Raw genomic sequence first — 115,343 nt, forward strand, 5'->3', positions numbered from 1 at the left:
GACACTTGGGGCATGGACGTGCAGGTGGGCCCCTTTGGCGGCGAGGGCTACCGCATCGGCTCCACCCCCGCCGGCGCCAGCGTCGCCACCGCCCTGGGCGTGCCCAACCTCTCCGTTTCCTCCGCCGACTTCGGCATCCTCATCCGCTCCCTTGAGGAGCAGGGCAAGCTCGAGGTCCTGAGTAACCCTCAGGTCATGGTCAGCAACAACCAGACCGCCAAGATCCAGGTGGGCGAGAACATCGCCGTCGTCAACGGTGTTGACCGCTCCAGCACCGGCAGCTCCTTCGCCAACGTCGAGCGGCAGGACGTGGGCATCATCCTCAACGTCGTGCCCACCATCAACTCCGACGGCTTTGTCCGCATGGCCATCCAGCCCGAGATCTCGCAGGTCTCCGGAAAGGTCACGCAGATCAGTAGCGACGTCTCGACCCCCATCATCCGCAAGTCCGCGGTGGACACCATCGTCAACGTCAAGGACGGTCAGTCGGTCGTGATCGGCGGCCTCATCCAGACCGCCGAGGACCAGCGCCGCACCAACGTGCCCGGCCTGGGCGACATCCCCATCATCGGCATCCCCTTCCGCACCAGGAAGGACAGCAACGTCAAGACCGAGCTGATGGTGATCCTCACCCCCCGCGTTATTCCCGGCGAGGCCGGCATGGCCGAGGCCCTCGTGCACGACGTCACCGAGCAGTCGATCGACCGCCTGGAGGACCCCAGCAAGATCCAGGACTACCTCGAGCGCATCCGCCTGGAAGTCAAGCAGAAGCGGGCCAAGGAAGCCGAGATGCTCGAGGAGGAGATGTACAACACTGGCGAGCCGACCTCCGCCTCCGCGCCCGCCACCTCCCCCGGCGCCCTTGGCGAGGACACCAACCCGCCGCGCCGCGACCCCTCCGTCCTCATCCCCACCGGCAAGTCCCACCCGCGCACCAACGACCGCGCCAACAGCCCCAACTCCCACGAGAACCGCCCCCAGCCGTAAGCTCCTGCATGCAACTCCGCTATCCGCCCTCCGCTTTCCGCTTTCCGTTTCTCGCAGGCGCCCTCGCGCTGCTGACCGCCCTCCCCGCCTGCGACAGCGGCAGCAAGAACCGCATGCCCTCCCAGCCCGCCAACATCCAGCCCTCGCGCGTGGGCGTCTGGGCCACGCCCCCATTGGACACCGACGCCAACGGCTACGTCGACACCGTCGAGATCACCGTCTACGTCTCCGCCGACCAGCACCCCGTCCCGCTCTCCGTCCCCGGCACCTTCACCTTCCGCCTCATCGGGCGCGACAAGAAGGACCTCGCCACCTGGCACATCGACGAGCCCGCCGCCCAGGCCGCCATGCGCCGCTCCCGCGTCGGCCCCGGCTACTTCTTCACCCTCAACGTCAAGGACGTCGCCACCGACGAGATCGACGCCCAGTCCGCCGAGCTCGCCGCCGAGTTCACCCCCCGCACCGGCAAGCCCGTCCAGGCCCCCCTCACCGGCCTCCGCTTCGGCCGCACCCGCCCCAAGTAACCCGTGCCACGACCGTGCTCTGACGGTCGTGCTCCCGCGTGCATGGCGACGTCTTCGTCGCTATGAAGCGACTTCTGATCGCGGCGGATGCCGAACACACGAATGACGTTCGCTACGAGCCCCGAACGGAAGTGAGCCAGCCGCTCTGTGCCACCAGCGACGTTCGCATCGCCAAAGACCCGTCACTGTCGTTCCGGGCTCGTCCCGAACGTCGCTGGATGCCCCGGGCGCCGAGCCGTTTCCAAGGCCTGCCCCGGCCATTCCCGGCTCGCCCCGCGCCCTTCTTAGCGCTTTCTTGACACTCCCCGCCCCCCTTTCCGCCCCCGTCACGCGAAACTCCCCCGACCCCACAACCTCCACCCAACCACACCCAGCCCAACGGCCGCGCTCCCAACCCCCGCTTGCCCACCCGCAAACGCTCAACCTCCGCCGCCGTCTACTTCTGGGACCGCGTGTCCTACGCCGGCATCACCGTCGGAGGCATCGCCGTTCTCGCGGCCGTGCTGGGCATCTGCGTCTTCCTCTTCTGGGAGGTCATGCCCCTGTTCCAGGGCGGGCACGCCACGCCGCGCCCGGTTGTCCAGCTCGCCCCCGCGAACCTCGACACCCTCCAGGCACCTCGACGGCAACGCCCCGTCGCCACCATCCTCGGCGAGTACAACCAGGCCGTCGCCACCCTTGACGCGCAGGGCGCAATCACCGCTACCGCTCTCGACCCCGCCGGCAACGCTCAACCTTTCCACCACATCGCCCTCACCGGCGGTCAGCCCATCACCGCCGCCATCCTCACTCCCCACGGCCCCGCCGCCCTCGCCGCCGCCGACGGCGCCCTGCACCTTGGCTCCATCAAACTCGAGACCGAGCTCATCGGCGGCGACGAGCTCACCGAGCCCATGAAGGCCCTGGCAGTGGGGGCCTCGCTCGTCGCGGACAACAAACTTGTGGAGCGCACCCGCGAGAGCCAGTGGCGCGCCACCACCCTCTCCTCCACCATCAAGCGGGCCGAGCTTGCCGACGGCGACGCCGCAGGCAGGCCGCCCATCGTTGCCCTCGACCTCCGCGACAGCGGCACCGGCGACCGCTACATGGTGGCCGTGCGGCAGGACGGCACCGCCAGTTTCGGCACGGTGACCACCGTCACGCCCCTGGGCGGCGATGAGCCCACCGAGACGGTCTCCTCTACCGACTTCGCCCTCGCAACCCCCGCCCGCGGCCCGCCGGCGTTCCTCTTCGTCACCGCCGACGGCAACCACATCCTCGCCCTGTGGAAGGACGGCACGCTGGAGCGCTATGCGCCGCAGGGCGACACCGTGGTGCTAGCCGAGGCCACAACGGTCCTGCCGAACGCCGGCAGCGCCGCGCAAGCGACCCAGATCACCGCCGCCACCATGCTCCTCGGCGGCCAGACCCTCATCGTCGGCGACGACCGCGGCCACATCCGCGCGTACCACCCCGCCCGCGACCCCACCAGCGCCGCCTTCGACGCCGTGCGCCTGGTGCAGTCCGACGAGGCCTCCACGTCTTCCGACTCGCCCATCGCCAGCATCGCCGCCAGCAACCATGACCGCGTTGTCGCCTTCGTGAACGAGAAGGGACAGGGCGCGATCCGCCACATGACGAGCCACAAGACCGTGGCCACGTTCAACTCGGCGGAACGAACCGCGCTCACCTTCAGCCCCAAGGGCGACGCCCTGCTCACCGCCTCCGCCGCGGCCCGCCAGCTCTGGCTCGTCACCCCCGGCCACGCGGACGCCAGCCTCAAGTCCCTCTTCGGCCCCGTGCTTTACGAGGGGGAGCTCGAGCCGCAGTACATCTATCAATCCTCATCCGGCGGCGAGGGCGCCCAGGTCAAGATGAGCCTCACGCCCCTCATCTTCGGCACCCTCAAGGCGACCGTGGTCGCGATGCTCATCGCAATCCCCCTCGCCGTCCTCGCGGCCATCTACACCAGCGAGTTCATGCACAAGGAGCTCCGCAAGGCCGTGAAGCCCACGGTCGAGCTCATGGCCTCGCTTCCCTCGGTCGTGCTCGGCTTCATCGCCGCGATGGTGGTCGCGCCCTTCATGGCCCGCTGGCTGCCGCACGTGCTGCTGGGAATCGTCCTTACGCCCGTGTTCCTGGGCCTCTTCGCCCACCTCTGGCAGCTCGTCCCCCGCGAGCGGGCCCACCGCATCAACCGGCGTGCCCGCATGGCACTGATCGCCGTTGCCCTGCTCGCCTCCGTCGGCCTCAGCCTCTCCCTCGCCCGCCCGCTCGAGTCCCTGCTCTTCGCCCCCACGCGCACCGACGTGCTTCTCGCCCAGGGCTCGTTCGAACCGCACCGGCGCGACCAGTGGCCGAAGTGGGTCGGCACCCGCGCCACCATGAGCCCAAGCGACGACCGCAAGCTCCGCCAGGATGGACTTGCATTCCGCAACGGCGAGGTCGTGAAGGTGAAGGACGAGCCCATCGTCGCAGGTGCAAACCCCGCGGGCGAGCCGAGCGTCCGCCGCTGGCTCGATGGCTCCATCGGCGGCCCCTTCCCCGGCTGGCTGCTCGCCCTGCTGCTGCCGGTGATGGTGACCGTCTTCCTCGCCCAGGGCCGCCTCGTGCCGCGCGAGCGCTTCGAGAAGATCCTCGGCGCCACCGGCCCCGCCCTCGCCATGGCCGAGCTGATCCGCTACGCGCTCACGCTCGTCATCGGCGTCGCGGTCTCCATCGTCATCGCCGCGTTCCTCACCACGCTCAAGCTCGACCCCCGCGACTCCATCTTCGGCCCCTACAGCCAGCGCAACTCGCTCGTCGTCGGCGTCATCATGGGCTTCGCCGTCATCCCCATCATCTACACCATCTCCGAGGACGCCCTCCGCGCCGTGCCCAACCACCTGCGCTCGGCCTCGCTCGGCGTCGGCGCCACGCCCTGGCAGACGGCCGTGCGCGTCGTCCTGCCCACCGCCGCCAGCGGCATCTTCTCCGCCATCATGATCGGCCTGGGGCGCGCCGTGGGCGAGACCATGATCGTCCTCATGGCTACCGGCAATACCCCCGAGATCTCCGCCAACCTCTTCTCCGGCCTCCGCACTCTCGCCGCCAACATCGCCGTGGAGCTTCCCGAGGCCGCCCGCGGCGACACCCACTACCGCGTCCTCTTCCTCTGTGGCCTTGTCCTCTTCGTCCTCACGTTCGCCATCAACACCACCGCCGAGATCGTCCGCCAGCGATTCCGCAAGCGCAACGCTGCGCTCTGACACGCAATGTCCGTCGCCACCGCCCCATCCCCGCCCCCGAATGCCAGCGAGCGCCCCCGCGCGCACCACCAGCGCCGCCCCGCCCTTCCCGCCGCCCACGGCGAGCCCGCCATCTGGGTCATGGGATCCGCCCTCGTTATCGCCGTGGTCATGATCCTGGGCATCCTCGCCCTCATCATCGTCCAGGGCTCGCAGACCTTCTGGCCCCGCCCCGTGCACCGGCTCGCGCTCAGCAGCGGCGAGGTTGTCCTCGGCATCCCCACCGACCATGACGAGGCCGCGAAACGCACGCTCTACCGCGTGGGTAACCGCGACATCGGCCAGCAGCCCTTCCGCTGGATCAACGCGGCCGACATCACCACCACCGACACCCCGACCGACGTACTGCTCTTGGAGCGCACCGACTGGGGGATCTGGCTCGGCGAGCCGCAGGCCATCATCGAGCTTGACGGAACGAGCCGCACCACCCTCGCCGAAGGCCCGCATGCGACCATCGCAAAGTTGCGAGAGCTCCAGCCCGCCATCATTGCCGCTGAACACAACGCCGAACACCGCACCGAGCACGAGCTCGGCGCCATCAGCCGCGACATCAACAACCTCCGCCTCGAGGTGAAGGAGGCCGAGCTCCAGGCCCGCGAGCACACCACCCAGCGCCCGCCCCTGCTCTCCTGGCTCACCACCGGCCTCCTCGCCGCCGGCGCCGTCGCCGCCGCATTCGCCTCCCGCCGCATCCGCTCTACGCCCAACCAGTCCCTGACCCAGCGGTCCCTCCGCGCTGGAGCCCGCGCTGCCCTCTTCACCCTCGCCATCGCTGCGGCCCTGTTCGCCCTGCTCGAGAATCCCACTCGCGCCAACACCATGACCCCCGAGCGTCTCGCCGCCATCAAGCACGACGCGGCCACACGCATCACCAGCCTCCAGAAGCAGTACCAGGCCACTCAGTCCGACATCAGCACCCGGCGCACGCAGAACAACCGCACCCGCCTCCTCATCACCGAGCCTACTACCGGCCACATCGCGCCGACGCGCCAGTCCGCCCCCGACGACCCGCTCCAGGTCTCGCAGATCGTCCGCGCCGTCCAGCCTAACGCCCTCTCCACTTCCGACAAGCTCGGCGTCTACTTCTCACGCTGGTGGGAGTTCCTCTCCGCGAAGCCCCGCGCCCAGAACACCGAGGGCGGCGTCTTCCCCGTCATCGTCGGCACCGTCACGCTCACCATCCTGCTCGCGGTCGCCGTGGTCCCCCTGGGCGTGGTGGCCGCGCTCTACCTCCGCGAGTACGCCCGCCAGGGCCCGCTCGTCTCGCTCATCCGCATCGCGGTGAACAACCTCGCCGGTGTTCCCTCCGTGGTCTACGGCATCTTCGGCCTTGGCTTCTTCGCGTACTCGCTCGGCGCGTATATCGACACCGGCCCCTCCTCACCCACGCCCGCAACGCCGTGGTGGTGGGGGATCATCGCCTGCGCCGTCCTCGTCTCTCTCGCCCTCGCCCTCGCCGTGTACGCCAAGGGCATCCCCAATCCCAGGACCCGCACCCGCGTGCAGGCCCTCATCGGCCTGGGCTGGCTCGCGGCCCTCATCCTTGCCATCTGGGCCATCTGGACCACGCCCTACTTCGGCGGCTTCTTCCGCGAAAAACTCCCCACCTCCACCTTCAACGCCCGCGGCATCCTCTGGGCCTCGCTCACCCTCGCCCTGCTCACTCTTCCCGTCGTCATCGTCGCCACGGAAGAGGCCATCGCCGCGGTGCCGCGCTCGGTCCGCGAGGGCTCGTACGGCGCCGGCGCCTCCAAGTGGCAGACGGTCCGCCGCATCGTTCTCCCCCAGGCCCTCCCGGGCATTATGACCGGCGCCATCCTCGCCATGGCCCGGGGCGCCGGCGAGGTCGCCCCGCTCATGCTGGTCGGCGCCGTCAAGTCCGCCCCCGAGCTCCCTATCGACTCGGAGTTCCCCTTCATCCACGCCGAGCGCAGCTTCATGCACCTGGGCTTCCACATCTTCGACCTGGGTTTCCAAAGCCCCGACTCCAAGGCCTCCACCCCGCTGCTCTGGACCACCACGCTCCTGCTGATTCTGATCGTGCTCGCGCTGAATCTCACGGCAATCATCATCCGTTCCCGCCTGCGGGCGAAGGTCATCAACGCCAGCGTGTGATCCCACCTATGCCCACCATCGAGACCAAGCCCGTCCAAGTCAGCCGCCCCGGCGGCGACCACCGCCCTCAGCGCGAATACCGCGTGATCAACGCCATCCGCGCCGGCCAGCCCAGCACCCCGTTCATCTCCCCGGCCCTTGAGGCCGAGTCCACCGTCCTGGAGATGAACAAGTTCAACCTCTGGTACGGCCCCAAGCAAGCCCTCTTCGACGTCGACATGCGCATCCCCTCCGGCAAGGTCACGGCCCTCATCGGCCCCTCCGGCTGCGGCAAGTCGACCCTCCTCCGCTCAGTCAACCGCCTGAACGACCTCGTCGACGGCGTCCGCTACCAGGGCTCCATCCTCCTCAACCAGGACGACCTTTACGCCCACCACGTCGACGTCATCGACCTCCGCAAGCGCCTGGGCATGGTCTTCCAGAAGCCCAACCCGTTCCCGATGTCCATCTTCGAGAACGTGGTCTACCCCCTCCGCATCGACGGCGAGCGCCGCAAGTCCGTGCTCGAAGAATCCTGCGAGCGCTCCCTCCGCGCCGCGGCCCTCTGGGACGAGGTCAAAGACCGCCTCAAGGACTCCGCCCTGGGCATGTCCGGCGGCCAGCAGCAGCGCCTCTGCATCGCCCGCGCCATCGTCGCCGACCCCGAGGTGCTGCTCCTGGACGAGCCCTGCTCCGCACTCGACCCTGTCGCCACCCTCAAGATCGAGGAGCTCATCCTTGAGATCTCATCGCGCTACACCGTGCTGATCGTCACCCACAACATGCAGCAGGCCGCCCGCGTCTCCACCTACACCGCCTTCATGTACCTCGGCCGCCTCGTCGAATACGGCCCCACCCGCGAGGTCTTCCAGACCCCGCACCTCCCCGAGACCGAGGACTACGTCACCGGCCGCTTCGGGTGAAAGACGTTCACCACAGAGGCACAGAGGCGCAGAGGGTGCACAGAGAAGACCTTTGGACCGTTCGAGGGCGATGCGTTTGATCCCTTCCTTCAGTGTCGCGCCGTGGAAGTTGAGAAGAAGTCCTGTCCTCATCTTCGAGAGCCGGAGGTATGTCAGCAGCTGCGCTTCGTGAATCGGAGCAAGCAGCTCAACCTGCCGACGAAAGCTCAGCCCACAGTGCCGTCAACTCAAGACCAAGGCACTGCTCATACGCCGACTCCAGCAGCCCCGGCCCGAGCGCCCGATGCGCAGCAATCGCTCCCCCGATGATCTTGTCAGTCAACGGATCAAGCGCTTGATTCTCAATCCCAAGTTCTCCTCTGTGCACCCTCTGCGCCTCTGTGCCTCTGTGGTTAGTCTTCTCCCAGCTCCCGCAGCTTCGCCCCCGCCGCCCCCCTCACCTCCTCATACGCGAGCGCCTTCCGCAGCACCGCCGCCGCCTCCTCCTTGCGTCCCGCATCAATCAGCGCCAGCGCGTACACCATGTACGGCCCGCCGTCCTTGATCGGCACCCTTGGGTCTTCCACGCTCGCCACCGCCATCTCGATCTGCCGCATTCCCTCCTCGCGCCGCCCCTGCCCGAAGTACATGATCGCCAGGTTCTGCCGCGCCACATACGGCTGCGCCATCGTCTCCGCCGCCGCGAGGTACGCCTTCTCCGCCTCCCTCACATCCCCGCGGTCGCGCAGCAGGTTGGCCATCGCATACCACGACCGCCCATCCTTCGGGTTCGCCTCCACCGCCCCCTTGTACAGCTCGATCGCCAGGTCCGGGTCGCTCGACTGCACCGTCACCGCGTAATACCCCAGCACCCGGTACGTCGGCGTCACCTGCGCGGCATAGCTCCACAGCGACTTCGAGTCCTTCCACACCGTCGTCTGCGCATAGCTCGCCGCTACCAGCCCCGCCGTCACGCACGCCCCTACGAACCCCGCCAGCCGCGCCGCCTTCAGCCCCGCCTCCCCGCCGCCGCGCAGCTCCGCACGCCGCACCAGCTGCACCGCGCCGTACCCCAGCATCAGCGCGAACGGCATCGTCGCCAGGTAGCTGTACCGGTCCGCCACCATCTGGTCCCCGCTCTGCAGCACACCGAGCACCGGGCTCACCTGCACCAGGTAGATGAACAGCGCCACCGCCACGCCCCGCGCTCGCCCGCTGACCCACCCCCACACCGCCGCCGCCACCATCGCCGCCACCACCACGTACGCCGCGAGAAACCGCCCCTCCCACGGGTTCAGCTCCGCCGGAAGCTCATAGAGCGGCGAGTGCACCGCCGGCGCCACGGTCTGCTTCACATAGAACATCAGTCCGTAGCACGCCTGCACGAACCGGTCGCCAACACTCCAATCCTCCAGCGTCTTCGCGGCCAGCACCTCCCGCACCGCCCGCGACGCCACCACCGCCGTCACCACCCCGATCACCATGAACGGGACCTTCTCCGCGACCACGCGCAGCCCATCCCGCGTGAACCACCCGCGCACCCCCGCCACCCGCCGCAGCGGGTACATGTCCAGCGCAATCAGCACCACGAAGAAGCTCATCCCCCACGCCTTGCTCGCGCAGCTCAGAAAGACCAGCACCACGGCCCCCCAGTACCACTTCCAGTCCCGCACCCGCGCACTCCCAACCGCAACCGCGCGGAAGTACGCCAGCAGCCCCGCCAGCAGGAAGGTCGTGCTCAGCACGTCCCGCCGCTCCGTCACCCACGCCACCGACTCCACCCGCAGCGGGTGCACCGCGAAGAACGCCGCGCTCAGCCACGCCGCCAGCGTGACCAGCTTCGAGTACTCGCGAGCCGCCCCCGCGCTCTCGCCCGCCCCCACGCGCACCTCACCACCGATCCCCCCCAGCATCCCCAGCACCCGCCGCGACACGAAAAAGAACAGCACCGCGTTCACCGCGTGCATGGCGATATTCACCGCGTGCGACACCCCCGGCGCCCCGCCCCACAGCTCGTACTGCAACCCGAAGCTCAGCCACGTCAGGGGCGTGTAGTGCCCCAGCAGCCGATTCGTCAGCATCCACCGCACGTTCTCGCCGCTCAGGCCCCACCACATCTGGTTGTCAACGAAGTTCTGCATGTCGTCCCACGACACATACAGCGCGTTGAACGCCGGCCAGAACGCCGCGACGACCAGTGCCACCAGGCCAGCGCACACCCCCAGCACCCACCGCCCCGACGCCGCGCCCACAAGCACACCCTGCTCACTCATGCCCGCATCCTACTCCCCGGTACCATGGCGACTCCCGCGTGCCATGGCAACTCCTGCGTGCCATGGCGACGTCTTCGTCGCTATGCGCCTTCGCTCCAACATCCCACATCCCACATTCGACATCCGACATCCCAACCCTCACTCCCCCAGCTCCCTCAGCTTCCGCTCCGCCGCCTCCTTCATATCTCCAAACCCCGCGGCCTTCCGGATCCACTCGACCCCCTCCGCCCGCCGTCCCATCTCCAGCAGCACCATCCCCAGCGCCATGTGCGGCCGCCCCTGCCGGTCCGCCGCGCCCCCGCGCTCCACCTCATCCACCGCCGTGCGCAGCTCGCGCACCCCCTCCTCACGCCGCCCCGTCATGAAGTACAGCACCCCAAGGTCCACCCGCGCCACGTACGGCTGCTCCATGCACTCCACCGCCCGCGTGTACGCCCCCTCCGCCTCCGAGAGCGCCCCCGCCGCGTGCGCCAGCTTCCCGTACTCGTACCACGCGTTCCCGTAATCAGGGTTCAACTCCGCCGCCCGCCGGAACAGTTCCGCCGCGTGCTGCGGGTCCTCGGCCTTCAACTCGAGCCCCAGAAACCACAGCACCATGGGCGTCGGTGTCACCTCCGCCGCATGCTCCCACAGCGTCCGGCTGTCGTGCCAAACCCGCGTCTGCGCCCGTGACAGCACCACCAGCGACGCAACCAGCACCGCGCCCGCCGCGCACCCCAGCTTCAACGCAAGCACCCCCCCTCAGCCCCGCGCCGCGCTTCCGCACGCCGCACGACCCACACCGCCGCCCACGCCAGCCCTACCGCCAGCGGCATCGTCGCCAGGTAGCTGTACCGGTCCGCCACGAACTGGTACCCGCTCTGCAGCACCCCCAGCACCGGGCTCACCAGCACCAGGTAGATAAGCAGCCCGACCGTCACCCCCCGGGCCCGCCGCCACATCATCAGGCCAACAACCACCAGCGCCAGCACCACCACGTACCCCGCGACGTACCGCCCCTCCAGCGGGTCCACGCTCACCGGCAGCTCGTACAGCGGCGAGTGCCCTGACGGCGCCACCGACTGCCGCAGGTAGAACATCAGCCCATAGCACGCCTGCACCGCCCGCTCGACAAGGCCCCACTCCGCCAGCGTCTTAGTCGCCATCCCCGCGCTTTGCGCCTTTGACGCGACCACCGCCGTCGCCACCCCGATCGCCGCGAACGGCAGCTTCTCGACCGCAACGCGCAGCCCGGCACGCGTGAACCACCCGCGCACCCCCTCCACCCGCCGCAAGGGGTACACGTCCAGCAGCATCAGCACCACGAAGAAGCTCATCCCCCACGCCTTACTGGCGCAGCTCAGGGCCAGCAGCACCACCGCCGCCCAGTACCACCGCCGATCCCGCACACCCGAACTCCCACCCTCACCCTCACCCACCGCCCGCAGGTACGCCAGCAGCGACCCCAGCAGCAGGGCCGTGCTCAGCAGGTCGCGCCGCTCCGTCGCCCACGCCACCGACTCCACCCGCAGCGGGTGCACCGCGAAGTACGCCGCCCCCAGCCCCGCCGCAACCACACCCAGCCTCGACAGCCCGCCACCCGCCCCCTCTTCCGTCACCATCCCCAGCACCCGCCGCACCACGAGAAAGAACAGCACGCTGTTCAGCGCGTGCAGCCCGATGTTCACCGCGTGCGACGCCCCCGGGTCGCCGCCGATCAGCTCGTACTGCAGCCCGAAGCTCAGCCACGTCAACGGGTGCCAGTGCCCCATGTGGAACGTGGTGAGCATCCACCGCACGTTCTCCCCGCTCAACCCCCACCACATCGGGTTGGTCACGAAGTTTTGCCGGTCATCCCACGACACATAGAACGCCGACACCGCCGGCCAGAACGCGACCATCACCAGCGCCACCAGCGCCGCGCACACGCCCAGCAACCATCGACGCTCACCCATACCCGCTCCACGTGCCATGCGTGCCCCAGCGCCTTCTCGCGTGCCATAGCGACGTCTTCATCGCTATGTGCCTTCCTCCCGACCTCCGACTTCCCACTTCCGACTTCCCCTCACTCCCCAACCTCCACCAGCATCCGCTCCGCCTCCCCCCGCACATCCCGGTGCCCCGCCGCCTTCTTCAGCTGCGCCACCGCCCCCGCCCGATCTCCGCGCTCCAGCAGCACCCGCGCCAGGTTCAGGTGCGGCGCCCCCCGCGACCGCATACCGGCGCCCTCATTGTCCGCCACCGCGGCCTCCAGCGCCCGCTGCGCCTCCTCCAGCCGCCCCTGCTCCCGCAGCACCAGACCCAGCTCCATCCACGCCGCCCACGCGGGGTTCAGCCACTTGGCCCCCTCCCCATACGCCCGCGCCGCCTCGTGCAGATCGCCAGCCGCCCGCGACAGCGCCGCGTACTCCCACCACGCCCGCCCGCTCGTCGGGAAGTTCTCCGTCGCACGTTTCACCACCGACCGCGCCAGCACCGGATCCTCGTGCTTGAAGTGCTCAGCCCAGTTGCACAGCACAAACGCCGTGGGCGTCACCTGCGCCGCGTACGTCCACAGCGTCAAGCTATCCCTCCACACGCGGCTCTGCGCCCGGCTCGCGAACACCATCGCCCCCGTCGCCACTGCCGCGACCGCGCCCACCAGCAGCCCCGCCTTCCGCAGCTCCTCGGCCCCCTTCGCCTCCTGGCGCCGCAGCAGCACCACCACGCCTGCCCCCAGCAGCACCGCGAATGGAATCGTCGCCAGGTAGCTGTACCGGTCCGCGACGAACTGGTCCCCGCTCTGCAGGACGCCCAGCACCGGGCTGATCAGCAGCACGTACAGCGCAATCGCCACGGTTACGCCCCGCGCCCGCTTCCAGCACCACACCGCCGCGCCCGCCAGCACCACCACGAACACGTACGACAGCACAAACCGCAGCGCCAGCGGGTCCAGCTCCAGCGGGATCTCGTACAGCGGCGAGTGCGTGCTCGGCGCCACCGTCTGCTTCACATAGAACCACAGCCCGTAGCACGCCTGCACCACGCGGCTCACGACGCCGTACTCCTCCAGCGGCTTCGCCGCGTGCGCGACCGCCTGGGCCCGCGACGCCAGCACCGCCGTCGCCAGCCCGATCACCGCGAACGGCGCCTTCTGCACCAGCACCCGCAGCCCATCCCGCGTGAACCACCCGGCGAGCGTGGTCACCCGCCGCAGGGGCATCATGTCCACCGCCATCAGCACCACAAAGAAGCTCATCCCCCACGCCTTGCTCGCGCAGCTCAAGAGCGCCAGCACCACCGCCGCCCAGTACCACCGCCCATCCCGCACCCCAGCGCCCTGAGCCTCCACCGCCCGCAGGTACGCCAGCAGCGCCCCCAGCAGGAACGCCGTGCTCAGCACATCCCGCCGCTCCGTGATCCACGCCACCGGCTCCACCCGCAGCGGGTGCACCAGGAACAGCACCGCCCCCAGCACCGCCGCCACCGTCACCACCTTCGAGTACCCGCCCCCGCCCTCAGTCCATTGCTCGCCCGGGAAGCCCACCGCCAGCAGCCGCCGCGCCGCCAGGAACAGCAGCACGCCGTTCACTCCATGCACCACGATGTTGAACGCGTGGTACCCCATCGGGTTTGACCCCGACACATACCACTGCGCACCGAACGTCATCCACGTCACCGGCTGATAGTGCCCCAACCAGTACGTCGTCCACATCCACTTCAGGTTCTCGACCCCCAGCCCGCGCCACCGCTCATTCATCACAAAATTCTGAGCATCGTCCCACGACAGCCACTCCCCAAAGAACGCCGGCCAGAACGCCACCACCGCCAGCACCATCAACCCCGCGCCAATCCCCCACACCCACCCCCGCGGCGTCACTCCCTCCAGCACACGACCTCCCGGCGCATCACTCATCACCGCATCCTACCTCGTTCGATTACGCGTGCTCGCCCGGAGAAAGACCACGGCAGCGGTTGCCGACTCACTGGGCCACGTGGGAAGCCGGGTTCAAAAAAACAAGGCGTCGTGCCTGCGCACGACGCCCTCGTTCCGTAGGCCATCGGCCTACTTCGTCAGGTAGGCCAGCAGGTTCGCCTTCTTCTCCGCCAGCCCACGCGCCCGCTGTGCCTCCAGTGAAGCGAACCCGAGCGGGAAAATCTGAGCCTGCAGCTGCACGTCCAGGAATGCGACCATCGAGCGCTGCGCCATCTCGATCCAGCCGAGCACGGTGGACTTTCGGTCGGTTTTGCACATAGTGATCGCGTTGTTCATGAAGTAGTGGAAGTCGCTCGTCGTGTCCATCGTGGTGAGTTCGGAGGCCATCGAGCAGAAACGCCCGACCTCGAACTCGATTTCATCGATCGGCCGCTCGGAGGCGACGAGGACTTCGATCGTGTCTCCGCGGACCGGAATCACCGGGCTCAGCACCTGGATCCGCCGGTCCTGCGCGAACTGCTGGAGGAGCAGCTTGCAGATCGTCTGGCTTCCGACGTGGTCCTCGGTGCGGCCCACCGTGTGGAGATTGAACCGGTACTCCGCGCCCATGAGCGGGTGCTTCCGGCCCGTCTTGGTCACCTTCGAGCTGAACACATCACGATTCGGGGCACTACCAACCATGGCTACCTCCCGGAGCTGCCCACGCGTCTGTTCCTCGCGTGGCGGGAGCCGAAGCTCCCAACTGCTGAAGCACGAAGCACACGCGTGCTCATGTTCCACTCATGAACGGAATAGCACGGACGGTCGGAGTGACGCAAGCCTTTATTTGCAGATACTTTGTGCGCATCCAAGTCTTCCTGTTTCTCTGGTTGCCAATGCGAAATCTTTGACAAGCTGTTACGCTCCCCGCTCATTCAGCAGGGGGCCCCCGATGCCGAAGGCAGACCAGACGTTGATCCAGGAGGTTCATGCGCTCCGTGAGTACAAGAACCTTCGCACAGAGAGCGCATGCGCACGGTTCTTCGAACTCGACGTGCAGACGCTTGCGAAGGTTCTGCGCGGCGACAATGTTCAACGCGTCACGATCGACACCGTCGCGCAAAAAATCTCCTCCATCGGGCCCACTTGTGGCCGCACCTCCATGAGCACCGTTGGACCGGAGACGTGCTCGGGCGGAACAAGGACGGCAAGCCCATCACTTTCGCGCCTAACTTTTCCGCGTCCAGGTTCAAGCAGGGCCTTCGTGATGCTTTCGAGAAGCACACCACCTTCCTCCCCGAATCGGCAACTTTTATCTCCAGCACTGGTCAATGGTGCAAGCCCATCCTGAGGAAGGTGCTCCTTCATCCCATCCGCACGATGCTCTATCTGGCCGACCCGCAGACCGCGGCGGGTGAGCGCGGCCAGCCCCTGAGCACCTACGAGTTCCTGTGGAGCTTGCCGACCGCGCTCGAACTGACTGAGGGCTCGAAGGCTTCGTTGGAAGTCCGAATCTACTCTCCCGAGCTCCGCCCAGATCGAATCGCGTTCTTCCCCGACTGCCTCGTCGCTAGAAACGTCCCTCTATCTGCTCCAGTCCCCGTCCATCTCCGCGGCCATCCTGCTTTCGCGGGTCCCGCGCCGGTTTGGCAGGGTCCCCAGACCGTCAACGTCTGGCTCAAGGGAGATGTCGGCTTCAACAATGCGACAGAGACCTGCTCGAGAGCCGTCGCCAGGGTCTCTGAAGCTTCAAAACCCTGCCTCTCATGGTCCGCCGCCGACGGCTTCAAGTTCGACCCGCTCTTCCGATTCAACTTCCGCACATCCGCCTGACGCCCTTTTCAATCCGAGCCTCAGCCGCCTGCCCTGACTGACCGATAGCCTCCCCTGCCTACCATCACCAACGCCGCTTTGGGGCTGGGTGGACGGTCTCTGTTCGTACCCGCTCGCCCCCTCCGCGCCGTCACAGGAACCGCCATGAGGCACGGCCAGAACCCCGCCCAACCCCGCGCTGTCTCCCCCGCCGTCAACGGCTGGAACGCCGAGTTTCTCGATGCCGAGTACGCCCGTTTCAAGGCCGATCCCGGCTCCGTCTCCCCCGACCTCGCCGCCTTCTTCCAGGGCTTCGACCTGGCACTGGGTGGGTCGGCTCTCCGAGCCGACGTAGGCGGCGTAGCCGCCACCTCTGGCGACACCACCTTCCAGCGCTCCGTCGACTCCCTCGTTACCGCCTACCGCACCCGCGCCCACCTGGCCGCGAAGCTCGACCCCTTCGACCGCGAGCGCACCCGCCCGCCCGAGCTCTCCCTCGCCTACCACGGCCTCTCCGACGCCGACCTCGACCGCCCCGCCAACTCCGGCGTCAGCGGCCTCGCCCCCGGAGCGACCCTCCGCCAGACCATCGAGTACCTCGAGGCGACCTACTGCTCCACCATTGGCGTGGAGTTCATGCACATCAACAACGCCGAGGAGCGCGCCTGGTTCCGCGAGCGCTTCGAGCGCGTCAAGGGCCGCACCGAGTTCTCCCGCGAGCACAAGCTCGCGATCCTCAACCACCTCGCCGCGTCGCAGGCCTTCGAGACCTTCGTGGGCATCAAGTACGGTCAGGGCATGAAGTGGTTCAGCCTCGAGGGCGGCACCTCGACCATCCCCACGCTCGAGATGGCCATCGAGCACCTCACCGACCTGAACGCCGAGGAAGTCGTCCTTGGCATGGCCCACCGCGGGCGCGTCAACGTCCTCAACACCGTGATGGGCAAGACCTACGAGCAGCTCTTCACCGAGTTCGAGGACAACTGGGACCACGGCTACCTCGACGGCGGCGGCGACGTCAAGTACCACCGTGGCTACTCCATCACCCGCAAGCTCGCCAACGGCAAGTCCGTCCGCATGGCGATGGCCAGCAACCCCAGCCACCTCGAGGCCGTGAACCCCGTGGTCCTCGGCCGCACCCGCGCCAAGCAGCGCCTCCGCAACGACACCCAGCGCACCCGCGTCGTCCCCATGCTCCTCCACGGCGACGGCGCCGTCATCGGCCAGGGCGTCGTCTGGGAATGCCTCAACATGTCCCAGATCGAGGGCTACACCGTCGGCGGTTGTATCCACCTCGTCATCAACAACCTCATCGCCTTCACCACCCTCCCCGAGGACGACCGCTCTACGCCATACCCCACCGACATCACCAAGGGCATCGAGTGCCCCGTGTTCCACGTCAACGGCGAGGACCCCGAGGCGTGCGCGTTTGTGGCTCGCCTCGCGGCCGCGTACCGCCAGCAGTTCAAGAAGGACGTCTTCATCGACCTGTGGTGCTACCGCAAGTACGGCCACAACGAGAGCGACGAGCAGTCCTACACCCAGCCCATCCTCGCCTCGCTCATCAAGGCCAAGACGCCCACGGCCCAGACCTACGCGGCCAAGCTCATCAAAGAGGGCGTGCTCACCCAGCAGGACTTTGACGCGAAGAACGAGGCGCTCAAGGCCACGCTCGAGAAGGCCCTCGCCTCCGCCCGCCGCGAGCCCACCGTCCCCGTGATCGACCCCGGCAACGACCGCTGGAAGGGCATCACCGGCGATTACTCGCACACGCCCGCGAAGACCGGCGTCAGCATGCAGGTGCTCACCGAGGTCTGCAACGCGCTCGGCCGCGTGCCCGAGACCTTCAACCTCAACCCCAAGCTCAAGAAGCTCCTCACCGAGCGCGCCGAGCTCCCCAAGAACGGCATGGTCAGCCACGCCGACGCCGAGCTGCTCGCCTTCGGCACGCTGCTCCTGGAGGGCACGCCCGTCCGCCTCAGCGGCCAGGACTGCCGGCGCGGCACGTTCTCGCAGCGGCACGCCGTGTTCCGCGACTTCAGCTCCAGCCAGCCCTACGTCCCGCTCAATAACATGCGCGAGGTCGCCAACCCCGGCGAGTGGAAGGACGGCAAGCAGGCCCGGTTCTGCGTCTATGACTCGCCGCTCAGCGAGTTCTCCGTGCTCGGCTTCGATTACGGCTACTCGCTCGCCGACCCCAACATGCTCGTGCTGTGGGAGGCCCAGTTCGGCGACTTTGACAACGGCGCTCAGGTCATCATCGACCAGTTCATCGCCAGCAGTGAGATCAAGTGGAACCGCTGGTCGGGGCTGGTCATGCTCCTCCCGCACGGCTACGAGGGCGCGGGCCCCGAGCATTCCTCGGCCCGCATCGAGCGGTTCCTCTCGCTCTGCGGCGACGACAACATGCAGGTGTGCAACCCGACCACCGCCGCGCAGCACTTCCACATGCTCCGCCGGCAGGTCAAGCGCAACTTCAGGAAGCCCCTGATCGTCGCCGCGCCCAAGAAGTACCTGCGCACGCCGACGAGCCACATCGACGAGTTCACCACCGGAACGTTCAGGGAGGTGCTTGACGACCCGGCGTTCGACGCGAAGAACGGCCTGGACCGCTCTCGAGTCACTCGCGTGATTATCTGCTCGGGCAAGGTTTTCCACGAGCTCTCCGAACGCCGCAAGGCGACCGGCCGCACCGACGTCGCGATCCTCCGCCTCGAGCAGCTCTACCCCTTCCACACGCAGATGGTGAAGGAGACGCTCGCGAAGTACCCCAAGAAGGCCGAGGTCGTTTACGTGCAGGAAGAGCCGCGGAACGCCGGCGCGTACCTGTTCGTCGCCGACCAGTTCAAGACCGAGCTTGGCATCGACCTGCCCTACATCGGACGCGACACCAGCGCGACCCCGGCCGTGGGCAGCAAAAAGGCCGACTACATCCAGCAGGAGGCGGTCATCGCCGCGGCCATCGGCCCGTCCAAGAAGGCCGACGCCCCTGCCGAGAAGGTCCCTGCACCGGCCAAGCCACAGGTCGCGGAGCCCGCGCGCCGATAATCTTGTCAGACACACTCAGGAAGAGAACTCATGGCGGTTGACATCGTGATCCCGGCCTTTGGCGAGTCCGTCACCAGCGGCGTTGTGCAGCGCTGGGTCAAGAAGGACGGCGACTTCGTCAACACCGACGACATCGTCATGGAGCTCGAGACCGACAAGGTCACCGGCGAGGTCCGCGCCCCCGCGTCGGGCACGCTCCAGACGCTTGCGAAGGAAGGCGACACCGTCAACGTTGGCGCCGTGGTCGCCCGCATTGCCGAGGGCGGCGCACCCGCCGCGGCGAAGTCGGCCCCCGCCGCAGCCGCTGTGAACGCCGAACCAAAGCCCGCCACTAGCGTGCCCGCCTCGACCGCCACCGCCGTGGCCGAACATGAGGACGTCCGCGCCACGCCGCTCGCCCGCAAACTTGCGGCCGAGCACAATGTGGACCTCTCCAAGATCACCGTCCCGCACGGCCAGCGGATCCGCGAGCAGGACGTGCTGAACTACGTCAACGCCGGTAAGAACGGCTCCGCGATCGGCGCGGCCGCGCCGGCCGTCGCGCCCCGTCCGCAGGCCACTCCCGCGCCGGCCGCGGGCCCGCGCCAGGGCTCGACCCGCGAGCGGATGACGCCGCTCCGCCAGCGGATCGCCGCACGCCTCGTTCAGGCCCAGCACACGGCCGCCATGCTCACCACCTTCAACGAGGTGGACATGACCGCGGTGATGGAGCTCCGCAAGCAGTACAAAGAAGACTTCGAGAAGAAGCACGGCATTGGCCTGGGCTTCATGTCCTTCTTCGTCAAGGCCGCCGCCAACGCCCTCAAGGCGTTCCCGATGGTCAACGCGTACATTGTGGAGGAGGACGGCAACCCGGCGATCGAGAAGCACGACTACTGCGACATCGCGGTTGCCGTGTCCACGCCCAAGGGGCTCGTCGTTCCCGTGCTGCGCAGCTGCGAGAAGCTCTCGTTTGCCGGCGTTGAGTCGGGCATCAAGGAACTCGCGACCCGCGCCAAGGACGGCAAGCTCGCCCTTGAGGACATGCAGGGCGGCACCTTCACGATCACCAACGGCGGCATCTTCGGCTCGCTGATGAGCACGCCGATCCTCAACCCGCCGCAGTCGGCCATCCTCGGCATGCACGCGATCAAGAGCCGCGCCGTCGAGTACCCGGCGGGCAGCGGCCAGGTCGCCATCCGGCCGATGATGTACCTCGCGCTCTCGTACGACCACCGGATCATCGACGGCGCGGAGGCCGTGCAGTTCCTGGTGCGGATCAAGAACGCCATCGAGGACCCGCAGCGGCTGCTGCTGGAGATCTGATCGGCTTTCGGGGATGTCAAAGAGCGGTCAGTCGCGTTCGCGGACGATGCCTTCCTGGTAGGCGCGGACGAGGAACTCGAGGTCATCGATGCGGCGCTGTATGTCTCGGCCTTCGTCGGTCTCGGCGACGGTGCGGGTGCGGCCGAACTCGCGGATGGTGGTGACCTTGGGGACAATGTCGGCGCCCGAGTCGATCACGGCGTCGACGGAGCTGAATGGGCAGTGCTCGGCGAGCTCGATGCGGTCGGGCTTGAGGACGAGGGTGTAGCCGCGGTCGCCGTAAGCCTCGCTGAAGGCGCCGTCGATGGTGACGGCGTTGCCGCCGCGCTTCACGGGCTGCTCGCCCTTCTCGATCTTGACGGGGACGTGGCCGTTGACGATGAGGACGTCCTCCCCGCAGCCGAACTCGCGCCCGATGCGCTTCACGAACGCGGCGTCGTGGATGAGGTCGAAGTAGGGGTTCTTGTGCTCCTTGTGGGTGTCCTTGTCGGCGATGAAGTAGGTCTCGAAGGTGGCGAGCTTGTCCTTGCCGAAGAGGGGTGAGCGGGGGCCGCCCCAGAGGTACCAGAGCCAATCGCCGTCGTTGTCCTGGCCGTACCAGCGCTTGCGGACCGCGCGCCGGACGACCGAGCCAAGCGCGTCCATCAGCTCGCGCCCGGCGACTTCGCGCCCGTCGACACGGAGCGAGAGCGGAACGCCCTCGGCGTCAACGGGGACGCAGGCGTGGAAGATGAGGGCTTCGTCGTAGCGGGCCCACATGCCGCCGTGGCGGACGATCCACTCCATGTGCTCGCGGAGCTTGCGGGAGTTGACGAATGAGGTCTTGATGCGGTTGAGGCACTCCTGCTCCTCGGGGGAGTAGGCGTAGGGGTCCTCGGGGTTGATGGTGGGGAAGTTCTTGTCGAGAAGCTCGTACTCCTTCGTGCCGAGGGTGATGACGCCGCGCTTGAGGTCGATGCGATGGAGCAGGCGGCGGTGGTCGAGGCCCCACTCGGGGTGGCGCTCGAGCATCCTGCCCTCGGCCTTGAACTGCATGATGGCGAGGGCCTTCTGCATGCGGGCGACGGTGAGCTCGTCGCGGTGGCCCCAGCCCTTGGGGACGAAGCGCTCGGCGGGGTCGTCGGCGTACTTCGTGCGCACCAGTTTTTCCAGGGGCGTCGTGAGGATGCCGTAGCCCTCCTCGAGCTGGGCGGCGCGCCGGTAGCGGGCGCTGAAGCGGAGGGTGGTGAGCAGGCAGGGCTCGTGCCCGAGCATGGCGCCGATCCAGATCATGTCATGGTTGCCCCAGAGCATGCGGGCGCGGGGCTGACGCATGAGGATGTCGATGACCTTGTCGATGCGCGGGCCGCGGTCGCCCAGGTCGCCGGCGACGAGGAGCTCGGCGACGGAGAGGTTGCGGATGAGGCGCGAGGCGGCGCGCACGGCGCCCCAATCGCGGTCGTGGCGCGCGAGGCCGGCGATCATCTCTTTGACGTAATCGGGGCGGAGGCCGGAGCCGAGCTCTAAGAAGAGTTCACGCAGCTCGGCGTGGACGAGCATCTCGTAGACGTTGCGGCGGTAGTTCTGGCGGAGCTTGCGGACAATTTCGAATTGGAGGATGAGCGTCTGCTGGACCCACTCCACGCGCCGGCCGGATTCGACGATCTCCTTGGCGAACTTGGCGACGGCCTCGCGCGGGTAGTAGAGGATCGCGAGGAAGCGGGCGCGTTCCTGGTCAGAGAGGCGACCCTTGAGGGTGTCCTCCACGAGCGTGCGGAGCGCACCAGAGGCGTTGTTGATGACGTGGCGGAGCTTGGCGTCCTCGCCGTGGACGTCGGAGATGACGTGGACGACGCCCTTGGGGAGGGAGAGGCGGGCTCGGAGACCGGCGGCCTCGGCGATGGCGGAGTCGGCGGTGGGGTGCTGGATGGAGAGGGCGCGGAGGAGGGAGAGACGGTCGGGGGTGAGGGTGGACATGGGAGGGGATGGTAGAGCAAGGGGGTCGATGTCGGTTGTGCGATGTCGGATGTCGGAGGTGGGAGTTGCGAGTCGTCTGGGGACGATTGGCTCGCCCTGTAGGACTCAAAGGAGTCATGGGAGGCAAGGGAGTCATGGGAGACATGGGAATCAGGGGAGGCAGAGGCTGGACTGGGATGGGGCGATGAGGTGGCGGGCAGCTTCTGAGCTGGCGGTGGCAGTGCGGACCGTCGCTGGCGCGTCGGGCTCGTCAGGCGGAGGATGGCGTTGGCGGCGCGGCGGGCTGTTTCTTCGTGCTCGCTGTAGGTGGCGATGCCGAGGAGGCGCGTGAGGGCGGCGTGGGTAGCCTCGGCCGCGAGTGTTTGCGTGCGGAGGTTGGCGATCCTCATGACGTGGTCGAGGCGCGCGCGGATGTGGGGCTGGGCGGCCCAGGCGGCGAGGCCAAGGACGCTGGTCTTGAGGTTGTGGGCGAGGTGGGGGAGGCGGGCGTCGTGGTCGAACCAGGCCTCGAAGAGTTCTTTGTCGCGGGGGGAGAGGGGGATGTCGGATGTCGGAGGTCGGATGTCGGAGGGTGGATGGGGTGCAGGGGAGCCATTGGACGCATGGGAGTCGGCGGGTGGCGCAGGGTGTTGATGCGGGTTCGGGGTGGGGGTTGGGTGGCCCACGCATCCTGATGCGTGGGCTTTGGTGTGCGTGTGAGGTTGGCTGGTGTTCATGGTGTGGCCCTCTACTTCAGGGGCCGGTGGTCACGTTTGTGCGCGCTATTCGGGGGTGCGGCGGGGGGGCCGGAGTGCGTTTGGGGCTGTGATTCCCGGTGTGAGATTGCGCGGGGAATTTCTGAGATTTGATTTGAGCGCGTGCGGAGTTGTGCGCACAAACGTCGCCGATGGGGTGGAAGGGGGCGTGCGGCAAGGCGTTGCGCGGCGGGGGGTGTGCGCGAGTTTGCTGACAACGGTTGCGCTGGTTGTTGGAACGGAGATCTGGTGGGGTGTGGAAGTGATCGAGATTGGGACGGGGAACCACCGAGATGAAGACATCTCGGTGGCACGGTGGTCGTGTGCGGAGTTGATGACATCGCGATCTCAAGCCGCTTGTAGGATGGAGTGATGCGGAAGGAGCAGGCGGGTAGTGCGGTCGGTTTGAGCTGGCCGGGGCGGCGGGAGGCGCGGGTGGTTGCGTGCCCCGAGATGGTGGTCGAGCGCGAGGTCGGAGACAGCGCCGGTGCGGGGCTGCTGCTGCACTGTGACAACCTGGACGCGATGGCGTGGGTCGCGGCGCGGCAGCGGGCGGGGGAGATGGCGAAAGCGGCGCTGATTTACATCGATCCGCCGTACGCGATGGAGGCGAAGCACCGGATCGACGTGGAGCGCGACGGGGCGGTGCAGTCGGAGGTGGCGTACTCGGATTACTGGGGGGAGCCGGCGAAGTACCTGCAGTTCATGTGGGATCGGCTGGTGCCGATGCGGGAGCTGCTGGCGGAGGATGGGGCGCTGTGCGTGCACTGCGACTGGCGGGCGGACGCGTGGCTGCGGGTGATGCTGGATGAGGTGTTCGGGCGGGAGTGCTTTCGGAATGAGGTGGTGTGGCGGCGGGCGCCGAACCTGGGGCACCAGGCCGCGGCGCGGCAGCTGGGGCGGACGACGGACACGATTCTGGTGTACACGCGGACGGCGGGGTGTGAGATGCGCGGCGTGATGCCGGTGCGGTCGGCGGCGGTGGAGCTGACGAAGACGGGCAGGCCGCGGGGGGCGACGTGGGATGCGGAGCGGAAGGCGTGGTTTACGACGGCGCCCAGGGGTGATTACACGGATGCAAGCATGGCGGCGCTGCGGGAGCAGGGCCGGGTGCACGAGACAGCGAGCGGGAAGCAGTACGTGAAGTACTTCCTGCGGCAGGGGGAGGATGGGCGGTGGTACAAGGACCAGCCGGTCGACACGCTGTGGGCGGATGAGGAGGTGCGGCCGTTGCGGCACTGCACGCGGGAGGAGCTGGATGTGGGGTACCCGACGCAGAAGCCGGAGGGGCTTCTGCGGCGGGTTGTTGAGTGGACGACGCGGCGTGGTGATCTGGTGATGGACTTGTTCTGTGGGTCGGGGACGACGCTGGCGGTGGCGGCGAAGCTGGGAAGAGCGTGGGTGGGGTGTGATGTTGGGGAGCACGCGGTGCGGGTGTGTAGGGAGCGGATGACGCGGGTGTGTGGGGAGGTGGGGGGTGGGGGGAGGGTGATTGGGGTGATTAAGAAAAACGCCCGCGTGGAGGCGGGCGTTGGGGAGGGACAGAGATCAGAAAGCACGATCACGAAGACGTGATCGTGGCACGGTCAGTACGAGAGCGTCTGGGAGACGGCTTCCCCGATCTTCTTGGCGTCGGGGAGGTAGTCGAGCTCGAGCTTGTAGTAGGGCATGATGGTGTCGAAGCCCGCGACGCGCTGGACCGGGGCCTTGAGGTGCAGGAAGCAGTGCTCCTGGATGAGTGAGGAGAGCTCGGCGCCCAGGCCGCAGGTCTTGGGGGCTTCGTGTACGATGACGGCGCGGCCGGTCTTCTGCACGCTCTGGACGATCGTGTCGACGTCGATGGGGTAGAGCGTGCGGAGGTCGATGAGCTCGACGCTCATGTCCTCGGGGAGGCTGTCGAGGGCCTCGAGGCATTGGAAGACCATCGAGCCCCAGGTGATAACGGTGATGTCGGTGCCCTCGCTGACGACCTTGGCCTTGCCGATCTCGACGGTGTACTCGTCCTCGGGGACTTCCTCGCGGAAGGAGCGGTAGACGCGCTTGGGCTCGAAGAAGACGACGGGGTCGGGGTCGCGGATGGCGGCGATGAGCAGGCCCTTGGCGTCGTAGGGGGTGGATGGGCAGACGACCTTGAGGCCGGCCTGGTGGACGTAGATGGTTTCGGGGGAGTCGGAGTGGAGTTCGGGGGCGTGGATGCCGCCGCCCCAGGGAACGCGGACGGTCATGGGGACGGTGATGGCGCCGCGGCTGCGGGTGCGGTAGCGGGCCGCGTGGTTGCAGAGCTGGTCGTAGGCGGGCCCGAGGAAGCCTTCGAACTGGATCTCGGGGACGGGGCGCATGCCGGCGATGGCGAGGCCGATGGCGGTGCCCATGATGCCGGACTCGGCGAGGGGCGTGTCGATGACGCGGTCGGGGCCGAACTGCTTCTGGAGGCCCTCGGTGACGCGGAAGACGCCGCCGTTGAGGCCGACGTCCTCGCCGAGGCAGACGACGCGTGGGTCCTTGGACATTTCCTGCTGGAGGGCGAGGTTGATGGCTTGGACGAGGGTGAGGTTGGCCATGGGTCTCACAAAGCGAAAAGGGAAAAGTGAAAAGCGAAAATCAGACTGCGGCGAGCATCACACGCGTTCGGGCTGAGCGCTGAGTCCGACCTGCTCGGGGTCTTGGCCGAGGCTGTGGGTGCGGAGGGTGCGCTTCTGCTTTTCGAGCTCGGCGGGGAGGGTGGCGTAGGTGTGGTCGAAGATGTCATCGACGCTGGGGGCGGGGATGCCCTCGGCGGCGGCGACGACCTCGGCGACCATGGGCTTGGCGGCTTCCTCGGCCTCGGTCTGCTTGGCATCGCTCCAGAGGTTTTTGGCGGTGAGGTACTTGCGGAGGCGGATCATGGGGTCCTTGCCCTGCCAGGCCTCGACCTCCTTGGCGTCGCGGTAGCGGCGGGCGTCGTCGGCGGTCGTGTGGTCGGCGAGGCGGTAGGTCACGGCCTCGATGAAGCTAGGGCCGCCGCCCTGGCGGGCGCGGTCCACGGCTTCCTTGCTGGCCTTGTAGACGGCGAAGAGGTCGTTGCCGTCGACCTGGATGGTGGGCATGTCGTAGGCGAAGGCCTTCTGCGCGACGGTCGCGGAGTTCATCTGCTGCTCGCGCGGGACGGAGATGGCCCACTGGTTGTTCTGGCAGAAGAAGACCACGGGGACCTGGAAGGTGGAGGCGAAGTTCATGGCCTCGTGGAAGTCGCCCTCGGAGGTGGCGCCGTCGCCGAAGTAGGTCACGGCGACCTTGGCTTCCTTGCGCATCTTGAAGGCCCAGGCGATGCCGGTGGCGTGGAGCATCTGGGTGCCGATGGGGATGGAGAGGGGGGTCATGTTGACGCCCTCTGGGATCTGGTTGCCGCGCTCGTCGCCCATCCAGTGGAGGAGGACGTAGTGCATGGGGAGGCCGTGCATGAAGAGGGCGGCGTTCTCGCGGTAGCAGGGGACGAGCCAGTCGGTGCCGCGGATGGCGGCGTAGCCGGAGCCGATCGCGGCGGCCTCCTGGCCCTTGTTCTGGGGGTAGGTGCCCATGCGGCCGGAGCGCTGGAGCTTGAAGGCGACCTCATCGAGGGCGCGGCACTTGATCATGTACTGGTAGAGCTCGAGCACCTCCTCGTCGGTGAGGACGGGCTTGCCGTCGGGCCACTTGGCGAGCTTTTCGTCGAGCTTGCCCTGCTCGTCGAGGATCTGGAGGTACTCGATGTTGGCGGAATAGACGGTGCGGGTGGGCATTGAGGACTCCCGAGGTGGGCCGGAAAGAGGGCCCCGCTAGGGTAGCCGAAGTGCGGGTTTTCGTCAGCCGGGGCGGCGCGGCGGCACGCGGTTTCTCGGGCGGCGCGATTGTGGGCGCCGGGCGCGCGGTTTGAACCATACTGGGGTATGACGAAGGCGATCCTTTTTGCGGTGCTCGCGGGGCTGTGCTGGGGGGTGGGGGAGATCGGGACGAAGGCGGCGCTGAATACGCGGCAGGTGGGGCCGATGACGGCGGTGTTCGTGCGGGCGCTGGTGACGGTGCTGCCGACCCTGATCGCGTACCTCGTGGCGACGCAGGTGTGGAAGAGCGAGCCCGCGCGCTGGTATGAGGACGCGAGCGGGCGGACGTGGGCGTACCTGATTGTCGGGTCGGGGCTGCTGGCGGGGTTCGCGGGTGTGTTCTTCTTCTACATGGGGCTCGGGAGCAAGGGCGGGGATATCTCGCTGCTGCGGCCGATCGCGTTTGGGATCGCGCCGGCGACGGCGGTGTTCCTGGGGTGGTGGTGGCTGGGCGAGGCGCTGACGGTAAAGAAACTGATCGCGGTGGTGCTGATCGTGACGGGGATCGTGCTGCTGGCTGGGGGGAGCCATGGGAGTGCTCCGGCTCAGCCCGGCTCGGGCGAGCGGGCGGGGTGATCAGCTGGGCTGGTTGAGTGTGAGGGGCGAAATGCCGAACACGGTGCACGCGCTGGATCACCCGGTCTTCACCGGGCGTTACGGGCTGGCCCGCACAGTTCGGGCAAGAGAACCCCGTTCGTCAAAGGGGGCATTGAAAGGAGTCGACCATGAACAGCACGATGCTGAGAACTCTGTGCGTGGCGGGCCTGATGGCCGCCGCGGGCGCCTTCGTCGGTTGTGAGCGGAGCCCCACCCAGAAGGAGCTCGAGATCCGCAAGGATCGGACGCAGGAGCACATCGACGCGGAGAAGGACAAGGTGGAGGCGGACGCGAAGGCTGAGAAGCGTCGCCTGGAGAACCAGAAGGAAGCGCAGGAGGACGCGGTCGAGCGGCAGAAGGACATGAAGCAGGAAGAACTCGACCGTCAGAAGGACCAGGTCGATGATCAGACGGACCGGCAGAAGGATCAGGTGGATCCCCGGTAATTAAGATGACCTGACGGGCACGGAAGCCAGTCTCAAAGCAGAACCCCGGCGCTGGGAGCCGGGGTTCTGTTGTTTTTCAGGAGACGTAGTAGCCGCTGACGCGGACGGTGCCGAGGTTCACGCGTCGGAAGGGGAGGCCGAGGGCCTGGGCAATCTGGCGGCCGACGTGCTCGGGGTTGGCGAATCGGGTCGGAAACTCGTAGAAGCGCTTGGGAGCGGCGGGGCCGAGGTCGAGGACGAGGCGGGAGAGGCCGCCGTATCGCTTGCGCCGGCCGGGCGAGCTGCTCTCGAGGGTGTAGGTGACGAACTCGACATCCTGGATGCCGTCGATGGGGAGGGGGTCGCGGTAGCGGAGGTCCAAGGTGCGGGCGGCGTGGTCGATGGTCATTAGCGGGGGCTGGCGGCTCTGCCAGAACTGCGCGGCGATGATGCCAAGCAGCATGAGGGTGGCGAAGCCTGCGAAGGCCCAGCCGAAGAGGACAGCGCCGCGGTCGGGGATGAAGGCCGCGCAGAGAAAGCCGACGGCGGCGAAGGCGGCGGTGAAGAGCGTGAAGGGGAGCAGGGTGCGGAGGGAGTGGAAGGGTGGGGCGACAAGCTCGCTGAGGTGGTTGCGGGTGCGGATGTGGAACTCGATGCTGCCGCGGCCGGTGTGGTAACTGTTGTCGGAGGGGCGGTAGTGCTGGTCGTCTGAGGTTGGGCGGGGGAGCGGGGCGGGGGCGCCGCACTCGGGGCAGCGTTCGAGGGTGGCGAGGTCGTAGGTGCAGATGGCGCAGGGGCGCGGCACGGGGGGGATGGTAACAGGGGGGTTTAGGTGAGGTTCCTTCGCCCCTTCGGGGCTCTGTGGATGGGGCCCCCCAACCACCAGTTGCGCTCGCGGACTCGCTTCACTGGTGGCAACACTCCTGGGCCCCGTTGGGGCCGGGAGGGCGTTCGCGAAACCTGTGTCGCTGCCAACCCGGGACTTCGCTCAGAGCAGCTCAGTCCCGGCGTCGTAAAGAGGGTCAGAGTTCGTAGTGGAGCCGGCCGTGGCGTTCGGCGCGGGAGATGGTGTCGGTGGCCCAGAGGCCGGCGAGGATGAACTCGGCGCAGCTGGCGCGGACGGCGGGGTCGCTGCTGGCATTGACCTCAAAGGCCTTGTCCCAGACCTTGGGGACACGCTTGATGAGCTTCTCGTAGTGGCTGCTGGGGAGCATGTCGCCGACCTCGATCTTGACGCCCTTGCTGAAGACCTCGCCGATCTCGGAAAGGCCGAGCTTGTCGATGTACTCCTCAAAGACAACCTTGACGGCCTCGGCGAGGATGGCGTCCAAAGTCTGCTTCTCACTCATCTGGTGGCTGCCCATGAGGTCGAGCTCGAGCTTGCCGATGGCACTGGCTTGGAAGTGGGCGAGGTCGCTGATGCGCGGCACGGCGGGCTTCTCGCCCAGGCGGATGCTGCGCTGGCGGGCGCTGGCGATCATCGTGCGGTAGTTGGCGATGGAGAAGCGGGCGGAGACGCCGGAGGCCTGGTCGATGTACTTGCTTTTGCGGGCGACGATCGCCATCTGCTCGACGACTTCCTTCATGAAGTGCGGGACGATGACGGGGAACTCGCCGCCGGTGTCGACGGATGCCTCTTGCTCCATGATCTCGATGCCCAGGTCGCGGCTGCGGGGGTAGTGGGTCTGGATGGTGGCGCCGATGCGGTCCTTGAGCTGCGGGATGACCTTGCCGGAGCGGTTGTAGGTGGAGGGGTTGGCGGAGAAGAGGACCAGGACGTCGATGTCGAACTTGATGGGATGGCCGCGGATCTGGACGTCGCGCTCTTCGAGGATGTCGAAGAGGCCAACCTGGACGAGGTCGTCGAGGTCGGGGAGCTCGTTCATGGCGAAGATCCCGCGGTGCATGCGGGGGATGAGGCCGAAGTGGAGGGACTCCTCGGCCGACATGCTGGCGCCGGAGAGGAGCTTGGCGGGGTCGATCTCGCCGATGATGTCGGCGAACTTGGTGCCCGGGGCGAGGCGCTCGGCGTAGCGGTCTTGGCGGGGCCACCAGGAGATGCGGGCGTCGTCGCCCATCTCGGCGAGGTAGCGCTTGCCGGCGGCGGTGATGGGGTGGTAGGGGTCTTCGTGGACGGGGGAGGGGACCACCGCGGAGTTGGCGGAGTGTGCGGAGGGCGCGGAGTCGGAGGGGGTGGTGGCGCGGATGTCGAGGTAAGGGATGGCGTCGTCGAGGAAGCGGACGAGGGAGCGCATGAGGCGGCTTTTGGCTTGGCCCTTCTCGCCTAGGAAGAGGATGTCGTGGCAGGCGAGGATGGCGTTGATGAGCTCGGGGATGACGGTATCGTCGTAGCCGACGATGCCGGGGAAGAGGTCCTCGGCGGAGCCGCCGCGTTTGAGGGCGGCGATGAGGTTGTCGCGGAGCTCTTCTTTGACTGACCTGGACTGCCAGCCGCTGGCGCGGAGGGCGCGGAGGGTGGTTGGGCGGGCGGCGGGCGTGGTGGGGGTGGCGGATGGCTGCGGCATGCGCGTGTGGGTTCGTTCGTGCCGGGTGGGTGGATGAGGGCTTGAGGATGCTAAGGGGTAGGTGGGGGCGGGCGGCGGGTGGAACCGGGAGCGGGTGAGGACGTTTCAATGAGCATGATGACGAGCCGGTTGGTGCGTGTGGTAAGCGTGCTGGTGCTGCTGGTGGTGACGGTGCAGGCAGTGGTGGCGGGGCCGTTCGATGTGGGCGGGAAGCCGGCCAAGGCGGCGCTGGTGACCTCGGCGGAGGTAAAGCCGGAGGTGGAGACGCCGAGCTCGCCGATGCTGGACCAGCTGCGGGGTGTGTGGGCAAGGCTGGACGCGAAGGGGTGCCTGGAACTGAGGGCGACGAGCGGCGGGCCCGTGGTGCCGCTGCCCGGCGCTTGCGAGCGGGTGTACGTGCTGCACCTGGAGGGGGAGCGGAAGGGCGGGCAGGTTGAGCAGGGGACCATCGAGGTGCTGCGCGATGTGAGGGGCATCTACTACGCGCGGGACCTGTACGAGCAGTCGGCGGGAGGGAAGGCGAAAGGCACGCGGCTGAACGGGCCGAAGTTCTCGCGGTTGGCGATGAGTTGGGCGAAGTACCGCGGCGAGTACACGAGTGACATCGAGGTAGGGCGGTGGCTCGAGGTGGTTGGGGTGCCGCGGGAGTCCGTGTTTGCGTTTGATCGCGAGCTGATTTCGGAGCGGATGAACGGCGGGCGGGGGAGCACGCTGGAGCCGAGCCAGCGAAAGGTCGAGGATCAGACGTTCGTGATGCGGCTGCCGAAGAGGTATGACCCGAAGAGCGCAGCGGGGCTGCTGGTGTTCATCAAGTTCCCGCCGGGGCTGGACCTCACGTTCATGGAGAGGGCCGCGGATGAGCTGGGGTTGATCGTGGTGGCGCCGCCCAAGTTCGGGGGGAACACGGTATCGGTTGTGGAGCGGTGGCAGGTGGCGATGGACGCGCTGGAGACCGCGTGCGAGCGACACCTGGTGGACCCGCGGCGGGTGTACGTGACGGGGTTCTCTGGGGGCGGGCAGGTGGCGACGCACCTGTGGCTGTGCTTCCCGGATGTCTTCAGCGGGGCGGTGGCGACCGGGGGCATGGCGACGTACGAGGCGATTCCGATTGGGAATGGCACGGCGTGGGCGGCGAGCTTTGGGAGGCCAAAGGCGGAGTACCTGAAGCTCGCGAAGCAGCAGCGGTGCGTGGCCATCACGGGGAAACATGACTTCAACCAGCGGCCGGTGCGGATGATCGCGGAGTTCTACGAGCGCGAGGGGCTGAACGTGCGGGTGGATGAGTACGCGGACATGGGGCATACCGAGCCGCTGCCGGAGCGTTTCGCGGATGCGCTGCGGTGGGTCGATGGGCCGTATCGGACGAAGCGTGAGGCGGAAGTGGTGGAGGCGCAGCTGCGGCTGGATCAAACGCGGGGGATGGTCGATGAGGCGGCGCGGCGGGCGGCACTGGTTGAGGTGACACGGGTGGGGGCGTGGTCGCCGGCGGCGTGGGGAGTGGCGGCGGAGCTGGGGGTTGTGCCTGCGGGCAAGTGAAGGCGGAACACAGAGGGGACGGAGGGAGGCGCTACCGCGGAGTGACGCGGAGGGGGCGGAGTTTCGCGGAGTGAAAGGCGGGGGGGGAAGGTCGCGGGGCGTGCGGCGTATAAAGCTGGGTGAGTGGTGCGCGCGCGAAAGGCAAGAATGGCAAGCCCCGTGATGGGGGTTCGGACGTTGTGCGCGCGGGTGGGCGGGAGGTCATTGAGGGTTGGCTGGCGTCGCGGGGGTGGCGGGCGTGGCCGTTTCAGCAGGAGGCGTGGGAGGCGTACGCGGCAGGGCGGAGCGGGCTGATCCAAGTGGCGACGGGGGCGGGGAAGACGTACGGGGCGTACCTGGGGCCGCTAGCGGAGCTGATCGATGAGGGGGGCGGGAAGAAGGTTGAGGGGCTGCGGATTCTGTACGTGACGCCGCTGCGGGCGGTGTCGCGGGATATCGAGCTGGCCCTGAAGGCGCCGGTGCTGGAGCTCTCGCTCAAGATCACCATCGAGTCGCGGACGGGGGACACCTCGGCGTCGGTGCGGGCGCGGCAGCGCGCGCGGCTGCCCAATGTCCTGATCACGACGCCGGAGTCGCTGTCGCTGCTGCTGACGCGGGAGAACGCGCGGGAGCAGTTGGGCGGCGTGCGGGCGGTAATCGTCGATGAGTGGCACGAGCTGATGACGGGCAAGCGGGGCACGCAGACGGAGCTGTGCCTGGCGCGGTTGCGGGAGTTTGCGCCCGACGTGCGGACGTGGGCGATGTCCGCGACGCTGGGGAACATCGAGGAGGCGGCGCGGGCGGTTGTGGGCGTTGGCGTGGAGCCGGCGATCGTGCGGGGGAAGATGGACCGGCCGGTGATCGTGGACACGGTGCTGCCGAAAAACCTGAGGACGCTGCCGTGGGCGGGGCACCTGGGGCTGGTGATGCTGCCGGAGGTAGTGGAGGCGCTTGACCCTGAGGTGCCGACGCTGCTGTTCACGAACACGCGGTCGCAGGCGGAGCGGTGGTTCCACGCGATCCACTACGCGAAGCCGGAGTGGGGGCCCATTATGGCCCTGCACCACGGGTCGATCGATCGCGAGGAGCGAGAGCGGGTGGAATATGGGCTCAAGCACGGGCTGATCCGCATCTGCGTGGCGACTTCGTCGCTGGATCTGGGTGTGGACTTTTCGCCGGTGGAGCGGGTGTTCCAGATCGGGTCGCCCAAGGGGATCGCGCGGGTGGCGCAGCGGGCGGGGCGGAGCAGCCACCGGCCGTTTACGCCCTGCCGGATCACGTGCGTGCCGACGCACGCGCTGGAGCTGTTCGAGGTGGCGGCGGCGCGGCGGGCGCTGGATGCGGGGGAGATTGAGCCGCGCATGCCGATGAGCAAGCCGCTGGATGTGCTGTCGCAGCACCTGGTGACGTGCGCGCTGGGGGGCGGGTTTGCGGCGGAGGAAATGTACGAGGAAGTGCGGCGGGCGTGGTCGTACCGGGAGCTGACGCGGCAGGAGTTTGAGTGGGCGCTGGCGCTGGTGCGGGATGGGGGCGGGACGCTGAGCGCGTACCCCGATTACCACCGCGTGCAGCTGGGGGAGGATGGGAAGTACCACGTCACCAAGCCGAAGGTCGCAACGCTGCACCGGTTGAATGTCGGGACGATCACCGGCGACACGTCGATGGACATCCGGATGGTGCGGGGGCGGAGCCTGGGGCGGATCGAGGAGAACTTCATCGCGCAGCTGCGGGAGGGGCAGCAGTTCGTGTTCGCGGGGAAGGTGCTGAAGTTCGCGTTCATCAAGGACCTGACGGCGTACGTGCGGCCGGGGAAGGGGAAGGTGACGTATACGCCGATGTGGGGCGGGACGAAGCTGCCCATCAGCGAGAGCCTGGCGGAGGCCATCCGGCGGGAGCTGGAGCGGGCCGCGAAGGGGGAGTTTGACTGCATCGAGCTGGAGGCGGCGCGCCCGCTGGCGGAGGTGCAGCAGCGGTGGTCGCACGTGCCGGCGCACGATGAGGTGCTGGTGGAGATCGTGCGGACGCGGGAGGGGACGCACCTGTTCGTGTTCCCCTTTGAGGGGAGGCAGGTGAGCGGGGGGCTCGCGGCGGTGCTGGCGTTGCGGCTGTCGAGGCTGAAGAAGGCGTCGTTCTCGCTGGCGGCGAACGACTACGGGTTTGAGATCCTGTGCGCGGAGGAGTTCCCGTTCGCGGAGCTGCTGACGCGGGAGTTGTTCACGCGCGAGCGGCTCGTGGAAGACACGCTGGAGAGCGTGAACATCACGCAGCTGGCGCGCCAGCAGTTCCGGGACATCGCGCGGGTGGCGGGGCTGGTCTTCCAGAGCTACCCGGGGTCCAGGAAGAGCGGGCGGCAGTTCCAGGCGGGGGCGGGGCTGCTGTTTGATGTGCTCAACGACTTTGACCCGGGGAACCTGCTGCTCCACCAGGCCAGGCGGGAGGTGATGGACAAGCACTTTGAGCAGAGCCGGCTCGCGCGTACGCTGGACCGCATCGCGGCGTCGAGGCTCGTGGTGGTGGAGCCGGAGCGGCTGACGCCGCTGTCGTTCCCGCTGCTGCTGGAGCGGCAGGCGGCGACGCTGACGAGCGAGAGCCTGGCGGAGCGGGTGGAGAAGATGAAGAGGGTGTGGGAGGTGTGATGTCGGATGTGGGATATCGAATGTCGGATGTGGGGGAGACCACCGAGATGAAGACATCTCGGTGGCACGGTGCGCTGCAGGTAGAGGTGGCTGGCGAAGAGGTGTGGCTGCTGCCGCACCGGGCGGCGTACTGGGCGCGGGCACGGACGCTGCTCATAGCGGATGTGCACTTGGACAAGTGCGAGGCGATGCGGGTGAACGGGATGCCGGTGCCGCGGGTGATGGATGAGGTGATCGCGCGGCTGGAGGATGCGGTGCGGGTGACGGGGGCGGCGCGGGTGATGGTGCTCGGGGACCTGCTGCACGCGCCGGCGGGGTTGACCGGGGCCATGATCGAGTGCTTCGCCGCTTGGCGGGCTTCGAGCAGCGTGGAGCTGGCGCTGGTGCCAGGGAACCACGACCGCGGGCTGCGCCACGTGCAGGACGCGTGGCGGATGACGGTGCTGCCGGAGGTGTACGAGGAAGGGCCGTTCACGTTCACGCACGTGCCGGCGCCGATGGCGGGGCGGTTCGTGTGGGGCGGGCACCTGCACCCTGCGGTGACGCTGCGGAGCAGCGCGGACTCTATCAAAATGGCGTGCTTCCACGTGGGGGCGGGGGTGGGCGTGCTGCCGGCGTTCTCCAGGTTCACGGCGGGGGGGCCGCTCTCGCGCGGGCGTGGAGACGGGGTGTTCGCGGTGGCGGGTGACCGGGTCGTGCCGGTGTAGTGGCGGGAAACTTGGTGTTCAGTTGGGTTGATGAGCCCTTGTGGCGCAGTGCTCTCGCGGGGGCTCGTTGACGCGCCCGGAAATCGGGTCTCTGATATCCGTTATGGATCCGATGGAGCAGCCGGGGGGGCGTGAGGCGGCGGCCGGGACGCGCGGGGCTTTCGCGCGGTTCGACGGCGGGCCTTCCGAGCCCAGGTCGAAGGGGCCGGAATCGCCTCCGCAGCCGGCGGTGGCGAGTGTGGCTGAGGCGGCACTCAAAAGTGCTGAGCACCTTGTCGCCGAGAATGTGCAAGTAAGGGCGGAGCGGGACCAGGCGCGGGCGGCGCTGGAGGCGGTGGCGCGGACGCTGCCTGTGGCGATCTGGCTGGCGCACGACGTGGGCTGCGAGGTCGTCACGGGGAACGCGGAGGCGCACCGGCAGTACCGGATGGTGCATGAGAGCAAAGGGCCGATGTCGCAGGTGGGCGCGGCGGTGTCGCTCAACTTTGCACCGAGCGGGAGCGCATGCCTGGGGTGGGCGACGTTCCTGCACGATGGGGTGGAGGTGAAGCCGGAGGAGTTTCCGATCGCGATCGCTGCGCGGGAGGCGCGGGAGGTGCGGGGGTACGAGATGGACATCGTGTTCAGGGACGGCGAGAGCCGGACGCTGTGCATTGACGCCGCACCGATTCTGGACGAGCACGGACGCTCGACCGGGGCGGTGGCGGCGTCGCTGGACATCACGCAGATCCGGGAACGGGAGAAGCGGCTGCAGCGGAGCGAGGCGCGGTTCCAGACGCTGCTCAAGTCGGTGAACGCGCTGCTGTGCATCACCGACGGGGAGCTGCGGATGACCGAGCCGCTGCCGGCGTGGGAGCGGTTCACGCAGCAGCCGTTCGAGCAGGCGCAAGGGTTCGGGTGGGAGAACGCGATCCATCCTGCGGACCGCGAGCAGGTGCGGGCAGCGGTGGCGGAGGCGGTGAAGAGCGGCGCCGCGTTCAAGGCGCGTTACCGGTTGTGGCAGGGGGCGCCGGGGCGGCCGTTCACGCCGGGGGTGGAGGGTACGGGCGAGTGGCGGCACATCGACGACACCTCAGGGCCGGTGTTCAATGCCAAGGGCGAGCTGTGCGAGTGGGCGGGGATGATGGTGGACCGGACGGAGCAGCACTTCGCCGAGGAGGCGGCCGCGGCTCACGCGCGGGCGCTGGCGAGGAGCAATCAGGACCTGGAGGAGTTCGCGCACGTGGCGGCGCATGACCTGAAGGAGCCGCTGCGGGGGCTGCGGCTATTGGCCAAGTTCCTCGAGGATGACCTGGAAGACCGGCTGCAGGACAAGGACCGCGAGCGGCTGAAGGGGATCCAGGCGCTGTGCGGGCGGATGCAGTCGCTGATGGACTCGCTGCTGGAGTCGGCGCGGGTGAACAGCGAGGTGCTGAAGCTGGAGCCGACGACGCTGGCGCGTCCGCTAAAGGAAGCGGTGTCGATGCTGGCGGGGCGGATCGCCGAGAGCGGCGCGGAGGTGACGGCGGATGGGGGCCTTGGGGAAATCGGCGTGCGCTGCGACGTGGCGCGGACGGCGCAGGTGCTGTCGAACCTGATCGCCAATGGGCTCAAGTACAACGAGAGCGCGGTGAAGCAGGTGCGGATCAGCGCGTCGGTGGACGCGAAGGGGTGGGTGACCGTGCGGGTCGCGGACAACGGGATCGGAATCCCGCCCGAGCAGTTCGAGGCGATCTTCCGGATGTTCCGGCGGTTGCACGGGAGAGAGGGTTACGGCGGGGGGACGGGGGCTGGGCTGGCGATTGCCCGAAAAATCGTGGAGCGGCACGGGGGGAAGATGTGGGCCGAGTCGCGGGGGCGGGGCGAGGGGAGTACGTTCGCGTTCACTTTGCCGGGCGCGTAGGGCGGGCGCGGGCGGGGCCGAACATATTCTCGGATGTGCGGTTTGGGATGTGGGATGCGGGGCGAAGCGAGCGGTCGGCGCGAATCAGATTGCGCCGCGCGTCTTGACCAGGTGCATCTTGGCACGGGCGCGCTGGCGGTCCTTGTTGCGCTTCTCGAGTTCGGTGGCGCGGGCGTCGGGGGACGAGGCCGTCGGGGCCGCCTGGGCGGCGCGGAGCTCGGCCTCGGCGTCGGCCATGGTGAGGTTCTCGGCGGGGACAGCCCTTTCGGCGAGGATGGTCAGCTCGTCGCCGGCCATCTTCACGAAACCGTCCTCAACCAGGAACGCGCGGCTGCCGCCCTGGCCCTTGTCGCTGTCGGCGAAGTCGATGCGGAGCTCGCCCAGGCCCAGGCGGGCGAGGATGGGGGCGCGCCCGGGCAGGATGCCCATGAGGCCGTCCCACGCCGGAATGGAGACGTACTTGACCTGATCGTCCACCAGGGCGGCGGTGGGGGTCACGAGCTTGCAGCGGAAGGACTTCTTGGCCAAGGCGGTGAACTCCTGGTGGGGGCCAATAGTACGCGCGTGGGGAGGCCTTGGGAACCCTCCGCGGGGGATCCCGCGAGGTGCGAAACGGGCGAGTGCCCAATCCGTATGAGGGTTGTATGACAGCGTCGCAGGTCAACATGGCGGTACTGGTCGGCCTGATGATCGGCCTGTCCCTCGGGTCGGTGTGGCTGGTCATGTGGGCGATGGGGTTCGTCACAGGGTGGCGGAAGCTTGCAGCCCAGTTCCCGGCGCGGGAGCCCCTCGCAAACGCGGCCAGCGCGTTCGGGAGCATCGGGTTTCATTCGCTCGGAAACTACAACAACTGCGTGCGGTTCCGCATGGACGAGGAGTGCCTGCACGTGCGGATGATCCCGCTCTTCGAGAAGTCGCACCCGCCGATGTCGGTGCCGTGGGAGGCGGTGGAGGTGGTGGACGAGAAGGCGGGGTGGGGCGGGTTCTGCCGCGTGAAGATCGCGGGGGTGCCGGTGCGGGTGCCGCGGAAGGTGATCGCGCGGGAGTTGGAGTTGCGGCGGGAGCTGGAGGGGCTGCGTGCTCCTGCGTGAAGCACGTAACCACGGAGACACAGAGGCACGGAGGGTACACAGAGGAAGGCGAGAAGAAGGACGGGAAGGCGGGAGGGAAGGTGGATCGGAGAGAGCGTGTGAGGAGTGGAATGGATCCAATCCGTCGCCTTTCTCTGTGCCTCTGTTGCTCTGTGGTGAATGTCTTTAGATGGCCGCGCGGAGTTCCTGGTCGATGCGGGGGAGCCAGCGGCGGGCTTTGGCGGCGTCGAACTTGAGGGGGAGGGGGGCGGGGGCGTCGTTGCGGAGGACGTACTCGATGACGGCCTGGACGACGCGGGAGGGGGCGCTTGCGCCGCCGCACCAGTAGTCGTGGTCACGCCAGGAGAGGGTGACGGTGTGCTCCTGGGCGCCTTCGGTGCGGTGGATGATGACGAGGTAGGACCAGCCGCCGGGGCGTTCCTCCTCGGTCTGCACTTCCACGCGGGGGATGTCGTGGGCCTTGGGGAGCATGGGAGAACGGATCGTTGCCTCCGCGTGGACCATACACGATGTGGATGAGTCCACAATCACCTATCGGCGAAGGTGGGACCAAGGTTGGGGAGAACCATCGGAAATGCGGGGGATGGCTGGCGGGTGCGCTGCTGGGAACACCGGGGCGGGGCCGGGTTGGTACACTTGCGCGGCAGGGGTCGGAGACCCCGCAACGAGCAGCGCAAGCCCGGAGGATCCGGTCGCATGGATGGTGAGACGAACGTCGCGGAAGTGAAGCCGGAAACCGGAGACCGGAAGCCGGAGTCAGAGATCGCGGACACGCCCTCGGAAGTCGCTGAACGCGCGCCGCTCGATCCGGTGCCAGAAGTAAAGCCTGAGAAGGGGAAGCGGCGGCGGGCAAAAGAGAGCGCCGCGGCGGTGGTGATCGACCTTGGCGTGAAGGCGGAGGACATCGCCCCGGTGCTGGAGGCGGTGCTGCTGTCGATCGATCGCCCGTCACCCGGCGAGCGGCTGGCGGAGGGGCTGGGGATAGTAAAGCCGAAGGGCTCGGGCGATGAGGCCGCGTGCGATCCGGCGGAGCTGGGGGCGGGCGCGGCGGTGATCGCGGAAGCGGTCAAGCTGCTCAACGCGCAGTACGTAGAGACGCACCGGTCGTTCCGCGTGGAGTCGGTCGCGGGCGGGTACCGCTTGATGACGCTGCCGGCGTTTGCGGACAAGATCGCGGAGTACCACAAGACGCGGGTGAGCGGGAAGCTGTCGCGGGCGGCCGTGGAGACGCTGGCGATCATCGCGTACAAGCAGCCGCTGACGAAGGCGGCGCTGGAGGCGATCCGCGGGGTGTCATGCGGCGAGGTGCTGAAGACGCTGATGGAGCGGCGGCTGGTCACGATCAAGGGGCGGGCGGAGGAGCTGGGGCGCCCGATGCTGTACGGGACGACCAAGCAGTTCCTGGACCAGTTCGGGCTGGCGTCGATCAAGGACCTGCCGAGCCCGGCGGAGTTCAAGGCGGGGGCGTGAGGGGTTGAACGCGAAGGTCGCGAAGGGGAGCGAAGGCGCGAAGAGAAGAACGGGAACCGATAGCCGGGAGCAGATCGAGGTGAGCGGACGGTGGTTGTGGGCTGGGTGAACCCATTACTGCAATGGACGCGTAGGGTGGGGTGAGGAGGTCGCGTCCTGTCTTCCATGCCCGCAAGTGCACGAGTTGCCAAGCCGATGAGCCTGCCGGGGAAGATGGCCCGGGTGGTGGGGCGGCGGTACCACTTCAATGGGGGTGGGCTGGCGTATGTGCTGACCACGATGGTGCTGGTGGTGGGCGCGGTGAACAGCCAGAACAACATGCTGTTCTGGCTGTTTGGGCTGGGGGTCGCGGGGCTGCTGATCTCGGGTTTTCTGAGCGGCGGCACGCTGATGCAGATCGGCGTGGAGCGCGAGGTCGCGCCGGTGGGGCAGGTGGGTGATGAGGTCGTGATCCGGTATCGGCTGCACAACCGCAGCCGCGTGTTCCCGGCGTACGCGATCACGGTGGAGGAGTTGGCGAGGCACCGGCGGACGGTGGTGAGCTGGCCGGGGCGGCTGCGGATGCGACCGGCGTTCGCGGCGTACATCCCGCCGCGTGGGTCGGTGGTGGTGGAGACACGGGCGCTGGCGTGCCGGCGGGGGATCGCGGAGTTCGGCCCGGTGCAAGTGTGGTCGACGTTCCCCTTCGGGCTGACGCGCAAGAGCGTGACGTATGTGCAGGAGGGGCGGGTGGCGGTGAGGCCCTGGACGGCGCCGGTGCGGGAGGGGCTGCTGCGGGCGAGGGCGGGGGCGGGTGGGAATGGGCAGACAGTGCGGCGGAGCCGGACGGGGGACGAGTTTTACTCCTTGCGGGAGTTTGCGCACGGGGACAGTTTGCGGTCGATCGCGTGGCGGAGCACGGCGCGCCTAGGCCACGCGGTGGTGCGGGAGATGGCGTCGCGCCCGTCGCGCCGCGTGTGGGTCGTGCTCTGCTTTGAGCTGGATGTGGGTGACGGGACCGTGAGCAGCGGGGGAGTCAACAATGAGCAGGTGATCAGCGTTGGCGCGGGGCTGCTGGCGCAGGCCGTGCGGAATGGCTTGGAGCCGGGACTGGCGCTGGCGGATGGGCGGGTGCTGGAGCACCCGCGGGCGTCGGCGAAGCTGGACCGGATGATGGACGCACTGGCGACGCTGAACCCGGTCGGGGGCGGCGGCGGCGGGGCAGGCAAGGGGCTGGCGTTCGCCGGGCCGCAGGACGGCGTGGTGCTGGTGTGCTCGGCTGGGGCGGGCCCGGAGGGGATCGCGGGCGAGCGGGTGCTGATCGAGGACTCGGGCAACTACTCGGAGGGGCTGCCCGCGGGCTGGCATCCGAGGTTTGAGGAGACTGACAGGAAACGCACGAGCCGCTGGTGGAAGCTGGTAGAGGCGTGGACGGGGGGTGACGAGTGAACCCCCTCGTGCATGCCGGCACCGGTGCCGGTGGGATGAACCTTGACCAGCGGTTCCGGCTGGTGCTGATCCTGAACGTGGTCGTGAGCATGTTCGGCTTCGGCATCGCGAACAGCATGATGTTCCTGGTGCCGCCGGTGCTGGCGATAGCGCTGACGGGGTGGTGGGTGACGGAGTACCGGGCGCAGCGGAAGGGGTGGCGCGGGCTGCCGCGCTGGCTGTCCAACTCGATCCTGCTGGTGATGCTGGTGGTGGCGGTGCTGCGGGCGTTCGCGACGACGGACCTGGTGATGTCGTTCACGGAGTTCCTGATCGCGATCCTGATCATCAAACTGTGGGAGCGCCGGAAGATCAGGGACTACGGGCAGCTGCTGACGCTCTCGATGTTCATGTCCGTAGGGTCGACGCTGGGGAGTTCGTCGCTGCTGATGGGGCTGGTGTGGGCCGTGCACCTGCCGCTGCTCATCGCGGGCGTGATGATGTTCCAGGTGTTCGCGGGGCGGGCGCGGGCGGTGGGCGTGTGGACGCCGGCGGCGGCGGGGGTGCCGTCGACGGGGCTGGTGGTGCGGCGGGGGGCGTTCTTCAGACTGTGGGCGACGGTGCTGCTGGTGGGGCTGGTAGTTTCCGGCGGGATCTTTGTGGTGGTGCCGCGGGGGATGGGGACTGATGAGTTCGGGATCTCGATCCGCAGCCCGATGCAGCAGGTGGGGTTCACCGAAGAAGTCGATCCGGGCGAGGGCTCGCTGATCTCGAGCTCGTACGCGACGGTAATGGAGGTGAGGTTCACGAAGGCCGGCGTGCCGCTGGGCGGGTTCGGCGAGCCGTTCTACCTGCGCGGCGCGGTGCTGGACCAGTACGGGATCGGGGGCTCGACGACCTGGCAGGCGAGGCGGGCGGGTGCTTTTGAGTACGAGGCAAACCACGGGAGGTGGGTGACGCTGGCCCGGCGAAGCGGCGAGGTCATCGAGCAGCAGGTGACGGTGCTGAGCGGCGGCGGGCGTGAGACGCCGATGTTCGCACTGTACCGGCCGCAGGAGGTCAAGCTGGATCCAAGTCTGCAGCAGCAGACGCTGCGGTACGAGCGACCGACGGGGCGGATTTCGCGCGCTGGCGACGGAGGGCGGGTGAACTACTGGGTGCGGAGCGTGGTGCCGCCGCGGGATGAGAGCGTGGTGGTGCGGCATGACGCGGCCCCGTACCCATCGGAGAAAGTGAAGGCCTACGCGTGGGACGTGCTGCGGCGCGCGGACATCGAACCGGACTCTGCCAAACGCGCGTTGGTGGATGACGAGCGGGCGGCGCGGGTTTTCGAGAATCACCTGCGACAGAACTTCGAATACGCGACTGACCAGCTGAAGTCGCCGGTAGGGGTGGACCCGACGGAGTGGTTCCTGCACGACGGGCGGCGGGGGCACTGCGAGTACTTCGCCTCGGCGCTCGCGGCCATGTGCCGCTCGGTGGGCATCAACGCGCGGGTGGTGGCGGGGTATCTTGCGGCGGAGTTCGATGAGGCTCGCGGCGTGTACGTCGTGCGCGAGTCGGATGCGCACGCGTGGGCGGAGGTGGACACGGGACCCGGCGGGTGGGTGACGATGGACGCGACGCCGGAGGCCACCGGGCAGGTGGTGCGCGAGGCGGGGGTGATCGACACGCTCTCGAAGATGTACGCGTCGCTGTCGGACTTCTGGAACATCAATGTCGCGACATTCGGGGCCCAGGACCAGGAGCGGCTGCTGGGGCAGTTCGGGTTCTCCAGGCTGATGGAGAAGTCGTCGGAGTGGTACCGCCGGAGCGCGAAGGCGGTGCACCGTGTGTGGTGGTGGGTGGGGACGCCCGGCGCGGCCGCGTGGGTGATTGGCGGCGCGATCGCGGTGGGTGGGCTGGTATGGGCGACGGCGCGGGAGTGGAAGCGGCGCGGGAGGCGGGCGGAGGCGTTCGGGTGGGCGATGGATGGTCCCGAGCGGCGGGTGTATCGCGAGCTGCTGCGGGTGCTGGCGGGGCACGGGTACGAGAAGCCGGCGTGGTCGCCGCCGCTGGCGCATCTACGGGCGATCGAGGCAAGAAACCCACGACTGGCGCGCCGGGCCGCAGCGATCTTTGAGCACGTGTACGCGGCGCGATTCGGGCACGAGGCAGGGCGGCTGAGCGCGGCTCAAGCTGAACTGACGGCGCTGCGCGAGGGCCGTTGAGTCCGGTAACGATCGGGCCCGGCATTGTCGGCGCGAACAGGCCCCCGAGCAGCGCAGGAATGTGAACTCAGGGGCAAGTCTCTCCGATTTGCGGGAGAGGCGCAAACGCCCATTGGAGTTCCAGAGATGCCCGCGAACCGTTCAAGGACTGACCGTTGGCGAGACCTCCTGCTGCAGATCGCGGCTCGCGGCGGCGGGCTGGAGTATTCGGTGGCCAAGCCCGAGGGCGACACGGACTCGCCGGACCTGGTGTGGCGGTCGCGGCTGCTGGCCGTGGGCAATCGCGAGCTGGTGCTCGAGCACCCGGTGGCGATGAACCAGCCGGTGAAGTTCGAGGAGGGCACGCGGCTGGTGGGGGTGATGGCCGTGGGCCAGAACCGGTGGATGTTCCACACGCGGGTGGTGGGCGCAAGTGCGCCGGAGTTCTCACGGGTGCAGGGGCTGCGGATCGAGGCTCCCGAGACGGTGGAGCGGTGTGCGCGGCGCGACTTCCTGCGCATCTCGACGGCGGCGCTGTGCCTGCCGGAGGTGGAGTGCTGGCCGCTGCTGGACCCGACGACGGTGACGCCGGCTGAGATCGCGAACCGGGCGGCGATTTTGGAGATGCAGCAGGGCGGGGACGTGGGCTTGCAGACGCCCGACTCGATCCTGCTTCCGGAGGTCGGGCCGCCGTTCAGTGCGAGGTTGATGAACATCGGCGGCGGCGGCGTGGGCCTGATGATCGGGAAGAATGAGGCGGTGGCGGCGGAGCGGTCACGCCTGATCTGGATGCGGGTGAAGCTGATGCCGCACATCCCCGCGCCGCTGGCGCTGACGGGGCGCGTGGTGCACACGCACCTGGACAGCGCGCAGAACCTCTACGCGGGCGTGGCGTTCGAGTTTGCGTTCAATCCTGCGCACAAGGACTTCGTGGTGTCGCAGGTGGCGCGGTACGTCAATCACGTGCAAGCCAGCGCGCGCCGGGCAGCGTGAGCGGGTCCTCGAGGCCGACGCGGACGAAGACGTCGCCACGCTCGACGTCGATGCGCTGATCGCTGGCGCCGGCGTTGATGGTGCCGGACCATTCGGACTTGCTGAGCTTGACGTTGCCGACCTTGGCGCGACCGCCGTCGAACTGGACGAGGCCGCGCTGGGTGGTGGCGTTGAGGTTGCCCGCGCTGCCGCGGCCCATGAGCAGGTGCACGCTGCCGCGCTCGGCGCGGAGCAGGATGGGGTCGGTCAGCGGCTCCATGGTCTCGATGTCAATGGCGCGTCCGTCGTTGGCGCCCAGGCCCGTGTGGACCTCAATAGCGCCGGCGACGTTGCGGAGGGTGACGGGGCCGCCGTCGTTACGGACGCGGACGCCGCCGCACTCGGGGACTGTGATGGTGATGTTGACGGGGGCGTCAGGGGCGCCGGTCTCCTCGGGGCTGGAGAGGACCCGGAGGACGGGGCGGCCGTTGTCCTCCTGGAGGGCGGCGGCGGTCCAGCGGATGGTGGCGTCAACCGGGCCAGAGACGTGGGGGAGGGCGGAGACGGAGGGGCCAGGGGCGGCCGGGTCAACGATGATGGTGACCGAGCCGCGGTGGTTCTGGACGTCGATGGCGGGGGGGAGGCCCTGGGCGGCGGTCTCGACGCCCTCGATGGGGACGACGCCCACGGTCGGCACGGCGTCGCGGAGCTGGTCCTGGCAGCCGGTGAGGAGGGCGGCGGCGGCAACGAGCAGGAGAGCGGTTCGCATCCTGTTCATGGGTCTCCCGGGTATGGATCGAAGTGAAATTGCGCCGTGGGCCGGAAACACCGGGTCGGCGCGGTTGCTAGCATACCCCAGCCCGCGGGGGTGTGCCGGAGTTGCTCATTGTCCAGCTCACCGGCGCGGGCTGAAAGTCGGACACGGCTTTGCAAAGCTTGGTCGGGGCACATCCATGATTCATCACGCGTTTATCCGCCCTGAACGAGCCTGAACAGCACTCAGAACGCCCGCGGCCTCGGGTTGGGCCGCAGGGTCTGCACGGCTCTGCAACCCGGAGAAGACGACGGCGCAAGGAGTTGAAGGTTGAAGAGGTCGGCGCGAGAACCCGGCAGCCGGTTGCGGCGGGGGGTGGTGCGCGCGCGATCCATTGCGTGGCGTCGTAGCGGGGCTGGGCTGGTCTGAGTGGCTGAGTTGCGAAGCTGAGTGTCCGTCGCTTCATGCCGGCAGTGCCGGCGCGTGGAATGGGCGAAGGACGCAGGCGTGGTGAATCAACTGTTGCTGGCAGAGATCGGGACCGGTGCGCTGGCCGGGATTGCGGTGGCCGCGCTGCTGGTGGGTGCTGGCCTGGGCGTGGTGATCGCGCGGACGGTGGGGGCCAAGAACCTGGCGAACGCGAAGGCGGAGGCGGACGCGACGCTTGCAAAGGCGGAGGCGGAGGCCAAGACCAACGCGGAAAAGATCCGGCTCGCGGCCGAGAAGGAGCTGCTGGAGCGGCGGGCCAAGGCCGAGGAGGAGCTGGAGAAAGGGCGGGCGGAGCTGCGGGAGACCGAGCGGCGGCTCACCAAGCGGGAGGACCTGTTTGACCGCAAGGAAGAGCAGCTGGCGAGCAAGGAGCAGCAGGTGTCCCGTCAGGCGGACCAGCTGCGAAGCCGGGAGGAGCGGCTGAACGCGCGGGAGGAGGAGATCGAGGGGGTCTACCGCGAGCAGAAGGAGCTGCTGCAGCGGGTGGCGGGGATGTCGGCCGACCAGGCGCAGAACCTTCTGCTGCAGCGCGTGGAGGAAGAGTCGCGGCACGAGGTGGCGAAGGTCGTCCGCAAGACGCTGGAGGACGCCGAGTCGAGCGCGAAGGACAAGGCCCGTGAGATCACGCTGATGGCGATCCAGCGGTACGCCAGCGAGCACACCAGCGAGAGCACGGTGCGGTCGGTGGCGATTCCCAGCGACGACATGAAGGGCCGGATCATCGGGCGCGAGGGGCGGAACATTCGCGCCATCGAGAAGGCCACGGGCGTGGACATCATCGTGGACGACACGCCCGGCGTGATCGTGGTGTCGTGCTTCGACAAGGTGCGGCAGGCGATCGCGGTGGAGAGCCTGGAGCGGCTGATCAAGGACGGGCGCATGCACCCTTCTCGGATCGAGGAGGTGGTGGAGAAGGTGCGGAGCGAGGTGCAGGAGCAGATCAACCGGCACGGCAAGGAGGCGTCGCTGGAGGTGAACCTCCGCGGGCTGCACCCCAAGGTGCTGGAGGCGATGGGCAAGCTGCACTTCCGCACCAGCTATGGGCAGAACGTGCTGCGGCACTCGATCGAGGTGGCGTTCCTGTCGCAGATCATCGCGGACCAGCTCGGGCTGGACGGGACGATCGCGCGCCGGGCGGGGTTCCTGCACGACATTGGCAAGGCGATGGATCACGAGATGGAGGGCGGGCACCCCAAGATCGGCATGGACTTCGCCCGCCAGTACGGCGAGAAGGAGCCGATCCTGAACGTGATCGGCGGGCACCACGGTGATATTCCGTCCACCAGTTTCTACACGCCGATCATCATGGCGGCGGACGCGGTGTCGTCGGCACGGCCCGGCGCGCGGCGCGAGAGCATGGAGAAGTACATCCAGCGGCTCAACGAGCTGCAGGACATCGCCCTCAGCTACAAGGGCGTGAACGAGGCGTACGCCATCCAGGCCGGGCGCGAGGTGCGGGTAATGGTGGACGCCGCGAAGGTGGGGGACGACGAGGCGTACCTGATCGCGCATCAGATCGCGAAGAAGGTGAGCGAGGAGATGACGTTCCCGGGCGAGATCAAGGTGACGGTGCTGCGGGAGACGCGGGCGATCGAGTACGCCCGGTGATCGAAGTGGCAAAGTGGCAGAGTGGCGAAGTGGCAGAGTGGGGAAGCGAGGAGAGGATGCGAGCAATGCAGCAAGTACGGATTTTCATCGGCAAGGAAGATGAGGTTTCGCGGCTGACCAAGGAGGTCAACGACTTCCTGGCGAACACGGGCGCGAAGGTCGTGAACGTGTTCGGGAACCTGTCGCCGCAGACGCCGGGCGCGAGCGGCGGGAGCGAGGGGATGCGGGCGCCCGAGGGGATGAACCGGCGGTTCGCGCCCAGCGACATCATGCTGGTGGTGGTGTACCAGCAGTAACGCGCCCCGCGCGTGAACGAGGTTGTGAGCGGCGTCAGCGGCCGTCGCGGTTGATGAGCGGCTGGCGCGGGATCTCGTGCAGCTCGCGCCCGGGCTTGGGGTACGTCGGTCGTCCGGCCATGAGCTTGCGGCCGGCGTCGAAAAGGCTGACCACGCCGATGAGCGTGAGGGCGGCGGCGATGATGCTGCCGATGTAGAGGCCGCGCTGGTTGCGGGCGTCAAGCGAAGGGACGGGGATGTAGTTGCGGGCAGGGTCCGCGGCCTCGAAGGCGATGGTCGCCGGCGAGCCCGCGGTCAGCGTGCGCTGGAGCTGCTCCATCTCGGAGCGGCGGAGGCGGCTGGAGAGGCGGGTGTGGTGGCGGCCGACGGTTTCGCCGCGGTACTCCACGCCCTGGTGCTCGAAGCGGTAGGCGACGGGAAGGATGTAGGACGAGCGGCGGCGGCCGGACTTCTTGATCGGCGCGCCGACGGACTCGATGACGCCCTGGACGGTCGTCGGCGCGGGGGCGTTGGCGGTGCGGGCGAGCTCGGCCCAGGTGCCGCCAAAGAGGCCGAGGCCCAGCCCGATGGTGAGAAAGACGACAGCGATGATGAGTGAGCCGACAAACTTCACGGGTGATTGTTCGCTCTCGGCGTGGTGAGGTTTCACGCGTGGGCTTGCGTGCTTCTCAACGGGCGGCCGCGACGTCCTGCGGGCGTGACTCCCAGCTCCACCGCAGGTGGGGATCGAGGACGGTGATGTTGGCTGTGGCGAGGAGCTCGCGGGCGAGGCGGTCCATTGCGAGGCGCTCGGCGCGGGCGGTAAGGCGGGCGCGGGTGCGGTCGCGGTCGGCTGCGGTGGGTGCGCCGCTGCGGGTGATGGGGCGCTCAACCAGCACGAGCCACGCGCCGTCGCGTGTGACGTACACGGGGCTGATCTCGCCGGGCTTGAGCGTGCTGAGCGACTGCCGCACGGCGGATGGGAGGTTCTCATCGGCCGGGCTGAGCTCTGTGAAGAGGCCGCCCTGCGGGGCGGTTTCGTGGGTGGAGACCTTGACCGCCCACTGCGCGAAGTAGGCGGCGATGAGGTCGATCCGCTCGGCGCTCATGGGCTTGGGCTGCTGCTCGGCGAGCTGCTCGAGGGCGCGGCTCAAGTCGGGGGCCTCGCGGAAGGTGTGGGTCATGGCGGCGCGGGCCTGCGCGGCCTCGCGCTCGGTCTGGGTGCGGATGACGCGGGCGCGGTAAGCGGGCCCGAACTCGATCGCGAGGGCGCGGTCAACGTCCGCGCCGGTGATCTCAACGTCGGGGCGGACGAGGGCGCGGAGCTGGGCGTTGCGGGCGAGGAGGGCGTCGAAGCGGGCGGGTCCGAGGCCGCGGGAGCGGCGGAGGGATTCGAGCATGGCCTGGGCCTGCGCGGCGTCGAGTCGTGCGTCCTCCTGGAGCGAGCGGAGGAGCAGAGTCTGCTCGGCGTCGACATCGCGCCGGGTGACGGTGACGTTGTGCCTGGTGATGAGGTCGGCGAGGGCGCGGTCGAGGATGACCTCCTCGAGCACGACACTGCCCGCGGCCTCGGCGAGGCGCTGATCGATCTCGGTGGCGGGGACGCCGACCTTGTTCAGGATGACGGGCGGGCGGTCGGCGCTGGACTGGGTGGAGGATTTGGTGGTTTGCTCGGCGCGCTCGACCCCGGCGAGCGTGCGTTCGCGGGTGGGCTCGGATGAGGCGCAGCCGGCGAGCGTGACCGCGGCGAGGAGCAGGAGGGGTTTTTGGGGCTTGGGCATGTGTGTATCCCACAGTGGTTGAGGCCCGGTGTCAAATCGGATTGAACCACACAGCACACAGAGGGCACAGAGGAGGGCAGGGGGAATGGGGCGGATTCGGAATGGAGATGCGGATGTGGGCAGCGGGTTACGCGGGTGTTTCCGCGGCGTGGTGTTTCGTTGAGGTGTTTTCTCATGGGCTAACCTTCACTCCCATAGGAGACTTGCGATGAAGGTGCTGGTTGCAGACAAGTTCGAGCAGGTTGGGATCGATGGACTGAAGGCGCTGGGGTGCGAGGTCATTTACGACGCCGCGGCGGGGCCGAAGATGGGCGAGGTGGTCGGGGCGGTTGATCCCGACATCCTGGTGGTGCGGTCGAGCAAGGTGCCGGGGGCGGCGCTGGAGAAGGCGTCGCGGCTGAAGGTCATCATCCGCGCGGGGGCGGGGGTGGACAACATCGACGTGCCCGCGGCCACGAGCCGGCGGATCCAGGTGTGCAACTGCCCGGGCATGAACGCGGTTGCGGTGGCGGAGCTGGCGATGGGGCTCTTGATCTGCTGCGACCGGCGGATCCCGGACCAGTGCGTCGAGCTCAAGAACGGCAAGTGGAACAAGAAGGCGTTCGCGAAGGGCAAGGGCCTGAAGGGGATGACGCTGGGCGTGATCGGTGTGGGCGCGATCGGGCAGGAGGTCATCAAGCGGGCGGTGGCGTTCGGCATGGACGTTGTGGTGTGGTCGCGGTCGATCACGGCGCAGCACGCGCAGGCGCTCAACGCTCGGCTGGGCGGGAACACGACACCGGACCTGATCGAACTCGCGAAGACGTGCGACGCGATCACGGTGCACCTGCCGGCGGCGCCGAGCACGAACAAGCTGTTCGGCAAGCAGTTCTTCGATGCGATGAAGCCGGGGGCGTACTTCATCAACACGAGCCGCGGCAGCCTGGTGGACGAGGCGGCGCTGCGCGAGGCGGTGCAGAACAAGGGCACCCGCGCGGGGCTGGATGTTTATGAGAACCAGCCCGCGGAGACGGAAGCGCCGATGGACAACGCCACGGCGAAGCTCGCTGGTGTTTACACCACGCACCACGTGGGGGCGTCGACTGACCAGGCGCAGCTGGCGGTGGCGCAGGAAGTGGTGCGGATCGTGCAGGTGTACAAGGAGAAGGGGAAGGTGGACAACTCGGTGAATCCCTGAGGTGCCGGTGGCTTCGTCACGGGCTGCCTGTGAATGTGAGTCATGCGTGGGGTTGCGGACGGGGCGTTTGTGAGTGAATATGCAGGCTCCCACCGCCTGAGCGTGGCCCTACAGTTCAGGACTTTTCTTGAGGAGCGAAAACGATGAGCGCTGTCGCCGCGAAGCCGAGCCCTGTGTCGAACGCCAACAGCTTCAATGACCCGAGCAGCCGGTGCTTCAACTTCTCGGCGGGGCCTGGGTGTCTGCCGGAGGAGGTGATCCAGCAGGCGCAGCAGGACCTGTGGAACATCGCGGGCTCGGGCGTGGGCATCTGCGAGCACAGCCACCGCGCGAAGGTGTACGACAAAATCCTGGCGGAGGCGGAGGCGGACTGCCGCAAGATCGGCAACATCCCGGCGAACTACAAGGTGCTGTTCCTGACCGGCGGGGCGACGAGCCAGAACTTCATGGTGCCGGCGAACCTGCTGGCGCAGAACGAGACGGCCGACTACCTGACCACCGGCTACTGGGCGGAGAAGAGCGCGGAGCAGGCGAAGCTGTACGGCACGATCAACGAGGCGTGGGACGGGCGGGGCAGCAAGCACACGTACATCCCGACCGACGCGGAGATCAAGTACTCGGCGAAGCCCAGCTACGTGCACATGTGCAGCAACAACACAATCTACGGCACCGAGTGGCGGGCCAGCGAGACGGACGCGTCGTGGCGGCTGCCCAAGGTGCCCGCGGGCGTGCCGCTGGTGTGCGACATGTCCAGCGACCTGTTCTGCCGGCCGACGGACTTCACGAAGTTCGGGCTGGTGTACGCGGGGGCGCAGAAGAACATCGGCATCGCGGGGACGACGCTGGTGGTGATCCATGAGGACCTGCTGAAGCGCAACCCGCGCGAGCTGCCGCTGATGCTGCAGTACCGCGTGCACGCCAAGGACGAGAGCCGCCACAACACCCCGCCGGTGTTCGCGATCTACTTCAGCGGGCTGGTGTTCAAGTGGATCCTCAAGCAGGGCGGGCTCGAGGCGCTGTTCAAGCGGAACGTGGAGAAGGCGCAGCTGATCTACGACGTGCTGGACTCGAGCAGCTTCTACAAGGCCCACGCCCGCAAGGACAGCCGCTCGCTGATGAACATCACCTTCCGCTGCCCCACGGCCGAGCTGGACGACAAGTTCATCGCCGAGGCGAAGGCCCAGGGGATGGACCAGCTCAAGGGCCACCGGGCGACGGGCGGCATGCGCGCGAGCACGTATAACGCGTTCCCGCGGGCGGGGTGCGAGGCTTTGGCGCAGTTCATGCGGGAGTTCGAGCGGAAGAACGGGTAAGGCGAAAGGCCGAACACCGAGAACACTGAGCGGAAAACAGAGGGCACGGAGCGGAATCATGGTTCAAACCTGATCCGCGCTCTGTGCCCTCTGTCACTTCTTTGTGACCTCTGTGTTCTGCGTTTGGAGACGCTGCTCGCACGCGGCGATGACCTCTTCGACGGTGATGCGGTGCATGTAGGCCACGGCACGGGCGGTGTCGCGGTGGCGGACGTGCTCGTGGGGCTGTCGGTGCGTGATCACATCCTGCGGGCGGCGGTGGGGGCCGGCGTGACCGACGTCGGTGGGGCCAAAGAGGGCGACGAGTGGGCGGTCGAAGCCCACGGCCATGTGCATGGCGGCGGAGTCGTTGCAGACGACGAGCGCGGCGTCGGCGATCAGCTGCATCAACGAGGGGATGGTGGTGTGGCCGACACGGTCGGTGAGGCCGTGGACGGCGAGGAGCGGGGCGCACTGCGAGCGCTCGCTGGCGAGGCCGACGGCGACCACGGCGTCGATGTAGAGGCGGGCGCGGTGCTCGAGCAGGTGGCGGGCGAGGGCGGCGTAGCGGTCCATGGGCCAGGCGCGGCCGAGGCCCTTGGTGGTGGGGGAGAGCAGGACGTAGCGCTTGCCCGCGAGTTGGGGGTCATGTGGGAGCGGGGCACCGGGTGGTGCGGGGTAGAGGCGGGGGGCGAAGGTGGGCCCGACGCCGAGGGCGCGGATGAGGGCAGCGTTGCGGTCGATGTGCGGGGCTGCGCGTCCGCCGGGGACGTGAACCTTGTGCGTGTAGAAGAGCGTGGCGCCCTCGCGGGCGTCGGCGAAGCCCACGCGCGTGGGGGCGCGGGTGGCGAAGGTGAGCAGGCCGCTCTTGAGCAGGCCCTGGAAGTCGATCGAGATGTCGTAGCGGCGGGACGCGAGTTCGCGGTCGGCCCATTGCAGGACGTCGCTGAAGTGTCCGCGCCGGAGGGCGGCCTTGATTGTGCTCTGCGGGAACGGGACCACGCGCGAGAGGTCGGGGTGGAACTGGACGGCGGGGACGAAGGTGTCGGCGACCAACCAATCGATCTGTGCGCGCGGGTAGGCGCGGCGGAGGCTGACCAGGGCGGGAAAGGCACGAACGACGTCGCCCAAGGCGCTGGTGCGGATGATCAGGATGCGCTCGGCTGCGTGCACTCTTGAACTCTCGACGGACAGAAAGGCAGAACACGGAGGGTACAGAGAGGGGGGCGGAGGTGCACGGAGAGGGATTGTGGAGAGAAGACATCCGTCGCAGCGTGCCTGTATCTCGCTTTTCATTCTCCCAAGTCTTCTTCTTTCCCTCTGCCCTCTCCCTCAACCCTCCGTGCCCTCTGTGTTCGGCCTTTCCGCCGCGGGTTCGACGTGGATGAGGACGTCGCTGATGCGGGGGTTGGCCTCGCGGATCGCATCCTTCACGGCGTGGGCGAGGGTGTGGGCGTCGCGGACAGTCATGGCGGGGTCGACCCACACGTGCATGTCGAGCCAGTACTGCGTGCCGCTTTTGCGGGCGAAGACCTTGTGCACGGTGACCACGCCCGGAACGCGGGCGGCGATCGCTGACGCGGTCTCAACCTCCTCGGGGCTGGTCACGTCGAGCAGCTCGCGGACGGGGCCGCCGATGAGGAGCGAGGCGTTGATGAAAATCATGGCTGCGGCGAAGAGGGCGGCCCAGTCGTCGGCCTGCTCGTAGCCGCGCCCGCCGATGAGGGCGATGGCGATGCCGATGAAGGCCGCGGCGGAGGTGATGGCGTCGGCGCGGTGGTGCCAGGCGTCGGTCTCCACGGCGGCGCTGGTGGTGTCCTTCGCCGCGCGGCGGACGGCGCGGAAGAGCGACTCTTTGACGATGACCGTGCCGGCGAGCACGAGCAGCGTCCACCACGCGGGGGCGTGGTGCGGCGTGCGGATCTCGCGGATCGCCTCAATGCAGATGCCGATGCCCGCGCCGAACATCAGTAGGGCGACGATGAGGGCGGCGAGCGACTCGGCCTTGCCGTAGCCGTAGGGGTGGCGCTCGCTGCGGGGACGGGCTGCGACGCGGAGGCCGACCCAGATCACGGCGGAGCCGAAGATGTCGGCGAGCGACTCGATGGCGTCGGCGATGAGGGCGTAGGAGTTGCCGACGATGCCCGCGCCGAGCTTGAGCGCGGCCAGCGTCACGTTAGTCGCGAGCCCGGCGAATACCAGCGTCCGGGCGCGGCGATTGCTGGCTTGCACGGAGGGCGCGGGGGCCATTGATGCGAGTGTACTGGCGTCAGGCGGGGGTTGAGGCCCCGGCGTGGAGGGCTGCAAGCACGGCCCTGTAGTGCTCGGAGAGCTCGACCTTGCGGCGGCCCATGGCGGCCTGCGCGACCTCGAGGAACTTGTCGAGGCGGTAGGTGCGTTTGCCCTCGTCGGTGGCCCAGGTGAAGGCGGGGACGCAGCCGGATACGGGGGCAGTGGTGGCGAACATGCTGCCGGTGTGCAGGATTGAGCCGGTCATGATGCGGGTGCAGATGGCGGTCTTGACGTGATCGCCGATGACGGGGCCGAGGAAGGTCTCGCCGGTGCGCTCGTTGCTGCTGCGGGGCGTGGCGCGGGTGATGACCTCACCGTAGGTGTTGAGCAGGTTGGAGACGGTGGTGCCGGCGCCGAGGTTGACCCACTCGCCCACGTAGGCGTCGCCGAGGTAGCCGTCGTGGGCCTTGTTCGCGTACCCCTGGAAGACGGTGCCGCCGACCTCACCGTTGACCTTGCACCAGGGGCCGATCGCGGTGCCCTGGCGGATGGTGGCGCGCTCGAGCACGGTGCAGTGCGGGCCGACGTAGCAGGGGCCGATGAGGATGGCGCCGGGGCGGATGGTGGCGTGGTCGGCGATGTGGATGGGGCCGTGCTCGCTGTCGAGGACGACGCCGGGGTAGACCTTCGCCGTGGGCGCGATGACGACGTTGCCACCCAGGTGCAGCGTGCCGGGCGCGGGGTCGTAGCGGCGGCCCTGCGCGGGCTGCTCGGTGCTGGTGAGGGCGTGCGGCTGATCCTCGGCGAGGAGCTCGAGGTCCATCGCGAGCGCGGCGTCGCGGAAGGTGCGGACGTGCCAGGGGCGGGCGAGGAGCGTGGGCGTGTCGATCGAGGTTTGCCGCAGTGGTGGGGCGACGCGGTCAGTGATGAAGTGCTGGGCCGCGGCGGGGTCGAGGCAGGCGGCGATGAGGTCGCCGGAACGTGATTCAACCAGCGACTCGCCGCACTGGAGCTCGAGCATCCGCGGCGCGGGCACCACGGCGCGACCGTTGATAAGCAGGACGGGGCTGGTGCCGGTGATCGGGGTGTTGACGGGGATCGAGTGGCGCTTGGCGATGAGCGGCGCAAGGCGGGCGGGGACCTGGAGCGAACTGATTCGGAGGCTTAGGACGCGGCTCAGGCGCTCGAGGTTGGTCAGGGCGCCCGTCCGGACGTCAAAGCTGGGGCGCAGGTCGGTGAGCGGGGCAAGGAGCGGGAGGCCATCGTCGAAGACGTGGGCGGAGGTCATGGGGGGAGTGTACGGGGAGGAGTCTCTCGCGGGGTCGGCGGAAGAGGAGTCTCTCGCGGAGGACGCGGGGGCGCGGAGGAAGACAATGCGGGGAAGGAGCAGGCTCGGACGGGATCCACTAGAGGAGCTGCAAGAGTTGCGAGAGCGTGAGGTCTGCGGTGGAGTTCACGATGAGGTCGGCTTCGCTCAGCCGCTCGGCGGGGAGTGAGTGGCAGACGCCGACCACCCTGACGCCCGCGGCCTTGGCGCTGGCGATGCCCTTGGGGGTGTCCTCGATGGTGACGCACTCGCGGGGCGGGATCCCCAGGCGGTCGCAAGTGAGCCGGTACGGAGCGGGGTGGGGCTTGCTGCGCGGCGTGTCGTCGGCGGTGGTGATGACGCGGGGGAGATGGGCGACGCCGAGTTGCTCCAGGATCGCGCAGATCTCGTGGCGGAGGGCGCCGGAGCAGATGGCGGTGGGGAGGGATTGGCTCGCTTCACGGAGGAGGTTGATGGTGGCGTCGTAGGGCTTCACAGCGCCGGCGGCGATGGCGCGCTGGGCGTGAGTCCACTTGCGGCGGGCGAGGTCGGCATGGTCATCGCTGGTGAGCGTGCGGCCCTGCATCGCTGCGACGGCGTTGAAGCAGTCGAAGTCGCCAAAGCCCATGAGCTTCGCGAGGTACTGCTCGTGCGTGAAGGTCATGCCGACCTCGTTGAGCGCGGCCAGCAGGGCAGCCTCGTGCATGGGCTCGCTGTCAACGAGGACGCCGTCGAAGTCGAAGAGGAGGGCGGGCATGCGGGGCGGCATCGTAACGGATCAACGCCGCGGGCCGGCGCCGCAGCCGCACTCGGGGCACGCGGCGTTGCGCTTGAGGCCGCGGAGGTCGTAGCCGCAGCTGGGGCAGAGGTCGCGACGGCGGATGCACTGGCCCTCGGCACGGTCGAGGATGGCGTTGCATGTGAAGCGGCAGATGACGCACGCGATGAACAAGCCCATACCCCAGGCGATGCACAGGGGCGAAGTGCGATGGCTCCATGCAATGGCCGCGAACAGGAAGCCGCCGACCAGCGACACGACCGCGCCGTAAGAAAGGAAGAGCGCGGTGGCCTCGAGCATCTCGCGGATGGCGGGGGAGAGCCGCATGCATCACCGGCGCTGGCCGCCCCAGCGGGACTTGTGGTCGGGGAAGCCCAGGGCTCCCGTGAGCGGCAGCAGCACGAACGCGAGGACGAGGGCGAGCACGCCGGTGTAGAGGGCCGAGCCCATGGCGGCGACGAGCTGGCGCTTGGGCTGCCACTCGATCGGCGCGCCCGCGGCGTCGCGGATGGTGTAGATGCCGTTGAGGATGATGAGGGCGAGCAGGGCGCCGACGAACGCGAGGAAGCCGAGCGTCAGCGGGTTGCGCCGCATCATGAGGGCACGCATCGAGAGGATGAGCTGCGCGGCCAGGGCATACGCGATGGCGTGCGGGCCCACGATCGTGACCATGCCGGTGCTCTGGGGCATGGGCAGGCGGAAGAGCAGGTCGAGGCACACGCCCAGGGCCGCGGCGGTCCAGAAGACCGTGGTGCGCGGGGCGGACATCGCGACGAAGGCCATGAGCACGAAGGCGAAGCTGGGGGCGAAGCCCAGGGCGCCGAGGGCGAAGGCGTCGCGGAGGCCCTGCTCGAGGCCCAGGAACAGCCAGGCGATGACGACGAACAGGAGCCAGTTCATCGCTTGGCCCCCGCGTGTGTTCCCGCCGGCGCGGGGGCGTCGCTCTCAGGCACGATGCGGAGGTACACCTCGCTTACACGCTCCAGGTTCGGGATGGTGGGCCGAACGGTGACCACCTTGCGGAGCGGCTGCTTGGGGCTGGGCTCGACGGACTCGACGCGACCGACGAGCAGCATCTGGGCCGAGCGCGGCCAGTGGTTGGGGTCGCGGAGGCGGACTTCGGCGCCGACCTTGGGCTCGATGGGCTGGTTGGTGGCGGTGTCGTAGCGGTCCTCGACGTCGCCGTGGAGCGTGCCGTCGCCTCGGGCGAGGAGGGTGCAGGCGAGGCCGCTGGCGGAGCTCTCGTCGAGCAGGATCACGGCCGAAAGCCCGCCGCTGGACTTGCTGGTGATCGGCGCGACGGTGGCGGTGCGGTCGCCGGCATCGACGACGCGCCCGACGAGCTGCAGGCCGTGGGCGGTGGCAATGGTGTTGCGGTCAACCCCCTGCTTGCGGCCCGCGCGGACGGTGAGCATCGGGTCGGCCATGTCGCCGGCGGAGCCGATGACCGGCACGGTGATCTGCAGCACGCGGAGGTCGGGGTCCAGGGCCATGCCGCGCTGGAGCTCCTTGACCATGGCGCGGAGGCGGTCGTTCTCGGAGAGGGCCTGATAGAGCTGGACCTTGGTCTCTTCGATGGTGTCCTCGAGGGCCCGCACGGCCTCGGGGTCGGGCGGGCCGCGGTCCGCGGGGCTGAGCCAGCGAGAAAGACCCGCGAGCGGGTGCGACACGGGCGCTACCAGCGTCTGCATGAGCTGGCTGAAGCTCGACAGCCACGAGACCCAGCGGACGGGCGTGAAGGCGAGCAGCACCAGGATGACGAAGGTGAGGGGAAGGAGCTGGCGCGTTTTCGCGTTCTGCAGCACGGCTTACACCGCCAGGTCGTCCTCGAGGGTGCTCTTCCACTCCTCGAGGTGCTCGAGGTAGATGCACGTGCCGCGGGCGACGCAGGTGAGGGGGTCCTCGGCGAGGCGGGTGTCCAGGCCGGTGGCCTTCTGCACCATGTTGGTGAGGCCGCGGAGCAGGCTGCCGCCGCCGGCCATGCAGATGCCGTTCTCGACGAGGTCGGCCGCGAGCTCGGGCTCGGCCCGCTCCAGCGTGCGGGTCACGGCCTCGCAGATGGCCGTGACCGGCTCCTGCAGGGCCTCGCGGATCTCCTCGCTGGTCACCGTGGTCTTGCGGGGCAGGCCGCTGATCATGTCGCGCCCGCGGACCTCCATGGTGGTCTCGGCCTCGACCGGCGCGGCCGACCCGATCTCGATCTTGATCCGCTCGGCGGTCTGCTCGCCGATCATCATGTTGTACGAGCGCTTCATGTGGTTGATGATCGCCTCGTCCATATCGTCGCCGGCGACGCGGACGCTCTCGCAGGTGGCGATGTCCGCGAGCGACATGATGGCCACCTCGGTCGTGCCACCGCCGATGTCGACGATCATCGAGGCGGTGGCCTCGGCGAAGGGCAGCCCGGCGCCAATGGCGGCCGCGATGGGCTCCTCGATCAGGTAGGTCCTTCTCGCTCCCGCGCGCTCGGCGGAGTCGAACACCGCCCGCTTCTCGACCGCGGTGATGCCGCTGGGCACCGAGATGACCACCCGCGGCCCGAAGATCTTGCTCTTGCCGTTCACCTTCCTGATGAAGTAGCTCAGCATCGCCTCGGTGATCTCAAAGTCGGAGATCACCCCGTCCTTCAGCGGCCGCACGGCGGTGATGGAGCCGGGGGTCTTGCCCAGCATCTCCTTGGCCACCCAGCCCACGGCCTCGCCGTTCTTGAGGACCTGATTGGTGCCCTTGCGCACGGCCACCACCGAAGGCTCGTTGAGGACGATGCCCTGCCCACGCACGCTCACGAGCGTGTTGCAGGTGCCCAGGTCGATCCCCATATCGACGCTGAACAGGTTTAAGACTCGGTCGAGGAACACGGCGTCGGCCCTTTTCAATGCGCTCACGGCCACCTCCGGCGGCGTCTGTCAGACTCTGGCGCGGGGCGGCGGGGCAGGGGGTGGGGGTCGGATCCGTCGACCTTTGGCCGATTGAGAAACCCTGCCCTGGCGCAGCACCTGCGCATCCCGATCGATCCCAGCGGATGAAGCGGGCCTCAGATTATCGGCCAGCGGGGCTGGAGGCCAATCGCGGAAAGGCGGGAATACAAACACGGAGGCAGGGAGGCCACGGAGGGCGCAGTTAACAGGGAGGAAGCTGTCGGTAGAGCACCCCTGTAGGGCATGGGGGCGGAAGGCGGGGGTACCAAACTCGGAGGCACGGAGAGCACGGAGGCGGGGACGGGAGGAGCACCGTTCGCCGCGGGAGGCGTTTTCGTGGGCACGGTTGCAGCTTCCATGCCAGAGAAAACAGTCTTCGTTCGAGCGATTGGAGCTTCCGTGTCTGGGAAAGCAGTTTTCGTTGGCACGATTGGAGCTCCCGTGCCAGGGGTGACGGTTTTCGTTGGCACGATTGGAGCTCCCGCGGGCCCCGGACGCGCAGAAACCGCCGTGGCAAGGGATATTGCGCCCGCGTCTTCGCCACTCTCTCCACCCCGCGCTCACTGTCATCCGTCCCCTGGGAGGTGTCCCCGCTCCTCACTTTCCCGAGTCGTTTTCTCCTCTACGCCTCACCCGCCTCCGTGCGTTCCCTCCGTGCTCTCCGTGCCTCCGTGTTTGGTTTTCTTTCCGGCCTTTCTTCCTGGCAGGGAACCCGGGAGTTCTCCGCATGCAGTTCGCCGCCCCATGTGTCGGGGCGGGATGAAGCGAACCCCCCTGCAAAAGACTGGAGAACGACCGATGAAGACCACCCGCAGCTGCACGACCCTCGCCCTGCTCGCACCCCTGGCCCTGGCGGCCGCTGCCGGGGCCGGGATCAACTTCCAGGCCCCGGTGAACTTCACCATGACCTACCGGCCCGAGGGCGTGATCATCGCGGACCTGTTCGGCGGGCCGGAGAACGAGATGGCGATCGCCCTGGACAGCCCGCAGCGGGTGATCGTGTTCAGCAGCACGCTCAACGAGGTGGGGTCGTACTCGATCGGCGGCTCGGGGGTGCGGGACATGGCCGCGAGCGATGTGGACGGCGACGGCGACCTCGACGTCGCCCTCATCATGCACAACAACAACGCGGTGCGGTTCATGCTCAACAACGGGGAGCGGCTGGTGGCGGGGCCGTCGGCGCCGGTGGGCAGCAACGCCCGCGGCATGACCACGGCGGACTTTGACGGCGACGGCGACACCGACTTTGCCCTGGCCAACCGCGACAACAACACCTTCAGCGTGGTGACCGACACGGGCGCTGCGACCTTCGCGTCGGCGGCCTTCCCCAGCGGCGACGAGCCGCGGCAGGTGGCGGCGGGGCTGTTCGACGGCGACGCCTTCCCCGACCTGGTGTGCGCCAACCACGACAGCGACACGCTGACCATCCACCGCAACAACGGCGCGGGCGGGTTCGTGCTCGCGGCGACGCTCAACGAGTTCAGCGACAGCCCCGAGGGCGTGGCCACCGGCGACGTTGACGACGACGGCGACGTGGACTTCGTGGTGGCGACCGACCGCGTGGTGGTCTACAAGAACGACGGCACCGGCGCCTTCACTCGGTCGGGCTCGTTCGTGACCGGCGGGATCGACCCTTCGCACATGGTGATGGGCGACCTCGATGGCGACGGCGACCTGGATGTGGCGGTCGCGAACGAGACAAGCGGCACGGTGTCGCTGCTGGAGAACACGGGGACGGGCTCGTTCCTGGCGCCGGTGGTGATCGCGACAGGCCTGCACCCCGACGGGGTTGCGATCGGTGACCTCAACGGCGACGGGGCCGCGGACCTGGCGGTCACCAACCGCGACAGCGACAGCGTGAGCGTGCTGCTGAACAACAACGCCCCGGTGCCGCCGCTGCCGGTGCGGTTCTGCCCCAGCGACTTCAACCGCGACGGGGACAACGCAACGGACCAGGACATCGAGGCGTTCTTCGCGTGCATCGGCGGGCACTGCTGCGAGACGTGCCCCACGCCCGACGTGAACATGGACGGCGACACCGCGACGGACCAGGACATCGAAGCGTTCTTCCGCATGATCGGCGGGCACTGCTGAGGCCAGGACGGAGCTGAGCAGATCAACGGGCCCCGGGGCGTGTGCTCCGGGGCCTTTTCCATTGCGGCAAACTCGAAGAATTCTCACGCAGAGGCGCAAAGGCGCGGAGGAGAGGGGTTTTGACTCTGCGGGCTTTGCGCCTCTGCGTGAGGCAGAATTGAAAAGGCCGCCGGGTCCTTGCGGAGTACCGGCGGCCGTAGCGGGATGGGGTCGGGTAGATATTCCGCCTTCGCCCGTTCGGGGTTCCATCGAGTCCGGAAAATTCTCCGGACTTTCACGGGCCCCGGCCGGGGCGTTCCGCAGGGGCTTAGCGCCGCAAGGCGACCGAGTCGCCGGAAGTCCCGGCGGCGGGGGCGCTTGCGGTGGGCTTGCCCGTCACTGCGCCGGCGGGGGGCTGCGTGGAGGTCGGGGGGTTCTTGCGGATGTCGGCCGGGGTGATCTCGATGACCTTGGCCGGGGCCTTGCTCTTGAGGGTCTCGAGCTCGGCGGGCTTCTTGCTGTCGAGGTCGTACTTGGCCCGGTCCTCGTAGTTGGTGGTGCTGGTGGCGGTGCCCAGGGCCTCGAGCTTGGCCTCCTGGCGGGCGCGGATGTCGGCGAAGCGGCTGCTGAGCTGCTCGAGGCTCGCGGCCTTGTAACGGCCCTGCTCGTCGAGGGTGCGCTGACGCTTCTCCATCATGTCGATGAGGCGGTCGTTGCGGGCGATGGAGTCGACCTGGCGGTCCATGGCCCAGACCTGCGACTGGAACTCGGCGTACTCGGACTCGAGCTGCGCGAGGAGCTCCTTGAGGCGGGTCTCCTGGGTGTCGAGGTAGCCGAGGTCGCGCTCAATGTCGTTGGCGCGGCTGGTGTAGGCCGTGTGCACTTGCTGGATGCGGGTGGCCTTGGTGTAGGCGTCCTTGAGCGGGATGCTCTGGCCGTTGAAGCTGATCTTGACGACCTGCGGCTCGGCGTCGGGGTCGGCAGGGTCGTAGGAGGCGAGGGCGATCTGGCTGGCCTCCTCGGCGCGCTGGATCATCGCCTGAAGGGTGCTCATGTCGTCGACGGCGAGCTCGACCACGCGGGCCGAGACCTCGCGCTCGCGGACGAGCTGGGCCCGCTGGGACTGGAGCTCGGCGAGGTCGGAGCGGACGTCGGCCAGGCGCTCGGGGTACTCGCCCTCGAGCTTGCGCATCTGGGCGCGGAGGGCGACAGGGTCGGTGATGGCCTTGTCGACCTGCTTGTTGATCGAGTTCTGGGTCTGGTCGAAGAGGGCGCCCATGCGGTCGGGCCCGATGATGATGGCCGCGGTGCCGCCCACAAGGCCGGCGATCACGGCGAAACGGACGAGAGACTTGGTGAATGCCATGGCAGTGACTCCAGCGGCTCCGCCACTCCCCGCCCGGGGACGCCCCAGATGGGGAGTGGAATAGGGTCGTGGAGGCTTGTTGGGAAGAGGCGGGGGGCGGTTTCAGGGGGGCCGGAGGGGGAAATGTCGGATGTCGGATTTCGGATGTCGAATGTGAAAAAGGCCCGTGCTGGGGGGCAGCACGGGCCTTTGGCGTTAGGCGAGATCGTCGTGGGCTCGGCCAACCCCTCCTAGCCCTCCCCCCGCGGGGGAGGGGACAGGAGGAGCGTTACTTGGCCTTGCGGAGCTCGTTGAAGCGGTCCTCGGTCTCGACGACCTCGACATGGCCGTCGGCGAAGGCGGTGACCACGCCGGACTTGGGCCAGGTCTTGAACTCCTCGTGCATGACGATGGCGGTGGCGGGGTTCTCGATCTGGCTGAGCTTGTCAGCGGGCTTGGTATAGACCCACTCCTTGCCGGCGGGGTGCGAGAGGTCCGCGTCGCCGATGAAGGGCTTGAGGTCGTCGAGGGTCTCGGGGAACTTGTCCTGGTTGTCGGCGCTGTAGGCGTGCACGGCGACGAGGTACTGGCGGGCAGTGGACATCGCCTTCACACGCCGCGCGGCCTCCCGGGCCTTGACCAGCGGGAGGACGAGCCCCTCGGTGATGCGCTTGGTCGTAGAAGAGGTGATGGTGAGCTCGGCGCGGTCCTCGTTGGCGATGAACTTGAGCTCGCGGAGGATCTCTACGAGAGCGCCGGGCGGAGCCTGCTCGGAGGCTTGCTTGAGGAGACCGTTCGCAAGCGCGGCCACCTGCTGCGCGGGTAGCGTGCCGGTCGTCTGGACGATCGCCTTCGCCTCGGGGTTGGGCAGGCTGGAGAGGGCGATGCCGGCCCACTGGAGCTTGGTGTTGAGGTCCTGGGCGATCTGCACGTTGGCGTGCTGGGCGATCCGCGGCAGCACTGCGGACATGACCAGGCGGTGGGCGTCGGTGGGGATCAGCGCGGCCTTGGCGACGGGTTTGCCGTCGTTGAGAGCGGCGACCGACGCGAACGCGGCGTCCAACTGCTTGCTGCGGTCGGGGTCGGCTTCGGCACGGGGCAGGCCGCGGAGGGTGCTGCCGGCGAAGAGGACGCCGCTGCGCTGGATGATGCGTGAGTCCTTGTCGGCGAGCTCGGCGGTGCGGAGGAGGTCCTTGAGGCGGGCGGCGTCGGCTCCATCGGAGAGCGGGATGCAGAAGGCGGGCTCGGGGCTGAGGAGGATCCAGATCTCCTTCGCCCCCGCGGCGCGGATGTCGGTCAGCCACTGCTCGGCCACGACCTTCGCGTCGAGGAACTCTTTTTTGAGCCGCTCGAAGTCCTCTTTGTCCATGCCGCCGCCGGACTCGATCCGGCCTGCTGAGTTGGCCACCTGCTCCATCACGGCGCCGATGTCGGCGTTGGCGATGTCCACGATGATGACGCCGAACATGCGGTCATCGATCCAGCGATGGATGTCGTGGACGGCCGCGTGCTTCTCGGGCGCGGCGGCGGCTACCTTCTGGCCTTCAACCTGCGCGAGGGCGGCAGGTGACAGGAGCAGCACGGGCGAGAGGGCTGCGGCGAGCAGACGGCGGTGGCGCATGTGGGGTCCTTGGTCGAGAGTGGGGAGGGAAGGTGCGGAGTTCGGAAAAACAGACACCGCACGGGACTGGCCGTGCGGTGCTGGGTGGTTCGGGAAAACGGACGCTCAGTTCTGCGTGGGGGCGGCGGGCTTTGCTTCCTCGGTCTTGGGCGCGGGCTGGTCATTGCGCTCGGCTTCGGTGCGGGCCCGGGCCGCGTTGGGGGACTCGCCGACGGTGACCTCGGCCCGCGGGACCAGCGTCGGTGCGCACGCGAGGCGGTACGCGACCACGGCGGTGTTCGTGGCCGACTGCTCGAGGTAGGTCGGGATCGCGAGGTTTAGCTTGTCGTGCTGCGTGTGCCAGCCGTACTGGTAATCAGCGCGGCCAACCTCGGCCCAGTAGAAGCCGGGCACGCCCTTGGCGTTGAACGCGGCGTGGTCGCTGCTGCCGTGGCTGACGATCGTCTTGCCCGTGTCCTTCACGTCGCAGTTGAGGAACTTGCCGTCGGTGGTGTCATAGAAGACGTTGTTGATGGGCGCGGTGGCAGCGGCCATGAGCTCGACCTGGTTGGTCGCCACGCCGACGCCGCCCTGGTAGTTGGTGCCGCCGTCATCAACGAAGCAGCAGGAGATCTTGTCGAGGCTCTCGGCGTTCTTCTTGACGTACTCGCGGCTGCCGAGCAGGCCCTGCTCCTCGCCGGTCCAGTGAATGAAGCGGATCGTGCGGTGGGGCTTGGCCTTCGCGGCCATCAGGATGCGGGCGGCCTCGAGGGTGACGGCGCTGCCCGTGCCGTTATCCGTCACACCCCTGCTGCCGGGGCCGTTCCAGGAGTCGAGGTGCGCGGAGACGATGATGACTTCGTCGGGGTAAACGCTGCCCTTGATCTCGGCGACGGTGTTGTAGACAGGGACGGGGCCGTCGAAGAACTCGTGCTTGAGGTCGAACTCGCACTGCACGGGCTCGCCGTCGGCAAGGCGCGAGTTGATGGCGTCGTAGTCGCTGCCGCGGACGACGACGTGGACGTCCTTGGAGATGGTGTCGAGCTTCTTCTCGCGCCAGCCGGGGACGGCGCCGGTCCACACCCGCTCGTCACGGCTGGTGGAGATGTAGCCGGCGACGTCGATGAGCGCGACCTTCTCGGCCACGCTGAGCTTGATGTCCTCATCACCGTCCTTGGTCTCGCCCTTCTCGAGCTTCGCGGCCTTCTCGCGCGCGCGGTCGCGCATCTGGTAGCGGGCGCCGACGCCGTCACGGATGCCGCGCTGGCCGCTGGCGGGCGGGGCCTCGATGAGGACCCACGCGCCCTTGAGCTTGTCCTGCACCTTCTCGAGCTCTTCCTCGGTCTTGGGCATCTTGACGACCGGTGCGCGGACGGGGCCCTCGGTGCCCTTGGTCCAGGCCAGGGTGGTCAGCTCGAAGTCGCGGATGGTGATAACTTCCTTCTGCGCCGGGCGGTTCTCGGCGGCGGGCGTGCTCTCCGCGTCGCGACGTCGGCGGCGGGGCTCGACACGGGTGCGCTCGACGAGGAGCTTGCCGGCCGATGGGCCGCGGTCGAAGCCCACGCCGACGGTGCCCCACTGGTCGAGGTGGATGTTGGAGAGGCCCCAGGACTCGTACTGCCGCATGCACCACTTGTTGGCCTCGAACACTGCGGAGGAGCCGGTGAGGCGCGGGCCGATGTTCTCGGCGAGGTAGGTGAGGTGGTTCATCACCTGGTTGCGGTTCTTGCCCTCATCGAGGATGCGGCGGACGGTGGCGTCATCGCCCATCGGGATGTTGGGGCAGGGCACTTCCTTGCCGTCGATGATCGCGACCCAGCCGGTCTGCTGCGGGGCGGCGGCGGCGGTGGCCGGGGCCGTGGTGCCGAGCGCGGCCGGGGAGGCGGTGGTGCTGGCCTGCTTGCTCGCGCAGCCGGCGAGGAGGGCGAGGAGGAGGGCGGCGGAGAGGGTGGTGCGGTACGGACGCATGAGGTGCTCCGATAAGAGTGGTTGGGGGGAGTCTACAGAGGTTTGGGGTTGGTTGTGCTCCCGTCTTATTGGGATGGGAGACATAGCGACGAAGACGTCGCCATGGCACGCGGGAGTCGCCATGGCACGCAGGAGCTGCCATGGCACGCATGGGGCAGTCCCGGTGGCCGGCGGGCGGCTATCCTTCCCCCCCGGTCGCCGGAGACCGGGCGTTTTCCCGTTGACAATGACCAGGACCCGCGCCACCACGAGTGGGCGGACAGGAAGGATCGCCGGAGACAGCCATGGCCACCGCTACCCAGGAACGTCAGAACGTCGTGAAGCTCGCGGACGCGGGCCCCAGCTGCAAGAAACTGTCCATCGAGATCCCGGCGGAGACCGTGAGCGAGAAGCTCAAGGAGTCGCTGGACACGCTGGCGGTGGAGGCCGAGCTCCCCGGGTTCCGCAAGGGCCGGGTGCCGCGCTGGCTGATCGAGAAGCGTTTCCTGCCCACCCTCCGCAAGGAGGCCAAGAGCGAGCTGGTGACCAGCGCGGTCGGTCGGGCGATCGACGACCTCAAGCTCAAGCTGGTGGGCAACCCGGGCGGGGGGAACCTGGACAAGGTGGAGATCGAGGACGGCAAGCCCTTCGCCTTCGAGGTGGAGGTTGAGGTGCTGCCCGAGTTCGACCTGCCCAGCCTCGAGGGGATCGCGGTCAAGAAGCCGATCATCGAGATCACCGATGAGATGGTGACCGAGGAGCTCAAGAAGTTCCAGATCAACGAGGGCAGCCTCGAGAGCCGGGACTCGGCCGAGCCGGGCGACTACGTCACTGGTCACGCCGTGATGACGGGCACCGACGGCACCGAGTTCTACAACCTCAAGGGCGCCGTGATCCAGGTGCCACCGCCGGAGAAGAACGGCAAGGGCATGATCCTGGGGATCATGGTCGACAACTTCAGCAAGCAGCTGGGGGCGCTCAAGCCCGGCGCCACGGCGACCATCAAGGCGAAGGGCCCCGAGCAGCACGAGGTCGAAAAGATCCGCAACGCGGACCTGACCATCACCTTCACGGCCGACCGCGTGGACCGGATCATCCCGGCCAGCATGGAGCACATCATCAACGGCTTCGGCGTGGCGGACGAGGCCGCGCTGCGTGAGTTCATCAAGAGCCGGATGGGCATGCGGGTGCAGGTGCAGCAGCAGGGCGCGATGCACAGCCAGATCGCCAAGCACCTGATCGACAACGTGAAGATCGACCTGCCCCAGCGGATGACCGCCCAGCAGGCCGGCCGCACGCTGGAGCGCCGCCGCCTGGAGCTCATGTACCGCGGCGTCGACTCGAGCAAGATCGAGGAGCACATGGCGGAGCTACGGACCGCGAGCAACCAGGCCGCGGCCCGCGACCTGGCCCTGTTCTTCATCCTGCACAAGGCTGGCGAGGAGCTGAAGATCCGCGTGGACGACGCCGAGATCAATGCCCGCATCGCGCAGATGGCGTTCCAGCGGAACGTGCGTCCGGAGCAGCTTCGTCAGGAGCTGATCAAGACCAACCAGGTCGGCGGCGTGTACCAGCAGATCCGCGATCACAAGACCCTCGACGCCATCCTGGCCAAGGCCACGGTGACGGAGATGCCGGCCGAGGAGTACAACAAGTCGGTGAAGGAGGCGGAGGCGAAGGTCTGAGTCAGGGAGACGGTGAATAGCGAAACAGCCAGCAGGGGCGGCCGATGGGCCGCCCTTGTTCATTTCGGGCGCGGTGACGTTGGGACGAGCCCGGAACGAAGTGACGAGTCTTCGGTGAGACATGCGCAGGTGAAGACTCGGCCCGCTCACTGCGTTCGGGGCTCGTAACGAACGGTTCAGGCGCTCTTGAGCGACCTTGACCAAATCGAGAGCACCAGCAGCATGTAGAGCCGCTGGCTGTGATCACGCTTGTGGTTCATGTGCTCATTGATCATCTGCGCGACGAACGTGCGGTTGAGCTCGAGGCCGATGTTGGGCCACGGGTCCGCGGCGTTGAGGTGGTCGAGCAGGAGCTGCTTCATCTGGCCGTAGTCGGTGCGGAACCAGTCGCCGATGGGGATGGCAAAGCCCTGCTTGGGCCGGTCGACGATCTCAGGGGGGAGGTACTTGCGGGCGATGGCGCGGAGGAGGCCTTTGCGCTGGCCGCCTGGCATGAGAGATCCAAAGGAGGCGTGGATGCCCAGCTCCGCGACTTCGCGGGCGAGGATCGGTGCGCGGACCTCCAGGCCGACCGACATGCTGGCGGTGTCGGACTTGCGCATGAGGTCGTAGGGGAGGTAGAACATGAGGTCGAATCGGCGGGCCCAGCCATAGTCGCTGGACCACTTACCGTTCATCGGCGTGATGCCGTAATGGATGCCGTCGACGCCCCACTGGACACCGAGCTGCGCGTCGAACGGGGGTGGGTAGATGGCGACAAGCTCGCGGTAGCCTCCGCCGGTCGCGGCGTTGAGCAGGCGCGAGAGGCGCGTGCGGCGGGACTTGGGATCGTCATCGGGGGTGATGCGCTTCGCCGCCGCGGCGCGGAATGCTTGAGGGATGCGGCCCATGCGCGTGAAAGCAGGCAGTACGCGGTGGCGGTCGTAGCCAAGGAAGAGCTCGTCGCCGCCATCGCCAGAGAGCGCGACCTTGACGTGCTGGCGGGCGGCCCGGCTGACCCAGATCGACGGCAGGAGCGAGCTGTCGCCGAATGGGAGGCCGAGCTGGATGATCGCGTGGACGAGGTCTTCGGCCGGCTTGGGTGCACACTCGAGGAGCTGATGGCGGATGTTAAGTGCGCGCGCGGTCGTGGCGGCAGCCTCCGACTCGTCGAACGACGGGTGCGGCATGCGCACGGTGAACGCGGTGAGGTCGGGCTTTGCCTCGCGGGCGTACGCGCACACGAGGGCCGAGTCGATTCCTCCGCTGAGGAAGACGCCGAGCGGCGCGTCGGCTTCGAGGCGCGAGTGGACGGCACGCCGGAGCACCGCGTCGGCATCATCGACGGACACATCGCGGGTGACGGCGTTCTCGATGTAGCCCCAGTAGCCGGGTGAGAAGGCATCGAGAGGGTAGCTGTCGAGCGCGGTCAGCTGCGTGCCTTGCGAGAACTCCCGGATGATGGTGGATGGTGGGAGCTGGTTCCATCCGAACTTGATCCAGGGCGCGACCGAGGAGGTGGTGTTCGGAATGCCTGCTGCACTGAGTGCGGCGCTGACTGCGGTGTACGTGCTCGCGAACGCGAAGAAGCCGGCGCGATCGGCGGTGTGATAGAGCGGCTTTTCGCCGAAGGGGTCGCGGGCGAGGGTGAGCGTGCCGGCAGAGCGGTCCCAGATTGCGGCGGCGAACATGCCGTCGCTGCGCTGGAAGACCCCAACGCCCCACTCGCGCCAGCCGTGGATCAGCACCTCGGTGTCGCTGTGGTCGGTCGTGAACCGGTGCCCCTTGGACTCCAGCTCGCGCCGCAGCTCGCGGTGGTTGTAGATGCAGCCGTTGAACACCACGGCCACGAGGCCCTCAGCGGGTCCCTGCAGATTGGGGCGGCCGCGTTCGCTGACCATCGGTTGCTGGCCGCAGGCAGGGTCGATGATGGCCAGGCGGCGGTGGACGAGGGCGACGTCGACGGTGCTGCCGTCGGGGCGGGTGGCGCGGTCGCGGAAGCGGCCTTGGCCGTCGGGGCCGCGGTGCTTGATGCGCTCGTCGATGGTGTCGAGCCAGGCCTCGGGGATGGATTTGTGCGGGGGCGGAGGGGTGTTGCCCGCGGGCCAGACTCGGAGAATGCCGCCGATGCCGCACATCGGTGGGGAGGTTAGCGATTTCCTACACCCTTCGCGCCGGCTCAGGTGCCCGCGGCTTGGGCTCGGGCATCTCCGCGGGGGCGGGCTGAGGCGGGGGCGGCGGCGTGGTGGCTGCCGAAGTGCGGAGACGCTGGAGGGCTTTGCGTTCCTGGCGGAGCATCCAGAGGGTGTGCACGAGGCGGCTGGTGAAGATGCCCAGGACAAACCCCGCGGCCGTGGCCTTTTCGATGCTCACCCCCTTGTGCATCAGGGTGTTCTGAAGCCCGAGGGCTACCAGGTAGAGCAGCGGCGAGATGATGGCGCGCTCAAACTGCACGAGCGAAGCGTCGCGCATGAAGGAGAGGTCGGCGTAGGCGACGGTGGTCTGGGGGCGGCACTTCTGGGCCGGCATGTGGTTGGCAAGCCAGTGCAGGCCGTAGTAGACCAGCACGTCGGCGAGCAGGTCGACCACGAAGGTGAGGCCCGAGATGACGAACTTGTGGCCTTCCAGCTCGAAGCGACGGCCGAGGAGGTCGAAGCCGAAGTCGGGGGCGATGCCCTGGAGGCGAGCGATGAGGCCCCAGCGGTCGGCCAGGTGCATGACGCCGATGGTGATGGCGAGCGCAATTAAGCCGGCCGCGACAACGTTGACGTTGACGTTCACGATGCGGCGGCTGTAGAAGGCTCTCAACCAGGTCATTCGCGTCGGGTCATTCGGGGGCAGGAATGCTAGCGTCGTGACGGGGGTTTGCCCGGTTGCGGGGGTGGGGTGTCCGCCCCGGTTCCACTTGGGAGGTCGCGGGGGAGATCGTGGCAAGACGGGTCCGGGTGACCTCCACGGCCTGCGGGTTGATGTCGAAGCCAATGGCGGTCCGGCCGGTGGCGAGCGCGGCCGCGAGGGTCGTGCCGCTGCCGCTGCAGGGGTCGAGCACGGTGCCGCCGGGGGGGCAGCAGGCCTCGATCAGGAGCTGGAGGAGCGCGAGGGGTTTCTGCGTTGGGTAGCCGACGCGCTCCGCGGCCATGTTGTTGATGTTGGGGATGTCGAGCAGCTCGTCGGCGGCGGGGGGCGGGATGCGCAGAACGTCGGTGGACTTTTTGAGCTGGCCGTGCATGCGGCGGCTGGTGGCGGGGATCATGGGGGCTTGGAAGAAGTACCGCTCGGGATCAAGGCAGTAGAAGAGGATGTCGTCGTGCTTGCGGGCGAAGCGGCGGGGCGAGGAGCCGCCGAGGCCGTAGTGCCAGATGAGGTGGTTGACGAAGCGGTCCTCGCCGAGGAGGTCATCGAGCAGCAGTCGGGCGTGGTGGCAGACGCGGAAGTCGATGTGGAGGAGGATGCAGGCGGTGGGCTTGAGGGCCGGGAGTGTGGCGGCGAGGCGGGCGCGGAGCCAGGCGACGTAGTCGCGGGTCGTGGGCCAGGCGTCCTCGTAGTGGCCGGCGCGGTCGCGCTGAGTCTGGCCGGTGTTGAAGGGTGGGTCGGCGTAGAGGAGGTCGATGGAGTGGTGCGCGAGGGTGGGGGCGGCGGCGAGCCAGTCGGAGTTGAAGATGGTGGCGGGCATCGCTTTGGTGTTGCGGTCGTTCAGACGAGCTCGGAACGCAGTGGCGGGTCTTGGTTGACGCGGATGGCTTGCGGGTCTCAGCCCACTCACTTCGTTCGGGGCTCGTTCCGAACGTTATCTGATCACTTGATCGGCACCTCTCGGATCGCCTCGATGCAGTTCTGGATGTGCTGCTCGTCGGTGACGTTCGCGAGAGGGCCGAGTTCGGAGACGCCAAGGGCGATATCTTCGCGGGACACTGCAGCTGCGAAGGCCTTGTCCTTGAGCTTCTTCTTGACGGACTTGGGCTCAAGGGTCGCGAGACCGTCGGGGCGGACCTTGGCGCAGGCGACAATGAACCCCGCGAGCTCGTCGCAGGCGAAGAGGGCCTTGTCCATGGGCGTGGCGCGGATGTAGCCGGTGCGTTCGGAGGCGTGCCCACGGATTGCGTTCATGATGGACTCGTCAACGCCGAGGGTGGCGAGGTGGGCGACACCGACCTTGGGGTGCTCCTCGGCGGTGGGATGGCGCTCGTAGTCAAAGTCGTGCAGAAGGCCGGCGATCCGCCACTGCTCTTCGTAAGCGGGTTCGAGCTGCTTGGCGTAGCGGCCCATGCAGGCGGCGACAGTTTCCATGTGGATGCGGAGGGCGGGGCTTTGCACCCATTCGTGCATGAGGGTGCGGGCTTGGTCGAGGTTCATGGGCGGGAGTGTAATGGCTTTGGGTGGCCAGCCGCTCCGCGGCGGCTGCTTCAAGTGGCCGAGGCTCTTCAGCGATTGTGAGTGGGGTGAGCCGAACGAAGCGCCGCCGCGGAGCGGCGGGGTACCCAACGTCAGACGTCGCGAGCGGTGCCGTCGGGGCTGACCTGGATCGTGTGGTCGGGTGTCCACAGCTGCCCCATTTCACGCCCGACGACGCGGTGCTGCTGGCCATCCGCGGCCTGGAGCATCCGACGCATCGGCTCGTCGAGCGGCTCGTCGCTCAGCTTGAACGTGGAGTGGTGGATCGGGAGCAGGAAGTTGCCACCGGCCTGCTGGTGCATATCCCAGACCTGCTCGGGGCAGGCGTGGGCCTGGATCCACGGGTTGTACGCGCCGATGCCGAAGATGGTGAGGTCGGCGCCTTGTCGCCCCAGTGTGGAGTAGCCCTCGGTGTGGGCCGTGTCGCCGGCGAAGAGCACTCGGTTCTTGTCGGACTCCAGGACGTAGCTGTTGAAGCCACGGTGGCGGTCCCAGGCGGTGCGGGCGCCCCAGTGGTTGGGTTTCAAGGCGCGGAGGCGGAGGCCGTTGACGCGGAGCTCCTTGTCCCACTCGAGCTCCTGCACGCTGGCGAAGCCCTTGGGGATGAGCCGCTTGGTGTTGAGGGCGGTGACGACGTGCGTGTTCTCACTGACCAGCTTCTTCATGCTGGGCAGATCGAGGTGGTCAAAGTGGGCGTGGCTAATGAGGATCAGATCCAGCGGCGGCAGCAGCGCCGGGTCGAAGGCGGGGCAGAGCCGGCCAACACCGAACGTCAGCGGCCCCAGCTTCACGCCGATCCGGTGGGAGAACACCGGGTCGGTGAGGATCCACTTGTCGCCCAGGCGGAGCAGGATGGTCGCGTGCCCCAGCCACGCTGCCACCAGCGGGCCGTCGTGGGCCGCGTGGTCCAGCTCACTCTGCCAGACCTCGCCCTGCTTCGTGTTGTTGCGGAAGCCGTCCAGGAACTCCTTGGAGTAGCGGCGCACGCTGGACCGGGCGACCCCGGTGAGCTCCTTGAGCTTGGTGACGTCCTCATCGGCCAGACGGAATGACTTCGGCGCTGGGGTCGCGCTCAAGTCGGTCTCTCCTGTTGGGTCGGTGAGGTCGCGCACGGCAGTGTTCACCATAGGTGGGTGGTACGCGGCTCAAAAGGGCGTGTGCGGGTTCTTAGATGGTGATTGGGGTTTTGTGCTGAGAGATTCAGATGTTGGGTGGCAACCGCTGCGCGGCGGCACTCCGAAACGCGACTCGCGTGAAAAAGCTGACAGATGGAAGGAGTCTCCTGAGGGAAGAGCCGCCACGGAGCGGCTGGCCATCCAAACCATAAACTGTGGGCGTGACCCAGTTCTCCGACTCGTTCCTCTCCCGCCTGCACGGCCAGCATTCACCCGGTGACCAGCACGATGGTGGGCACGGTGAAGCCCCGCCCCCGCTCACGGCCGAGTCGCTGACGAAGGACCTGACGCCGCCGCAGAAGGAGGCGGTGCTGGCGACGGAGGGGCCGCTGCTGGTGCTGGCCGCGGCGGGGTCGGGGAAAACCCGGGTGATTACGCGTCGGATCGCGTACCTGATCTCGCTAGGGGTGCCGGCCTGGCAGATCATGGCCTTGACGTTCACGAACAAGGCCGCGGGCGAGATGCGGGAGCGCGTGCACACGCTGCTGGGGGATGGACAGCGTGCAAAGGGGCTGACGATTACGACGTTCCACTCGCTGTGCGCGCGGCTGCTGCGGCGGTACGCGGAGGCGGCGGGGCTGAAGCCGGACTACTCGATTTACGATTCGGGAGACCAGTCGGCGCTTTGCAAGAAGGTGATCGAGGCGCTGCAGTTGAGCACGAGCAATTTCCCGCCGCGGAGCGTGCTGAGCGCGATCAGCAACGCCAAGAACGACCTCAAGGACGCGGAGGCGTACGCGGCGGAGGCGTTCGACTTCTCGAGCAAGATGATTGCCAAGATCTACGCGGGGTACACCAAGGCGTTGCGGGGCGCGAATGCGGTGGACTTCGACGACCTGCTGCTGCTGACGGCGAAGGTCCTGAAGAACGACCAGATGGCGCGGGAGGAGTGCCAGCGGCGGTGGCAGTACCTGCTCGTTGACGAGTACCAGGACACGAACCACGCGCAGTTCCTGATTGCGTCGCAGATCGCCGGCAAGGGCAGCGGGCCGGGGGGGCCGAACTTCTGCGTCGTCGGCGACCCGGACCAGGCGATTTACGGCTGGCGCGGCGCCGACATCAGCAACATCCTGGAGTTCGAGCAGCACTACCCCAAGGCGCGGACGATCACACTGGGCGAGAACTTCCGCTCGACGGCGCCCATCCTGAAGGTCGCCGACACGCTCATCCGCAACAACAAGCGGCGCAAGCACAAGGACCTCTTCACGAGCAAGGCGGGGGGCGAGAAGGTCGAGGCAGTGCTGACGCGTGATGAGCGGCACGAGGCCGACATCGTGGTCGATTGGCTGAAGGCGCGTCATGAGGGCGTGACGTCCCGAGGGGAGAAGGGTGACAAGCCCGTTGCCTGGCGCGACATGGCGATTTTCTACCGAACCAACTCGCTGTCACGCGTGATGGAGGAGGCGCTTCGGGCGGCGGGGGTGCCGTACTCGATCGCGAAAGGCACGGCCTTCTACGAGCGCGAGGAAGTCAAGAACGTCCTCGCGTACCTGCGTGTGGTGGCGAACGCCGACGACTCGATCTCTCTGTCGCGGATCATCAACACGCCCGCGCGAGGTATCAGCAAGGCGACGCAGGACGCGGCCGAGCAGTTCGCGGCCATGCAGGGCATCAGCCTGCTCGATGCGTTCCGGCATGCCGATCAGCTGGATGGAATTACGCCGAAGGCGGTGACGAGCATCCAGAAGTTTCTGGAGATGTACGACGGGTGGACCGGCGGGGGCACGTTCCTCTACAAGGGCTCGGACCTCGGCCTCACCCTGCACGAGCTGGTTGATCGCGTGATCAAGGAGTCGGGCCTGGAGAAGATGTACAAGGAGCAGGCCGCGAAGAGCCAGACGGAGACGGACGCGGAGCGGCTGGACAACCTCGCGGAGATCGTGAGCGCGGCGCGGGAGTTTGAGCTGGAGTTCGACCCGGCGGCCGACCCTGCGGCCGATGTCATGGGTGGCCAGCCGCTCCGCGGCGGCCCTTCCGCTTCCGCCGCGGGCAAGACCCCCCCGAGCGTCGAGTGTGACCCCCTGGACGACTCACCGTTTGCACCGGACGCTGCATCGCTTCCAACTTCCGACTTCCCACCTCCGACTTCCACCGCCCCGAAGATGTTGTCAATGCTCCGTGCTTACCTCGAGTCCGTCGCCCTCGTCGCGGACGCCGACGCCGTGGACCCGGCGCAGGGCTCGGTGACGCTGATGACGCTGCACGCCGCGAAAGGGCTGGAGTTCCCGGCGGTCGCGATGATCGGCATGGAGGAGGGGCTGCTGCCGCACACGCGGGCTCTGACCAGCGAGGCGGATATGGAGGAGGAGCGGCGGCTGGCGTTCGTGGGCGTCACGCGGGCGATGCGGCGGCTGCTGATGACGGCCGCGAAGTACCGGACGATCCGCGGGCTTCAGGAGCGCACGATCCCAAGCCGCTTCCTGGGCGAGATGCCGCCGAGCGAGATGATCACGGTGGACATGAGTGATGTGTCCAGCGGCCTGGGCGAGGACTGGGGCGAGGAGCTCGACAGCGGCAGCGACCGGGTCGAGGCGCGCATCAGCCGCATGAACAGCGAGCGCCGCGGCGGGTCTACCTCGGGCGGCCCCGGCTTCTCACGCACGACGCCCGCGCCCGGGCTCGCGGGCGAGTTTCCGGTCGGCTGCCAGGTGCGCCACCCGCAGTTCGGGCTTGGCACGATCAGGAGCGTGCAGGGCGGGGCGAACGCGCGCGCGACGATCCAGTTCCGCGATGTAGGGGTGAAGACGATGGTGCTGGAGTATGCGCGTTTGACGCGGGTGAGTTAGCTGCGTCTGGGTACCCCGCCGCTCCGCGGCGGTCTCACTGCGGCGTGGGCCAGCTCGGAGCGACGGATCGAACGTTGGCACGAGTGGATCTTGCTCGGCGAGCGTCGCACGTTTCTTTGACGTTCGACTTGACCGTGACCAACGGAAAGAGCCGCCGCGGAGCGGCGGGGTACCCGCTGCTACGTCACCATCCACAGCCACGCCAGAGTCACGACGAACATCAGCACGTGCACGCCCCAGATACCCGCGGCGAAGGCGGCCTGCATGCGCGTGGTCCATGCCATGATGCGGTGGCGGCGGCGGTACATGAGGACGACCGACGCGACGCTGAGCCAGCCGAAGGCGGTGGCGGCGTACCCGGGCGGGGGCATGCGGTCGCCGGGCGGGAGCTGGTGCCAGTGTGTGATGATGATGGGGACCATCATGAACACGGCCGCGACGCCGCTGAAGCAGCCCGGGGCCATCGCGACGATCAGCCACGCGAAGTGGGGGCGTGCGGAGGCAATCTTCAGGACCAGCTCGTCACCGCACTCCGGGCAGGTCGCAGTCTGAATATCGCGCAGGTCGTAGCCGCAGCGTGGGCATGGGACGGAGCGGTTGTGGAGGTAGGCGATGACTTCAGCATGTGGGTCGGGCGCTTGGAAAGTTGCGTGGCTGTCAGCGGGGTGAGGGATCATGGCGTGATACTCAGAACGCACGACAACGCCGCACGGTTCGAACCGGGTACGACGACGATTGCATCGGCAAGTCACCGCCCGCTGATCGCCATCAACACAGCCCCGCCCAGCATGAGCGACAGAACCGTCCACAGCCAGGCAAGGAGTGCGGTGACGGGCATGAGGGCGATGATCGTGCCGACCATCGTCGGGACATTCAGCCGCTCCCAGCGGACCAGCGTGACCACCATGCCCGTGAGGCAGGTCCAGCTGCCCAGGAGGACGAATGGCGCTATGAAGTCACCGTCGCGACCGACCCGCAGGAATGCCGCTACCACGTAAGTGGCCGGGGCGGCAAGCAGCGGCATCAGCCATGCGCGCAGCCGCGGGCCGCCGTTGAGCAGGCGGTGCAGTTCCCCACGGGACCAGCGGCGGCCACACTCCGGGCAGGTGACCTCGGCCTCGTGCACAAGGCCGCGGAAGTCGTAGCGGCAGGCGGGACACTCGGCCTGGTTGCGGTCGGGCATGAGTTCGCTCTCTCGCGCGGCGATCGATGGCTGTCGTTCTCTCTATCGCCTTAGGCGCCGTGCGGCTCCAGGTTGGGCAGCTTCGGCTTTTCGGGCTTGACATAGCGGTCGAGCCAGTCGCGGATCGCGTTGTCGTAGGTTTCCTTGTGGTCCCCAAAGAGGCCGTGATCGCCGCCCTCGAGCATGAGGAGGCGGTAGGGGCGCTTGGCCTCCTGGAGCTTCACGGCTATGTCGAGGGCGTCTCGGGGGTCGACACGCCAGTCGGAGGTGCCGTGCACGATCAGGACAGGGACATCCGTCGGGAGTTTGTCGGCCCAAAGCACAGCGGAGCGGGCGTGGATCGCGTCATCGCGCTGCGTCTTCCAGTTAGGGATGCACTCGTTGAAAACATTCTCCTCCATCTCAGGCCGGAGCTTGGCGCACCGTGCCATGTCTGACAGTCCGGCGCCCACGATGGCGGCACGTACGCGCTTCGTCCTGGTGAGCGCCAGGTAGGTCATCATGCCGCCGCGCGAGTGGCCCCACATGCCAATCCGCGACGTATCGGCGAATGGAAGGGCGTCAAGGACCCCGAGCCCGTTGATGATGTCGTTAACGTCCGCACCGCCGAACTCGTCCTGTCCTTCGCTTCCCGTGCTGCCCCTCAGGTTGGAGGTGAAGAAGACGTAGCCCCACTCCGCGGCTTTCCCACCGAGCATCTGGGCCCATCGATCGTCGGTCTCCCCGAAGGACCGGTTGCCCCCGCGATTGAACACCAGGCACGGCAGCTTGGACTTATTGCCAAGGGCGTCGGCGGGATATGCGATGTAGCCGACGATCCGGAGGCCGTCGGAGCGGTAGACGATCCGCTCGACGGTCGCCTTGCTGCCGGGCTCGGCGGGGAGAGTGGTGCGTTCCAGGATGAGATCGGTAGGTGTGGGTAGTGGGGGAGCCTCGGTCGAAGGGGCCGAGGATCTGTGTTCCGGCGTCGGCTGTGCCGGTTGGGTGGCGAGCGCTTGGAAGAAGAGCGCGAGGAACGCGAAAAGGACCGGCGCGGCGATCGTGTGCATGAGGGGCACCCTACCACCTGGATCCAGTTCCGGCAACGCTCTGACGTTTATACCCTCGTGCATGCCGACGGCACTCGACACCACGCTCCACAGCTTTCGCTACTCGCTTGCATTCCTACGCGAGCAGGTTTCCGATGTGCCCGAGTCGCGACTTTGCGAGCAGCCGGGTGGGTTCGTGAACCACCCAGTGTGGACCATCGGGCACCTGACGCACACCTGCGAGATGATCGGTGAGGTGATCGGTATCGAGGCGTGGCTGCCGGCGACCCATGCGAAGCTCTTCGGCGCAGGAAGCGCGCCTGTTGCGGATCGCGGGACGTACCCGTGCGTCGCGGAGTTGTTTGTCGAACTCAGGACTGCCGAGGAGCGGGTGATCAGCGGTGTGCGACGGCTCACTGACGCACAGCTTGAGCAACCCTTCCCAGACCCCGCATACGCCGACGTATTCCCTTCCGTGGGGCACGCGCTGACGCAGGTGCTGGCGGGCCACACCGCCTACCACGTGGGCCAGGTGGGTGCGTGGCGACGCGCGACCGGGCTGCCGGCCATGCGGCGGAGCTACGAGTAAGTCCGTACGCTGGTGACGATGAGTCCGTTAAGCCATTCCAGTGCCCCGACCTTGGTGTGCGTGTCCATTCCGGTGCGGGAGGTGGAGCAGGCCGCGGGCGATGCACGCGCGGCGAAGGCGGGCGGGGCGGACATTGTCGAGTTCCGCGTGGATGAGTTCTTCCACGGCGACGACGCGACCAATGCGGCGGAGAACCAGTCCTGGCAGCTGGCGCGGCTTGTGTCCGAGTGTCCGCTGCCGTGCATCGTCACGTGCCGGCACGTGAGCGAGGGCGGGCACTACGACGGCCCTGAGGACGCCCGCATCGCGCTGCTGGAGCACCTGACGCGGAGCGGCGGAAAGGGTTACCACCCGCCGCGGTATGTCGATCTGGAGCTGGCGAGCTACGAGCGGTCGGCGAACCTGCGGCAGAAGGTGGGGCTGGCGATCGGCGTGCCCGGGGGTGTTGGGGAGGCGCCCCAAGAGCGGTCGGGCGATCCGGGCACGTCGCTGATTCTTTCGGTGCACGACACCAAAGGGCGGCCGCAGGACCTCACCCGCCGGCTTGCACGCCTCTACGAGGCGGGCGCGGCTAGCGTGGTAAAGGTGGCGTACCGGGCCCGCTCGCTGCGGGATTCGCTGGAGCTGCTAGACATCGCGGCACAGGGTGCGGCGGGGCACAAGCCGACCATCGCGCTGGGGATGGGCGAGTATGGGCTGCTCTCGCGCGTGCTGGCGGGCAAGTTCGGGGCGTTCCTCACCTTCGCGGCGCTGCGGCGCGAGGACGCCACGGCGCCGGGTCAGCCCACGCTGGATGAACTGCTGAACCTTCACCGCTTCCGCTCGATCGGTGCACAGACGGCCGTGTACGGCGTCGTGGGCTCGCCCGTGGGGCATTCGATGTCGCCGCTGGTGCACAACGCGGGCTTCGGGGCGGTGGGCCATGACGGCGTGTACCTGCCGCTGCCGGTCGCCGCGGGGAGCACGCCGGAGGAGACTGACCTGAGCCTCAAGGCGACGCTGCTGGAGTTGCTCCACCACGAGCGGCTCAACGTCCGCGGACTGTCGGTGACCATCCCGTTCAAGGAGAGCATCGTGCGGCTGGGGCGAGCGGAAGGCTGGCCGCTGGACCCGATGGTGCAGGCGATCGGGGCGGCGAACACGCTGGTGGTGAGAAGGAGCACCGGTCAGGAGACCGGTGCCGCCTTGTACAACACCGACGCGCTCGCGGCCAGGGAGTGCATCGAGGCAGTGGTGGGGGCGCTCGCGGGCAAGCACATTGCGGTTCTTGGAGCAGGTGGCGTCGCACGCGCGGTGGCGTTCGCATGCGCCGCGGCCGGAGCCGAGACAAGTGTGTTCGCGCGGGATGTGGGGAAAGCCGCTGAGTTGTCGCAAGCCGTGGCAAGAACAATCGAGAGCGGGCTGAAAGCCCGCCCCCCCGGTGCGTTGCTCGACGCGCAGACCACCGACGCCGACGTGATTGTCAACTGCACCCCGGTCGGGATGACTGGCGGCCCTGCGCCGGGTCAGTCGCCTATTCCTGATCTCTCGCGCCTCAAGAACACGGCGGTGGTGTTCGACACGGTGTACAACCCGGTCGAAACCCCGCTGCTCAGGGCCGCACGGGCGCGGGGGCTTGCAACCATCGACGGCGTGAGCCTGTTCACCCGTCAGGCGGAGGCGCAGTTCCGCTTGTGGACAGGGAAGGTGCCGCCCGCCAATCTGTTCGACGGGCTCGTGCGCGAGAGGCTGCGGACGCAGGAGGCGTAGCGATGGAAAGCGAAGAGCCGCGACCGGGGAACCAGAACGCGGCGCCGGCCACTACGTCGTCCACGCCCGCACCTGCCCTTGCCCGGCGTGGCATCCACCGCCTCCATGCCCTCTACCCCAACCACTACTGCTGGTTCCTGCTGCTCTCGTCGATGGACGTCATGCTCACCGACGCGATCCTCAACGTGCTCAAAGGTCGCGAGCTGAACACGGTGGGCGACTTCTTCATCTCCCGCTTCGGGCTGTGGGGTGCGATCGGCCTCAAGTTCACCACGGTCGTGATCACCATCGCGATCATCGAGTTCGTCGGCCGCCGCCGCCCTGATCTTGGACGCAAACTCGCCGTGGTGCCCATCATCATCACCTGCATCCCCGTGGCGTGGGGGCTATTCCTGCTCGCGGTGGGCCTCTCTGCCGGACACGACGACCCAAGCCACGTCCCCGAGGCGCCCTGATCGCCCCGCGGACCAGCCCGCGACACCCGCGATGAACTACCATTGGCCCCTATGGCCAACGCTCCTGTCGTGCATCCCTCGGCCGTGCTGTCGGGCGAGATTGAGCTCTCCCCGGGCGTGGTCATCGGTCCGCACTGCGTGCTCACCGGCCGCATCAAACTCGGCGAGAACGTGCGGCTCATTTCGCACGTGTCGATGCAGGGGCCGGTCGAGGTCGGCGCCGGCACGCGGATCCACCCCTTCACCTCCATCGGCTTCACGCCCCAGGACGTCAAGTGGAAGGACGACCACGTGACGGCAGGCGTCCGCATCGGGCGTGATACGCAGATCCGCGAGAACGTCACGCTGCACGCGGCCAGCAAGCCCGACGTGCCCACGAGCGTCGGTGACCGCTGCTTCCTCATGGTCGGCTGCCACCTCGGTCACGACGCCAAGTGCGGCAACGACGTGGTGCTGGTCAACAACGTGCTGCTGGCGGGGCACTCGGAGGTCGGCGACAAGGCCACCCTCGGCGGCGCGGCCGCGGTGCACCAGTTCACCCGTGTCGGCCGCATGGCGTTCATCTCGGGCATGACCGCCGTGGCGATGGATGTGCCGCCGTTCTGCCTCTCGGCGGAGCGCAACCGCGTGCACGGGATCAACCTCGTGGGCCTACGCCGCAACGGCGTCGCCCGCGATCAGGTCACGCTGGTTCGCAAGGCGTTCCGTAAGGCCTTCCGGCCCACGCTGCCGCGTAAGGAGATGATCCAGGTCCTCGAGGAGATCGGGCGCGAGAGCCCGCTCGTGATGGAAATGGCCGAGTTCGTCAAGGCGGCCAGGCGGCCGGTCTCTAACGGGATGGCCCGCCCGCCGCGGAGCCTGGTCACGTGGATGCACTTCGCCCGCCGGGGTGAGCACCTGCCGGGGTTCGAGGAAGGGGCCGAGGAAGTGGGCTGAGTGCCGGAGTACGGTGAACGCATGGAGGCGCAGGGCCCGACCATCCCGCTGACGGTGCCCCTGTGCGACGAGGCCCGCCTGTGCGTGCTGAGCTCCAGCAGCAAGGGGAACTCTTCGGCGCTGGTAGTGGGGGGAGCGGGGGGGCAGCAGTCGCTGGTGCTGATCGATGCGGGGCTTTCGCCGCGGCGCACGAGGGACCTGCTGCTGGAGCGGGGCATCGACCTGCCGATCTCGGCAATCGTGCTCACGCACCTTGACCACGACCACTTCCACCAGGGCTGGCTGAGCGAGCGGGCCGGGCTGCCCGAGGGGGCGTGGCTGTACCTGCACAAGCGGCACCGCAACCGGGCCCAGCGGGCGGGGCTGCTGTACTCGCCGACGCGGGTGTTCGAGGATGACGCCTTCGAGGTTGCTCCCGGCGTGCACGTCTCCCCGGTGCTGATGTCGCACGACTCCCTCGGTGCCGCGGCGTTCCGCTTTGACTTCGCCCACAGCGGCCGCTCGCTGGGCTACGCGACGGACCTGGGCCGGGCCACGCAGCGGCTGATCGATCACCTCGCGGGGGTCGATGTGCTGGCTATCGAGAGCAACTACTGCCCCAACATGCAGGCCTACTCGGGCCGCCCCGAGTTCCTCCGCCGCCGCATCACCCACGGGAGCGGCCACCTCAGCAACGAGCAGGCCGCGGAGGCCGTGCGGGCGATCGCGCCGCGCGAGCACGTCGTGCTGCTGCACCTGTCGCTGGACTGCAACCGCCCGGAGCTGGCCGCGATGCACTACCACGGCTGCCCCTGCAAGGTGACGATTGCGAGCTGGGAGAAGCCAACCGACTGGATCCAGCTGACCTGGCCCGAGGCCCCGCGCCGCGAGCGGGTGGCGCCGCGGATGACAGGCCCCGTGGTGGTGGCCCGGCGGCCGGGGATGGCCTCTCCAACACTCTTTGATGGGCTGGGCGCGGGCTGATCTTCGATTCTCGCGCGGCGGCCCCATCCAGAATGGGCGACACATCGAACTGGGAGGGTTCCGATTGCTGGCACAGTCGGCGCTTTGGGAGACCTAAACTCGATGCTCATGCCCAGCCCGACCCAGCCCGTACAGGCCCAAGCCACCTCGCCCGAGACGCTCCAGTTCGCCATCGAGGCCGCGCGCCTGGTGCGCGACGACAAGTGCGAGGAGGTCGTGCTGCTGGATGTGCGCGAGCTGTCGCAGGTGACCGACTACATCATCATCGGCAGCGGCACCTCCGACCGGCAGATGCACTCGGTGCTGCGGCACGTGGAGGAGCTCGGCAAGGGGCGCGGCATGCCCAGCTTCCGCAGCAACGCCGACGACCGTAGCACGTGGCTGCTCATCGACTTCGTTGATGTGGTCGTGCACCTCTTCGAGCCCAATACCCGTGCCCACTACGACCTCGAGATGCTCTGGGGTGATGCGCCCCGGGTGCAGTGGGAGCGGCCGGACCAGATGCAGCGGGACCGGGCGGGGCTGAATCAATAACATCAATCGTCATGGCTGGCGAGGGACGGAAGAAGCTCAGGCCACTGTGCGACACGGTGGAGCTCGCGATCACGTCGAGCCCGGCGGGGAGCCTGCGTGATTTCATCCGCCCAACGGCGCACCCTGATGCCGAGCGGCTGGCCGAGTACCTGAGCCGGGCGCCTTGGCTCGAAGTCATTCCGGGCGTCACACGCGATGCTCTCGTTGCAGAGTCGCCTGCCAGTTTGGAGATGCACACGCTGACCGATGGGGTGTGGGCCTGGCGCATCGACTTGGCGCACTACGTCCGTACGCACCGGGTCTGGCCTCCCGATGAGTTCATCGAGCATGCGCGGGCTGCTGGCTGGCGACCGCCGGCTGAGGAAGAGATTGACTTCAGCACCTTTCGCTTAGAGTGAAGCGCGTCCGGGTAGGGAAAGGCACGACCCGACGGATCGTGCCACCCAACCCAAATCACGGCCTCGCAGCCGCCTTCGCCTTCTCTTCCTTCTCCGCACGCCGGCGCTTCAGTTCCGCGTCGATGAAGTCAGCGATCTCGCCCCGCAGCACGGCCTCGTAGTCGCTGGACTCGTGGTTCGTGCGGTGGTCCTTCACGCGGTTGTCGTAGAACACGTACGAGCGGATCTGCGTGCCCCAGCCGCGGTCGATGGCTCCGCCCGTGGCGGCGGCCAGTTCCTTCTCGCGACGCTCGTCTTCCATGGCCTGCAGCTTGGACATCAGCACGGCCATCGCCTGGGCCTTGTTCTGCGGCTGGTCACGGAATGAGTTCGCCACCACCTGGATGCCTGTGGGGAAGTGCGTGATGCGGATGGCGCTGGCCACCTTATTGACGTTCTGCCCGCCGGGGCCCGACGCCCGCACGAACGGCACGATCTCCAGATCCTTCTCGGGGATCTTGAGCTCGACCTCTTCGATCTCGGGCGCGACATCGACGGTGGCGAAGGACGTCTGCCGCTTGCCCTGGGCGTTGAAGGGTGAGACGCGGGCGAGGCGGTGCGTGCCGCGCTCGCAGTTGAGGTAGCCGAACGCGTACGGCCCCTTCACGTGCAGCGTGACCGAGTCGATGCCGACTTCCGAGCCGAAGCCGCGCTCGACCTCCTCGATCTGCCAGCCCATCTTCTCGCAGTAGTAGATGTACATGCGGAAGAGCATGTCGGCCCAGTCGTTGGCCTCGGTGCCGCCCTGGCCAGCGGAGATCGTGAGGAACGCGTTGGACGCGTCGTGCTTGCCGCTCAAAAGCGACTGCAGCTCGACCTTTTCCATTCGCGGCCCGAGCCGGAAGAGCGTCTCGTCGGCCTCGGCGATGAGGTCCTTGTCGCCCGTCTCCTTGCCCATCTCGTAGGCGAGCTTGGCGTCCTCGAAGTCCTTCATGACCCCGGTGAGCGGATCAAGCTGGGCCTTGAGCCCCTTGACCTGGGAGACGATCTTGCGGGCGCGGTCCTGCTGGTTCCAGAAGGCCTCGCCGGCCATCTCGGCCTCGAGCTCCCTCAGGTTCTTGAGCTTCTTGTCGTAGTTAAAGAGAGTCGCGGATGGTTACGATCCGCGCCTCGAGGTCGTTGATGATGGGGCCGTGGGCGTCAAAGTGCATGGGGCGGATGGTAGCCGGTGGCCCACCCGAGCACCGGGCCCCGCGCCTCTGACCGCCCCTCGAAGGCGCGGGCAGCCGTTTCAGGCGGGTACAATCCGGTTCGCCCCTTGCTGGACCCCCGCCACCCCGGCGGCCGATGGACTGTTTAACCACCCGATGCCCGATTCATCCCGCCAGAGCGACCCCGGCAAGACCTCACCCTTAGGGAAGGCCCCGGCCACCGGCCCGGCCGCGGCACAGGCCGCCTCGGCCAAGATGGGCTCCACCGGCCCCGCCGTGCCCACCGCCGAGGAGATCCTCCAGGAGGTCGCCAAGAGCGGGACCAACGTCGACACCATCGTCGGCCGCCTGGTGATCGACCAGGGCTTCGCCACCCCCGAGGAGCTGTCGCACTGCCTGGCGCAGGCTAAGGCCCTCGCGGAGGAGAAGAGCCAGCGCTCCCTCGCCGAGCTGCTCGTCGAGAACGAGTACGTCACCCGCCGGCAGATGGCCCGCATCCGCGAGCTTGCTGAAGGCGAGCGCAGCGGGCAGAAGATCCCCGGGTACAAGGTGATGTCCAAGCTCGGCGCGGGCGCCATGGCCACGGTCTTCAAGGCCAAACAGCTCTCGCTCGACCGCATGGTGGCCATCAAGCTGCTGCCCAAGAAGTACAGCAGCAACCCGCAGTTCATCGAGCGCTTCTACGCCGAGGGCCGGGCCGCGGCGCAGCTCAACCACCCCAACATCGTGCAGGCCTACGACGTGGGCAAGGCGGGCGAGTACCACTACTTCGTCATGGAGTACGTGGAGGGCTCCACGGTCTACGACGAGATCGTCAAGCACAAGCGCTTCCAGGAAGGTGAGGCCATCGACCTCATCATGCAGGTCGCCGAGGCCCTGCAGCACGCCCACGAGCGCGGCCTTATTCACCGCGACGTCAAGCCCAAGAACATCATGCTGGCGAGGACGCAGGGCGGCTCTGGCCCGGGCTCCAGCATCGCCAAGCTTGCCGACATGGGCCTGGCCCGCGCCATCTCCGACAAGGAAGCCGCGGAGGCCGAGCAGGGCAAGGCCTTTGGCACGCCCTACTACATCAGCCCCGAGCAGATCCGCGGGGAGATCAACATCACCCCCGCGGCCGACATCTACTCGCTGGGCGCCACGCTCTACCACATGGTGACGGGGGCGGTGCCCTTCGACGGCAAGAACCCCTCGGCGGTGATGCACAAGCACCTCAAGGCCGAGCTGGTGCCCCCCGACCACGTCAACGCCAAGCTCTCCGCCGGCCTCTCCGAGGTCGTCGAGATGATGATGGCCAAGGACCCGCGCAAGCGATACCAGTCCGCCCGCGACCTCATCACCGACCTCAAGGCCGTCAAGCAGAAGCAGCCCCCGCCCTTGGCCCACAAGGACATCGGCGGCGTGGACCTCACGCAGCTCGCCGCCGCCGAGGCCGCGGCCGCCGTGACCGAGATCCCCGTCTCCGCCAACCAGCCACCGCTGGTGCGCCCGTGGCTGTTCGGGCTGCTGATCGCCCTGCTGGTGATTAGCGTCGGATTCAATGTGTTCCTGCTCGCGCGGGGCGGCTGAGGGGCGTCCATGAGTACGGCCGCGGTCAACCGGGCTGTTGCTCGTGCGGAGCGGGTGCTCCCCGGATCGCCGGCGCTCCCAGGCAAACGCGACCCAAGGTGGCAGGCGATCATCCGGATCGGAGCGTTCGTAGAGACGCACCCCGAGGAGGTCTGGCAATTCGTGCAGCGGTGGGGGAAGCACGCGCAACTGGACATCCGCGCTGCAGTGGCGACGTGCCTGCTCGAGCACCTGCTCCAGGCTCACTTTGAACGGATCTTCCCCCGTGTCCGAAGCGCCGCGTTTGAGAGCGCTCGGTTCGCCCGCACGTTCCAGATGTGCTGGCAGTTCGGTCAGGCGGAAGAGCCAGCCAACCACGCCCGCATCAAGCGGCTGCAGAGCCAGCTTCGACGCACTCCCAAGCCACCGCCTCGTCGGGCCAGTTAGGAGGCCGATGACCGGGCGTGTGAACCTGTGGGCGGGGGCGGGGGGTGTGCGGGGTGAACGTCCGCGAAGGCCGCGAGCGGGGGGAATCCAGCGGATTCGGCCCCTTGGAGCTTGCCCCGGGGCGGGACTAGAGTTAGGCTGTGTTTCGGTAGTTCTTGTTGAGACTGGAGTCTGATGGCAGCACGCGTTTGTATCTCAGCACCAGAAGGGCGGGCCCTGTGCCTCCGGGCGCAGTCATGACCGCGCCCGCCCCCAGCCATCCCCAGCCTCTCCCCCCAGCAGCTTCACACAGCGTTCCACCCGCCGCGCCCGCCCCCAAGGCGAGCCCGGCGTGCGGCGCCCGCCAGCGTGGCGTGCCCGCGAGTTCTTGAGCGAGCGGAAGGAGTCAGAGTTTCTCTATGGGTCGATTCAGCCGTGACCACGGTCCAATGGTGCAGCGTACGAGGCTCAACCACCTCATCCGGATCACGCCCGTCCGCGTGATCGGCCCCGACGATGAGCAGATCGGCGTCATCGAGACGCAGGACGCCATCCGCATGGCCCAGGAGAAGGGCCTCGACCTCGTCGAGATCTCGCCCGACGCGCGCCCGCCCGTCTGCAAGATCATGGACTACGGCAAGTTCAAGTACGAGAAGAGCCAGAAGGACCGCAAGGCTCGGGCCGCCTCCAAGGCCACGGAAATGAAGGAAATCCGCCTGGGCCGCTCGGTCAAGATCGACCAGCACGACATCCAGGTGCGCATCGACCAGGCCCGCCGCTTCCTCATGCACGGCCACAAGGTGATGTTCACCCAGCGATTCAAGGGCCGCGAGATCGCCCACAAGGAGATCGGCCTGCAGAACCTCCGCAACGTGGCCGACGCGCTGCTGGACATCTCCAAGGTCGAGCAGACCCCGCGCTGGATGGGCAAGCAGGCCAGCATCATCATGAGCCCCGACCGCCCCAAGATCGAAGCCATCAAGCGCAAGCTCGAGAAGGAAAAGCAGGAGAAGCTCGCCAAGGGCGAGAAGGTCGAGGAAGAGAAGTCACTCGAGGTCCTCGAGGCCGAGCTCGCCGCCCAGAACGCCGGCGAGGGCGGGGACGAGGGCGACGAGGATTGATCTCCGAGTAGTGACGAACCAGTGTGCACGGGAGGGGCGTCCGCGAGGGCGCCCCTTTTTGTTGAGCCCCTGAGGATGCGCAACCACCGCTAACGCAACGGATTAGAAACAAATGAGAAGATTCTTGCCCGAAAATTGACAAGCGGGCTTGTTTGTCGGCCGGGCGATCAGTACCTTCTCGCGGGTGCAGGTGAAACACCCTGCGGGGAGAGAAGACAATGAAGAACGGTATCTGCGTGGGGGCGATCGCCCCTGCACTGGTGGGGCTGTCCGCACTTGCGTCGCAATCACTGGCCGGCGTCGGCCTTGAGCTGCGTCCCTCGCTGCAAACCGCGAACGTCGGCGACACCGTGACCTTCGGCATCTACGCCGTAGCGGACGCGGGCGTGCCGCAGGCTCTGTCGGCGGTGCAGGTGGTGCTCGCCTGGGAGCCCGCGTACCTGCAGATGCTGAGCAACTCCAATGCCGGGGCGGTCTCGCTGCTCTCGTCGGCGTTCACCTCGCCCGACCCTTACGGCCTCAACGAGTCACTCCTCCCGCAGGACGGCAACGCCCTGTACCTCGCGTACGCGGGGCTCGGCACTCCCGTGCAGGCGACGCCTGCGGGCGTTCTGCTCACGACATTCCGCTTCCAGACGCTCTCGCCGGTGTCGTTCACGCCCGTCAGCCTGCTGACCTCCGGCGGCTCGCCCGTGGGGTTCTCTACGGTGTTCGACGGCACTGTGCCGAACCTGGACGTAACCGGGGCCCTCTCCGGCGGCGGTGTGCAGATCGTGCCCGCCCCTGGTGCTCTCGGCCTTGCCGCGATTGGCCTGCTGGCCGGGGCCCGTCGTCGTCGTCGCTGAAGTCAGCTGATCAACCGACGCTTCAGCCGCCATTGGCCGCACTTGAGGCGCCGGACCTTCGGAATCTACACCGACACACCCTGATGTAAGCCAGCCAGCCTTGGCGGGTTGTGTGTTCCAGTCGCCCTTGGGGGGTGGCATGCTTGTCGCATGCCGCTGATAAACAACGGGCGGGTTGCTGTCTGCTTGGCTATTTCGCCGGGCAGACCGAGTTGTGGCTCAGGATGGGTTAGGCCCACCTGCGGCCTTCATTGTCAGTAGGGAGAGGAATCGATGAAGACCAGAATGTTCGGGGTAGGAGCGGCCATGGGGCTCGCGGCGCTGGCGCACGCGGCCGGGCTCGTCGAGACGTTCAACGCAAACCCGGTGCTGAGCAGCACGTCCGGCCCGGGGGTGTGGTACACCGACCGGTACAACCCTGCTGGGTTCACCAGCGCGGTATTCGACGGCGACCGTCGCTTGAAGCACTCAATCAGCGCTGCCGACTGCGAGCCTTGCCGTCCCGGCGGGTTCAACTCGGCGTTCTACAGCACTCAGGGCCGCAACTTCCAGCTGCCCGCGGGCACCACGTCGCACACCATTCAGCTGTACGTCCCTTCCGACTGGGCCACCAGCGGCAAGCGGATGGCGGGCTTCTGGGGCGTGGCGTACGACGCGGGCAACGCCGTGTCCAGCTACCCGATCCTTGAGTTCACCCAGAGCCCCGACGGCTCCGGCCAGCCCCGGTTCCGGGGTTGGGACAACGCCACGGGTTTGTGGGTCGACATGGGCCTCCCCACGGGCTTCACCTACGACCGCTGGTACACGCTGTCGGTCAAGCTCGTGGGGGGCAACTGGGTCTACCAAGTCGGTGACCTGAGCCTGACGACGACTGCGGGGACCTCAACCCGCATCGGCTCGACCCTGCTCCAGGGCCACAACACCGTGGGCGGCGTCAGCTACGACATCTACTGGGACAACCTGTTCACCAATACGACCGCCGGGATCACCCTCTCGGCCCCCAGCTGCTCGACCAATAACGTGGTCACCGTCAATGTGGACCTGTCGGGGGCGAGCGAGAATGTCGTGGGCGGCCAGTTCTTCCTCGACTACGACCAGACCCGTCTGCAGCTGGTCAGCGCCGTGCCGGGGAATGCCCCCTTCACTCTGGAAGTGTTCGAGTCGCACAACATGGCGAACGGAACGCTGGATTACGCCGTGGGCGTGCCCTTCGGCAACCTCGGCACCTCCGCCGACACCACGATGGCGACGCTGACGTTCAACTGGATCGCCGGCGCCGACTCGTGCAGCACCGGGGCGAACCTGGTCGAGTTCCGCACGCACAACCCCATCACGCGCCTGACCAACGCGGTGAGCGAGCCGATCAGCCCCACGCTGACCCCGATGGCGTCGATCACGGTCGATACCACGGACCCGGTCATCACCTGCCCCCCGAGTGTCACGCTGAATGCTGACGCCGGCCAGTGCACCGCATCGCTCCCGTCGATCCTGCGGGCGAGCGGCTGGCGCATCTTCGGCGATACCACCATCTCCCAGGTCCCCTCCACCAGCAACTTCATCGCCAACATCAGCTCGATCGTCGGCAACCCCAGCGGATTCAGCGGCATCATCCACACGCTGCAGTCGCCCACGACGTTCGCATCGCTCAGCTACCTGGGCATGGATTACCGCGTCACCCAGGGCTGCTGGGGCGCGGGCTCGCCCCGCTTCCAGCTGGCGATCGACACCGACCTGAACGGGACGAGCAACGGCAACGTGTTCGTCTACGTGGCGACGCCCCCCAACTTCAACGACTGCCCGCCGATCGGCGTGTGGCAGAACACCGGCAACCTGCTCGCCGCGACCGACCTGCGGTTCGACCTCACCCAGTTCGGCGGCAACTTCTACAGCACCTATGCCCAGGCCGTGAGCCTGCTGGGCAGCGGCAACGTGCTGAGCGCCAACCTGGTGATGGACTCCAGCTTCGTCAACAACATGGCGATGGACGTCGACAACATCAACGTCGGCGGCGCGGTGCAGTCCTTCAATGACGCGACCGCGACCGACAACTGCGGCTCGCCCACCGTCGTCGGCGTCCGCAGCGACAGCCAGCCGCTGAGCGCTCCGTACCCGACGGGCACCACGACGATCACGTGGACGGCAACCGATGGCTGCGGCAACGACACGCCGTGCGTGCAGACCATCACCGTCAACCCCTTCAACACCGTCACCGCGACTGTGCGGCTCGAGTCGGTGGTGAACTCGCCCTCCTTCACCCGCTGCATCACGTTCGGCACCGACACCTGCAGCAACTTCTACGACGTGCCGATTACCTTCACCAACGGCGTGGGCTCCGCCAGCTTTGACGTCCCCTGCGGCGTCTCCTCCTGCTTCACCGCCCGCGACAAGAAGCACACCCTGCGCGGCACCAAGCTGGCCACGATCTCCGGACCCAACTACGTGCTCAGCTTCACCGGCGCCGACCAGCTCATCGGCGGCAACATCAACGATGACTCCGTCATCGACATCCTGGACTTCGGCGGCTTCATCGGCCAGTTCTCCCAGAACGTCGGGGCCAGCACCCTGTGCGGCGCCAGCGGCCTGCACGCTGACTTCAGCGGCAACGGCATCGTCGACCCCGCCGACTTCACCTACGTGCAGATCCACTTCCTGAACTTCGCCGAGGCCGACTGCTGCGGCAACGTCCGCCCCCAGGGCGTGCAGGAGATCTCGGTCGACGAGCTCAACAGCACGGGGCGCGAAGAGATCGCCATGGGCGACGTCAATCGCGACGGCTGGCTCAACGGTCAGGACGTTGAGGTGTGGGTCGCTCACGGCGGCTTCCCCACCTGCACCCAGGACTTCAACGGCGATGGCGATGCCGGCACCGATGCCGACATCGAGGCCTTCTTCGCCTGCCTGGGCGGCACCTGCTGCCACACCTGCGGCAGTTCTGACTTCAACGGCGATGGTGACATCGGCACCGACCAGGACATCGAGAGCTTCTTCCGCGTCCTGGGCGGCGGCGCCTGCTGAGATCCTGACCCCTACGCCCCTCCTCCTGTTCTCGGCCTGCGACAGGCCCTGAACCCTGAACACCCCGCACGGCGCCACGAGCGCCGTGCGGGGTTTTTCGTCTTTATGAGCATCGATGTACTCCGTGAACACGCCCCGGTCCGGACCCGTACGTCTGCTCCCGGGCGAGACGGCCGCGTCTGCGCAGTGTGATGGGGGGCGGTTCAGGCGCTAGGTGCGTGCGGGCCGTTTCTCCGCGGGGTCCCCCATGATTCACTGCAGGGTCAGGCTGGCGCGGATTGGGGCCTGCCTGATCGCCGGCGCGGTGGTCACGTGGGGGGTGGCGTGGTGTTGCGCCATGCCGCGCAGGCAGAGCCGCACGGCGGTTGCCGCCGCGGCCAGCGACGCGTGCATTATGGAGGTGGGGGGGCGCTTCGTGCGGGTGATGACACTGCGCGAGGGCGTGGGGGCGACGACGTACACGCTCATGCACTCGGCTGGTTTCTCGGAGGACTACGCCACAGCCCGCGCGCATGGCGAGCAATCGCGCGCGGCAGAGTGGCTCAAGGGGGCAGGCGCGCTGGTCCCGATCCCCCGGGCTCTCAGAGGGCTGGTGGACTTCGGGCCAGAGCGCTGGGACTACAACGTCCAGACAGCCGGGTGGCCGGTCGAGTGCCTGCGGCAGGGCCGGGTCTCGGTACGCACGCCGAGTGGGCCGCAGACGATCGACGTTTACACAATGGAGATCACGTGGAGAGGCCGCACCTACCGCCTGCCCCGTGAGCCGCTGCTGCCCGGCTTCGCCCTGAACACCGCGTTCTACGCGATTGCCGCATTGGGGGTCGTCGAAGCACTCGCGTTTGCGCGGCGGCGGACGCGTGCGCATCGCGGGCGCTGCGAGGCCTGCGGCTATGACCGTGGCGGCATCGCCGCCGCTGCCGCGTGCCCGGAATGCGGGGCCGCGCAATGAGGCGCTCGGTCGAGGTCGGGCTGGTGCTGCTGGGTTGGGCGGTGGTGGTTGCGCTCGCAGCGCTGGTCGCGTGGTTCTTCTTCAACCTCCAGCGCTGGAGCGTTTGAACACCTCTCCAGCAAACCTGATCGCCACTCCGCCCACTCCGCTCACTCCGCGGAACTCCGCGGTAGGCCTTCTGTCTTTTACGCCGCGCCCGCCGTGACACGCTTGAGGGCCTGGTTGGCCGCGTAGCCCACTGCCAGCAGGGCGGCCACGCCCGCAGCAATGCCGGCAATCGCGAGCCAGCGTGGGGTGGCGTTGGCGATGTCCTGCTTGCTGGTGAGCGTCTCGATGTGCGAGCCGATCCACACCGCCGCGATGGTGCGCGGCGCCATGCCCAGCAGCGTGCCGAGCCACAGCGGGGCCCGCGGCACCTGCACCGACGCCAGCAGCAGGTTTGTGAGGGCGAAGGGCGAGTTTGGCGGCACGCGCACGAGGGCTACCAGGCCCGTGGTGCGCCAGAAGTCCGTCGAATGCACCTGCTCGCGCACGAGGGCGTCACGCACGCCCTTCCACTTGGGCTTCTCGGCGAGCAGCTTCATCACGCGGTCGCCGGTGGCGCGCCGGGCGATCTCGGTGCCCAGCCCGGCGCCCAAGGTGAAGGCCACGAGGGCCGCGGGCGTGCCGATGAGCATTCCGAAGGCGAAGCCGCCGAGCACGGCCTGGGCGTAGGTGGGCAGCACCGCCAGCCCGGCGAGCACGGCGAACGCGGCGGTGTACAGGAGCACGCCAGGAGTGCCCTGATCGCGCAGCCAAGTGCTCACCAGCCCCATGTTGGCAAAGAGCAGGATGCCGCTGATGGGCGGCAGCGTGGTAGCGACGAGGGCCATGGGCCCGGCGGGGCCCAGGCGCGTCAGGAGGCGCGCGGGGGTGCGTGGTGGAGGCGCAGCCGGTGGGGGCGGGTTGGTGTCGGTCTCGGGCAAGGCGTGAACACTAGGAATGTGCCCTCGCGGAGAACGCGGGGGCGCTGAAGAAGGCATTGAACGCGGAGGGTGCGGAGGGAAGACCCGGAGTACGCGGAGGGGCATTTGGACGCGAAGTGGAAGGCACGAAGGCGCGGACTGGCCGGGTCGCTTCACAAGTGCGACTTCCACCCGACTCCTTTTCGCGCCTTCGCTCCCCCTTCGCGTCCTGCGCAACTTAGCGGAATGCGGTGCAACCATTCGGCGAGCGCCGGCTACACCGTTTGCACCCGCGCACGCTTGCGTCCGGGCAGGTAGGGCAGGGCGGCGCGTCCTGCCACGCGCGACTCCGAATACCCGTAGGCTGAGTTGATGAGCTGCAAACCCAGAAGACCAGCTTGGACATGGATCGTCGCCCTTGGGTTGATGGCGTCCGCGGCGATTCTTGCGGTCCGTTCGGCACCGCGTTCCATCGAGGGCTCGCTCGCCCAACTTCGGCGGGTGTACGACCAGTACCCGGGTGTCGGGAGGGCGGAGTGGTACCGGCGCAGGGACGCTGTCGCCGGGCAGTTGGCCTCGAATGAAGTACTGAGAGGCGACGCGCTGGAGTTCCTCGTGAGGAGCCCTGAGCGCTCCGACTTCGCGGGCACCCTCCAGTGTGCACTGTTTGAGCAGCTTCTCGTGGCAGGGGATCGGCGGAAGTTAGTGCGAATGCTTGCGAATGTGCCGGTGGAGGTGGATGACCCCGACGGGTACTTCGTTGAGTACTCGCTTGTGAACCCTTACTTGGATCGACCGCTCGAGAACTTCACCATTCTGTTCGAGGCCTGGGAAGCGGCGACCCGCCCCGAGGTGAAGCGGACCATCGCGTCGTCGTTCCTTCGCGCGTTCTCTGCCGACATCCACCCGGCTTGGTGTGACGAGGAGGTGGTTGCACACGCCAGCCGCGTGTTCGATCGGGACCGCAAGGCATGGAAAGTAAATCGAGAGTGGCGAAAGGCCTACAACCCGGGGCTGTTCCATAGCTTCGACGGGCGGGGCGAGACTGCGCCCCCATTATTCATTCCAATGGATGGACCGGACGAGGTGCGTGAGGTACGGCGCTCGGCTCCATAAAGCAAAGCCACCGAGATGGGGACATCTCGGTGGCACGGTGGACGTTGGGTACGAGCCCGGAACGCAGTGACGGGTCCTTGAGTGAACCCTGCGCCGGTGAAGACTCGGCCCACTCACTTCGTTCGGGGCTCGTATCGAACGGTGCTCGCGGGGACCGGCGCGTTCGCGTTCAACTCAGCTCGGCCTTACCGGCGCACGCCCCACGGAGTAGTAGGTGAAGCCGGTCTCGGCCATCTGGGAGCGGCGGTAGAGGTTGCGGCCGTCGAAGATGGTCTTGCCCTTCATGATGCTGGCGAGGCGGGCGAAGTCGGGGGACTTGAACTCGTCCCAGTCAGTGGAGATCACGATGGCGTCGGCGCCCTTGGCGCACTCGTACATCTCGTCGCAGATCGTGACGGTGTTGGCGGGGCCCATCTCGGCGCGGACGTTGTCGGCGGCGACGGGGTCGTAGCCGCGGACCGCGGCGCCGTAGCCCATGGCCTTGCGCATCAACGTGAGGGCGGGGGCCTCGCGGATGTCGTCGGTGCGGGGTTTGAAAGCCAGGCCCCAGAAGGCGATGGTCTTGCCGGTGAGGCCGCCGGAGGACTTGAAGTGGGCCTGGATCTTGTCGAAGAAGCGGTCGCGCTGCTTCTGGTTGACCTCGTGGACGGACTTGCTGAGCTTGGCCTCGATGCCCGCCTTGTCGCCCATCATGATGCAGGCGAGCGTGTCCTTGGGGAAGCAGCTGCCGCCGTAGCCCAGGCCGGGGTAGAGGAACTGGTTGCCGATGCGCTTGTCAGAGCACATGCCCTCGCGGACCTTGCCGATGTCGGCGCCGTAGGCCTCGCAGAGGTTGGCCATCTCGTTGATGAAGCTGATCTTGGTCGCGAGGAAGTTGTTGCTCGCGTACTTGACCATCTCGGCCGAGAGGATGTCCATCAGGAAGATGGGGTGGCCCTGGCGGACGAAGGGGTCGTAGAGCTGGCGGAACATCTCGCCGGTGCGGTCGTCCTCAACGCCGACAACGACGCGGTCGGGCTTATTGAAGTCGTTGATGGCGTCGCCTTCCTTGAGGAACTCGGGGTTGTCGGCGACGGAGAAGGGGGTGTCGGGGCCGACGATGTCGCGGATGCGGGTCTTGACCGAGAGCGTGGTGCCGACGGGGACGGTCGACTTGACCACGATGACCTTTGGCTTCTGCTTGGGGCCCAGGGTCTTGAGGGTCGCGGCGATGTCGTCGGCGGCGGAGTTGATGTACTTGAGGTCGGTGTGGCCGCGCTCGTCGGAGGGGGTGCCGACGCAGATGAAGATCATCTCGGCGTCGCGGTAGGCCTCGGCCTTGTCGAGGGTGTACTTGAGGCGGCCGGCCTCGTAGTTGCGCTCCATGAGCTCGGTGAGGCCGGGCTCGTAGATGGGGCAGATGCCCTGGCGGAGCTTCTCGATCTTCTTGGCGTCGACGTCGAGGCAGGTGACGTCATTGCCGGTGTTGGCGAAGCAGACGCCGGTGACGAGACCCACATAACCGGTACCAACCATCGTCAGACGCATCGGGGACTCCGTGGGGGGCGTTTGGGGGACTGGGCCAGGGGGCGAAGAGGCTCGGAGGGGGTAGGTGGGGTACGAGGGCGGTCCCCGGGCCGTTCACGCGTGGTCCGGGGAAAGAGAGTATAAGGCCACGTTTTTCGGTCGCTGTCAGCCGTGGAGTGAGAAGATCGGCTGGTTTGTGGCGCGGTTTGAGGAACCTGAACGGAGGAAAGGTCCCCTATGGACGGGAAGCGGACGCAGAGGTCGGGGAAGGCGGGTCGCAAGGGCGGGGCGAAGGCGGCGGCGGTGACGAGCGCGACTGCCGATCGGCACAGGCTTTACGAGGCGGCGGTGCAGTCCCCCGAAGCGGAGGTGGGGTTTGTATCGACGCAGTTCCGAAAACTGCGCGGGCGGGCGGCGCGGGTCCTGCGCGAGGACTTCTGCGGCACGGCCCTGACGAGCTGCGAATGGGTGAAAACGCATTCAGAGAACCGGGCGGTGGGGCTGGACCTGCACCGGCCGACCTTGGCATGGGCGAAGAAGAACAACGTGGGCGCGTTGACGGAGGAGCAGCGGGGGCGCGTCACGCTGCTGGAGTGCGATGTGCGGTCGCCGGTCGCCGAGGCGAGGGGCGTGGACATCGTCAACGCGATGAACTTCAGCTACTGGATCTTCAAAACGCGGGAGGGGCTGCGGGCCTACTTCGAGAGCGTGCGCGAGTCGCTCGCGGAGGACGGGGTGTTCTTCCTGGACCACTACGGCGGGTACGAGAGCGCGAAGGTGCAGGAGGATCGGCGGCGGTACAAGGTCTTCGGCGGGTTCACGTACGTGTGGGACCAGGCGTCGTTCAACCCCATCACGGCCGACTACACGTGCCACATCCACTTTGAGTTCAAGCGCGGGCCGGCGATGCGGAGGGCGTTCACGTACGAGTGGCGGTTGTGGACCCTGGTGGAGGTGCAGGAGCTGCTGCGCGAGGCGGGGTTTAAGCGCGTGACGGTGTACTGGGAGGGGACGGACGCGAAGGGGAAGGGGAACGGGGTGTTCCGGGCGAGGAAGGTGGGGGAGGCGGACGCGGCGTATATCTGTTACTTGAGCGCGGAGAAGTAGGGAAGGCTGATGTGGATACGAGGAGTCCACGCGTTGTTTTGAAGCGGCTTGGTTGCATCATCCTGATCGCCTCTTTCGCCCTCAGCATTGCAGCCCTTGTGGGCACCTGGAATCGGTACGTCTGTTGGGTGTCGGCCTCTGGTCACACCGGCATGACCTGCGAGCATGGCATGCTGTGCGTGGTGACCCACAGGTACCCGTTCCCTGAGCGTGGGTTTCACACGGGCGAGGCGGAGCCGGGCCCGCTCTCCTGGTGGCCGGGGATCGCCGATAGGTACGACCATCATGGCGACAACATCAAGGGTCGAATCTACTCGATCCCTTTGTGGAATCTAGTGGCGGCTTTCGGGGTGCCCTGTGCTTTGATGACACGACGCCTCTGCACGCGGAAGCCGCGAGAGGCTTGTCATAAGTGTGGGTATTCTCGTCAGGGACTCGAGACCGGGTCCGTGTGCCCAGAGTGCGGCAGCCAAGACACGATCACGATGGCGTGATCGTGGCACCGATGTGGGGTGTTGGACGCGAGGTAGAGACGCATGGCGTTCTTCGACTGGTTGCGGCGGCGGTTGGGGGGCGGCGATGAAAGGGTGCCGGGGCGGCGGGTTCGCAGCGCGCCGCGCACGTTGGAGGAGGTCGCGGCGCTGGTGGAGCGGGAGGGGTTGAAGGAGCGGTGGGTGGACATCCAGCGGCTGGTGCGGCCGTGCGTGTACCTGGAGTTGGAGGCGTGTGACCCAGTGACCGTCACCGCGGAGCACTCGTTCCTGGGTGGAGGGTTTGCATCCCTGCGGCGGGGCGAGGAATGGCCTGCGGTGGACGGGAGGCCGCTGGACCCGCTGGCACGGATCCGGCTGTCGGAGGCGGCGGCGCACGACCGTGACGGGATGCTGCCGCGTTCGGGAGCCCTGACGTTCTGGTACAGCATCGAGGAGCAGCCGTGGGGCGGATCGGCGGAGGACGCGAGGTATGTACGTGTCACGTTCACACCGCAGGATGCTCCGTTGGAACGGCGTGAACTGCCGGGGGCTGCGGCGGGCAAGGAGGGGAAGCGGCCTCCGCTGCGATAGGTGACCTTCGTGCCGGGGTTCACGCTGCCGGACGCGGAGGAACTGCCCAGCGGCGTGACGTTCGGCGAGGGCGATGAGTACTTTGAGCTGCTGCACGCGGTGCGGCCTGAGGGCGGGCATCAGATGCTGGGGCATGCGGACCTGATCCAGGGCTCGATGCTCGACGACCAGACGCCGGCGGCAGGGGACGAGTGGGTGCTGCTGCTCCAGCTTGGATCCGATAATGGGCTGGACTGGATGTGGGGTGACGCCGGGCACCTGTACTTCTGGATCAGCCGGCGGGACCTGGAGCGTGGAGAGTTCTCGAGGATGTGGCAGCGGCTGCAGTGCTTCTGACAGGGTGGGGCACGATCACGAAGACGTGATCGTGGCACGGGAGCGGATCGCGCGGACGATCGACGGGGTGTCGAGGCCGGCTTCGGTCAGCTGCTGGACGCGGGAGTTCTGGTGGATCCAGGCGTCGGGGAGGCCGAGGCGAGTGATCGCGGTGGTGTCGAGGTTCATCTCGGCCGCGGCTTCGAGGACGGCGGCGCCGAAGCCGCCTGGCAGCGTGTGGTCCTCGATGGTGATGATGGGCGTACGGGCCTCGAGCAGGTTGCGGATGAGGGCCTTGTCGACGGGCTTGGCGAAGCGGGCGTCGTAGACGGCGACCTTGGTGTCGGACTTGACGGCGTCGGCCGCGTCGAGGGCGTTGATGGCGAGGGTGCCGAAGGCGAGGATCGCGACGTCGGGGTCGGTGGCTTCGGGCGTGAGGTTGTGGGCCTCGCCGAGCTCGAAGGGCGGGCAGCGGCGCTCGGCGAGTTTGAGGCTCACGTTGTCGCGCGGGTAGCGGAGGGCGGAGAGGCCCTTCTCGTACGTCCGCATGAACTCGAGCGCGGCCTTTAGCGTGGGCTCGTCGATGGCGGCCATGATGACCGCGCCGGGGAGGGTGCGGAGCAGGGAGATGTCGCAGAAGCCGTGGTGCACGGCGCCGTCGCCGCCGACCAGGCCCGCGCGGTCGAGGCAGAGGCGGACGGGGAGGTTCTGCAACGCGGCCTCCTGGAAGGCCTGGTCGAAGCAGCGCTGGAAGAAGGTCGAGTAGACGGCGAGGAAGGGCTTGTAGCCGGTCTTGGCCAGGCCCGCCATCATGTCGAGAGCGTGAGACTCGCAGATGCCCACGTCCCACGCGCGGTCGGGGAAGCGGGGCAGGACCTTGCTGAGGCCCGTGCCGTCGGGCATCGCGGCCGTGGCGGTGACGACCTTGGGGTCGCGCTCCATGAGGTCGAGCATGGCGTCGCCGAACGCGGCGGTGAAGCTGCGGCCTTCGGACTTGAGCGTGCCGTCGGTCTTGGTGAAGGTCGGCGGCGAGTGGAACTTAGTGGAGTCCTTCTCTGCGTACTCGTAGCCCTTGCCCTTGATGGTCTTGACGTGCAGGAGCATGGGGCGGTCGAGGTCGCGGGCCTCGCGGAGGAACTTGATCAGTGTGGGCAGGTCGTGGCCGTCGATGGGGCCGGCGGTGACGAGGCCGAAGTGCTCGAACCACGCGGCGCCCTCGGCGACGACGGCCTTGGTCATCTCGCCCGCGGCGTGGTAGGCCGCGCGGAGGGCGCCGCCGCCGGGGGTGGACTTGAGGACCTCGCCCGCAGACTTCTTGAAGTCGGTGTAGAGGTGGGAGAGGCGGAGGCGGTCAAAGTAGTGGGCGAGGGCGCCCTGGGGCTTGCTGATGGACATCCCGTTGTCGTTGAGGACGACGAGGAACTGGCGCTTGAGCGTGCCGGCGCCGTTGAGGCCTTCCATGGCGACGCCGTTGGCGATGGAGGCGTCGCCGATGAGCGTGACAACGCGCCGGCCGGTGGGGTTGGTCTTGGGGTCGAAGGCTTCTTTGTTCAGGGTGTCGCCGCGGGCCATGCCGACGGCGGTGGGGATGCCAGTGCCGGCGTGGCCGACGGAGAAGAGGTCGTAGCGGGACTCTTTGGGGTCAGGGAAGCCGGCCATGCCCTCGCGCGTCCTCAGCTTGGACAGCAGCGGCAGGCGGCCGGTGAGCAGCTTGTGCGGGTAGCACTGGTGGCCGACGTCAAAGAGGAGCCGGTCGTAGGAGAAGTCAAAGACGTAGTGGAGGGCGATGGTGAGCTCGACGACGCCGAGGTTGGGGGCGAGGTGGCCGCCGGAGAGGGAGACCTGCGAGCAGATGGCGTCGCGGATCTCCTGGGCGAGCTGCTGGAGCTGGGGGATGGACAGGCCGCGGAGGTCGTGGGGTGAGGCGATGGTGGGGAGGATGGGCATTGGTGGGTGCGGCCAGCCGGTGGTTTCAAAGTTTCTTGAAAGAAGTGTATGGTTCGGCCGGGGGTGGGGGCAAGGAGAGGATCGGGCGGAGGGGCGGCGGGGGATCAATCGAAGAGGTCGGGCAGATTGCGGGCCGTGTGCAGGATGTGGTCGATGCGGATGGGGCTGCTCTCGCAGTCGTAGACGACGTAGAACGGTACTGCGAGCCACCATCGGATGTTCGGTGGCGTGAGGCGTGGTTTCTGAACACCGGCGCGCGGCGCCTCGCCGATTAGGTGGAAGGCGCGGTGCAGCTTCTCCAGCATGGCATCGGCGCGGTCGGGGCCGTCATGCTCGGTGATGTAGTCGATGATATTTTCGAGCTCGACCGCCGCGCCCTCGGTGACGTGCCACTTGTTCACGCGGACTTCCTTTTCCGCTTTGATTGCACCCTCTGCCGCAGGCGGGCCATGAGCTCTTCGCCATCGTGGAGGCGGCCGGCCGCGGCATCATCATCCGCACGCTTGAGGATCTCGTCAAAGTGAGCACGCAGCTTGTCCCAGACGTGGTCGGGGACTCTTGCCCGCTCTTCATCGGTGAGACCTCCCGAAAGCTCCTTCTCGATCAGCCGCTTCCACTCTTCGCGCTCGAGGAGGCGAAGGCCTTCGCGGACGACCTCGCTTGCGGTCTGGTAGCGGCCGGAGGCGACCTGGTCGCGGACGAACTGCTCCTGGGCGGGGGGGAGGGAGACGTTCATGGTTTCGCGCTGTGGCATGCGAGGATTGTGGGGTGGGGGAGGGGGTGTGTCAAGATGTGACACAGGGGGTAGGGCGCGAAGGGGAGACCAGCTCGGCCCCGCGGCGGGGCCGACCGCTCCCTCACGGTCGCGGTTCCTATTTCGTGCGGGTGGCGAGGTAGTGGGCGAGGTCGCGGAGGGGTTGGGCGGGGGGGCCGAGGGGGGCGATGGCGGCGAGGGCGGCGACCTTGAGGCGGGCGACCTCGGCCTTGCTGTGCTCGATGCCGAAGACGGCTGGGTAGGTGAGCTTGCCGGCGGCGGCGTCCTTGCCGGTGCGCTTGCCTGCGGACTCGGCGGGCTGTTCGACGTCGATGAGGTCATCGACGATCTGGAAGAGGAGTCCGATGTCGTGGGTGTACTCGGCGAGTCCTTTGATGCCGGCCGGGTTCGATTGCCTGTTGTGGCTTTGCAGCCATTGATCGGCTGCGGACACGCTGAGCTCGGCCGCGGCGAGCAGCAGTGCTCCAGTCTTCTGTTCGTGGATCAATGCGACCTGCTCGCGGGGTGACCTCTCTGCCTGGCTCTCAGCGAGGGTGTCAAGAACTTGCCCGTTGATCATCTTCAGCACCGCGCGGCTGAGTAGCCGTGAGCTGAGCGAACATCGCGCGAGTACATCGAAGGAAAGCGCGAGCAGTGCATCGCCCGCGAGGATGGCCATGGCTTCGCCCGCGTGCTTGTGGAGGGTGGGCTTGCCGCGGCGGAGGTCGTCGTTGTCGAGGGGAGGGAGGTCGTCGTGGACCAGGGAGAAGGCGTGGACGAACTCGACGGCGGCGCCGGCGGGGAGGGAGGCTTCGCCGGGGGCGCCGAGAGCTTCGCAGCAGTACCAGGCGAGGAGGGGGCGGAGGCGCTTGCCGCCGTTGAGCACGGCGTACTTCATGGCCTCGCGGAGCGACGGAGCGAGATCAAGCTTGGGGTCGTCGAGGACCCCGGTCAGGTAGGCGTCGATGCGCTGGACCGGGGCGAAGAGGCGGGTGAGGTCGACGGGGTGGTCGCTCATCGAGGGTCACCGCGGGGGAGCACCGAGATGAGGACATCTCGGTGGCACGTCAGGCCGGTTTTTCCTGAGACTTGAGAAGGTCGTAGATCTGCTGGCTGCTCTCGGCGGCGTAGATCTTTTCGCGGAACTCGTCCATGGTCATGAGGCGGGAGATGCGGGCGAGGGCCTGGATGTGGTCGCTGGTGCGGTCGGGCGGGGAGGCGAGGAGGACGATGAGCTTGACGGGGTTGCCGTCGATGGCCTCGAAGTCCATGGGCTTGGCAGGTTTGCCGATGGCCATGGCGAGGCCCTGCATGCCGGAGGACTTGCCATGGGGGATGGCAAGGCCGTGGCCGATGCCGGTGGTGCGGGTCTGCTCGCGGGTCCAGACGGCTTCCTTGAGGCCTTTGGCGTCGGCGACTTTCCCCGCGGCGGCGAGGACGTCAACGAGCTCGTCGATCACACCCTTTTTGTCGGAGGCCGCGAGAGGGGCCTTGATGGAGGCGGGTGTGAGGATGTCCAGGAGATTCATGAAACGTCGCGCTCCGGGGAGGTGGGAGGGGAGTGTACGCCGGGATGGGCGATTGGGTGACGCGAAAGGAGCGGGGCTGTCGGTTGATGGATCAACAGAGGCGAACAGCGGGAACCACGGCGCGAAGGTCTGCGATCCAACGAGCGATTCGTTCGGGTGCCACTGCGCCGAACGCTCTGCATGACATCGTGAGTCTCACGAACCCACCCCCCGGCCCCCTCCCTCTGGGAGGGGGAGCAGGAGGGCGGAGAAGGCGCCGTCGCGGTAGGTGGTGGGCGGGTCGCCGGGGAGGCCCTGCGGCATGGTGCGGTGGGTGCGGGAGGTGGAGAGGTTGAGCGACGCGGCCCAGGCGAGCTGCTGTTCGTTCTCTTCGGGCTCGATGCTGCAGGTGGAGTAGAGGATGTGGCCGCGGGGTGCCAGGAGCGGGAGGGCGTCGGTGATGATCTGCCGTTGTGTCTTGATGAGTCGGTCGAGCTGCGGCTGGTCGCAGCGGTAGCGGGCCTCGACGCGCCGGGGGAGGACGCCGGAGTTGGAGCAGGGGACGTCGAGGAGGATGAGGTCGGCCTTGGCGCGGTAGGTTGAGAGCTCGTCGGGGTTGATGACGGTGACGGTGGGCTCGAGGCGGGCGATGTCGCGGAGGGTGCGGAGGCGGCGGGGGTCGATGTCGGTGGCGATGATGCGGGCGGAGGGGAAGGTGCGGGCGAGCTGGCGGGTCTTGGTGCCCTGGCCGGCGCACGCGTCGATGACGAGCTTGGGTTCAAGGTCGGCGACGCTGGCGACGGCGAGGGTGGAGGAGGCGTCCTGGACCCAGATGTCGGGGCGGTCGTTGAGGAGGGTGACAAGGTCCTCGCGGCTGCCGGTGTAGACGGCCACGCCCTCCTGCTCGTGGTGCTGCGTGTGGGGAACGGGAGAGGTCGCGGAGCGCGTGTTGAGCAGCGTTGGAGGGATGACGAGGCCGTGCAGCGCGAGGCGGGTGGCCTCGGCTTCGCCGAAGGCGGCGGACCAGCGGCGGAGGAGGGCGGTGGGGTGGCTGGTGGCGATGGCCGTGCGATCGAGGTCGGGCTGCGGGAGGACAGGCTGGCGGAGTTTGACGGCGTCGCCGTCGGGGAGCGGGAGCTGGTCGCGTTCGCGGGTGTAGGGGACGCGGGGCTTGTCGTCGGGCAGCCCTTTTTCCTGTGCGTACACCAGTTCGGCGATGCGGCGGAGCACGGCATTGACCATGCCGCCGGCCTCGGGTTTGACGAACTGTTTGGTCCACGTGACGGCTTCGTTGAGGGCGGCGTGGGGCGGGACCTTGTCGAGCAGGAGCAGCTGCGCGGCCCCGGCGAGCAGCACGGCGCGGACGCGGGCGTCGAGCGTGCCGAAGGGGCGGGACGAGAAGCCATCGATGAGGTAGCCAAGGGTGATCCAGCGGCGGAGGACGGTGTCGTAGATGGCGTGGGCGAAGTTCGCGTCGCGCGGGGGAAGGCCGGAGGTATCGAGGGGCGCGAGGTCGAGGTCGGGGTAGCGCTCGGCCTGGTGGGCGAGGGCGCGGTGGACGGCGTCGCGGGCGCGGTCGGTGGGCGCGGGGGGTGGCGTCGGCGCGGGCCGGGTCGAGCGTGGGGCGGGCGAGGGGGTTGCCGCGGGGCGGCGTTTGCGGGACGATTCGTGTGGCACGGGCGAGTCTAGTGGCCCCGGCGGAGCCCTGATGAAAGCACGGAAGGACAAGCAGAAGGCGGCGGAGGTGGCGGAGCCGGCGACACCGCCGCCCAAGCCGCCGTTCTTTGACCCGCGGCGGGTGAAGCTCGTGCGGGGGGAGTCGCGCGGGTTCCTGGCGGGGATGCGGATCAGGAAGAAGCTGATCTTCCTGCACACGGGGTTCTCGCTGGCGCTGGCGTTAGTGCTGGTACTGGCGATCCGGCCAGCGATCACAGAAGTGGTGGAGCGGGCGGAGAGCGACCGGGCGAAGCTGCTGCTGGAGGCCGTGGCGCCCGGGCTGGAGGCGGGGGTTGGGCTGGACGCGCTGGGGCTGGGGCGGCCGGGCGAGGTGACGGTGCGGTCGGGGTCGGCGGGGGAGCTGGGGTTGTCGGCGGACACGGTGAGCCGTGCGACGACGAACCCAGGGCGGGTCGTGGAGGCGATTTTGCCTGCGGTTGGGCGCGGGGCGGTGGTGTACTCGCCGGCGCGGGGGAGTCATGGCGAGCGGTACCACCTGCTGAGCGTGCAGATCCCCGATGTGCGGCACGCGGTGCGGCGGCTCTATGGGCTGGTGGTGATCGCGCTGCTGGGGGTGTATGCGCTGGTGGCATTGGCGCTGGAGATGTTGGTACTGCCGGAGAACGTGTACCGGCCGATTCGCATGATGCTGGCCGCGGACCGGGCGGTGCAGGAGGGTCGGAAGGGGGAAGAGATCATCCCGGAGGGGGCGATCCCGGCGGATGAGCTGGGCGAGATCATGCGGTCGCGGAACGAGAGCGTGCTGAAGCTGCGGCAGCAGGAGGCGATGCTGGGCGATGCGCTGGGGCGGCTGGAGCAGGTGGCGAATGACCTCAAGCGGAAGAACCACCTGCTGGAGACGGCGCGCCGGAACCTGGCGGATGCGGACCGGCTGGCGAGCCTGGGCATGATGTCGGCGGGCATCGCGCACGAGCTGAACACGCCGCTGACGGTGCTGAAGGGGCTGGTGGAGAAGCTGAACGCGAGCCCGGAGAGCGTGGATGAGGCGCAGCGGGCGCTGATGCTGCGGGTGGTGCAGCGGCTGGAGCGATTGGGAGAGAGCCTGCTGGACTTCGCGCGGGCGCGGCACCCGTCGGTCAAGATGGTGCCGCTGCAAGGGTTGGTGCAGGAGGCGATGCTGCTGGTGGGGCTGGACCGCGATGCCGAGGGCGTCGAGGTGGTGAGCCGCGTGCCGGAGGACGTGTTGCTGGAGTGTGATCCGGATCGGATGATGCAGGTGCTGGTGAACCTGATTCGCAATGGAGTGGATGCGGTGCGCGGCGGGTCGGGGGTTGGACGGGTGGAAGTCGCGGCCGAGCGGTCAACGAAGGATGGGCGGGAGTGGGTGTCGCTGGTGGTGCGGGATGAGGGGCCGGGTATTGATCCGAGCGTGCTGCCGCACCTGTTCGAGCCGTTCGTGAGCACGCGGCTGGATGCGCGGGGGACGGGGCTGGGGCTCGCGGTGTCGGAGGGGATTGTGCGGGAGCACGGGGGTGTGATATTGGCGAGGAATCGGGTGGACGGGGCGATGGGCGCGGAGTTCGAGGTGCTGATGCCACTGGCGCGGGAGGCGGGCGTCGCGGCGGTGGGGTAGGCTGGGGGCTGCATGGAACCGGAAGCACCGACAACCCCGCAGGCGACGACGGACCCGCTCAAGCTGCCGTCGCTGTCGATCGTGGCCCTGGATGACGACGAGGACTTCCGGCAGTACATCCGCTCGGTGCTGGAGACCGACGGGCACGCGGTGCGGACGTGCGCGACGCCGGATGAGTTCTTCCAGGCGTGCGAGCAGCACCTGCCGGACCTGGTGCTGCTGGACATCAAGATGGGGCGCTACAGCGGCGAGGTGGTGCTGGCGGAGGTGCGGAAGCGCTGGTCGCGGCTGTGCGTGATCGTGGTGACGGGGTACCCGTCGCTGGACTCGATGCGGCAGACCTTCAAGCAGGACGTGTTCGATTACCTGGCGAAGCCGTTCTCGGTGGCGGAGCTGCGGCGGAGTTTGGCGCAGGCGGTGATCACGCTGGGACTAGGCCAGAGGCCGCAGGACCGGCTGCGGGCGGAGCTGGGGCGGCAGATCCGGCTGGCGCGCACCGAGCGCGGATGGACGCTGAAGGACCTCAGCGAGTCGAGCGGGGTGAGCGTGAGCCAGCTGAGCTCGATTGAGCGTGGGGCGCACCTGCCGAGCATGGAGTCGATGGTGGCGATCGCGATGGCGCTGGATCAGAAGCCGTCGGTGTGGTTTGAGGCGGCGGGGTTGTAGTGCGGAAGAAAAGAGTCTCTCGCGGAGATCGCGAAGGCGCGGAGGATGACAATGAACTGGCGTTTCTCCGCGCCTCCGCGTTCTCCGCGAGAGATTCCGGTCTTTCAGGCGGTGTGAAGCGGACGCACCGAGATGAGGACATCTCGGTGGCACGCTACAGTGGGCGCGTGACGCAGGCGCCGGTGCATATTCAGTCGCGGGAGCGGAGGCCGACGCCCAAGGGCGGGGCGCTGCTGTTCACCGCGTTTGAGCCCAGCGGCGATGATCACGCGTCGGCGGTGATCGCGGAGCTGAAGCGGCGGCACCCGGAGCTGCCGATTTTCGCGTGGGGCGGGCCGAAGATGGAGCGGGCGGGGGCGGTGATCGTCGAGCGGACGGGCGATGACGCCGTGATGGGGATGCCGGGGATCAAGAAGATCATCGAGCACCACCGCATTAACGAGCGGATCGAGGAGTGGATCAAGCGGAACCGGCCCGCTGCCCACGTCCCGGTGGATTCGCCCGCGGCCAACACGCCGATCGCGGAGATCGCGAAGCACAACGGCTGCCGCGTGGTGCACCTGGTGGCGCCGCAGATCTGGGCATGGGGGCGGTGGCGGATCCACAAGCTGCGGCGGATCACGGACCTGGTGCTGTGCATGCTGCCCTTCGAGGAGGTGTTCTTCACGCGCCGGCGGGTGCCGGCCAAGTTCATCGGGCACTTCCTGTTCGACAAGAAGCTGGACTTTGAGGCTCTGGACCGGCGGGGGGCGATCTTCGGGGATGGGTCGCCGCGGGTGGCGATGATGCCGGGATCGAGGCCCGATGAGCTGGCGCGGAACTTTCCGATCCTGCTGGACGCGTACGCGGCTATCAAGAAGAAGCACCCGGGGGCGGTGGGCGTCGTTGCGGCGACGAGCGATCGCGTGGCCGGTGAGCTCAAGAGAATGGCGGAGGGGAGCCCGGCGGGGTGGCCGGAGTCGCTCCGGGTGTTCGTGCAGGACACCGATGCGGTGGTGCGGTGGTGCGACCTGGCGCTGGTCAAGAGCGGCACGGTGACCATGCAGGTGGCCAAGCAGGTCAAACCGATGGTGGTGTTCTACAAGAAGAGCAACCCCTTGTTCTTTCTGATGGCGCGGACGGTGCTGTCGACGAAGCTGTTCTCGCTGCCGAACGTGCTGGCGCGGAAGCGGATCGTGCCGGAGTTCATCCCGCACTTCGGCGGGGCGGCGGCGATCGTGCGGGCGGCGGAGGAACTGCTGAGCGATCCGGAGGTGGCGGAGAAGCAGCGGCGGGAGATGCGCGAGGTGCTGGCGACGTTCAGCAACAAGAACGCGGCGGGTGAGGCGGCGGATGCGATCGAGGAAGTGGTGGGGATCGAGAAGAGCTAAACCGGACAGCGGAAGCCGGAAACCGGAAGGCGGAGGGGACTGATCAGCGTGGCAGGAGCGCAACGGTGCAGGTGCTGTTGCCGATGCGGTCGGGGATGGGGAAGGTCTCGGTGATAGGGCTGCGGAACTTGTGGCCTTTGTCGAGCGCGCGGTGCAGCGCGATCGTGAGGTCGTGGCTGCCGGTCTGGGACGTGTCGGTGTAGAGGATCAGCAGCAGGGCGGACCAGCGCAGGGCCTCGTCGGCGTTGATTTTTGCGAGGTCGGTGTAGAGGCTGCCGGTGAGCTCGCTGCCGTAGGCACGGTTAGGTCCGGGCACGCCCTGCGTGTAGCAGTACTGGCCGACGACCTTGACCTCAAGCCACAGGGCTTCCTCGGAGCGGAGGGTGTCGAGGGCGACGGTGGGCTGGGTTGCGAAGGACTCGAAGAGCGTGCCCGCGGCCTTGTCCTGCTGGAGCAGTTCGGCGACGGGGTCGAGGAGCACCTGGCCGCTGCGGGGCAGGAGCACGAGGTCGCAGCGCTGGCGCTCGGCGAACTTTGGGCGTTTGGCGGCGATGCCGGGGTAGGGGTGCTCGCGGATGACGCCGAGGCCCGCGGCGAGGAAGGCCGCGGCGAGGATGGGGTGGGTGCGGACCTCGGTGAGGTGGTCGAGGCCGTGGACTGCCTGCTCGATGACGGTGGCGCGGCTGTACTCCTCCAGGCCCTGGCGCGCGGTGCGGAGGATGTCGTGGAGGTCCCACATGCTGCTGGGTCGGGATCAGGTGATGGTGGTAGCATCGAGCTCGCGGGCGAGCTTGCCGATCTGTGCGAGTGCGTCGGCGTGGGCGTCAGCGCGGGACTTCTTCCATTGCTTGGGCAGGAGCCAGAGCAGCGGGAGGATCAACAGGGGCAGGTACCAGGCCCAGGTCTTCCACTCCTCTACCGGGTACCACGACGGGAACCAGCTCACGAGCATGGAGTGCGTCAGCCAAGTGCCGGGCCAGATCGAGAACACGATCACGGCGGCATAGATCCACAGCACCTTGTGCAGCACGACGGTGCGGAACGTGAGGCGGGTGGATGCGCCGGGTGAAGCGGTGGCGAGGAGCTTGTGCTCGAAGGGGGCGGCGAAGGCCTCTACGGAGAAGAGAGCGGGCGGCTTTTCGGGCTGGAACCCGGCCATGCGGCCGCGGCGGGCGGCGGTGTCGAGGCGGCGGAGGATCTCGTCGGGGGTGTAGGGGGTTTCGAGCGTGGGCAGGGGGCCGCTCGCCGCGGCTGTTGGCGCGGTTGGGGGCTCGGCGGGCTGAGATTCGAGCGGCGGGGCCTGCATGGGGTTGAGGGTAGGGGCGGGGTTGGTCAACTGTGAGGGCCGTCAAGACCACGGAGATGAAGACGTCTCGGTGGCACGGGGGCTCCCGGCAGTACGGGTGGCATAAACGGACCAGGGGGCGGTGGGCAGGCTGTGCTTTGCTGGTTTGGGGGGCGGCGCGGGGTAGGGTGGGAGCGTGAACTTCCAACCTCAGAACGGCGTGGTGCGGGTGTCGCGGCTCCGTCTGGCGGAGAGCGAGGTGCTGACGCGCGGGGCGGACCCGGTGCGGGTGGCGTGGCGCGAAGTGGCGCGGGAGAACCATGCGTCGCGGGTCATGGGCCCGCAGGATGCGCGGTGGGAGCTGGCGCTGGAGGTTGAGGAGTCGATCGAGGGGGGAAGGGCCGCGATCATCCGGCCCGAGGTGCGGCGGCGGCTGGTGACGCGGGCGACCGAGCGCGGGCTGCGGCCTTTTGACGCGAACCTGGTGATCGCGGTGGTGCAGGAGGGGGCACGGCGCGGCGAGCGGGCGAGCGTGGGGCGGCTGGCGGTGGTCGGGCCGGCGCGGGAGAGGGCGCGGCCCGTGTCGCTGATGGTGGGAGCGGTGGCGCTGGGATTGGCCGCGGCGTTGGCGTTGGTGGCGTGGGTAGTGGGGTAAAAGGAAGAGTGAAAAGGGAAAAGGGAAAATGGGGGCGGTGTCACGCCGCAGTAGATGTGCGCGGCGTCGCTCGCGGTTGATGGTCTCACTGCCAACCCCTCCCTAGCCACGGGGGAGGGGACCGGATCAGGTTTCTTCCGCGCGGCGGGCCCATTCGAACTCGAGGGGTTCAAGCTCGCTGTTCACGCGGGTGCGTTCATCGCTGAGCTGGGATGACTTGCGGGCGTCGCGCCAGACGTCGGGGTCGCCGAGGTCCTGGTCGATCTGCTTCAGCCGCTGCTGGAGCTTCTCGATCTTCTGCTCGAGCTGCTCGGTCTTGAGGCGGGCGAGAGCGTTGGTGCTGGGGTTCGCGGCCTTGTGCTGCTGTTGGCGCTGCTTCTCTTTCTGGGCCTGTGCCTCGGCCTGCGCCTTCTTCTGGCGCTCGGCGTTCTCGCGGCGTTCTTTTTCTTCCGACTCCTGGCGGGCGAGCCGCTTCTTGCGCTCGAGCTCCTTCTCGTGCCAGTCGGTGTAGCCGCCGGTGAAGATCTCGGTGTTGCCCTTGCCGTCGAGCACGATGAGGTGGTCGCAGGTGGCATCGATGAGGGCGCGGTCGTGCGAGATCAGGATCAGAGTGCCGTTGTAGCCCTCGTCGTTGTCCTCATCGGGCATGGCGAGGGCGTCTTCCAGCCGCTCGGCCGAAGAGATGTCGAGGTGGTTGGTGGGCTCGTCCAGGATGAGCAGGTTCTTGGCGGAGGCGAGCAGGCCGGCGAGCACGGCGCGGCTGCGCTCGCCGCCGCTGAGCATGCCCATGTCCTTCTCTTGGTCTTCGCCCGAGAAGAGGAATGCGCCGGCGAGGTTGCGGGCGGCCTGCTCGCTCATCGCGGCCTGGGGGGCCTCCTTGAGGATCACGCCCTGGAGGTAGCGGTAGACCTGCACGTCGCTGGGCACGTGCTCGTGGGTCTGCTTGTAGTGGCCGACCTTGACGTTGCTGCCGATGCGGACGACGCCGGAATCGACGGGCGTCTCGCCGAGGAGGCAGCGGATCAGCGTCGACTTGCCGGCACCGTTGGGGCCGATGATGCCCCAGCGCTCGCCGCGGTTGATAGTGACGTCGAGGTCCTTGAAGAGGACCTTGGTCTTGCCTTCTTCGTTGGTGTAGGCCTTGGAGACGCCGCGGGCGGAGGCGACCATGTCGCCGGAGCGCTCGGCCTTAGGGAGGTTAAGCCTTAGCTCGGCCATCTCCATGGGGCGCTCGAGGAGGTTGTCGCGCTTCTCGCGGTCGAGGCGCTTCTCGCGCCCCATGGCCTGGCGGGCGCGCTGGCCGGCCTTGAAGCGGCGGATGTACTCCTCTTCCTTCTTGATCTTGGACTGCTGGGCCTCGTAGGCGCGGTGCATGACCAGGCGCCGCTCGGCGCGGAGCTGGCGGAAGGCCATGTAGTTGCCGGGGTAGTCGATGAGGCGGCACTGCTCGGCCTCGATAATGCGGGTGACGACCGCGTCGAGCAGGTAGCGGTCGTGGGAGACCATGACCACGGCGCCCTTGAACTCGCGCGTGAGGTAGTCCTCGAGCCACAGGCGGCCCTCGATGTCAAGGTGGTTGGTGGGCTCGTCGAGGAGCATGACGTCGGGGGACTCGAGCAGCAGGCGCGCCAGGGCCAGCCGCCCCTTCTGCCCGCCGGAGAGGCTGCCGACCTTGATGTTGAACTGAGCGTCGGTGAAGCCGACGCCGTGGAGGACCTCTTCGATCTTGTGCTCGATCGTGTACCCGCCCGCGGCCTCCATGGCGGTCTCGAGCTCGATCTGCTTCTGGAGCATGCGGTCGAGCTCGTCGCCCTTGGCGGTGGCCATGGCCTCGAAGAGGTGATTGAGCTCAAGGTGGATGCGGTGGAGCTCCTCGAAGGCGCCCTCGGCGGCCTCACGGAGGGTTTCGGTGGGGTCGAGGTTGTGGTCCTGGTGGAGGTAGCCCACGCGGCTGCCGCGCTGGAGGACCACCTGGCCCATGTCGGGCTTGAGCTGGCCCGTGAGGATTTTCATCAGAGTGGTCTTGCCCGCGCCGTTGCGGCCGACGATGCCGATGCGGTCGGTGGGCTCGATGGAGAGCGAAACGCCCTGGAGGATCGGGCGGTCGCCGTAGTTGTGGGAAATATTGGTGGCGGTCAGGATGGGCACGGGGCCAAGTGTAGATGGGCGGTGAGTGGATGGAACCGGGGTCGGGCGGGGACGTCCATAGAATGGGGGAGTCGCGCCGTGGCTATTGAGGGCTTGGCGCGTCCACCGGAGTAAGCCTGTGAAGAAGACCCAGCGTTGGTCGGGCGTGGCGTTGATCGCGGCGGTCGGTTTGGCGGTGGGGCTGGCCTGCGGGCCGGCGATGGGGCAGCAGGAGCCGCCCAAGCGACCGGTACGGACCGCGCCCAAGCAGAAGCCAGTGACCGCGCCGCCCAAGCCGCAGCCGCAGGCACAGCCGACCCCCGGCGCTCAGCCGCAGGCGCGGCCGCCGAAGAAGGACGAGCCGCCGAAGATCGGCGAATACGTCAGGCAGGAGCAGCCGAGGGACCTGACGCTTTCGGTGATGGTGCGGGTGAACCTCAATAGCCCGAACAACAAGACGACGTACAAGGACCCCTTCAGCGGGCGTGAGGTGCACATGCCTGCTCCTACGCCGATGAAGTTCAACACGCTGGGTTTCATCTGGCCCATCGTGCCATCCACGGCGTCGAGCGACCTGTTCTACAACGAGATCGCGGGCGAGCTGCGAGTGAACGACAAAGTGGTGGATACCGCGCCCGAAGTCCTGGAGGGGTACCCGGGGCCGGTGAAGCTGACGCGGTGGGATGCGGGCGCGCCCACAACCGAGGCCGAGGCGAAGCAGGTGCAGCTGGACGTGCAGATCGGCATGCGCTGCTACAACACCGTGTTTGATGAGGCGGCGGCGATGCAGGTGCGCTGGCCCAAGAACTACCCGGCGGACATCGCGGCCAACCTCCAGCCGCAGCTGTATGTGGAGCTGGGCTTGGACGCGGCCGGGCAGGTGCGGCCGTACGACGACAAGGACCTGTCGGAGACGCTGGCGGCGTGGATGGAGGAGGAGGGCGTCAAGGACATCAAGCAGCTGCCCCCGGCGCGGGTGGCGAAGGTGATCGCGGCCAAGGTGTGGCCGCTGATCCAGATCACCGGCGAAGGCCTGACCATGATGCGGACGGGCGAGCTCTCGGGCATGGAGATCAAGCCGCCAGCGCTGACGCTGATGGAGAAGCGCGGCAGCGAGCAGGACCTGACGGCGCTGATGGCCGCGCTCTACCGCAAGGCGGGGCTGCCCACGCGGACGGTGATCGGGTTCGACGTGACGAGCAAGGACGCCAAGTTCCTCCAGAAGAGCGGGCGGAGCAACCGGCTGCGGACGTGGGTGGAGTTCGCCCTGTACGACGAGGCGAAGAACACGATCAACTGGGTGCCGGTGGACATGGCGCGGATGCGCAAGACCACTAACCGGCCGCCGTCGATGGACCGCCCGTGGCAGTTCTTCGGGACGCACGACGAGCTCAGCGCGGTCACGCCGTTCGCGCTGCACTTCCACCCGCCGACGGACGTGGTGGCCTACGGGAGCCCGGGGTTCTGGGGGTGGTTCGTGACGCCGTCGCCGGCAAAGAGCGCGGACCAGGCGCTGAAGTTCGTGGCGACGCTGAGCAGCCAGCGCGGGGGGCAGGAGAAGGGAGACCCCAAGAACCGCGAGGAGAACAAGCCGAAGCCGGCGCCGAAGCGGACCGGTTACTAGGTCATCTACGGCTTCGAGGTCCTCGATTGGTTTGCTCCGCGCAACTCCGCATGCTCCGCGAACTCCGCGGTAGTGCCTTATTTTGCTGTCACTCGCGCGGATTGATAGCTGCGTCAGGGTTGGCTGGGCTGAGGTGGGGGACGAAGTGGGCGTACACGGCGCCGGTGATCGCGCCGAAGATGAGGAAGAGGCCCATGAGCGTCGCGGCGGTGAGCCAGCCGTAGTTGCCGCCAAGGAAGCCGGGGTTGCCGGTGAGCTCGCCGTTGAGCGGGTGCATCTCGCCGAGCGCTGCGAGCATGCCGCCGCCGACGATGGCGTGAGGGATGGCGATGGCGACGCCCCGGGCCCAGGTGGCCCAGCCCCAGGCGTGGAAGATGACGGCGTAGATGAGGCCGACGAGAGCGCCGAACATCACGTGCACGGCGAGGCCAAGCGCGAGCGCAGCGCCACCGGTGTCGCGTGTGAAGAGCGAGCCGAGGAACTCGGCGATGCTGAAGTTGGTGATCCCCATGAGGCGGGCGAGCCAGAGCAGGCCGCTGAAGACGAGGGCCGCGAGGGCGCCGGCGGTGAGCGCGCCGGGCAGGCTGTAGGCGCGGAGGGAGTGGGGGATTGGGGTGGCGACGTCGGGGATGTCGCGGGGGTGGTGGGCGAGGGCCATGGTGACCTCCGTGTCGGGCGATTCGCGCGCGAGCGGCGCGCCGTGCCTGATTGACGGTTCGCGCGGTCGCTTTGAGGCAGCGTGAAGTCAGGGTGATGCGGGCGCGGCCTTGCCGGTGAGCCGGTAGAAGGGCCGGAACGACAGGCCGGGGACGAGGGCGAACGGCCAGAGGGCGCGGACCAGGTGCGGGCGCATCAGCGTCCACGCGGTGAGCTGGCAGGCGGGAAGGCGGAGGCGGAGCTGCGCCGTGTAGCTGCGGTGGAGTTGGTGCTGGGTGGTGTGAAGGCTGTTGAGCTGGTCCCGCGTTGTGAGCGTGGCGAGGCGGGCAAGGGTGGCGGTGTGGTGCGCGAGCTCGGCGCCGGACCAGAGGGCGAGGCCGATGCCCTCGCCGCCGACGGGGTCGACCGCGCCGGCGGCGTTGCCCAGGCGGAAGGAGCGGGGGTGACCGGGCATGATGGGGCGCGAGCGTGGAACGCCGCAGGACTTCCAGGGCGTGGTGCGCCACTCGGGCCGGAAGGCGGGCCAGAGGTGCTGGACGATCGCGTCGGTCGACGGGTGCGTGCGAGAGAGCTCGCGCCGGGCGACCAGGGCGCAGGTGGCGAGGCCGTGCTCGACGCCGATGGTGCCGATGTAGGCGCCCGAGCAGGAGCGCATGGTGATGGTGTCGGGATCCTCAGCGTGCGTGCCCGGCGGGATGCGGAGGTGGCACTTATGGGCGAGCAGGGCGGGGGCGTTGGGGACGGGGCCAGCGGGGTCGTGACGGCCCGAGCCGTCGGCGTGGATGACGATGTCGCAGGTGATGGTGCGGGCGTCGGTGAGTTCGATGGTGACGCAAT

General features: G+C 67.9%; 96 protein-coding genes and 1 pseudogene (2 of these 97 running past the window's edge). 49 read left to right on the plus strand and 48 right to left on the minus strand.

The genetic code is table 11. From position 1 onward, the window contains the following. The 5 genes from VD997_00705 to pstB form a co-directional block, all read left to right on the plus strand. Window positions 1-987: the final stretch of a secretin N-terminal domain-containing protein gene (locus VD997_00705; protein HYE60488.1), read on the plus strand. The gene continues 11,043 nt to the left of window position 1, outside the view; 987 of the gene's 12,030 nt are visible here — the last part of the coding sequence; the start codon falls outside the window, past its left edge; its stop codon occupies window positions 985-987. 8 nt (window positions 988-995) lie between these two features. After that, complete coding sequence (locus VD997_00710; protein ID HYE60489.1) at window positions 996-1,511, plus strand: hypothetical protein; 516 nt, start codon at window positions 996-998, stop codon at window positions 1,509-1,511. 401 nt (window positions 1,512-1,912) lie between these two features. Further along, window positions 1,913-4,738: an ABC transporter permease subunit gene (locus VD997_00715; GenBank protein HYE60490.1), complete on the plus strand. Its 2,826-nt coding sequence runs from the start codon at window positions 1,913-1,915 to the stop codon at window positions 4,736-4,738. A 6-nt stretch (window positions 4,739-4,744) separates the two neighbouring features. Then, complete coding sequence (locus VD997_00720) at window positions 4,745-6,892, plus strand: ABC transporter permease subunit (protein HYE60491.1); 2,148 nt, start codon at window positions 4,745-4,747, stop codon at window positions 6,890-6,892. Window positions 6,893-6,900: 8 nt separating this feature from the next. Beyond that, window positions 6,901-7,794: a phosphate ABC transporter ATP-binding protein PstB gene (pstB, locus tag VD997_00725; GenBank protein ID HYE60492.1), complete on the plus strand. Its 894-nt coding sequence runs from the start codon at window positions 6,901-6,903 to the stop codon at window positions 7,792-7,794. A gap of 392 nt (window positions 7,795-8,186) precedes the next feature. On the opposite strand, the gene VD997_00730 is transcribed toward pstB, so the two are convergent. From VD997_00730 to VD997_00750, 5 genes are all read right to left on the minus strand, one after another. Continuing rightward, window positions 8,187-10,046: a tetratricopeptide repeat protein gene (locus VD997_00730; protein ID HYE60493.1), complete on the minus strand. Its 1,860-nt coding sequence runs from the start codon at window positions 10,044-10,046 to the stop codon at window positions 8,187-8,189. A gap of 138 nt (window positions 10,047-10,184) precedes the next feature. Further along, window positions 10,185-10,781: a tetratricopeptide repeat protein gene (locus tag VD997_00735; GenBank protein HYE60494.1), complete on the minus strand. Its 597-nt coding sequence runs from the start codon at window positions 10,779-10,781 to the stop codon at window positions 10,185-10,187. After that, window positions 10,769-11,980, minus strand: a complete 1,212-nt coding sequence (locus VD997_00740) for a hypothetical protein (GenBank protein HYE60495.1) — start codon at window positions 11,978-11,980, stop codon at window positions 10,769-10,771. The genes VD997_00735 and VD997_00740 overlap by 13 nt, the downstream gene beginning before the upstream one ends. 110 nt (window positions 11,981-12,090) lie before the next feature. Beyond that, window positions 12,091-13,920 carry a tetratricopeptide repeat protein gene (locus tag VD997_00745; protein ID HYE60496.1) on the minus strand — a complete coding sequence of 610 codons (1,830 nt, stop codon included), beginning with the start codon at window positions 13,918-13,920 and terminating at the stop codon, window positions 12,091-12,093. Between the two features lie 150 nt (window positions 13,921-14,070). Beyond that, window positions 14,071-14,622 (minus strand): hypothetical protein, encoded by a 552-nt coding sequence (locus VD997_00750; GenBank protein ID HYE60497.1) that lies wholly within the window; start codon window positions 14,620-14,622, stop codon window positions 14,071-14,073. Between the two features lie 483 nt (window positions 14,623-15,105). On the opposite strand from VD997_00750, the gene VD997_00755 reads away from it, so the two are divergent. The 3 genes from VD997_00755 (at window position 15,106) to odhB (ending at window position 20,085) form a co-directional block, all read left to right on the plus strand. Continuing rightward, window positions 15,106-15,753 (plus strand): hypothetical protein, encoded by a 648-nt coding sequence (locus VD997_00755; protein ID HYE60498.1) that lies wholly within the window; start codon window positions 15,106-15,108, stop codon window positions 15,751-15,753. Window positions 15,754-15,897: 144 nt separating this feature from the next. Beyond that, the gene (locus tag VD997_00760; GenBank protein ID HYE60499.1) at window positions 15,898-18,780 is read left to right on the plus strand and encodes a 2-oxoglutarate dehydrogenase E1 component; all 2,883 of its coding nucleotides are present in this window, start codon (window positions 15,898-15,900) and stop codon (window positions 18,778-18,780) included. Window positions 18,781-18,810: 30 nt separating this feature from the next. After that, window positions 18,811-20,085 (plus strand): 2-oxoglutarate dehydrogenase complex dihydrolipoyllysine-residue succinyltransferase, encoded by a 1,275-nt coding sequence (odhB, locus tag VD997_00765; protein ID HYE60500.1) that lies wholly within the window; start codon window positions 18,811-18,813, stop codon window positions 20,083-20,085. Between the two features lie 27 nt (window positions 20,086-20,112). Here odhB and VD997_00770 read toward each other — a convergent pair whose 3' ends face one another. After that, window positions 20,113-22,041: a fructose-bisphosphatase class III gene (locus tag VD997_00770; protein ID HYE60501.1), complete on the minus strand. Its 1,929-nt coding sequence runs from the start codon at window positions 22,039-22,041 to the stop codon at window positions 20,113-20,115. Window positions 22,042-23,147: 1,106 nt separating this feature from the next. On the opposite strand from VD997_00770, the gene VD997_00775 reads away from it, so the two are divergent. Continuing rightward, window positions 23,148-24,350, plus strand: coding sequence for a site-specific DNA-methyltransferase (locus VD997_00775; protein HYE60502.1), 1,203 nt, complete (start codon window positions 23,148-23,150; stop codon window positions 24,348-24,350). 11 nt (window positions 24,351-24,361) lie between these two features. Here VD997_00775 and VD997_00780 read toward each other — a convergent pair whose 3' ends face one another. Then, window positions 24,362-25,336, minus strand: a complete 975-nt coding sequence (locus tag VD997_00780) for an alpha-ketoacid dehydrogenase subunit beta (protein HYE60503.1) — start codon at window positions 25,334-25,336, stop codon at window positions 24,362-24,364. 57 nt (window positions 25,337-25,393) lie between these two features. Further along, the gene (gene pdhA / locus VD997_00785; GenBank protein HYE60504.1) at window positions 25,394-26,533 is read right to left on the minus strand and encodes a pyruvate dehydrogenase (acetyl-transferring) E1 component subunit alpha; all 1,140 of its coding nucleotides are present in this window, start codon (window positions 26,531-26,533) and stop codon (window positions 25,394-25,396) included. A gap of 147 nt (window positions 26,534-26,680) precedes the next feature. On the opposite strand from pdhA, the gene VD997_00790 reads away from it, so the two are divergent. Continuing rightward, complete coding sequence (locus VD997_00790) at window positions 26,681-27,190, plus strand: EamA family transporter (GenBank protein HYE60505.1); 510 nt, start codon at window positions 26,681-26,683, stop codon at window positions 27,188-27,190. A 149-nt stretch (window positions 27,191-27,339) separates the two neighbouring features. Then, window positions 27,340-27,657: a hypothetical protein gene (locus tag VD997_00795; protein HYE60506.1), complete on the plus strand. Its 318-nt coding sequence runs from the start codon at window positions 27,340-27,342 to the stop codon at window positions 27,655-27,657. A gap of 76 nt (window positions 27,658-27,733) precedes the next feature. On the opposite strand, the gene VD997_00800 is transcribed toward VD997_00795, so the two are convergent. Next, entirely contained in the window at window positions 27,734-28,441 is a 708-nt protein-coding gene (locus VD997_00800; protein HYE60507.1) for a hypothetical protein, read from the minus strand. A 217-nt stretch (window positions 28,442-28,658) separates the two neighbouring features. Then, window positions 28,659-30,161: a magnesium chelatase gene (locus tag VD997_00805; GenBank protein ID HYE60508.1), complete on the minus strand. Its 1,503-nt coding sequence runs from the start codon at window positions 30,159-30,161 to the stop codon at window positions 28,659-28,661. A gap of 108 nt (window positions 30,162-30,269) precedes the next feature. Here VD997_00805 and VD997_00810 point away from each other — a divergent pair, with 108 nt between their 5' ends. The 4 genes from VD997_00810 to VD997_00825 all read left to right on the plus strand — a co-directional run bounded on the left by VD997_00810 (window position 30,270) and on the right by VD997_00825 (window position 36,901). Next, complete coding sequence (locus tag VD997_00810; protein ID HYE60509.1) at window positions 30,270-31,697, plus strand: PHB depolymerase family esterase; 1,428 nt, start codon at window positions 30,270-30,272, stop codon at window positions 31,695-31,697. Between the two features lie 119 nt (window positions 31,698-31,816). Then, window positions 31,817-34,312: a ligase-associated DNA damage response DEXH box helicase gene (locus VD997_00815; protein HYE60510.1), complete on the plus strand. Its 2,496-nt coding sequence runs from the start codon at window positions 31,817-31,819 to the stop codon at window positions 34,310-34,312. Window positions 34,313-34,359: 47 nt separating this feature from the next. Further along, entirely contained in the window at window positions 34,360-35,019 is a 660-nt protein-coding gene (gene pdeM, locus VD997_00820; protein HYE60511.1) for a ligase-associated DNA damage response endonuclease PdeM, read from the plus strand. 238 nt (window positions 35,020-35,257) lie between these two features. Then, window positions 35,258-36,901, plus strand: a complete 1,644-nt coding sequence (locus VD997_00825; protein ID HYE60512.1) for an ATP-binding protein — start codon at window positions 35,258-35,260, stop codon at window positions 36,899-36,901. An 84-nt stretch (window positions 36,902-36,985) separates the two neighbouring features. Here VD997_00825 and VD997_00830 read toward each other — a convergent pair whose 3' ends face one another. After that, on the minus strand, window positions 36,986-37,429 hold the full coding sequence (locus VD997_00830; GenBank protein ID HYE60513.1) for a F0F1 ATP synthase subunit epsilon: 444 nt from the start codon (window positions 37,427-37,429) through the stop codon (window positions 36,986-36,988). 116 nt (window positions 37,430-37,545) lie between these two features. Between VD997_00830 and VD997_00835 the strand changes: the two genes are divergently transcribed. Next, on the plus strand, window positions 37,546-37,992 hold the full coding sequence (locus VD997_00835; GenBank protein HYE60514.1) for a hypothetical protein: 447 nt from the start codon (window positions 37,546-37,548) through the stop codon (window positions 37,990-37,992). Window positions 37,993-38,157: 165 nt separating this feature from the next. Here the strand turns inward: VD997_00835 and VD997_00840 are convergent, their stop codons facing one another. Further along, on the minus strand, window positions 38,158-38,463 hold the full coding sequence (locus VD997_00840; GenBank protein HYE60515.1) for a hypothetical protein: 306 nt from the start codon (window positions 38,461-38,463) through the stop codon (window positions 38,158-38,160). Window positions 38,464-38,688: 225 nt separating this feature from the next. On the opposite strand from VD997_00840, the gene scpB reads away from it, so the two are divergent. The 4 genes from scpB to VD997_00860 all read left to right on the plus strand — a co-directional run bounded on the left by scpB (window position 38,689) and on the right by VD997_00860 (window position 44,051). Beyond that, window positions 38,689-39,462 (plus strand): SMC-Scp complex subunit ScpB, encoded by a 774-nt coding sequence (gene scpB / locus VD997_00845; GenBank protein ID HYE60516.1) that lies wholly within the window; start codon window positions 38,689-38,691, stop codon window positions 39,460-39,462. Between the two features lie 165 nt (window positions 39,463-39,627). Further along, window positions 39,628-40,890, plus strand: coding sequence for a DUF58 domain-containing protein (locus tag VD997_00850; GenBank protein HYE60517.1), 1,263 nt, complete (start codon window positions 39,628-39,630; stop codon window positions 40,888-40,890). Further along, window positions 40,887-43,079, plus strand: a complete 2,193-nt coding sequence (locus VD997_00855; protein HYE60518.1) for a DUF3488 and transglutaminase-like domain-containing protein — start codon at window positions 40,887-40,889, stop codon at window positions 43,077-43,079. Before VD997_00850 ends, VD997_00855 begins: the two co-directional genes overlap by 4 nt. 126 nt (window positions 43,080-43,205) lie before the next feature. After that, on the plus strand, window positions 43,206-44,051 hold the full coding sequence (locus VD997_00860; protein HYE60519.1) for a flagellar brake domain-containing protein: 846 nt from the start codon (window positions 43,206-43,208) through the stop codon (window positions 44,049-44,051). Here VD997_00860 and VD997_00865 read toward each other — a convergent pair. After that, window positions 44,014-44,799, minus strand: a complete 786-nt coding sequence (locus tag VD997_00865) for a hypothetical protein (protein ID HYE60520.1) — start codon at window positions 44,797-44,799, stop codon at window positions 44,014-44,016. The two genes, VD997_00860 and VD997_00865, sit on opposite strands and share 38 nt — an antisense overlap. A 492-nt stretch (window positions 44,800-45,291) precedes the next feature. Between VD997_00865 and rny the strand changes: the two genes are divergently transcribed. Together rny and VD997_00875 are read left to right on the plus strand one after the other, a co-directional pair. Then, window positions 45,292-46,881, plus strand: coding sequence for a ribonuclease Y (rny, locus tag VD997_00870; protein HYE60521.1), 1,590 nt, complete (start codon window positions 45,292-45,294; stop codon window positions 46,879-46,881). Between the two features lie 65 nt (window positions 46,882-46,946). Further along, window positions 46,947-47,177 carry a hypothetical protein gene (locus VD997_00875; protein ID HYE60522.1) on the plus strand — a complete coding sequence of 77 codons (231 nt, stop codon included), beginning with the start codon at window positions 46,947-46,949 and terminating at the stop codon, window positions 47,175-47,177. 34 nt (window positions 47,178-47,211) lie between these two features. Here VD997_00875 and VD997_00880 read toward each other — a convergent pair whose 3' ends face one another. Both VD997_00880 and VD997_00885 read right to left on the minus strand, forming a co-directional pair. Then, window positions 47,212-47,790 carry a DUF3592 domain-containing protein gene (locus tag VD997_00880; GenBank protein ID HYE60523.1) on the minus strand — a complete coding sequence of 193 codons (579 nt, stop codon included), beginning with the start codon at window positions 47,788-47,790 and terminating at the stop codon, window positions 47,212-47,214. 55 nt (window positions 47,791-47,845) lie between these two features. Next, entirely contained in the window at window positions 47,846-48,937 is a 1,092-nt protein-coding gene (locus tag VD997_00885; GenBank protein ID HYE60524.1) for a hypothetical protein, read from the minus strand. Between the two features lie 208 nt (window positions 48,938-49,145). On the opposite strand from VD997_00885, the gene VD997_00890 reads away from it, so the two are divergent. Both VD997_00890 and serC read left to right on the plus strand, forming a co-directional pair. After that, window positions 49,146-50,114, plus strand: a complete 969-nt coding sequence (locus VD997_00890; protein ID HYE60525.1) for a 3-phosphoglycerate dehydrogenase — start codon at window positions 49,146-49,148, stop codon at window positions 50,112-50,114. Between the two features lie 143 nt (window positions 50,115-50,257). After that, entirely contained in the window at window positions 50,258-51,427 is a 1,170-nt protein-coding gene (gene serC / locus VD997_00895) for a 3-phosphoserine/phosphohydroxythreonine transaminase (GenBank protein ID HYE60526.1), read from the plus strand. 93 nt (window positions 51,428-51,520) lie between these two features. Here the strand turns inward: serC and VD997_00900 are convergent, their stop codons facing one another. The 8 genes from VD997_00900 to VD997_00935 all read right to left on the minus strand — a co-directional run bounded on the left by VD997_00900 (window position 51,521) and on the right by VD997_00935 (window position 58,607). Then, window positions 51,521-52,579, minus strand: a complete 1,059-nt coding sequence (locus tag VD997_00900) for a glycosyltransferase family 9 protein (GenBank protein ID HYE60527.1) — start codon at window positions 52,577-52,579, stop codon at window positions 51,521-51,523. Window positions 52,580-52,738: 159 nt separating this feature from the next. After that, window positions 52,739-53,656 carry a cation diffusion facilitator family transporter gene (locus VD997_00905; GenBank protein HYE60528.1) on the minus strand — a complete coding sequence of 306 codons (918 nt, stop codon included), beginning with the start codon at window positions 53,654-53,656 and terminating at the stop codon, window positions 52,739-52,741. Window positions 53,657-53,675: 19 nt separating this feature from the next. Further along, window positions 53,676-54,926: a putative sugar nucleotidyl transferase gene (locus tag VD997_00910; protein ID HYE60529.1), complete on the minus strand. Its 1,251-nt coding sequence runs from the start codon at window positions 54,924-54,926 to the stop codon at window positions 53,676-53,678. Between the two features lie 118 nt (window positions 54,927-55,044). Next, entirely contained in the window at window positions 55,045-55,701 is a 657-nt protein-coding gene (locus VD997_00915) for an HAD family phosphatase (protein ID HYE60530.1), read from the minus strand. A 21-nt stretch (window positions 55,702-55,722) separates the two neighbouring features. Further along, window positions 55,723-56,049, minus strand: a complete 327-nt coding sequence (locus tag VD997_00920) for a hypothetical protein (GenBank protein HYE60531.1) — start codon at window positions 56,047-56,049, stop codon at window positions 55,723-55,725. A 3-nt stretch (window positions 56,050-56,052) separates the two neighbouring features. Continuing rightward, complete coding sequence (locus tag VD997_00925) at window positions 56,053-56,622, minus strand: hypothetical protein (protein ID HYE60532.1); 570 nt, start codon at window positions 56,620-56,622, stop codon at window positions 56,053-56,055. Then, complete coding sequence (locus VD997_00930; protein ID HYE60533.1) at window positions 56,619-57,527, minus strand: rod shape-determining protein MreC; 909 nt, start codon at window positions 57,525-57,527, stop codon at window positions 56,619-56,621. The genes VD997_00925 and VD997_00930 overlap by 4 nt, the downstream gene beginning before the upstream one ends. Window positions 57,528-57,530: 3 nt before the next feature. Further along, window positions 57,531-58,607, minus strand: a complete 1,077-nt coding sequence (locus VD997_00935; GenBank protein ID HYE60534.1) for a rod shape-determining protein — start codon at window positions 58,605-58,607, stop codon at window positions 57,531-57,533. 831 nt (window positions 58,608-59,438) lie between these two features. Here VD997_00935 and VD997_00940 point away from each other — a divergent pair. Further along, window positions 59,439-60,734 carry a VCBS repeat-containing protein gene (locus VD997_00940; GenBank protein ID HYE60535.1) on the plus strand — a complete coding sequence of 432 codons (1,296 nt, stop codon included), beginning with the start codon at window positions 59,439-59,441 and terminating at the stop codon, window positions 60,732-60,734. 307 nt (window positions 60,735-61,041) lie between these two features. Here the strand turns inward: VD997_00940 and VD997_00945 are convergent, their stop codons facing one another. From VD997_00945 to VD997_00955, 3 genes are all read right to left on the minus strand, one after another. After that, window positions 61,042-62,079, minus strand: a complete 1,038-nt coding sequence (locus VD997_00945; protein HYE60536.1) for a hypothetical protein — start codon at window positions 62,077-62,079, stop codon at window positions 61,042-61,044. A gap of 268 nt (window positions 62,080-62,347) precedes the next feature. Then, window positions 62,348-63,679: a hypothetical protein gene (locus VD997_00950; GenBank protein ID HYE60537.1), complete on the minus strand. Its 1,332-nt coding sequence runs from the start codon at window positions 63,677-63,679 to the stop codon at window positions 62,348-62,350. 105 nt (window positions 63,680-63,784) lie between these two features. Beyond that, window positions 63,785-65,626, minus strand: coding sequence for a M20/M25/M40 family metallo-hydrolase (locus VD997_00955; protein HYE60538.1), 1,842 nt, complete (start codon window positions 65,624-65,626; stop codon window positions 63,785-63,787). Between the two features lie 284 nt (window positions 65,627-65,910). Here VD997_00955 and tig point away from each other — a divergent pair, with 284 nt between their 5' ends. Further along, window positions 65,911-67,290 (plus strand): trigger factor, encoded by a 1,380-nt coding sequence (tig, locus tag VD997_00960; GenBank protein HYE60539.1) that lies wholly within the window; start codon window positions 65,911-65,913, stop codon window positions 67,288-67,290. Between the two features lie 176 nt (window positions 67,291-67,466). Here tig and asnB read toward each other — a convergent pair whose 3' ends face one another. From asnB to VD997_00985, 5 genes are all read right to left on the minus strand, one after another. Next, window positions 67,467-69,407, minus strand: coding sequence for an asparagine synthase (glutamine-hydrolyzing) (gene asnB, locus VD997_00965; protein HYE60540.1), 1,941 nt, complete (start codon window positions 69,405-69,407; stop codon window positions 67,467-67,469). Window positions 69,408-69,429: 22 nt separating this feature from the next. Continuing rightward, entirely contained in the window at window positions 69,430-70,086 is a 657-nt protein-coding gene (locus VD997_00970; protein ID HYE60541.1) for a hypothetical protein, read from the minus strand. Window positions 70,087-70,096: 10 nt separating this feature from the next. Continuing rightward, window positions 70,097-70,942: a site-specific DNA-methyltransferase gene (locus VD997_00975; protein HYE60542.1), complete on the minus strand. Its 846-nt coding sequence runs from the start codon at window positions 70,940-70,942 to the stop codon at window positions 70,097-70,099. Between the two features lie 122 nt (window positions 70,943-71,064). Then, window positions 71,065-71,622 (minus strand): HDIG domain-containing protein, encoded by a 558-nt coding sequence (locus tag VD997_00980; GenBank protein HYE60543.1) that lies wholly within the window; start codon window positions 71,620-71,622, stop codon window positions 71,065-71,067. Between the two features lie 131 nt (window positions 71,623-71,753). Next, window positions 71,754-72,788, minus strand: a complete 1,035-nt coding sequence (locus VD997_00985; protein HYE60544.1) for an MBL fold metallo-hydrolase — start codon at window positions 72,786-72,788, stop codon at window positions 71,754-71,756. 209 nt (window positions 72,789-72,997) lie between these two features. On the opposite strand from VD997_00985, the gene VD997_00990 reads away from it, so the two are divergent. Next, entirely contained in the window at window positions 72,998-75,622 is a 2,625-nt protein-coding gene (locus tag VD997_00990) for a UvrD-helicase domain-containing protein (protein HYE60545.1), read from the plus strand. A gap of 179 nt (window positions 75,623-75,801) precedes the next feature. Here VD997_00990 and VD997_00995 read toward each other — a convergent pair whose 3' ends face one another. The 3 genes from VD997_00995 to VD997_01005 form a co-directional block, all read right to left on the minus strand. Then, on the minus strand, window positions 75,802-76,299 hold the full coding sequence (locus tag VD997_00995) for a hypothetical protein (GenBank protein HYE60546.1): 498 nt from the start codon (window positions 76,297-76,299) through the stop codon (window positions 75,802-75,804). A 71-nt stretch (window positions 76,300-76,370) separates the two neighbouring features. Then, window positions 76,371-76,805 carry a hypothetical protein gene (locus tag VD997_01000; protein HYE60547.1) on the minus strand — a complete coding sequence of 145 codons (435 nt, stop codon included), beginning with the start codon at window positions 76,803-76,805 and terminating at the stop codon, window positions 76,371-76,373. Window positions 76,806-76,855: 50 nt separating this feature from the next. Next, on the minus strand, window positions 76,856-77,854 hold the full coding sequence (locus VD997_01005) for a prolyl oligopeptidase family serine peptidase (protein HYE60548.1): 999 nt from the start codon (window positions 77,852-77,854) through the stop codon (window positions 76,856-76,858). A 61-nt stretch (window positions 77,855-77,915) separates the two neighbouring features. Between VD997_01005 and VD997_01010 the strand changes: the two genes are divergently transcribed. From VD997_01010 to VD997_01040, 7 genes are all read left to right on the plus strand, one after another. Next, window positions 77,916-78,422 carry a DinB family protein gene (locus VD997_01010; protein HYE60549.1) on the plus strand — a complete coding sequence of 169 codons (507 nt, stop codon included), beginning with the start codon at window positions 77,916-77,918 and terminating at the stop codon, window positions 78,420-78,422. A gap of 60 nt (window positions 78,423-78,482) precedes the next feature. Next, window positions 78,483-80,171, plus strand: coding sequence for a type I 3-dehydroquinate dehydratase (locus VD997_01015; GenBank protein HYE60550.1), 1,689 nt, complete (start codon window positions 78,483-78,485; stop codon window positions 80,169-80,171). Between the two features lie 2 nt (window positions 80,172-80,173). Then, the gene (locus VD997_01020) at window positions 80,174-80,626 is read left to right on the plus strand and encodes a hypothetical protein (protein HYE60551.1); all 453 of its coding nucleotides are present in this window, start codon (window positions 80,174-80,176) and stop codon (window positions 80,624-80,626) included. A 51-nt stretch (window positions 80,627-80,677) separates the two neighbouring features. Continuing rightward, window positions 80,678-81,562, plus strand: coding sequence for an acyl-ACP--UDP-N-acetylglucosamine O-acyltransferase (gene lpxA / locus VD997_01025; protein HYE60552.1), 885 nt, complete (start codon window positions 80,678-80,680; stop codon window positions 81,560-81,562). 21 nt (window positions 81,563-81,583) lie between these two features. Next, on the plus strand, window positions 81,584-82,525 hold the full coding sequence (locus tag VD997_01030) for an MBL fold metallo-hydrolase (protein HYE60553.1): 942 nt from the start codon (window positions 81,584-81,586) through the stop codon (window positions 82,523-82,525). A gap of 108 nt (window positions 82,526-82,633) precedes the next feature. Then, complete coding sequence (gene rsfS, locus VD997_01035; protein ID HYE60554.1) at window positions 82,634-83,059, plus strand: ribosome silencing factor; 426 nt, start codon at window positions 82,634-82,636, stop codon at window positions 83,057-83,059. Window positions 83,060-83,070: 11 nt separating this feature from the next. Continuing rightward, window positions 83,071-83,457: a hypothetical protein gene (locus VD997_01040; protein ID HYE60555.1), complete on the plus strand. Its 387-nt coding sequence runs from the start codon at window positions 83,071-83,073 to the stop codon at window positions 83,455-83,457. A gap of 55 nt (window positions 83,458-83,512) precedes the next feature. Here the strand turns inward: VD997_01040 and prfB are convergent. After that, window positions 83,513-84,568, minus strand: a pseudogene (gene prfB, locus VD997_01045) (peptide chain release factor 2). A gap of 235 nt (window positions 84,569-84,803) precedes the next feature. Here prfB and VD997_01050 point away from each other — a divergent pair. The 6 genes from VD997_01050 (at window position 84,804) to VD997_01075 (ending at window position 92,551) form a co-directional block, all read left to right on the plus strand. Continuing rightward, window positions 84,804-86,216 (plus strand): serine/threonine-protein kinase, encoded by a 1,413-nt coding sequence (locus VD997_01050; GenBank protein ID HYE60556.1) that lies wholly within the window; start codon window positions 84,804-84,806, stop codon window positions 86,214-86,216. Window positions 86,217-86,225: 9 nt separating this feature from the next. Continuing rightward, window positions 86,226-86,642 carry a hypothetical protein gene (locus tag VD997_01055; GenBank protein HYE60557.1) on the plus strand — a complete coding sequence of 139 codons (417 nt, stop codon included), beginning with the start codon at window positions 86,226-86,228 and terminating at the stop codon, window positions 86,640-86,642. A 428-nt stretch (window positions 86,643-87,070) separates the two neighbouring features. Then, entirely contained in the window at window positions 87,071-87,742 is a 672-nt protein-coding gene (gene infC / locus VD997_01060) for a translation initiation factor IF-3 (GenBank protein ID HYE60558.1), read from the plus strand. Between the two features lie 218 nt (window positions 87,743-87,960). After that, on the plus strand, window positions 87,961-88,587 hold the full coding sequence (locus tag VD997_01065) for a hypothetical protein (GenBank protein ID HYE60559.1): 627 nt from the start codon (window positions 87,961-87,963) through the stop codon (window positions 88,585-88,587). Window positions 88,588-88,860: 273 nt separating this feature from the next. Further along, window positions 88,861-91,602, plus strand: coding sequence for an HYR domain-containing protein (locus VD997_01070; protein ID HYE60560.1), 2,742 nt, complete (start codon window positions 88,861-88,863; stop codon window positions 91,600-91,602). Window positions 91,603-91,939: 337 nt separating this feature from the next. Continuing rightward, window positions 91,940-92,551 carry a hypothetical protein gene (locus tag VD997_01075; GenBank protein ID HYE60561.1) on the plus strand — a complete coding sequence of 204 codons (612 nt, stop codon included), beginning with the start codon at window positions 91,940-91,942 and terminating at the stop codon, window positions 92,549-92,551. Between the two features lie 185 nt (window positions 92,552-92,736). Here VD997_01075 and VD997_01080 read toward each other — a convergent pair whose 3' ends face one another. Then, complete coding sequence (locus VD997_01080; GenBank protein ID HYE60562.1) at window positions 92,737-93,516, minus strand: VTT domain-containing protein; 780 nt, start codon at window positions 93,514-93,516, stop codon at window positions 92,737-92,739. Window positions 93,517-93,867: 351 nt separating this feature from the next. Here VD997_01080 and VD997_01085 point away from each other — a divergent pair, with 351 nt between their 5' ends. Then, window positions 93,868-94,611, plus strand: coding sequence for a hypothetical protein (locus VD997_01085; protein ID HYE60563.1), 744 nt, complete (start codon window positions 93,868-93,870; stop codon window positions 94,609-94,611). A 174-nt stretch (window positions 94,612-94,785) separates the two neighbouring features. On the opposite strand, the gene VD997_01090 is transcribed toward VD997_01085, so the two are convergent. Then, window positions 94,786-96,138 carry a UDP-glucose/GDP-mannose dehydrogenase family protein gene (locus tag VD997_01090; GenBank protein ID HYE60564.1) on the minus strand — a complete coding sequence of 451 codons (1,353 nt, stop codon included), beginning with the start codon at window positions 96,136-96,138 and terminating at the stop codon, window positions 94,786-94,788. Window positions 96,139-96,354: 216 nt separating this feature from the next. On the opposite strand from VD997_01090, the gene VD997_01095 reads away from it, so the two are divergent. The 3 genes from VD997_01095 (at window position 96,355) to VD997_01105 (ending at window position 98,624) form a co-directional block, all read left to right on the plus strand. Next, complete coding sequence (locus VD997_01095; protein HYE60565.1) at window positions 96,355-97,224, plus strand: class I SAM-dependent methyltransferase; 870 nt, start codon at window positions 96,355-96,357, stop codon at window positions 97,222-97,224. 536 nt (window positions 97,225-97,760) lie between these two features. Beyond that, window positions 97,761-98,288: a DUF1963 domain-containing protein gene (locus VD997_01100; protein ID HYE60566.1), complete on the plus strand. Its 528-nt coding sequence runs from the start codon at window positions 97,761-97,763 to the stop codon at window positions 98,286-98,288. After that, window positions 98,289-98,624, plus strand: coding sequence for a YwqG family protein (locus VD997_01105; protein HYE60567.1), 336 nt, complete (start codon window positions 98,289-98,291; stop codon window positions 98,622-98,624). It begins immediately after the preceding gene. 15 nt (window positions 98,625-98,639) lie between these two features. On the opposite strand, the gene dxs is transcribed toward VD997_01105, so the two are convergent. From dxs to VD997_01135, 6 genes are all read right to left on the minus strand, one after another. Continuing rightward, entirely contained in the window at window positions 98,640-100,550 is a 1,911-nt protein-coding gene (gene dxs, locus VD997_01110) for a 1-deoxy-D-xylulose-5-phosphate synthase (GenBank protein ID HYE60568.1), read from the minus strand. Window positions 100,551-100,654: 104 nt separating this feature from the next. Further along, window positions 100,655-100,951, minus strand: coding sequence for a type II toxin-antitoxin system RelE/ParE family toxin (locus tag VD997_01115; GenBank protein HYE60569.1), 297 nt, complete (start codon window positions 100,949-100,951; stop codon window positions 100,655-100,657). After that, on the minus strand, window positions 100,948-101,304 hold the full coding sequence (locus tag VD997_01120; GenBank protein HYE60570.1) for a type II toxin-antitoxin system ParD family antitoxin: 357 nt from the start codon (window positions 101,302-101,304) through the stop codon (window positions 100,948-100,950). Before VD997_01120 ends, VD997_01115 begins: the two co-directional genes overlap by 4 nt. A gap of 118 nt (window positions 101,305-101,422) precedes the next feature. After that, on the minus strand, window positions 101,423-102,322 hold the full coding sequence (locus VD997_01125; protein HYE60571.1) for a polyprenyl synthetase family protein: 900 nt from the start codon (window positions 102,320-102,322) through the stop codon (window positions 101,423-101,425). Window positions 102,323-102,371: 49 nt separating this feature from the next. After that, on the minus strand, window positions 102,372-102,833 hold the full coding sequence (locus VD997_01130; GenBank protein HYE60572.1) for a PTS sugar transporter subunit IIA: 462 nt from the start codon (window positions 102,831-102,833) through the stop codon (window positions 102,372-102,374). A gap of 195 nt (window positions 102,834-103,028) precedes the next feature. Further along, a complete protein-coding gene (locus VD997_01135) occupies window positions 103,029-104,489 on the minus strand; it encodes a transcription antitermination factor NusB (protein ID HYE60573.1) in 1,461 nt (486 codons plus the stop codon). A gap of 31 nt (window positions 104,490-104,520) precedes the next feature. On the opposite strand from VD997_01135, the gene VD997_01140 reads away from it, so the two are divergent. The 3 genes from VD997_01140 to VD997_01150 all read left to right on the plus strand — a co-directional run bounded on the left by VD997_01140 (window position 104,521) and on the right by VD997_01150 (window position 108,158). Next, complete coding sequence (locus tag VD997_01140; GenBank protein HYE60574.1) at window positions 104,521-106,122, plus strand: ATP-binding protein; 1,602 nt, start codon at window positions 104,521-104,523, stop codon at window positions 106,120-106,122. A 12-nt stretch (window positions 106,123-106,134) separates the two neighbouring features. Continuing rightward, window positions 106,135-106,788: a response regulator gene (locus VD997_01145; GenBank protein HYE60575.1), complete on the plus strand. Its 654-nt coding sequence runs from the start codon at window positions 106,135-106,137 to the stop codon at window positions 106,786-106,788. A gap of 146 nt (window positions 106,789-106,934) precedes the next feature. Further along, a complete protein-coding gene (locus VD997_01150) occupies window positions 106,935-108,158 on the plus strand; it encodes a hypothetical protein (protein HYE60576.1) in 1,224 nt (407 codons plus the stop codon). A gap of 43 nt (window positions 108,159-108,201) precedes the next feature. Here VD997_01150 and VD997_01155 read toward each other — a convergent pair whose 3' ends face one another. Further along, a complete protein-coding gene (locus tag VD997_01155) occupies window positions 108,202-108,897 on the minus strand; it encodes a hypothetical protein (protein HYE60577.1) in 696 nt (231 codons plus the stop codon). 15 nt (window positions 108,898-108,912) lie between these two features. Then, window positions 108,913-109,464, minus strand: a complete 552-nt coding sequence (locus VD997_01160; protein ID HYE60578.1) for a hypothetical protein — start codon at window positions 109,462-109,464, stop codon at window positions 108,913-108,915. A gap of 175 nt (window positions 109,465-109,639) precedes the next feature. Between VD997_01160 and VD997_01165 the strand changes: the two genes are divergently transcribed. Beyond that, on the plus strand, window positions 109,640-110,098 hold the full coding sequence (locus VD997_01165) for a hypothetical protein (protein ID HYE60579.1): 459 nt from the start codon (window positions 109,640-109,642) through the stop codon (window positions 110,096-110,098). Between the two features lie 126 nt (window positions 110,099-110,224). On the opposite strand, the gene VD997_01170 is transcribed toward VD997_01165, so the two are convergent. Next, window positions 110,225-112,246, minus strand: a complete 2,022-nt coding sequence (locus VD997_01170; protein ID HYE60580.1) for an ATP-binding cassette domain-containing protein — start codon at window positions 112,244-112,246, stop codon at window positions 110,225-110,227. Window positions 112,247-112,364: 118 nt separating this feature from the next. On the opposite strand from VD997_01170, the gene VD997_01175 reads away from it, so the two are divergent. Next, window positions 112,365-113,849 carry a transglutaminase family protein gene (locus VD997_01175; protein ID HYE60581.1) on the plus strand — a complete coding sequence of 495 codons (1,485 nt, stop codon included), beginning with the start codon at window positions 112,365-112,367 and terminating at the stop codon, window positions 113,847-113,849. Between the two features lie 88 nt (window positions 113,850-113,937). On the opposite strand, the gene VD997_01180 is transcribed toward VD997_01175, so the two are convergent. Both VD997_01180 and VD997_01185 read right to left on the minus strand, forming a co-directional pair. Beyond that, complete coding sequence (locus tag VD997_01180) at window positions 113,938-114,507, minus strand: hypothetical protein (GenBank protein HYE60582.1); 570 nt, start codon at window positions 114,505-114,507, stop codon at window positions 113,938-113,940. Between the two features lie 87 nt (window positions 114,508-114,594). After that, window positions 114,595-115,343, minus strand: the 3' portion of a protein-coding gene (locus tag VD997_01185) for an FAD-dependent oxidoreductase (GenBank protein ID HYE60583.1). The gene runs 388 nt beyond the window's last position; the window shows 749 of its 1,137 coding nt (coding positions 389-1,137); its start codon lies off the right edge, out of view — the gene reads right to left on this strand; it ends in the stop codon at window positions 114,595-114,597.

It is taken from the genome of Phycisphaerales bacterium (assembly GCA_035627955.1).
GTDB lineage: Bacteria > Planctomycetota > Phycisphaerae > Phycisphaerales > UBA1924 > JAEYTB01.

Coding starts and splice junctions, on each gene's coding strand:
- VD997_00710 (HYE60489.1), top strand. CDS start 996: ATGCAACTCCGCTATCCGCCCTCCGCTTTCCGCTTTCCGTTTCTCGCA.
- VD997_00720 (HYE60491.1), top strand. CDS start 4,745: ATGTCCGTCGCCACCGCCCCATCCCCGCCCCCGAATGCCAGCGAGCGC.
- pstB (HYE60492.1), top strand. CDS start 6,901: ATGCCCACCATCGAGACCAAGCCCGTCCAAGTCAGCCGCCCCGGCGGC.
- VD997_00730 (HYE60493.1), bottom strand. CDS start 10,046: ATGAGTGAGCAGGGTGTGCTTGTGGGCGCGGCGTCGGGGCGGTGGGTG.
- VD997_00740 (HYE60495.1), bottom strand. CDS start 11,980: ATGGGTGAGCGTCGATGGTTGCTGGGCGTGTGCGCGGCGCTGGTGGCG.
- VD997_00745 (HYE60496.1), bottom strand. CDS start 13,920: ATGAGTGATGCGCCGGGAGGTCGTGTGCTGGAGGGAGTGACGCCGCGG.
- VD997_00750 (HYE60497.1), bottom strand. CDS start 14,622: ATGGTTGGTAGTGCCCCGAATCGTGATGTGTTCAGCTCGAAGGTGACC.
- VD997_00760 (HYE60499.1), top strand. CDS start 15,898: ATGAGGCACGGCCAGAACCCCGCCCAACCCCGCGCTGTCTCCCCCGCC.
- odhB (HYE60500.1), top strand. CDS start 18,811: ATGGCGGTTGACATCGTGATCCCGGCCTTTGGCGAGTCCGTCACCAGC.
- VD997_00770 (HYE60501.1), bottom strand. CDS start 22,041: ATGTCCACCCTCACCCCCGACCGTCTCTCCCTCCTCCGCGCCCTCTCC.
- VD997_00775 (HYE60502.1), top strand. CDS start 23,148: ATGCGGAAGGAGCAGGCGGGTAGTGCGGTCGGTTTGAGCTGGCCGGGG.
- VD997_00780 (HYE60503.1), bottom strand. CDS start 25,336: ATGGCCAACCTCACCCTCGTCCAAGCCATCAACCTCGCCCTCCAGCAG.
- pdhA (HYE60504.1), bottom strand. CDS start 26,533: ATGCCCACCCGCACCGTCTATTCCGCCAACATCGAGTACCTCCAGATC.
- VD997_00790 (HYE60505.1), top strand. CDS start 26,681: ATGACGAAGGCGATCCTTTTTGCGGTGCTCGCGGGGCTGTGCTGGGGG.
- VD997_00795 (HYE60506.1), top strand. CDS start 27,340: ATGAACAGCACGATGCTGAGAACTCTGTGCGTGGCGGGCCTGATGGCC.
- VD997_00805 (HYE60508.1), bottom strand. CDS start 30,161: ATGCCGCAGCCATCCGCCACCCCCACCACGCCCGCCGCCCGCCCAACC.
- VD997_00810 (HYE60509.1), top strand. CDS start 30,270: ATGAGCATGATGACGAGCCGGTTGGTGCGTGTGGTAAGCGTGCTGGTG.
- pdeM (HYE60511.1), top strand. CDS start 34,360: ATGAAGACATCTCGGTGGCACGGTGCGCTGCAGGTAGAGGTGGCTGGC.
- VD997_00835 (HYE60514.1), top strand. CDS start 37,546: ATGACAGCGTCGCAGGTCAACATGGCGGTACTGGTCGGCCTGATGATC.
- VD997_00840 (HYE60515.1), bottom strand. CDS start 38,463: ATGCTCCCCAAGGCCCACGACATCCCCCGCGTGGAAGTGCAGACCGAG.
- scpB (HYE60516.1), top strand. CDS start 38,689: ATGGATGGTGAGACGAACGTCGCGGAAGTGAAGCCGGAAACCGGAGAC.
- VD997_00850 (HYE60517.1), top strand. CDS start 39,628: ATGCCCGCAAGTGCACGAGTTGCCAAGCCGATGAGCCTGCCGGGGAAG.
- VD997_00860 (HYE60519.1), top strand. CDS start 43,206: ATGCCCGCGAACCGTTCAAGGACTGACCGTTGGCGAGACCTCCTGCTG.
- VD997_00865 (HYE60520.1), bottom strand. CDS start 44,799: ATGCGAACCGCTCTCCTGCTCGTTGCCGCCGCCGCCCTCCTCACCGGC.
- VD997_00875 (HYE60522.1), top strand. CDS start 46,947: ATGCAGCAAGTACGGATTTTCATCGGCAAGGAAGATGAGGTTTCGCGG.
- VD997_00885 (HYE60524.1), bottom strand. CDS start 48,937: ATGCCCAAGCCCCAAAAACCCCTCCTGCTCCTCGCCGCGGTCACGCTC.
- VD997_00890 (HYE60525.1), top strand. CDS start 49,146: ATGAAGGTGCTGGTTGCAGACAAGTTCGAGCAGGTTGGGATCGATGGA.
- serC (HYE60526.1), top strand. CDS start 50,258: ATGAGCGCTGTCGCCGCGAAGCCGAGCCCTGTGTCGAACGCCAACAGC.
- VD997_00905 (HYE60528.1), bottom strand. CDS start 53,656: ATGGCCCCCGCGCCCTCCGTGCAAGCCAGCAATCGCCGCGCCCGGACG.
- VD997_00910 (HYE60529.1), bottom strand. CDS start 54,926: ATGACCTCCGCCCACGTCTTCGACGATGGCCTCCCGCTCCTTGCCCCG.
- VD997_00915 (HYE60530.1), bottom strand. CDS start 55,701: ATGCCCGCCCTCCTCTTCGACTTCGACGGCGTCCTCGTTGACAGCGAG.
- VD997_00920 (HYE60531.1), bottom strand. CDS start 56,049: ATGCGGCTCTCCCCCGCCATCCGCGAGATGCTCGAGGCCACCGCGCTC.
- VD997_00925 (HYE60532.1), bottom strand. CDS start 56,622: ATGAACTGGCTCCTGTTCGTCGTCATCGCCTGGCTGTTCCTGGGCCTC.
- VD997_00940 (HYE60535.1), top strand. CDS start 59,439: ATGAAGACCACCCGCAGCTGCACGACCCTCGCCCTGCTCGCACCCCTG.
- VD997_00945 (HYE60536.1), bottom strand. CDS start 62,079: ATGGCATTCACCAAGTCTCTCGTCCGTTTCGCCGTGATCGCCGGCCTT.
- VD997_00950 (HYE60537.1), bottom strand. CDS start 63,679: ATGCGCCACCGCCGTCTGCTCGCCGCAGCCCTCTCGCCCGTGCTGCTC.
- VD997_00955 (HYE60538.1), bottom strand. CDS start 65,626: ATGCGTCCGTACCGCACCACCCTCTCCGCCGCCCTCCTCCTCGCCCTC.
- tig (HYE60539.1), top strand. CDS start 65,911: ATGGCCACCGCTACCCAGGAACGTCAGAACGTCGTGAAGCTCGCGGAC.
- asnB (HYE60540.1), bottom strand. CDS start 69,407: ATGTGCGGCATCGGCGGCATTCTCCGAGTCTGGCCCGCGGGCAACACC.
- VD997_00970 (HYE60541.1), bottom strand. CDS start 70,086: ATGACCTGGTTGAGAGCCTTCTACAGCCGCCGCATCGTGAACGTCAAC.
- VD997_00975 (HYE60542.1), bottom strand. CDS start 70,942: ATGCCCGCCACCATCTTCAACTCCGACTGGCTCGCCGCCGCCCCCACC.
- VD997_00980 (HYE60543.1), bottom strand. CDS start 71,622: ATGAACCTCGACCAAGCCCGCACCCTCATGCACGAATGGGTGCAAAGC.
- VD997_00985 (HYE60544.1), bottom strand. CDS start 72,788: ATGGTGAACACTGCCGTGCGCGACCTCACCGACCCAACAGGAGAGACC.
- VD997_00995 (HYE60546.1), bottom strand. CDS start 76,299: ATGATCCCTCACCCCGCTGACAGCCACGCAACTTTCCAAGCGCCCGAC.
- VD997_01000 (HYE60547.1), bottom strand. CDS start 76,805: ATGCCCGACCGCAACCAGGCCGAGTGTCCCGCCTGCCGCTACGACTTC.
- VD997_01005 (HYE60548.1), bottom strand. CDS start 77,854: ATGCACACGATCGCCGCGCCGGTCCTTTTCGCGTTCCTCGCGCTCTTC.
- VD997_01010 (HYE60549.1), top strand. CDS start 77,916: ATGCCGACGGCACTCGACACCACGCTCCACAGCTTTCGCTACTCGCTT.
- VD997_01020 (HYE60551.1), top strand. CDS start 80,174: ATGGAAAGCGAAGAGCCGCGACCGGGGAACCAGAACGCGGCGCCGGCC.
- lpxA (HYE60552.1), top strand. CDS start 80,678: ATGGCCAACGCTCCTGTCGTGCATCCCTCGGCCGTGCTGTCGGGCGAG.
- VD997_01030 (HYE60553.1), top strand. CDS start 81,584: ATGGAGGCGCAGGGCCCGACCATCCCGCTGACGGTGCCCCTGTGCGAC.
- rsfS (HYE60554.1), top strand. CDS start 82,634: ATGCCCAGCCCGACCCAGCCCGTACAGGCCCAAGCCACCTCGCCCGAG.
- VD997_01040 (HYE60555.1), top strand. CDS start 83,071: ATGGCTGGCGAGGGACGGAAGAAGCTCAGGCCACTGTGCGACACGGTG.
- VD997_01050 (HYE60556.1), top strand. CDS start 84,804: ATGCCCGATTCATCCCGCCAGAGCGACCCCGGCAAGACCTCACCCTTA.
- VD997_01055 (HYE60557.1), top strand. CDS start 86,226: ATGAGTACGGCCGCGGTCAACCGGGCTGTTGCTCGTGCGGAGCGGGTG.
- infC (HYE60558.1), top strand. CDS start 87,071: ATGGTGCAGCGTACGAGGCTCAACCACCTCATCCGGATCACGCCCGTC.
- VD997_01065 (HYE60559.1), top strand. CDS start 87,961: ATGAAGAACGGTATCTGCGTGGGGGCGATCGCCCCTGCACTGGTGGGG.
- VD997_01070 (HYE60560.1), top strand. CDS start 88,861: ATGAAGACCAGAATGTTCGGGGTAGGAGCGGCCATGGGGCTCGCGGCG.
- VD997_01075 (HYE60561.1), top strand. CDS start 91,940: ATGCCGCGCAGGCAGAGCCGCACGGCGGTTGCCGCCGCGGCCAGCGAC.
- VD997_01085 (HYE60563.1), top strand. CDS start 93,868: ATGAGCTGCAAACCCAGAAGACCAGCTTGGACATGGATCGTCGCCCTT.
- VD997_01090 (HYE60564.1), bottom strand. CDS start 96,138: ATGCGTCTGACGATGGTTGGTACCGGTTATGTGGGTCTCGTCACCGGC.
- VD997_01095 (HYE60565.1), top strand. CDS start 96,355: ATGGACGGGAAGCGGACGCAGAGGTCGGGGAAGGCGGGTCGCAAGGGC.
- VD997_01100 (HYE60566.1), top strand. CDS start 97,761: ATGGCGTTCTTCGACTGGTTGCGGCGGCGGTTGGGGGGCGGCGATGAA.
- dxs (HYE60568.1), bottom strand. CDS start 100,550: ATGCCCATCCTCCCCACCATCGCCTCACCCCACGACCTCCGCGGCCTG.
- VD997_01120 (HYE60570.1), bottom strand. CDS start 101,304: ATGCCACAGCGCGAAACCATGAACGTCTCCCTCCCCCCCGCCCAGGAG.
- VD997_01125 (HYE60571.1), bottom strand. CDS start 102,322: ATGAGCGACCACCCCGTCGACCTCACCCGCCTCTTCGCCCCGGTCCAG.
- VD997_01130 (HYE60572.1), bottom strand. CDS start 102,833: ATGAATCTCCTGGACATCCTCACACCCGCCTCCATCAAGGCCCCTCTC.
- VD997_01140 (HYE60574.1), top strand. CDS start 104,521: ATGAAAGCACGGAAGGACAAGCAGAAGGCGGCGGAGGTGGCGGAGCCG.
- VD997_01145 (HYE60575.1), top strand. CDS start 106,135: ATGGAACCGGAAGCACCGACAACCCCGCAGGCGACGACGGACCCGCTC.
- VD997_01155 (HYE60577.1), bottom strand. CDS start 108,897: ATGTGGGACCTCCACGACATCCTCCGCACCGCGCGCCAGGGCCTGGAG.
- VD997_01160 (HYE60578.1), bottom strand. CDS start 109,464: ATGCAGGCCCCGCCGCTCGAATCTCAGCCCGCCGAGCCCCCAACCGCG.
- VD997_01180 (HYE60582.1), bottom strand. CDS start 114,507: ATGGCCCTCGCCCACCACCCCCGCGACATCCCCGACGTCGCCACCCCA.